We start from the raw sequence: 114,494 nt of genomic DNA, 5'->3' as shown, positions 1-114,494 counted from the left end.
CTTGTCTATAAAACAGACGCGCTGATTTCGAAAAAGGTGAAAATCACCGATGAAGCGCCGGCGAAAACGCACGATCCGATCGTGTATCCTGTCGGCATCGTCAAGGATACAAAGCACCGTAAAGAAGCAGAAGCGTTTTATCAGTATCTGCAGTCAGATGAAGCGATGAAAGTGTTTAAGAAATATGGATTTACTGCCAAGTAACATTACGGCTTCGGAGTTTTTCACTCCCGTCGTACTGTCATTTGAGGTGGCTTTGGCGTCGGGCATCGCCGTCATCATTCTCGGAACGCTTGCCGGCGCCTGGATGGCGAAAGCGCGATTTCCCGGAAAAACGGCTGTGGAGACCCTGTTTATGCTCCCGCTCGTTCTTCCGCCTACCGTTGTCGGCTTCATTCTCATTATCATTTTCGGGAAACACAGCTTTATCGGCCGGGCGATTGAGCGGATTTTTCACCAGCCCGTCATTTTCACGTGGTCGGCCGCGGTGATCGCTTCGGCCATTGTCGCCTTCCCGCTTATGTATCAGTCCGCTAAAACCGGCTTCGCCGCGGTTGATGCTGACATCGAGGGAGCGGCGAAAGTAGACGGAGCCGGCAGGTGGCAGGTGTTCACCCGTATTTCCGTCCCGCTTGCCTTTCCCTCCCTCTTGACCGGAAGCATTCTCAGTATTGCAAGGGCGCTAGGTGAATTCGGGGCGACTTTAATGTTTGCGGGAAATATTCCCGGCGTCACCCAAACGCTGCCGACGGCGATTTACGTCGCGATGGACTCCGGCAATGAAACACTCGCCTGGGTGTGGGTGATCTGTATTGTGATCATTTCTTTTCTGATGCTGTTTTTCATCCAATTGAAAAAGCCCGCTTGACCGATCTGCCTTCCGCGCACCTTTCGCCGGGAGGCTTTTTGATTTAAAATCGGATGGTATATAATGAAACAAAAACACACAAAGGGTGCGGCTATGAAGATTAATGTCATTATCGCGGATGATAATTCTTTCATCAGAGAAGGAATGAAAATCATTTTGCATACATATGAGGAATTTACTGTATCAGCAACGTTGGAAAACGGACTCGAGGCGGCAGAGTATTGTAAGCACAACCCCGTCGATATCGCCTTGCTGGACGTCCGCATGCCGGTGATGAACGGCGTCGAAGCCGCAAAACGGATCGCTGAGGAAACGGATACGAAGCCGATGATCCTGACGACATTTGACGACGATGAGTATATTTTAGAAGCAATTAAAAACGGCGCGAAAGGATATTTATTAAAAAACACCGAACCGGAACGGATCCGCGATGCGATCAAAAGCGTTTTCAACGGGCACAGCATTCTTCAGGACACCGTGCTGGACAAAATAAAAGACAGCCTTTTCCGGCCGGCGGAAGCCGCGCATCAGATTGATGAAAGCCAGTTTACTGAAAGAGAGCTCAGCATCATGTCGCTTATTGCGAAAGGATTCTCGAACAGGGAAATTTCAAAACAGCTTTTCATTTCTGAAGGGACGACGGCCAATTATATTTCATCTATTTTAGGGAAAACGGGGCTTGAGCACAGAACGCAGATCGCCATTTTTTATATCACCGGGAAGGTGGATAACGGGCGTTGAACGGTATGGATTTTTGGATGCTGATGAGCAGACTGATCGCTATTTTTTATACGGCTTTTTTGTTCGTATCGGTAGACCGCCCTTACACGCCGTACGCCGTCTTATTTCTGCTGCTTTATCTGTCTTTGGGCATCGCGGTCTGCATGATCAGGCCGCCCGCTTGGAGGCGCGGGATCACCCTCATGACGCTGGCATTGACCGCTTGGCTTTCCGCCTTAGGCCATCCGGCGTTTCTGTTTCTTTTGCCGCCCGCCATTTTTGCGGTTCTTGCCGAATATCCGGTTCACCGCTATGTGTTCTGCCTGCTCGTGTTTTTGCCGTTTTTATTTATCCCGTACGGCGACCTTCCGACTTATATCGTCATAACCTTGTTCTGTCTGGCGATTTTCGTTTTGGCCGCCCGGTCCGGCAATCGGCTGAAGAAATATGAAGAACAGTCGGACAGCATGCGCTCAAGCATTGAAAAACTGACGAAACAGCTGCACAGCAGCACAGAATATATCAAACAATCGGAGTACACCGGCAAACTCGAGGAAAGAAACAGATTGTCCCAAGCCATCCATGACAAAATCGGCCATTCGATGACCGGCGCGCTCATTCAGATGGAAGCGGCGAAGCGGATGCTCGGCTCCCATCCGGACAAAGCGGCTGAACTGCTCCAAAACGCCATTACCATTTCCAAAGAGGGCATAGAGGATATCCGCATAACGCTGAAAAATATGAAACCGCCCGCTGAACAAATGGGCATTCACAGATTAAGAACGTTTATTGATGAATTTTCGGCCAAAAACGGGATGCCGGTTCCGTTTACGCATCAAGGCGATTTGGACAGGCTGACGCAAATGCATTGGAGAGTCATTCAGGAAAACGTAACCGAAGCTTTAACCAATGCGATGAAATACGCCGATGCCACGCAGATTTTCATTGATATCCATGTGCTGAATAAAGCCGTGAAAGCGGAAGTGAAAGATAACGGAAACGGCGCCGTCCGCTTTAAAAAAGGCCTCGGCATGCTCGGTATGGAAGAACGGGCGGCCGTCCTGCACGGAACCGTTATTTTTGACGGCACGGCCGGTTTTTCCGTCACGACATTGCTTCCGGTTGAATAAGTGAATGTTTTCATGTGAAAAATATGAAGATTCTCATGTCAAAGGAATGAACAGCTGCACTAACGGCCGTTCATTCTTTTTTTTATAATAAGAGCATCATAAGACATAGAGGTGGAAACATGAACATTTTGGAGCTCAAACAGCTGAGTAAGAAATTCGGTGATTATGCCGCCGTTGACCAGATGTCGCTTGCCGTAAAAGAAGGTGAGATTTTCGGGTTTCTCGGCGCAAACGGAGCCGGAAAAAGCACGACGATCAATATGATCTCAGGTCTTTTAAAACCTTCAGGCGGTGACATTCTGTTTCTCGGAAAAGATATTTTCAAATATAGCAAAGCAACGAAAATGAATATCGGCATCGTCCCTCAGGACCTCGCGATTTACGAAGAATTAAACGCCTATGAAAATGTGAAGTTCTTCGCAGGTCTGTACGGCCTGAGAGGGGCGGCTCTGAAAGAACGGGTCGAGGAAGCCCTGACATTCGTCGGCTTGAGCGATAAACACAAATATTTGCCGAAGCATTTTTCCGGCGGAATGAAACGCCGGCTTAATATCGCCTGCGCCCTTGCCCACCGGCCGAAACTGATCATCATGGATGAACCGACGGTCGGCATTGATCCGCAATCAAGAAATTATATTCTGCAATCAGTGAAAAAGCTCAATGAAATGGGCTGCACGATCATTTACACGAGCCACTACATGGAGGAAGTGGAAGAAATATGCACACGCATCGCCATCATCGACCACGGAAAAGTCATCGCAGAAGGCACAAAAGAACAGCTGACCTCCATCATTACCGACACGAAGGACGTCGTGATTGAGCTGTCATCCCGAAACGGCATCAGCCTCGGCGATATTCAGGAGCTGCCCGGCGTCAGAGCCGCCGCACTGGAAGAAAACAGCGTGAAAATCAGCTCTGACACAGGGGTCAACAATTTAAACAGCCTGATCCGGTACTTCATGAACAAAGGCATTGAAATCCGCTCCTTGCAGGAACAGGCACCTGACTTAGAAACGGTATTTCTCACGCTGACAGGCAGAAGTCTGCGCGACTGACCCTATTGAAAGGAGGATTGCAAATGAATATTCTGCACATCGCCGGGAAAGAAATCAAAATCAGTTTCCGCGACAGACGGACTTTTATTTTCATGCTTGCTTTTCCGATCGTCTTCATGCTGATTTTTACCGCGGCATTATCAAACGCCTTTGATTCAGAGGTGACGGTCGGGAACATCAAGGTCGTATATACGGACCAATCAAACGGGACACTTTCTCATTACTTTACTGAGTTTATGAAAAACGCCAAAAAAGAGCATGTCTATTTTCAAAAAGCGGACACGGAGGCAAAAGGCAAAAACGAGGTTCGTGAAAATCAGGCGGATGCTTTCGTCACTGTAAAAAACACCGGTTTTCAAGTCTATACAAATGACCGGAGCGGCATCAACGGCACGATCGTCCAAGGCATGCTGACCGCTTTTACCAATCAATACAAAGCAGGCGCCGCCGCTTACAAGGCGCATAAGCCACCTTCCGCCGGACAAATCAAAAGCGATTATATGAAGCAGACGTCTTTACACAAAGCAAAAGAACCGAAGGCGAAAGATTTTTACGCGATATCCATGACGACGATGATCGGGCTGTACGCCTCGATTTTTGCAAGCTCCTTATTCCGCGGGGAAAGAATACGGCACACCGCGGATCGCCTGATCGCCGCCCCGCTCCGGAAAAGCGATATCTTTCTTGGAAAGATGCTCGGCATTTTGGCTGTGAATGTTCTGACGATTCTTGCCGTTGTCGCCTTCAGCAAATTTATCTTGAAAGCGAACTGGGGCAGCCACATGGGACTTGTGCTGTTGATTCTCGTTTCTGAAATTCTTTTGGCCGTCAGCTTCGGGCTCAGCCTGAGCTATTTGACCAGAAAACCCGAAAGCGCCAGATTAATCACCGTCATCATCGTGCAGGTGATGTCCATTATCGGCGGCGCCTATTACAAATATGAAGGAGGGGGGATTTCCGCCCTGTCGCCCTTATCCTGGATCAATAAGGCGATTAACAACATCATTTACGCAAATGATGTATCAGCGGCATGGCCTGCACTCGGTTTAAATACAGCATTGGCGGCACTCTTTTTGCTGATCGCCGCATTTACGTTTCAAAGACGGGAGGGACTGTAATATGAAAAACTTCTGGTGGCTGTTTGCACACACTCTCAAAGGAATTACAAAAAGCAAAAAACAGCTCATTCTTTATATCGGGGCTCCGCTGATCGGCGTCTTCCTCTCCTTCATGACCAATGCCAACGGCGGAGCCGAAACGCTCAATATCGGCATTCTCGATCAGGACGGCGGAGAAGTGGCACAGGATACGGTCACGTTTTTAAAAGGACTGGATCATGTGAAGATTTCGGAGGAAACGGATGCGTCCGCCTCATCAAAGATCGCTTCAGGAAAAATGGAGGCGCTCATTACGTTTGAAAAAGGCTTCTCCCAAAGCGTAAAAGACGGGAAACCGTCTCACATCGGCATGACCTCGCTGAAGGGCGCCCAGGTCACCGGATATGTCAGCTCTTATTTGTACAATTATATGAACAGCGCCGCTTCAATCGGCAAATCTTCCGGCGGAGACGAGAAAGCCTTTCAGGCGATGTACGCCGATTTCAAGCATTCTCCGATTCAAACGGAGTCCGCTGTTTTGAAAGATACTTCGAACCATAAAGAAATGACTTACTCAGTCATCGGGTATCTCATTATCATTATGCTCTATTCCGCCGGCAACCTGACGGAACTGATGATTAAAGAGAGAGAAAACAGGACGTACTACAGGCTTCTGTCAACGCCGATCACGTCAAAGCAGTATGTATTGGCGAATGCGGCAGTGAATATCATTATCATGGCCGTCCAAATTATATTCGCCGTTCTCTTTATGGGCGCCGCTTTTCATATTCATCCGTCATTCCCGCTGTGGCAGCTGTTCGTCCTGATGATGCTGTTTGCATTAAGCGCAATCGGGATCGCCTTTATTGCCGTCGGTTTTTCCAACAGCAGCTCTTCGGCATCGGCGCTTTTGAACTTGATCGTTGTACCGACATGCTTGCTCGCCGGCTGCTTTTTTCCGGGCAATATTATGCCGAAAACAGTGCAGACAATCGCCGAATTTCTGCCTCAGCGCTGGGTGCTTGATACGGTCGATCAATTGCAGCACGGCCGCACGCTCCAAAGCCTGACGCTGAACATCATCATTTTGGGAGCCTTCGCCGCCGCCCTGTTATTAATAGCCGCATACAGGTTCAGCGTAAAACGTCAGACACAGACATTTATGTAAAGAAAAACAGCCCCGTAAAGGGCTGTTTTTTCTTAGAACAGAAGCTCGTCCGGATTCGGGCCGACACGCTCGTCTTTGTTCAATGCGCTGATCTTTTCCATTTCTTCCTGTGACAGTTCGAAATCAAAAATATCGGCATTTTCTATGATGCGGTGCTCTTTAATCGATTTCGGAATGGTAACGACTTCGTTCTGAAGATCCCAGCGCAAAATCACTTGAGCAACCGATTTGTTATGTTTTTCCGCAATTTGTGACAGCACTTCGTTATCGAGGAGCTGTCCCTGCATCAATGGAGACCACGCTTCCACTTGAATGCCCTGCGCTTTGCAGAAATCTCTTACTTCTTTTTGAGTCAGGCGCGGGTGGAATTCAATCTGGTTGACCATCGGCTTGATTTCAGCATCTTTCAGCAGTTCTTCTAAATGATGCACTTGGAAGTTGCTGACGCCGATGGCGCGGATTTTTCCGTCTTTGTACAGCTTTTCAAGAGCGCGCCATGTGTCTTTATATTTATCCTTGCCCGGCCAGTGAATCAGGTAAAGGTCGAGGTAATCGAGGCCGAGGCGCTCAAGGCTTTTCTCAAACGCGTCAAGTGTCGTTTCGTATCCTTGATCTTCATTCCACACTTTTGACGTGATGAACAGCTCTTCTCTGGCAACGCCCGCAGCTCTGATGCCTTCGCCGACACCCTCTTCATTTTTATAAATAGCCGCCGTATCAATGCTGCGGTAGCCGTTTCTGATTGCCGCTTCGACGGAGTCCGCCGCTACGCTTCCGTTTTCCACCTTGAAGACGCCAAGGCCGAACCACGGCATTTCAACGCCATTATGAAGCTTTACAGTATCTTTTAAGCTTTTTGCCACGTTGAACCATCCTTTCTAGTCATTATGTAAACGGTTATTATTATCTCACATTTCCGCCGTAAGAAACCAATTATACGCTCATCGTTATCACAAAAACCATCTTTAGTGCCCAAGCACCACTTACGTTATTATTTTCCTATTTTTCAAAAATTACGGTTAATTGGGTAACTGTCCGGGTAAATCGCTACTGTAGCCACCACACAATTGAAGGAGGAAATCATATGAAACGTATGCGTATCCCGATGTCCGTTGCCCTTGGCGCCGCTTTGTCTCTGACTCCTCTGTCCTTTGTATCCGCAAAAGAAAACCCGGCCCCTCAAAACATGGCTCAGCAAACATCAGATGTCTCAGCAAAAGATGTCGGATTAAACATTGACGTTGACCTGCTCGGCATCGGCAATTCGATTGCTGACGCGATTAAGTCGGCGCAAAACCGTGACGGCTTCGTCAAAAACTTAATGGAATCTTCATTCTACGCTTCCGGACAAAAATATAATGTCATGGTGTTTAATTTAAGCCAGGAATATGAAGATCATTTTAACGGCGTTCAGTTTTACGGTTCCGCCGTTTATGACGGCATCACGTACGGCATTTGGGTGTTTGAAGACGGAAGCTTCACCAACAAAGGAGATGGCGGCTGGATCAACTGGGCCTTCAGAGGCTGGTTTGACCGCGACGGCGATCACGTCGAATTCCATCGTCCGTAATCTAAAAAAGTCCGGCGAACAGATGCCGGACTTTTTTTATTCATCTCCGTCAAGCATGGCCGCTTCCACATCATTGATGTATTGGCGAAGCTCATGCGACATGTCGCGGGAAATTTCCCGCTCTTCGAATAATGTTTGGATTTCGTTGCGGATGGCCTGCACGGCCCGCAGTTTGATTTCGAGTTTTTGATTTTCAAAACGGCGGCTCGGACTCTGTTCATGATACGAGTGCCCCAGCCTGAAAATCAAGTGATTGTAAAAGGAAATGACGGCAAGCGTCACATCTTTATTTTCTTCAGTCATGTGTTTTTTCAGGCTTTCAATGGCCGCTTTTGCCGTTTTAACCCTTGTGGAGCGAATGAGGCCTTCTTCATTTAAAATCGACATTTCCGGCTTTTTATGTTCGCCGAAAAAGATCCAGTACATCAGGCGTTTCAGCTTTTTCTTAGATAAGCCGACTTTAAACGGGTTCGTATAAAGCACTTCCAGTTCATCAAACCGTTCCTGAAGGCTGTCAGCCGTTTCTTCCGGTATGTCGCCCCGCTCAATCAGCCGCAGCAATTCTTCCTGTTCTGCCTGAATCCCTTGGGCGCGGACTTTCCGCTCATCTTTTTTCGTGCGGTTTTTGACGGTGAACTGCTGAAACCTGAGATTTTTCATTTTCTCATTGTATTCGGCAATGACCGCAAAAGAAGCCGTTTTGTTTGACTCATTCATATTTTCTTTAATGGCGGTTAAGGCAGCCTTTATCAGCTTCCGTCTCGCTGTCAGCAATTTGACTTTCTTCTCTTTCACATTGTCTTCCGGCTTATCTGTCAAAATCGGCAGAACGATTGTCGCCAGCACCAATGTGCACAAAATAACGCCCGCGGCTAAAAAGAGAATCAAATTCCGTTCAGGAAACGGTGAGCCGTCAGAGAGCACGTAAGGAATGGAAAAGGAACCCGCAAGCGTGACCGCTCCCCTGACGCCTGAAACCGAAATCAGCAGGGTCGAGCGCAGGCCGGGTTTATAAATGCTCTGATCCTTGTTAAAAAACCACTTGCCGTTCCAAAAAAACAGCACCCACAAAAACCTGAGAATCATTAACGTCAGCGTAATGACGATAATGTACCCGATGACCATCATATTGTTAAACGCGGTATCATTAAAGATGACGGAAACCACATCCGGTATTTGCGCACCTAAAATAACGAAAACAAGACCGTTCAGAATGAACAAAATAATATTCCACGTACTTGAAGAGACGATTTGCAGTTTGACCATCGTTGATTCAAGACGGTCCTGCTCCACCGCATGCGTGATGCCGCCGGCCACAACCGCTAAAATGCCGGAAACGCCGATTTCTTCAGCCGCGAGATAGATGACGAACGGCGTCAGAATTTGAATCAGCATATGCATCGTGACATCCTGCATGCCGAGGCGCCGCATAAACAGCCGGAAACGGATAATCAAAAAAGAAATGACCACACCGCTGAGTAAACCGCCGGCTGAAATCAGAACGAAACTGAACGCGGCTTGCGCCAGCGAAAATGCGCCCGTCACGGCAGCCGCAATCGCAAATTTAAAAGCGACCAGGCCGGATGCGTCATTCATCAGCCCTTCTCCTTCAAGGAGACGCAGAATGCCTTTTGGCATCTTCACACGCCCTGACAGTGCGCTGACCGCGACAACATCAGTCGGTGACAGAATCGCCGCCAGCCCGAACGCGGCGGCCAGCGGAATGCTCGGAATCATCCAATGAATCGTGTAACCGCCGACAATTACCGTGGCAAACACAAGCCCGAGCGCAAGCAGCAGAATCGGCGCTCTTAAATTCCAAAGTTCCGCACGCGGCGTCCGTTTTCCATCATTAAAAAGCAGCGGCGCGATAAACAAAACAAAAAACAATTCAGTATTCAGTTCAAAATGAAGCCCCTGCGGAAATGACGCCGCAATGATACCGAGCGCCACCTGAATCAGAGGCACCGGGATAAAGGGGACAAACCGATTTACGATATTTGAGATCGCGATAATGGTTAAAAGTACGAGTACGACTAAAAATATGTCCAAAGCTGACCTCCTTCATCTGCTGCATCATATCATTATTGCCTGTTCTCTGCCCTTGTCAAAGGCCGGAGCCGATAATCGGGCAGATTCAATATATTTTCCGCACGCAACCATTCTTCTTTTATTTTACCCGTTTTTATTTAAAATTTCTCATAACGCGCTCACGGCGAACTTTTTTTGCCTTCAGCTACATTTTTTCCGGAAAAAGAAAAAGCCTGTTTTCTCTGAAAACAGGCTTTTTCGCAAGCTGCGTCATCTGTTTCATGACGCGGTGCAGCGTTTATGCGCTCAAGATAGAGAACGCACTGTCAGTGTGTCTCTATCCTTGGTTTTAAGTGCTCATCTTATTCGTGAAAATTCGTGCCGTCTGACGTCGCTTTAATGATGCCCGCGCGGATGACGAAATCCCCGAAGTGTTCGCCTTCCTCACGCTCTTTTGCGTAGCGCGGGAGAATGGTGCGAAGCTCATTCAGAATTTCCTCTTCACCGATATTTTCCCGGTACATTTTGCTCAAACGGCTGCCGTCAAACGCCGCTCCTAAATACATATTATATTTTCCGGGCGCCTTTCCGATAAATCCGATTTCGCCAAGCGCATGGCGGGCGCAGCCATTCGGGCACCCGGTCATACGGATGGTGATTTCTTCATCCCGCAGCCCGTTTTCGTCAACAATGTCTTCAATCTTATCAATCAGCTTCGGCAGATACCGCTCGGCTTCGGCCATGGCGAGCCCGCATGTCGGAAGCGCGACGCAAGCCATTGAACTGCGGCGGAGGGCGGAATGCTGCCGGCCGTCTGTCAGACCGTATTGTTCGATTAATGCGCTGATTTGTTTCTTTTTCTGGCTCGAGACATTGCCGATAATCAGGTTTTGATTAGAGGTGAGACGGAAATCTCCCGTATGGACTTTGGCGATTTCACGCAATCCCGTCATCAGCTTATAATTCTCATAGTCCGTGACGCGGCCGCCTTCGATGAACATCGTAAAGTGCCATTTCCCTTTTACGCCCTTCACCCATCCGTAACGGTCGCCGTTATGGTCAAAATGATAAGGTTTCGCTTCATCCAGCTGCCAGCCGAGGCGGTTTTCCAGCTCGGCTTTTACGTTTTCCAGCCCGAGACGGTCAACGGTGTACTTGAATCTGGCATTCTTTCTGACGGAACGGTTTCCGTAATCGCGCTGAATCGTAATGGTTTTTTCCGCTACATCATACAGCTGCTCCGGTTTGCAGAAGCCGATGACTTTTGAAAGCTGCGGATAAGTGGCCGTATCGCCGTGCGTCATTCCCATACCGCCGCCGATTGCCACGTTGAACCCGATAAGACGGCCTTCCTCCACGATGGCAATGAAGCCGAGATCTTGAGAAAAGACATCGATATCATTGGACGGAGGCACGGCGATTCCGATTTTGAATTTCCTCGGCAAATACAGCGGCCCGTACATCGGTTCCGTTTCCGTGTCAGGAGTTCCCGCCACACGTTCCTCATCAAGCCAGATTTCATGATAGGCTCTCGTGCGCGGAAGAAGGTCATCGCTCAATTTCTTCGACCATTCGTATACTTCCGCATGAATTTCAGACTGGTGGGGATTTGAAGCGCACATGACGTTTCGGTTGACATCTCCGCAGGCCGCAATGGTATCAAGCAGCGCCGCATTGATTTTCTGAATCGTTTTTTTCATGTTCCATTTTAAAATTCCGTGCATTTGGAACGTTTCACGCGTTGTCAGCTTCAATGTATTGTTTCCGTATTTTTGCGCCAGCTCATCCATGACAAGCCATTGTTCCGGAGTTGACACGCCGCCTGGCATCCGGACACGCAGCATGAACTGATAAGCCGGTTCAAGCTTTTGTTTTTGACGTTCATTACGGAGATCGCGGTCATCCTGCAAGTAGCTTCCGTGATGCTTCATCAGCCGGTTGTCATCGTCCGGGATGCCGGCTGAAATCCGGTCGAGCATGACTTCTTTCAATGTGCCGCGCAAATAATCGCTTTTTTCTTTAATTTCCTCAACATCACTTGGAGGGCCTTCCGGCGCTTTTAAAATGTTGTTCACCATGCTGAATAAGCTCCTTTCAAACCAAAATCAATATACGTCACGCTGATAGCGTTTTTTCTGCTGCATGTCTGCCAGGAAGCTTTCCGCTTTTTCACGGCTCATGCCGCCTTCTTCCTGAATGATATCGAGAAGCGCCTGGTGCACGTCATGCGCCATATGCTGTTCATCACCGCAGATGTATACGGCGGCTCCCTGCTGCAGCCATTCATACAGCTCTTTGCTTTGTTCTTTCATGCGGTGCTGCACATATACTTTTTCCTCCGAATCCCGGGAAAAAGCGACGTCCATTTTTGTAAGAACACCGTTTTGCAGCCATTTTTGCCATTCCGTCTGGTACAGAAAATCAGTGACAAAGTGCTGATCCCCGAAAAACAGCCATGTTTTCCCTTCAGCTCCGGTTTCTTCACGCTCCTGCATAAAGGAACGGAACGGTGCGATGCCTGTCCCCGGCCCGACCATAATGATCGGTGTATCCGGATTTTCCGGCAGCTTGAAGTTTTGGTTGTGCTGAATGTAAATCGGAAGCGTATCTCCCGGCTGGAGTCTTTCCGCACAAAGAATGCTGCAGACGCCTTTGCGTTCTCTGCCGTGCGCGTCATATCTGACCGCTCCGATTGTCAGATGCACCTCTTCCGGATTCGCTTCTAAACTGCTTGCGATCGAATAGAGCCGGGCCGGCATTTTACGCAGGATCGAAAGAAAGTCTTCCGCGGAAGCTTCCCACGGACCGAAATCCCGGACGAGATCAAGCAGATCACGGCCGTTGGTGTATGCTTTCAGCTGCTCTTCGTTTCCTTCGGCCAGAAGTTCACTCAGCTTTTGATCAGCCATAAACTGTGCGGCCTTTTGCAAAAGCGGCTTTGTTAAGACGGTAATTTCAAAATGAGAAGTAAGCGCGTCTTTCAGCGGACGGCGCTCTCCTTGTTTATTCACCGCCACTTCCTGTTCCGGATTCCATTTCAGCTCATTGATCAGCTCATCAACGAGCGCCGGATCATTTTCCGGATAGATGCCGAGGCTGTCTCCGGGCTGATACGCGAGGCCCGACCCTTCAAGCGAAAGCTCGAGATGACGTGTTTCTTTATTTGAACCGCGTCCGTTCAGATTGATGTTCTCAAGAACCTCCGCCCGAAACGGGTTCGTTCTGGAATAAACGGATTCACCGAGAGCGGGCGTCTCGGCAGGCGCTTCGGCTGTTTGATTTCCCGCTCCTTCGTTCAAACCGCCGATGACCGCTTCAAGCCATTCCGAAAACGGCTCATCATAATCAAGATCGCAATCAACCCGCGGCGCAAGCTGGGTGCCGCCGAGCTCTTGAAGACGCTCGTCAAACTCTTTGCCGGTCTGGCAGAAAAATTCATACGAGCTGTCCCCGAGCGCCAAAACGGAGTAACGGAGCTCTTCAAGCTTCGGCGCGCGTCTGCCGTGAAGAAAGTCATGAAAGGCCAGCGCGTTATCCGGCGGATCGCCTTCTCCGTGTGTGCTCACCACGATCAGTAAATTGTTTACTTTTTTCAGATTATTCGGCTTAAAATCGTTCATCGACGCGACGGTGACCTGGAATCCCCGTTCCTCAAGCGTCTTTACCGTCTGTTTCGCAAGACCTTCCGCATTTCCCGTTTGCGATCCGTATAATACGGTCACTTCTTTCGAGACTGCCGGGCTTTCAGCAGGAGCCTGAGCAGCGGGCGCGGCTGTTTCACCGGATTCGGACCGGGCCGCAGCCAAATAGCCGCTCAGCCAGATTTTCTGTGATTCTGTCAAGGTCGGCAGAAGGCGGTTAAGGAGCTCTGCCTGCTCCTGATTAAACGGACTGTTCATGACCTGAAGTTGCAACGATATCCACCTCACAAGGAATTAAACGTAACGTACGTTATTTCTATAGGAATTGTCAAAATAATATTCTAATTGAAACTTTACCGAAAGTTTGTATGTAAGTAAAATATATAATCATGATGACAACGATTAAGATTACTAATGATAAAAAGCCCTTTGCACTCAGCAAAGGGCTTATACGAATAAGCCGGCGGGCACTTCTTTTATAAAAGGAGAGGGTTCTCCCGGAGACAATACGGTCAAATGATGCATCGCCCGCGTACAGGCCGTATATAACAGCTTACGGTCATGTTCGCTATTGTACTGGGCAGCAGAGGCGTCAGCGGCGATGACGGCGTCAAACTCAATGCCTTTTGCCAAATAAACGGGAATGACGCATACCCCTTTTTGAAAAGGCTGGTTTTCTTTATTGATTAAACGGACACCGCTCTCGGCGCTGACCGCCTGAAACACTTTTTTGGCTTCCGCGGCCGTTTTGCAGATGACGGCGACCGTCTCCCAGCCTTTTTGTCTGAGCTCCCGGATTGTATCCGCCAATTGTTCCCGCCGCGCATTTTCTGTATCCGTCCGCAAAACACGCGGTTTTTCCCCGTTCCGGTTAAAAGGCTCAATGTCATCGCCGTCAGCCAGCAGCGCTTTCGTAAATTCAACAATCTGCCGCGTCGATCTGTAAGTCCGCTTCAGGCTGACATACTTTTCTGCACCATTGCGAAAGCAGCCGGCGAGGGAAGAAGGGCCCGTAATGGTATGGGCATAAATCGACTGGCTGACATCACCGAGCACCGTCATCTTTGCCGCCGGGAAGATGGTTTGAATATACGTGAGCTGAAATGGGGAATAATCCTGCGCTTCATCAATGAAGACGTGCTTCATTTGTGTGTTTTTTCTTTTTCCTTCTAACAGATCCTGCAAATACAGATACGGAGCGGCATCTTCATACGGAAGCGACCGTTCTGCAAATGCGTTTCCGGTCAAAGCGCCGATGCTCTCCCAATGATCGGGCTTTTCATCAGCTCCCCAGTCTGAAAACAGCCGGAGATACATCCGTTTTATATCGAGAAAGCCGAGCCGTCTGACGGCCTGCTTAATCGGTTTAAAGGCTTTGCCGACAATAATGGCGCCAAGCAGGCGCTGTTCGCGCTGATGGTCGTCAAATGCAGGTTCATCATCTGCCGCCTGCTTCTTGAGTGTTTGATAAACCTCAGCATAGTCTTCCTTATCAAGCAGCTCGCTCTCCTGCAAGACCCATTCCTTCTTACGCTCCTTTTTTTCGAGAGCGCTGATTTCCGCGAGAAGCCATTCCGCCGTCAGCTCCGCTCTGTTCGGAATCGGCAGCTGCTGATCAAGCGAATAAAAATAGGCTTCAATCCGCTCTTTTGAAATCAGGATGTCTCCCCGGAAGCTGATCTGTTTACATTTCAGGCCCGAGACCGAAAGCGACCCGGCATAGCGGTCAATCATGGCCTGAAAAGCTGATGACGCTTTGTAAGCAATGGCTGCGAGCCTTACGGAAAGTGCGTCCTTATTTTGTTCAGTCAGGCAATATTCAAGCTGCTCGTACGGGCTTTCACAATCAAACTTTCGTCCGAGCCGGCGGATGATATATTCCTGAAAGGTGGCCTGCTCCATATTCTCTTCTCCCAATTCCGGCAATACGGCGGACACATAACTGTTGAACAAAATGTTCGGGGAAAACAATACAATCTGACGGGCATCAAGCACCCCGCGCCCGCGGTACAGCAAGTAAGCGGCCCGCTGAAGCGCCGCGGATGTTTTCCCGCTTCCGGCGGCTCCCTGAACGATGAGATATTTGCTTTTTTCATCCCGGATGATTTCGTTCTGTTCTTTTTGGATGGTTGACACGATGTTTTTCATATGCTGTCCGGAATGGCCGCTCAGCACCTCTTGCAGCATTTCGTCACCAATCGTCATATCCGTGTTAAACATCGCTTTAAGCGTCCCGTTTTTAATGATAAACTGCCGCTTCAGTGTGATGTCTCCCTCTATCGTTTCTTCCGGAACTTCATAGCGGGCTTTTCCCGGGGAATATTGATAGTAAAGAGATGAGATGGGCGCGCGCCAATCATAAATGAGAAATTGCTCGTTGTTTTCATCCATCAAAGAAGTCAGCCCGATATAAATCCGCTCGGAAGAGGACTCCCCTTTTTCCGTAAAATCGACACGGCCGAAGTAAGGAGAGGTTTTCAGCTTTTGGATTTTTTGAAGCTGCCGGTATTGAAGCCGATGCGTCCGTTCACGTTCTGAAAGCATTTCCGCCTGCTGTTTAATGCTTGAAAATGTCTCAGCCGCTTCATGGGCGTCATCCATATTCACGGTGACATCATCCCAAAACGTTTTTCTCAGGCCGACAATATCCTGCTTCAATCCGCCCGATGATGTTTCCAGAGACCGCTCTTTTTTGCGGAGCTCCTTCAGCACTTCATCTATTCTTGACTGCTCTTCCTTCCATTCCTTATCCTGCTGATTCATGAACGGCACCTCCAAAAAATAGTTGACAAACACATACGAAATACTGTAAAATATAATTGGATACATATATTTAATATATAATAAAATAGGCAAATACAATTCATCTTAGCACATTCACCCAATATCAATCAAGATATGGGTTATTTATATGCAAAAAAACCGATTTCGCTTTGAAATCGGTTTTTTGATGTTAGTTATCTAAACGAAAAGAACGGTTTGGCAGCTGCCACTTAAACATATAGGAACAAACGCGGCAAACAACAAGCACGAAAAACAGAACGTACAAGCCAAACGAATTTCCCAGCCAGCCGAGGCCCACGATTAACCCTCCGAGCGCGGCCCAGACTGCATAAATTTCCGCCTTGAGCACAAGCGGCTTTCTGCCCGCGAGCAGATCCCGTATGATGCCGCCCCCGCTGCCGGTCAGGACCGCTGCCGCAATCACCGCACTGAGCGGGTGGCCCATTTTCACGGCATATAAAGCGCCTTGGATGGCAAACGCCGAAAGCCCGATGGCATCGGATAGGTTGCCCCATTTACTCCAATGCCTTAACAGCAGCTTCGGAAACAAAAAGACAATCGTAACTGATGCGAGAGCGATTTGAAAAAACGCGCCTTGCTCCCACAAGGCGGAGACCGGAACACCGATCAGCAGGTTTCGGATGGCTCCGCCGCCGAACGCCGTTACAATCCCCAAGATATACACGCCTAAAATATCATACTCCTCTTCCATCGCAACAATCGCTCCGCTGACCGCAAACGCAATGATGCCGATTACACTAAGCAGCTCCCAGGCCATTCCATATGCTCCTTTTTATTTGTTAAATTTTCTGACGACCATTAGATTTTATAATCGCTTTCTCTTAAAATCAACCTTATTTTTGAAAGATTCTGATTCCTGATCCGGGACAACCTCACCCGCAACGGCTGAGAGCGAGATTATTTTCCTATTTTATACTTTAATGGAAGGTTTATTAGAAGTTTCATTGAATACTTTCTCTAACAAAAAGGGGGTTATGAGATGAAAATCAGTTCACTTGTTTTTCCTGTTTTATTGGCCGCCGGATTAATTCCCGGCCTGCCGTCAGCTGAAAGCCATACGCATTCGCACACTCATGCGGAGCCGACGAAAACGGTGTATACGGACCCGCTTCCGAAAGCCGATCATTTTAAAGATCTGAAGGGCCCGGTCCAAGTTGAACAGACGGTTGACACAAAAATTCTGGATGAAAACGGCAAGCAGGCCGGCACGAAACGATTTAATGCCAATGTCAGTCAGGATAAAGCCTCAACTAAAGCCAGTACGGGCAGCCAGAAGGTCAGAGTGCTGGCGGTGGCGGACGCTGAATACCGCGCCAAATACAGCGACTGGCAAACACGAATCGTCCAGATCGTGGAGCAGGCGGATGTCGCTTTTAACCGTGATCACAACATTGATTTCGTCGTACAGGCCGTGCAGGCTTGGAATTCCTCCGGCTCAAACAGTTCTCAGATTTTATCGAATCTCCAAGGCAGCTTCAGAAATCAAAATTATCATTTTGTCGTCGGTTTTACCGCAAAATCAAGTTTTGACGCCGGCGGTATCGCGTATGTATATAACGGCAAACCGAGCGGCCCGGCTTTCAGCGTGAACCTTGATCAAGGAACGGCCAACACGGCGAAAGCGGCACAGCACGAGTTTTCCCATAACTTCGGACTTCAGCATGACGCCCAAGGCAGCGGCATCCGCTGCGTCATGAATTATGATTATGCCTATTCCGTGGATATTTGGGACAGCTCCCATAACAGACAGATTGCGACAAATAAAGCTTGGTACAAATAATAGAAAAAGAGCCGCTCCTATGGAGCAGGCTCTTTATTTTGCCGTGCGTTCCGTTTTAACAAAACACATGCAGATAATAATGAGAATAAATGCCGTCAATGCCAGGAAAGGAATGGTAATGAAACCGAACCAGTTAATATATTCAGATGAGCAAGGCACGCCGTACACACACGGCTTGATGCCGCTGAAACCGGGCACCTTCTGCTCAAGGTAATGCATGATCGATATAAACGCGCCGATGACGGCCATCGGCAGCACATATTTTTTCACGCGCGTGTCACCCTGGAAGGTGGCGATTCCTAAAATCAGGACAAGCGGGTACATGAGAATTCTTTGATACCAGCACAGCTCGCACGGTATGAATTTTCTGATCTCGCTGAAATAAAGGCTGCCGAGCATGGCAGCAAGAGCTATCACCCAAGAAGCATATAAAAATACGATTCTATTTTTCATTTTTCAGCTCTTTCTTAATCGTTTTTGAAATCTCCTCATAATCAGAGAATTTTTTAATCACTTTGTTATTTACGTAAATCGTCGGTGTCGCCGTAATATTTAATTTATCATTCAGGTCAGTGTCAGCTTTCAGCTCTTTTGCGAAGGTTTCTTTATCAAGGTTTTCCTTCAGCTTGTCAGGATCAACCTTTTTCGCGGTGCTTTTGACCGTTTTTTCAAGCAATGCAGGCGTGACCCATTCCTGTTCGCTTGACGGCTGCTCTTCAAACAGCTTCTCATGAAAAGCCCAGAATGATGCCGGGTCTTCCTTCCACACCTCTTCTGAAGCAAGAGCCGCCAGACGCGAGCCGCTTCCGTGGTACATGACGTTCACAAATGAAAATTTCACGTCGCCTTTATCGATAAAATCTTTTTTGATTTTCGGAAAGATATCGCTGTTAAATACTTTGCATGACGGACATTTGTAATCTCCGAATTCAACTACCGTAACAGGCGCGCTGTCTTTGCCGAGCACGGGCTGTCCTTTAATGGAAGGCTGTTCGGCGACTGTTTCGCCCGCTTTTTCCGTTTGGTTGTTAATAATTACGATGGCCGCAAATAAAACGACAACGATTAACGTCAGAATCACCGCAAATTTCGCAGACGATTGTTTCTTTTTCACTCAGACACCTCATTGTTTTTAAAATAAAAAAGAAGCGGATGCCGGATGGCCCGCTTCTCTATTTTACCAAGACAACCTTGTTTAAGAAAACCCTGAAAAACGAATTATCTTTGACAATTATTCCGCTTTCACTCTCATGACGCGCATCGCGTTGGCAACGGCGATCAGCGTGACGCCTACATCTGAAAAGACCGCTTCCCACATGGTGGCGAATCCGAATGCGCCAAGCAAGAGAAAAATGATTTTTACGCCTAAAGCAAATCCGATGTTCTGCCAGACGATCCGGCGTGTGCGGCGTGCAATCCGGATGGCTTCGGCTGCTTTTGACGGCTGGTCTGTCATCAGGACAACATCGGCCGCTTCGACGGCGGCATCAGAGCCGAGAGCCCCCATGGCAGCTCCGATGTCAGCTCTGGCAAGCACAGGCGTATCATTAATCCCATCGCCCACAAACATCAGTTTTTCATTCGGTGAAAGCGCCGCTTCAAGTTCTTCGACGCGGTCTACCTTGTCACCCGGCAAAAGCTCTGTGTACACGTCATCAATACCGAGCTCTCGGCCGACAGCTTCTCCGGTCTGCTTTGAATCACCCGTCAGCATCACTGTCCGCTTCACGCCGAGCGCTTTTAAATTGGCAATGGCCTGTTTGGCGTCCTCTTTGATTTCATCGGCGATCACGATCGCCCCCGCATACTGCTGATCAACGGCGACATAGACGACGGTTCCGTTATTTTCAGCTGTGCCGGAAGCGATTTGTTCTTTTGCCAGCAGTTTTTGATTTCCGGCCAAAATCGTTGATCCGCCGGTTTTCACCCGAATGCCGTGTCCGGGTATTTCTTCATATTCTTCAATCTCCTCAGCCGCGAGCGGTTGATTGTAAGCCTCACGTATGGAAGAAGCAATCGGATGATTGGAATGGACTTCTGCAAGCGCGGCTGCATGAAGCAGGCTGTCATTCGTAAACCCTGCCGCCGGCTTGATATCAGTAACGGCGAAATTGCCTTTCGTTAAGGTTCCCGTTTTATCAAACACGGCGTATGCCACCTGATTGAGCGCTTCTAAATAGTTGCTGCCTTTCACGAGCACCCCTGCTTTAGACGCAGCCCCGATACCGCCGAAAAACCCGAGCGGAATGGAGACGACGAGTGCGCACGGACAAGAAATCACAAGGAAAATCAGCGCGCGGTACACCCAGTCGGATAGCGCGGCTGAAGGCACGAGAAGCGGCGGTAAAAAGGCGAGAAGCACCGCAACAATGACAACGGCCGGTGTATAGTACTTGGCAAACTTCGTAATAAAGTTTTCCGTTTTCGCTTTGCGTCCGGCCGCATTTTCGACCAGATCCAATATTTTTGACACGGCAGAGTCTTCATACCCTTTAGAGGTTTCAATATGAAGCACGCCGTTCTGATTCATAAATCCGGCCATCACATCTTGCCCCGGCTCCGCTTTTCTCGGCACGGATTCGCCCGTTAAAGCGGATGTATCAACCATCGAGGAACCGCTCAGCACCTTTCCGTCCAGCGGAATCCGTTCTCCGGGATTCACGATGATGACCTGTCCGACTTTGACGTCCTGCGGGGGAACGGCAGCCATGCCGTTTTCCGTTTTCACATTGGCGTACTCAGGACGGATGTCCAATAACGCGCTGATCGATTTTCTGGATCGGCTGACGGCCGCTCCCTGAAACAATTCACCGATTTGGTAGAACAGCATGACCGCGACGCCTTCCGGATATTGATGAATGATAAATGCGCCGATTGTGGCAAGCGCCATCAGAAAATGCTCATCAAATACCTGGCCGCGGACAATATTTTTTCCCGCTCTGGCTAAGATATCGCCGCCGATGATCAAATATGAAGCAAAAAAGAGCAGAAACTCAAGAACGGCGCCCGTGTGCGCGAAGTAAGCGATGACGGCCAAAACGGCGCCCGCCGCCAATCTCACTAACATCAGCTGCAGCTTTTTGCGGTATTCATCCTCACCGGGTTTGTCTTCGTGCTTCGAACGAACGGTCACATGAGGATCAATGGACTTTACTTTTTTCGCGACTTCATCTTTCATCCATTGCTCGTTTTTCCCGCCGGCTGAGACCGTGATGGTGCTTGCCGCAAAATTGACAGCACAGCCGTCTATGCCGTCAATGGCTTTTACGCCGTTTTCTATTTTTTTTGCACAGTTGCTGCAATCAAGTCCGTCTAATACAAATTCACCTTTGGCTGCTTTCATTTTCGACTCACCCTACTTTCCGTAATAGGATTCCCATAACATCAATACAGGTAAACGAATTTATATATATGAACATATACTCATATAAGTGTTTTCTCTATTATATGCAGGCTTTGAATAAAGTGTCAATAAAAAAGACAAAACCGGCATCAGCCGATTTTGTCTTTTTTCACCTTCTGTAAACGCAAAGCATTAAGCACGACCGATACCGAGCTGAACGCCATGGCGGCGCCTGCCACCCACGGAGCCAGAAAGCCGGCTGCCGCAATCGGAATGCCGATGCTGTTGTAGCCCAATGCCCATCCTAAATTCTGCTTGATGTTTCTCATGGTCAGCCGGCTCATGCCGATGGCGTCGGCAATGCCGTTCAGGTCTCCGCGGATCAGCGTAATGTCCGCCGCTTCCATTGCGATATCGGTGCCGGTGCCGATGGCCATTCCGATATCGGCCACAGCCAGCGCCGGAGCATCATTGATGCCGTCACCGACCATCGCCACGCGCCGGCCTTCTTTTTGCAGCCGGGAAATTTCCGCCGCCTTTTGTTCGGGAAGCACTTCGGCGATCACGCTGCCGATGCCCGCGGCTTTTGCAATGGCTTCCGCGGTCTTTTTGTTGTCACCGGTCATCATGATGACGTCAAGCCCCATATCATTCAGACGTTTCACCGCGGCCGGAGATGTTTCTTTAATGGTATCGGCGACTGCGATAAGCCCCGCCGCTTTGCCGTCTGCCGCAATAAGCATCACCGTTTTTCCTTCCGCCTCCAAGCGGGCCATTTGCGGAAGCAGCGCTTCATGTTCAATATGCTCTGATTCCATCAGCCGTCTTGATCCGGCTAGAATCGTTCTGCCGTCAGCCTCTGCATAGATTCCGGAACCGATCCGGGCTTGAAACCGGGTGAGTTTCGGGATGGAAATCCCCCGTTTTTCGGCTCCTGACACGATGGCTTCTCCGAGCGGGTGCTCTGATCCCGTTTCGGCGGCCGCCGCCAGCCGCAGGAGTTCCTCTTCGTTCATTCCCTCTGCCGGTACGGCATCTGTCAGAACCGGTCTGCCGTTTGTCACCGTTCCTGTTTTATCCAGTACGATTGTCGTCAGACGCTGGGTCTTTTCTAGATGCTCCCCGCCTTTAAAGAGAATGCCGAATTCAGCTGCACGGCCGGAGCCCGCCATAATGCTCGTCGGAGTGGCGAGCCCCAGTGCGCACGGACAGGCAATGACAAGCACGGCGATGAATTTGCCGATCGCTTCAGAAAACTGTCCCGGCGCCGCCCATACATACCAAATGAGAAAAGTCAGCACGGCCAGCCCCAGCACAATCGGGACGAAAATGCCTGAAATGTGATCCGCGAGCCGCTGAATGGGGGCTTTTGATCCTTGGGCTTCTTCCACGATTTTAATAATGTGTGCAAGCGCGGTATCTTTCCCGACATTCACCGCTCTGATTTTGAGAAAGCCGTTTGCATTGATCGTCGCCCCTGTGACGGTGCTTCCGGGAGACTTATCGACAGGCATGCTCTCTCCCGTAATCATCGATTCATCAATCGCGGAATGGCCTTCAATCACTTCGCCATCGACAGGGACGCGTTCTCCCGGTTTCACGTATACGATGTCCCCCGTCCGAACCTCGTCAATCGGAATCACCTGTACCTTCCCTTCCCGCTCAACCGCCGCCGTCTTCGCCTGAAGCTTCATTAGCTTTTTAATCGCTTCTGATGAGCGGCCTTTTGCTTTCATCTCTAAAAGCTTTCCAAGCAATATCAAAGTCAGCAAAATGGCGCTCGTTTCATAATAAAGCCCCTCAGCATGTCCGTCTCGCCCGAGAGACGCAATCGTCATGTACAGGCTGTATGCGTAAGCGGCCGTCGTTCCGAGCGCAACGAGAACATCCATATTGGCGCTTTTGTTTCTCAGCGCCTTGTACGCTCCCGTATAAAAAGGCCAGCCGATGACGAGCTGCACCGGGGTGGCAAGCGCAAATTGCAGCCACGGATTCATCAGGATATCCGGCATCCAGATAAAAGAAGTAAAAGAAAAATGGCTGACCATCGACCATAAAAGCGGAAAGGAGAGAACGGCAGAAAATATGAGCCTGATCAGCTGCTTTCGCTGCTCTTTCTCCTTTTGGGATAATCCGCCGTCTCCATCAACCGCTTTCTTCCCGTCTAATCGGTAGCCGAGTTTTGCCACGGTCTCTTTCAGCTCTTTCGGTGTCACCTCTTTCGGATTGTATTCAACGGTGACTGTTTCCAGGGCGAAATTCACCGGTGCGCTCACAACGCCCTCTGTTTTGTTCAGGCGCTTTTCAATCCGGTTGGCGCAAGCGGCGCACGTCATGCCTTCAATCTGAAAATCGGCTTTTTCCGTCACGACGTGATAGCCGAGTTTTTCAATTTTATCCTTTATGGCGCCAGCTTCGATTTTGTCAGGCTGATAGGAAATATTTGAGGTCTCAAGCGCAAGATTGACGGAAGCGTCATTGACGCCGTCCATCCGTTTCAGCCCTTTTTCAATTCTTGAAGCGCAGGCGGCGCATGTCATGCCCCCCACTTGAATGGTCATTTCTTTCGGTTCACTCAATGTCCTCATCTCTCTTCATAAACCCCACGGGGGTATAATTATGATAAAAGAAAACCGCGCCCGTTCCCGCAGCGCGATAAACCTTATACGACGTCATACCCTTGATCTTCAATTGCGTCTTTTATATCTGATACGGAGACTTTGTTCTCATCAAACGTCACATCCACCTGTCCGGCTTCCAATTTCACCTGAACCGCCGTCACTCCGTTCAGTTCTCCCGCTCCGGTCTCTACTGCTTTTACGCAGTGCTGACAGGACATGCCTTCGACTTGCAGTGTTTTTTGTTCCATGATGATTCCCTCCACGTCTTGTTTTTTCTTCTTCATGTTACCATACCCCTGTAGGGTATTTCAAAACATTTTATTTTACGATTTTGCGATTTTTTTCACAACATCAAGCAGCTCGGCAATCGCCTGCTCCCCGTTTCCGCTCTCAATGGCGCCGGCTACGCAGTGATGGGCGTGATCTTCCAGCAGATGAAACGCGACTTTCTGCATGGCCGCCTGCACGGCTGAAATCTGCACGAGAATATCCACGCAGTATCGTTCGTTCTCCACCATATTCTGAATGCCCCTGACTTGGCCTTCAATCCGTTTCAGCCGGTTCAGAATCTGGTCTTTTTCCTTGGCGCTTTTATGATTTAACGATTGATGCTCGGTATGTTTGTCCATTTTCCACCTCGGTTTTTTTCTTCGTTATCTTCATTATACAGACTTGAAAATCCGGTGTAAAAAATTTTCAACACACAAGTTTTACCAGTACGCCCGCGGGGTATATAATGTTATCACATATCAAGAGGGGGAAATTCATTGAAAACGATACAGGTTGGCATATTGGGATATGGTTTGTCGGGTAAAGTCTTTCATGCGCCGCTTTTGGACGTCCTTGATGATTATCAGATCAAAAAAGTCATGACCTCCAGAACGGATGAGGTCAGACGTGATCTGCCGGGGGCTGAAGCCGTGCGCGCGATTGAAGACATTACCGGTGATCCTGACATTGATCTCGTCATCGTTACGACACCGAGCGGAATGCATTATGAATCAGCGATGAAATGTCTCCTGGCGGGAAAACACACCGTCGTGGAAAAACCGATGACGGCGACTTCAGCAGAAGCGGAGGAACTGAGAAGAACGGCTGAAAATAAAGGCGTCTTACTGAGTGTGTACCACAACCGGCGCTGGGACAATGATTTTTTAACGATACAAAAGCTGATTCGGGACGGGGCGCTTCAAGACATTCATACATATCAAGTCAACTACGATCTGTACAATCCGGTTGTCCAAGAAAGATGGCGCGAAAAAAGCGGACCCGCCACGGGAACGCTGTATGATCTCGGTTCACATATTATTGACCAGACACTCCTGATTTTCGGAATGCCGGAATCCGTCACGGCACATGTGATGAAACAGCGGGACAACAGTGAAACCGTCGATTATTTTCTGGCCGCGCTCCATTACGGCAAACTTCAGGTCATTCTTCAATCCGGCTCTATGAATGCGGCAAACGGCCCGCGCTATCAGATTCACGGACGGAATGCAAGCTTTATCAAATACGGAAAGGACGGACAGGAAGAGGCGCTTTCAGCCGGCCAAAAGCCGATTGACGACAGCTGGGGCGCCGATGACCCTGACAACTTCGGAGAGCTGACAATCGCAGCGGATGAAAAAAGGCATACAGAAACAATCCCCTCTGAGAACGGCTCTTACCTTACGTACTACAAACTGCTGGCGGACAGCATCTTAAACGGAAAACCGCTTCCCGTTACGGCAAAAGAAGGCATCGATGTCATCCGTGTCATTGAAGCGGCGATGAAAAGCAGCGAGCAAAAACGGACGATTGCCCTTTAATATAAAAAACCTCCCTGCCGACGGCGGGGAGGTTTTTTTAAGATCAGAATGATTTTCCGGCTTCTTTCGCGCGGGCAATCGCATCTTCTTTAATTTGCTGTGCTTTATTCGGTTCAGCATTATGGCCTTCAACGATTAAACCGTCAAAAGAAGGAACGCCGAAGAAGTTCATCATGATGCCGATGTAACGGTGGCCCATTTCCATGTCAGCCGCCGGGCCTTCAGAGTAATAGCCTCCGCGCGCCTGAATGTGGAGCGCTTTTTTGTCAGTCAACAGACCGATCGGGCCTTGCTCTGTATATTTGAATGATTTTCCGGCTACAGCCACAGAATCAAAGTACGCTTTCATAACAGGCGGGAATGAGAAGTTCCAAAGCGGTGTGACGAATACGTATTTGTCAGCTGACGCGAATTGATCGCTCAGCTCGTTCAGACGGCCGACTTTCGCTTTTTCGTTTTCAGAAAGCTCTTCAAATCCTGTGCCTGATTGAAGTTTTCCCCAGCCGCTGAATACATCCGCGTCGATATGAGGAATGTTCTCTTTGTAAAGGTCGATATGTACAACCTCATCATTCGGGTTTGATTCTTTATAAGAATCGATAAACGCTTTTCCTGTCGCCATGCTGTAAGATGTCTTTTCATCATGAGGATGAGCAGTGATATAAAGTACTTTTGCCATTGTAAACAGCCCTTTCGTTTTCAAATTACACACACATTTATTATGAAATATGAATGTTTTTTTATACTGATCAGTTCTGTAATAATTATAGTTACAAAAAATTCTTTTCGCAACAATAATATCTCGAAATCAGTATATTTTTTAAAAAAGGCTGCAAGAAGTGCCTCCAGCAAATCGAAAAAAACCCGAGTTAAGCAAATTTCGACAAAGAAAAGACCGATCTTGACCACCTTAAGGCTAAATCGGCTGTTTCATTTCAGATAATGTATTCGTGCAAAATGTTCCTGCTCTTATATTAGAGACAAACGATTTCCGCTTAATACGTTCGTATTTATCACACTCTTTTATTGCAGGTCTGCTTGCCAGTTTAACAAACGCTTCATTTTCTGTTCTGTTTCACCTTCTTGGCGAGGTTGGTAAATGGTTAATTTTAGTTCAGGCGCATCGTACACCTGAAGAGTAATATGGTCCATAATCATTTCTCCAACTAAAGGGTGCAGAAGTGTTTTTTTGCCGCAAGGAGTACCTAGAACTTCATGCTTAGGCCACCAATTACGAAACTCAGGGCTCTTATTGGTAAGTTCTTTAATGATATCTTTAAACCACTCATCACCGACAAAACGTGTATAGGCTAAACGAAATTGAGCAATCAAGCGTTGCGCATGATCTTCCCAATTAAGAAAGAGCTCTCGGTATTCTTTAGACGTAAAGCAACGCCGGACTGCATTACGATCTCGATCATTCATTTTATCAAAATCACCAAAAACCACCGCAGCAGCTTTATTCCAGCTTACTATGTTCAATTTTTCGTCGGTTACATAGGTAGGGCAGTATTCTAATTGACTCAATACATTTTTCAGGACGCTATTTACACTTTCAACGAGCGGTCTTCCCGCCTTAGATAGCAATGGCTGATTCGCTAATAAAAATAGATGCTCTTTTTCCTCTTCATTTAACCTGAATACACGCGAAATAGCCTCCAATACGTCTGAAGATACCTGTATATCACGCCCTTGCTCTAACCATGTATACCAGGTTACTCCTATTCCTGCCAGCTGAGCTGCTTCTTCTCGGCGCAGTCCTTCTGTTTTTCTGCGCGGCCCAATCGGTAAACCAAAGTCTTGAGGAGATAATCGCGCCCGTCGTGTTTTTAAGAAATCCCCTAGTTCTTTCCTTCTTTCTTTGTCACTTAACATGAACTTCTCCCCTTATAAGTAGTAGTTTTAATAATAGGATAAACACACTCCTATTCCCATTATAAACCTTCATCTATTCTAATAAATGAAGGAGGTGAGTTTATGGTTTTCAAAAATAGGGCTGAACCTTTTCCGAAAGGATTAGTTCTTCTCATGGCTGCAGCATGCGGTTTTACAGTAGCTAATGTCTATTTAAATCAAACGCTCTTAGTCAGTATGGCAAATACTTTTCACGTTTCTGAAAACTATATAGGAATTGTAGCAACTTTAACTCAAGTGGGATATGCATTGGGAAATCTTCTATTGGTACCATTAGGTGACATTTTTGAACGAAGAAAATTGATCCTAAGTTTATTATCAATTGTATGTATGATTTTAGCCGCAACAGCTTTATCGATGAATGTAACGTGGCTGATTGCAGCAAACTTAATTCTTGGATTTGTTACCATAGTCCCTCAAATTATTGTTCCTCTTGCTGCTAATTTAGCTTCAGAAGAGAACAGAGGAAAAGTGTTAGGGAATGTTGCCATTGGCTTAGTGTGCGGGATTTTAGGCGCTCGATTTATCAGCGGCTTTGCAGATTCCCATTTTGGATGGAGATCAATGTATTGGGCTTCTTTTGCCGGCACAATGATAATGATCATTTTAATGGCAATGTATCTCCCAAAAAGCAAAGGAAATCATGCAATGCAGTATAAAACATTACTTGCATCTTTAGGCACGTTATTTAAAAAGGAAAAAGTGTTGCAAAAAGCTTGTCTTAGTCAAGGAATGATGTTTGGTTCCTTTAGTGCCTTCTGGACAACTCTTATTTTTTTATTAAATACTTCTCCGTATTCTTATGGGAGCACCGCGGCAGGTTTAATAGGTTTAGTGGGAATAGCTGGAGCCTTTGCAACTCCCATGATTGGCCGGGTGATCGATAAAAAAGGATCAAAATTTGCTAATACCTTATGTATGTTTATTTCTTTAATCGCTTTTCTAATCTTCATATTCTTAGGATTTTGGTTACCAGGATTAATTCTTGGCGCACTATTAGTAACAGTTGGCACGCAAGCAAATCAAGTTGCTTGTCAAGCTGCTATCTTTCAACTATCTCCTGAAAAGAGAAGCAGATTAAATGGTTTATACATGGTATCTACATTCTTAGGCGGATCTTTAGGGTCATATCTAGGTGTACTTGCTTGGAGCAAATGGCATTGGTATGGAGTATGTACAGTTGGGATACTCATGATAGGTATTGCTTTTAGTTCCTTATTTAGCTTGCCTAAAAAAAGAACAGTAAAAAATAGAGAGTTCGAGAAAGGAAGTCATATCTAATGTCTGAAAATAAAGAAAACTTTAAAAAAGGATTGGAAGTATTATCAAAAATAGATCCGGACAACTACCTGAATATCGTGAACAGTTTTAAAGATTCAGCAGCACCTGACTTGGGAACTTTGGCTGTGGAATTTAATTACGGTCAAATTTTTTCCAGACCGGGATTAGATTTAAAATCCCGCCTTCTTGCAGCAGTTGCTGGTCTGACTGCTTTAGGAAATACGGAACAATTAAAGTTTTATATTAACGGAGCTTTAAATGTCGGATGGACCGAAGAAGAAATTATGGAAGCTATGATGCAAATGTTAATTTATGCAGGCTTTCCTGTCGCATTAAATACCATTTTAACAATAGCTAACGAAGTATTTTCTAAAAGACGAAATCAGCTGTCAGCCAATTTATTGGAAGGAGAGTAAAAAATGATTATTGATAGTCATGCCCACGTAGTTCTACCTGTAGAAAAACACATTGAAATGATGGATTCAAGCGGGATAGATAAAACTATTTTATTCTCTACGCTTGTTCATCCAGAAAAAAGTGAAAGCTACGATGAATTTATTCAGGAAATGGATGTACTGAATCAGATTTTAAATAACGAGATAAATCCCCTAGAAGCACGATCAAAAGCTCTAGAAGAATTAAGGGATGCTATCGCAAAATATCCTGACCGTTTTATTGGATTTGGATCAGTTCCCCTTTTAAGTTCCTCCGGGGAACTGCGTGATTGGATGGATAAGATTGTAAAATATTACAAAATGAAGGGACTTGGAGAATTCACCCTGGGTTCAGGCCAAATTAAAATGCTTGAGCCTGTATTCCAGGCAGCTAGTGATTATAATTCCTTTCCGATTTGGGTGCATACATTCCATCCACTCAATTTAAATGATATTCGTGAATTGTTCGCTTTAACTCGAAAATATCCTACTGTCCCTGTAATCTTTGGCCATTTGGGAGGGATACATTGGCTGCAAGTTATTGCATTAACAAAAGAAACAAAAAACGCCTACCTGGATATCTCTGCATTTTATACAACCTATGCATTATCTTTGGCCATAAAAGAACTCCCAGAGAAAACTTTATTTAGTTCTGATTTTCCATATGGTGATCCATTCCTAAATAAGCTGGCAGTTGAACGCCATGCTTCAAGTGAAGAAGTCGTACAACGAGTACTGGGCGGGAACATTGCTAATCTCTTAAATATTTAACTTATTTTTATAACAATTTCAGAGGGAATATAAGTTTGAAGGATTGCATTCAACAGGTTTTCATTCCTTCTTTTAAATAGTAAAGAGCCGATTTACTCTAAACGGGGTAAATTTCGGCTCTTTTCTTATTAATGACGGGAATGGCAAGCAGCAGAAAAAGCAGAAACATTTAGTTTCTGCTCAAAATCGGATTTGATTTGCAGATCGGAATATCCAACCCGAGATTCCCCCGCAATGTATCCGCCGGATAGCTTTTTCGGTACAGCCCCTTTTTCTGAAGGATCGGTATGACTTGATCCACAAAGGCTTCAAGCATGCCCGGGATGTCAGAGTGAATGATAAACCCGTCCGCCGCTTCCCGCTGAAACCATGTTTCAATTAATGATGCCACACGTTCCGGTGTCCCGATAAAGTTCGTTCGCGGAAACGCGGCTTCGCGCGCCACTTGACGCAGCGTAAGATTCCTGGCTTTGGCCTCTCTTTTGATACGGTCTGTCGTGCTTTGAAACGCGTTTTTCCCGACGTCGCCCAAATCAGGAAACGGCTCATCCAGCGGAAAACGGCTCAGATCATAATCGTCAAAAAATCTGGCCACATATTTAACGGCGTTCTCTATCGGTATCAGCTCGGCGAATTCCTGATATTTCGCTTCCGCTTCTTCTTGTGAACCGGCTATAATCGGACTGATTCCAGGAAAGATCCGCAGCTTGGAAGTGTCGCGGCCGTAATCCGCCGCCCGCTTCTTCACATCATCATAAAAAGCCTTCGTTTCCTCAAGTGAATTGGAGTGCGTAAAGACTGCATCGGCATTACGCGCGGCAAACGACCGGCCGGTCTCTGAAGACCCCGCTTGGAAAACGACCGGCTCTCCCTGTTTGGACCGGCCGATATTCAGCGGGCCCTCCACTTGAAAATACTCGCCTTTATGATACAGGCGATGCAGTTTGTCAGGATCAAAAAACTGCCCGGTTTCTTTGTTGCGGACGAAGGCATCTTCTTCCCAGGAATTCCACAGACCGCGCACCACGTCCACATGTTCCTGGGCGATGGCGTAGCGCCGGCTGTGGTCGGGAAGACTTTCTTTGCTGTGATTGCGCGCGGCTCCCGCCTGCGGAGAAGTGACGAGATTCCAGCCCGCCCGGCCGCCGCTGATATGGTCAAGAGACATCAGCTGTCTTGCGATGGTAAACGGCTCAGTGAACGAGGTGGAAAAAGTGCCGATTAAACCAAGATGGGTTGTAGAGGCGGCAAGCGCCGATAAAATAGTGATCGGCTCAAACCGATTTAAGAAATGCGGGATGGACTTTTCAGAAATGAACAAGCCGTCCGCAATAAAAGCAAAGCTGAACAGCCCTCTTTCAGCAGTCTGCGCTTTTTGCCTGTAAAACGCCGCATTCGTGCTTGCTGTCGGATCGGCGTCGGGATGACGCCAGCCGTCCGTTGTGCCGCCGACACCGTGAATCATGACTCCGAATTGAATTAGATCCGTCCGGCTCATTTTCTCACCCCCTTTTTCCCCTCGTAATCGGCAAGCGCCCGTTCTACATGTTCAATGCCGACTTGAGTAACGGCCTGATACACACGGCTGTCACCGCTGCCGATTTCAACGACGGGAACATGACGGATGCCGTACTTCGTCTGCAGCACGTCACGCAATTCGTCCCGCTCTGTCACATCAATTGTATCGTATGCCACGGCTTTTTCCCGCAAATATCCTTTCACTTCATCACAATAGGAGCAGCCCTGTTTGCTCCAGACCACTACGTTTACTTCATGACTCATGTTCATCCCTCCTATAATTGTGGGGCCGGCTGCACCGCTTCGCTTAACAGCCGGTAAGACAATCGTTTTTCCTCAGCGTTTTTGATAGGCGACAAAATCACAAAATCGGTAATGCTGTATTGAACGGATAATCGTCTCAGCTCGGCGGCGGTCTCTTCTTTTGTCCCGGCAATCACACCCGTCTTTTGTGTGATCAGCTTATATGGCTGCGTGACTTGTTCCAGAAACGCTTCCGCTTGTTCCCGGGAACCGACATTCACCTTTTTGCCGTCTTCGAGAATGATTTTGACCGACTCACGCGATACGACGTGTTTTTCCGCTTCTGCTTTTGTATGCGCGGTAAATACCATCGGCGCAAGGTGAAACTCCGCCTTCGATCCTTTCGGCAGATGCTCGTCAAAGGCGTGGCGCGCTTTTTCTAACGCAGCCTCTTCACCGTTTATGAAATAGGCGAAAACGAAGGAAATGCCGAGTTTGGCCGCGGATATCGCGCTTTCCGCGCTGCCGCCGAGCAAAAAGATGTCAGGCGCATACTCAGTATGCGGCGTCGGCCGCAATGACGCGTAGCGGTGCGAGTCCGGAAAATCATTTCGGATGAAATGAGTCAGCTCCTCAAGTTTTTCTTCAAACAAACGGGCGGGCTGGATAAGCTCCCGCTGCAGCGCATCGGTTGACAGCTGAAATCCGCCGGGCGCTTTGCCGACACCGAGCGCCACACGGCCGGGAGCAAGGGCGGACAGAACCCGGAACTGCTCCGCCACTTTATAAGGACTGTAATGCTGCAGCATCACCCCGCCGGATGCGAGACGGATTTTTTTCGTGCTTGCGGCAAGATACCCCAGAACAATTTCCGGCGCTGATCCCGCTATCTCTTCATTGTTATGATGCTCCGCCGCCCAGAAACGGTCATATCCGTATTGTTCGGCCTCCTGAGCCAATTTCACCGTTTGCCGCAAGGCTTCTTCTGCGGTTTGGTTTTCCGCGGTGACACTTTGATCTAAAATGCTTAAACGAATCATACGACAGGCTCCTTTATGCGCTCTTTTATGTCATAACCGTAATCAGGCAGCACGCGGCGGAGGAACTTCTTCGTTCTTTCTTTTTTCGTCTTGTGAAAAACTTCCTCAGGCGTTCCTTGTTCCACGATTGCTCCTTCATCCATAAACACAATTCGGTCGGACACTCTTCTGGCGAATTCCATCTCATGTGTGACAATGATCATGGTGGCGCCGGTCCGCACAATGTTAAGCATCACCTCGAGCACCTCGCCGACAAGCTCCGGATCGAGGGCGGCGGTCGGTTCATCAAACAGCATCACATCAGGATGAATGGCAAGCGCCCTGGCAATTCCGACCCGCTGCTTTTGTCCTCCCGACAGTTGATTCGGATAGGCGTGTAGTTTATCCTGAAGCCCCACCTTGGCCAGTTCCCGCTCGGCAATGGCGTACGCATCTGATTTTTTCATTTTCCTTGCGACCGTCAGGCCTTCCATGACATTTTGAATCGCCGTTTTATGCGAAAACAAATGATATTGCTGAAAAACCATCGCTGTCTGTTTCCTCAATCTGAGAATGTCTTTTTTGGCAGGCTTTTTGCAGTTAATGACTTCACCGTGCAGTGAAATGGCGCCCTCATCCGGCCGCTCAAGCAAATTAAGGCAGCGCAGAAAAGTGGTTTTCCCGGAACCGCTCGGGCCGATGATGGTCACGACTTCTCCTTTCCGGACACTTAAATTGATCCCCTTTAGCACGTGATGACTGCCAAAATATTTCTGAATGTTTCGGATTTCGATCATAATGCGCCTCCTTGATATTTGGCCGCTCTTTTTTCCGCCAGACTGTTTACAGCTTCGAGAATCAGCGTTAATCCCCAATAAATCACAGCCGCCCCGATAAATGCTTCCAGAAACGCATAGTTATCGGATGCCGCAATCGTCGCCGTTCCTGTAATTTCAGGCACTGCAACAATTGCCGCGATGGAAGTGGTATGCAAAAAGCCGATGCCTATATTGGTGAAGTTCGGCAGCGATATCATGAACGCCTGCGGCAGAATTACGCGCCGAATCATCTGGCCCCGCGTCAGACCGATTGAATATGCCGCCTCCGCCTGCCCCGTATCGACGGCCATGATCCCGGATCGGAGAATTTCCGTCATATAAGCGCCTGCCGTTAATGACAGTGCCATGATGACAAACACGGCGACCGGAATCTGATTGGCCGACCAGCCGAGATGAAACGCGCGTCTGAATTGATCGGCAATCAGCGGAACCCCTAAATAAATCAGCATAATATGGAGAATCGCCGGGGTGCTGCGGAAAAAAGACACGTAAAACGCTGAGCAGGCCAGCAGCCATTTGATGCGGAATATACGCACCGTGATATTGCCGAGAGCTATGAAAAATCCGGCAATAATCGGAATGATCGTCATCGCCAATGTAAGCGGAACGGTTTTCAACATTTGTTTTATCGCAGTGCCGATAAACGGAATGTCCAGCTCCACTGTTCTCCCTCCTTTTCAGCCGTGCGCACTCATGTCAAAAACCGTCACAAGGCGCGTCTCATCTTTCTTGATTCGTTTTTCGGCCCATCTGAAGACACATTCAAATAAAAGGGCGGCCGCGTAATACAGAACAGACAGCGAGATATACACTTCAAGAGAATGATTGCTCGATGTAATCAAGGTCTGTCCTCTGCCCGACATATCCATCACCCCGATCGAAAAAGCGAGTGATGTATCTTTTAAGAAACCGATCACCATATTCCCGATGTTGGGAAAGGCCTGCACGAGCGCCTGCGGCAGAATGATGCGCCGGAATGTCTGCCCTCTGTTCAGCCCGATGCTGAACGCCGCCTCCGCCTGCCCGCGGCCGACGCTGTTCACACCTCCCCTGATGATTTCGGCCGCTCTTGCCGCGCTGCTCAGCGCATACGTGGCGATGGCCGCATACAAAGGGTCCATTTTAGAGGTATCAATTCCGGCGAGCGCCGTGAGCGCCGGAATGCCGTAAAATACAATGAACAGCTGCACCATGATAGGCGTTCCTCTGAAAAAAGAGATATACAGCTTCGCAAACTGATTCAAAACGGGAATGCGATAGATGCGGGGCAGCGCCAAAAGCAGCCCCAATAGAAAGCCGAACAGCAAAGACACCGCCAATATATACAGCGTGACGGGCAAATACCCGAGCAATGTCGGCACAAAGGACGCGATCATACTGATATCAAACGCTTTTTCCATTGCCGGTCCCTCTCTTTTTCACTTAATATTGCTCCCTTGAATAATCCGCGCCGAGCCACTTTTCACTCAGCTTTTTAAGCGTGCCGTCATCAATGATTTCCTTGAGCGCTTTATCAATGTCATCGCTCAGCGTTTGTTCATTTTTGTTAAACATAAAGAACACTTTGGCATTTGACAGCACCCCGCCGACCGTTTTTTCTTTGATCGCGCTCGTTTTGTTTTGAAAATCGACAGCAAACGGCGTGGAAATCGTTGCATCGGCGCGGCCGGATTTCAGCTGATTGGCCGCATCGTTTGAACCTTGGCCGGCATAGGCGATTTCAAACGGACTGCCGTGTTTTTCATTCCATTTTTTCAGGACAAGCGCGCCGTTTGACGTCGGACTTGTAATGACCCGCTTTCCTTTCAAGTTATTAATGCCGTGAATGTCCCCATTATCTTGGAGCACCGTGATTTTCAGCGGGAAGTTGTTATACGCGACTTGATTGAACAGAAATTTTTTCTCCCGTTCGGCGCTTTTCTCCATTTGATGAGCCACGATATCGACTTTATGCTGGCCGAGGCTGACAAGCAGGTTGGAGAAATCCATCGTTTTAAAGGTAAATCGATAGTCCGGCAGGCGCCTGTCAAGCTCTTTCACCAGCTCAACGTCGTAGCCCGTCAATTTGCCTTTATCATCAATAAAGCAAATATTCGGAAATTGAGTCCCCGTGCCGACCGTAATGTTCTTCACGTTTTTCTGATTGCCTGATGCCGCCTCCCCCCCCGCGCCGCAGGCTGATAACGCCGCCGTTGCCGCAATTGTTAATGACATGACCGCCAGTCTTATTTTCATGTGATCGCCCCGTTTTCTGCTTCAATTATTCCGTGAAACTTGATTTTGAATAATCCGCGCCGAGCCATTTTTCACTCAGCCTTTTCAATGTGCCGTCCTTCTCAAGCTTTTGAATCGCCCGATCCGTATCGTCCGCCAGGGTTTGGCTGTTTTTATTGAACATAAAATACACCTCGGTATCGAGCAGCACATCACCGACCGTCTTTTGTTTGAACGCGTGCGTCTTATTTTGGAAATCGACGGCAAATGGCGTGGATACGGTGGCGTCAGCGCGTCCTGTCTCAATTTGGTTCGCTGTATCATTGCCGCCCTGCCCGGCGTATTTCAAATGTATCGGGCTGCCGTGGGTTTTGTTGTATGCCGTCATATAATCCGCCGCGTTTGACGTCGCGCCGACGATGACGGTTTTCCCTTTTAAATCCCGGAGCGTGCGTACCGCGTCATTATCCGCCTTCACCGTGATGTACATCGGCGAGTAGTTATACGGGATTTTGTGATACAAAAAGCGTTTCTCCCGTTCCTTGTTTTTCGCCATATTGTGCGCGATCACGTCAATTTTCCGGTTTCCGAGACTTGTAAGCAGATTCGAAAAATCCATCGTCTTAAAGACAAATTTGTATTGCGGCAGCTGTTCATCAATGGCTTTCATCACTTCAATGTCATAGCCGGTCAGCTCGCCTTTTTCATTCATAAAAGCAATGTTCGGAAAATCAGTTCCCGTGCCGACGATGACGGTCTGCACGCCGCTCTCCGCTTTTGTGCTTTCTCCTTGCCCGCACCCGGCCAGCACGCCGAGCAGCAGAAGCAGACAGCCGGCTCTGATCCGTTTTTTGATCATTGCGCCCAGCTCGGTGTGCCTAACAGCGACGCGTCAAACCGCTCCGGTATGAGCACCTTTCTCATCATGACTCCGATGTCTCCGTCTTTCTCCTGCTCAAAATACACTTCATATCCCCTCCGTCTGTACATATCTACAAGCCAGGGATGCTTGCGCGCCGAAGTGCCGAGCGTGATGGCCGGGGCCTTCAGCGTATCCCGCAGCACATGTTCCTCCACATAAGTCAAAAGTTTGCTGCCGATGCCCTGCCCCTTTAGCTCAGGAAGCGTCGCAAACCACCAGACAAACGGATATTTTGACGGAGGCGTATCACTCTCCCACGGAAAACGGATCGTAATGGTTGAAAGAAGCCGTCCATCCCGTTCGAGCACGACGGCTGAATGATTTTCAATATTTTCCGTTACCATATCGATGTCGGCCCGCGCCGACGGCCAGTCAATCTCCAAATTGCGGATCGGCTGAAACGCGCTGTACAGCAGCTCTAAAAACTCCGGCGCATCCTTTTTCTCAGCCAATCGAAATATGTCTTCACTCATTCCGGTCACTCTCCCCGCAAAAAATATATAATTCCAATTTGTTTACTAAGCTTTGATTGTTTATACTATAAAGCAAACTGATTTGTTTGACTAATCAAAAAAAGTAAAGGAAAGGTTCAAGAAAATTAATGAACAGCCGGGAGGGGATTTCGTTGGAACTACGAACCATTAAAACGTTTCATACCATCGTACAGTCAGGCAGCTTTTATAAGGCCGCAGAAATTCTGAACTACTCACAGCCGACGATTTCAATGCGGATTAAACAGCTGGAACAGGATGTAGGCGCGCAGCTGTTTGAACGTGGAAAGAAGCTGAAGCTGACAAGGGCGGGGCGGCTGTTTCATGAGCGGGCCGGGCAGCTTCTCGCGCAATACGAGGTGCTTGACCATACTCTGGCCGATATCAGACAGGGCCAGGCCGGCCTTATTCAGATCGGCATATCCGAACCGACGGCAAGCCTGATCTTCCCTGCCGTGCTGCGGGGTTTCTTAAATGATTATCCGGACATGTCGGTCAATGTCAGCGTGGATGATGCCAATACATGCAGCCGCAAACTGCTGGAGGGCGCCATTGATTTTGCGGTATGCGGCGAGCCGGAGCTGATTCTGGAAAATTATTTCGATCCGTTTTTCCATGACTCGCTCAATGTCATCGTGTCAGACAGACATCCCCTTGCCGCCAAAGCAAGCGTTAATCTCGAAGATTTAGAAAATGAATGCCTGATTTTTACGCCCGCCAATTGCCCGATCCGGATTCAAATTGAACAGCACCTGCAGCGGGCCATCGGGAGCCGCTATCGAAAAATGGAGCTGACCAGCAGCATGGCTCATCAATACTATGTCAGGGAAAATATCGGCGTCTCAATCTTTACGGCGACGGCGCATTCAGAGCCGATCGAGGGCACGAAGGTCATTCCGATCCATAACTTAACAATTTCACCGCCTGTCGGGCTTTTGACAAACCAAAAAGAAGAGCACTTTGACTGTGCAACAAAAGATTTAATCAGCAGGATCATCAGCCGGTTTCAGCGTGATCCGCATTAAAAAAACCCCCGCCACTTTGCGGGGGTTTTTTATGTTCATCTTATATAATGCTCCGCACCAAGCCGCCGTCGATCCGCAATGCAGATCCGTTAATGGCAGACGACAGCGGGCTGCTTAAAAAGGCGACAAAGTGGGCGATCTCTTCCGGACGGATCAACCGCTGAATGATGGACGTCGGACGATTTTCCTTCATAAATCGTCTCTCCGCTTCAGCCGCTGTCAAGTTTTCACCGGGATAAAGCGACTCAAGCATTGTTTCGACGCCCTCTGTTTTCGTGGAGCCGGGCATGACCGTATTCACCGTCACATTCGTCCCTTCCGTGAGCTCGGCCAGGCTGCGTGACAGCGACAGCTGCGTTGTTTTCGTAGCGCTGTAATGAGCCATTTCCTGAGAAGGCATGACGGCCGCTTCACTCGCGATAAAGATCACCCGTCCTTCCTTCCGCTCAATCATCCGCTTTGCATACCGGCGTGTCAGCCGCACGCCGCTCATGATGTTCACCTCGAAAAACCGGAGCCACTCTTCGTCAGGAATATCAAAGTATTCCGCAGGTTCAAAGATTCCTAAATTGTTGACGAGAATATCCACATCCGGATACTGCTGAAAAATCGCGCCGCATCCTTCCGCCGTGCCTAAATCAAATGCGGCCGGATAGAGACGGGCATCCGGCGTCTCTTTCTCTAGTTCCCGGATCGTTTCGTTTACCTTTTCTTCACGGCGGCCGTTAATGATCACGGCCGCACCTTCTGCAATCAGCGAAGCCGCAATCGCTTTCCCGATGCCTGACGTAGATCCCGTCACAAGCGCCGTCTTCCCTTTCAACTGCAAATCCATCATCCATTCCTCCCTATCGCAAGTCTCTTCTTATATATGGACAGAAATCGAAAGCCTAAAACCTTCTGTCCCTATTATCGGATAGAAAAATGGATGAGGGGAAGTACGCACTTTTTAGTGCCTGTCCGTTGTCCCGGCTGACGGCTGATCAATTTGAATGAAAAATTCACCATCTAATTCTGCCTGAGCCTCTTGAAACAGCTCCAAGACATCATCAGCGTCCGAACCCAATTCCTTCTGACTGATCTCAAAATTCTTCCACACCAAAGTCAGCGGATATTCTATCCAGCCTGTCAGACAATCCCATAAGGCGTTCAGATTTTCACCATAAAAGTCCGGGAAATCTAATTGATCTTTTAAGATTCGGTGTAAAGCTTCTGTGCTTGTAACATCTTTTCCGTCTATGATGACGATTTCCATTTACATTCACTCCTTTTTTTCGGCATGAAAAAACCGCAGTGCGTCATGTGATGGCACTGCGGTTCCTCTGTTATGTATGGAGACGGTGGGAGTCGAACCCACGTCCAGAAACATCGATTACTTAAGCGTCTACGAGCGTAGCCTGCATATTTCGTGTTTCACTCGTCTTCATGCCTGCGGGCGGGCCTTCCGAGAGCTAGTCTGTCAGTCTCTTCTTACGTTCTCAGACGGGAACGCAAGCGTAGCCTACTTGGATGTGCTCTTCACGGACACATAGGCAATGTCAGGAAGAGCTCGCTGCGTTTATTAGGCAGCTAGTGCTAAGTTTTGGTTAAAACTTTTAGTTTTGCCAGTTATATTTAGGTGCGTGTTAACGAGATCGCCTCTCGGCTCGCAGCTCAAGCTCGATCCATCCCTGTCGAATCCGTAACGTCCCCTTGTTAAGGGTATACGGGAGATCTATCAAGCTCTAGCTCAACTGGCTGTACTGTTATTATACCATGATCACAGGCAAATTCAATTGGGAATATCTTCAACAAACAGCCTGTAAATCTGATGTGTGAACAGTATAGCACAGGGCATATCATCACATCAAGGCTCAGGCATCAGAAGCCTTTTTGTCTGTCTCTGAACGCTCTTTCGATTTCTCTTTTGGCGTCTTTTCGTTTTAAATCTTCACGTTTATCGTATGTTTTCTTCCCTTTTCCGAGGCCGATTAATACTTTGGCGAAGCCGTTTTTCAAGTACAGCTTCAGCGGCACGAGGGAATAGCCCTTCTCTTTCGTCAGGCCGATCAGCTTATTGATTTCTTTCCGGTGCATCAAAAGCTTTCTCGTCCGGAGCGGGTCGTGGTTATAGCGGTTTCCCTGCTCGTACGGGCTGATGTGCATGTTGTGGAGGAACACTTCGCCGCGCTCGATTTTCGCAAAGGAATCCTTCATGTTTACGCGGCCGGCGCGGATGGACTTAATCTCCGTTCCCTGCAGCACGATGCCTGTTTCATAGGTTTCTTCTATAAAGTAATCATGGTTTGCTTTTTTGTTTTGCGATAATACTTTGCCTGATCCTTTTGGCATGCCTTATCCTCCTCTCTCCGCAAAAACCGTTCATGTGTGCGATACGCTTTATTTTAGCAAATGGAACGTTCCGCGACAATGAAAATGCGGCTTGCGAAAGAAAGCAAACAGAGCATTTTGCCCCATTTGCTTTTCGCATTTACTTCTTCTTTTTGCGTTTTTGTTTCGGCGCGTTTTGGAAACCGCGTTTTTTCTTTTTCTTCTTCGGTTTTGTAAACCATTCCCCTTTTTCCTCCGATTTCGGCGGTGAAGCCGGGGTATTGCTGTTTAACACGCGTTTCCGCGCCGGTCTGCCTCGTTTTCTGCGGTCGCCTGTTGTTTCTCTCGGACGGCGGGTGCCTTTCATGCCGACAATTTCAAAGTCGATGTTTCTCTCATCTTTATTGACGTCGACGACTTTGACCGTGATTTCGTCTCCGATGCGGTAAACGTTGCCCGTGCGTTCACCGATCATGGCGAAATGCTGCTCGTCAAAACGGTAATAATCATCCGTCATAAAGCTGACGTGCACAAGCCCTTCAATCGTATTCGGCAGCTCGACGAACATTCCGAAATTCGTGACGGAACTGATCATGCCGTCAAATTCCTCGCCGATTTTATCAAGCATATATTCCGCTTTTTTCAGATCGTCCGTTTCCCGCTCGGCATCAACGGCGCGCCGTTCCATCGTTGACGTATGGTCAGCGATTTCCGGAAGGCGTTCGGCCCACTTTTCCTGAGTTGCTTCGTCCGATTGTCCATTGATCAAATACGTTCTGATCAGCCTGTGAACGATTAAGTCAGGATATCGGCGGATCGGCGATGTGAAGTGCGTATAAAATTCAGTCGCCAGCCCGAAATGGCCCAGGCTTTGCGGGTCGTATTTCGCCTGCTTCATGGAACGGAGCATGACGGTTGAAATCACCGTTTCTTCCGGACGGTCCCGCACTTCATCAAGAATGCTTTGCAGCGCGCGCGGATGAATGTCTCCGGCTTTCCCTTTGACGATATAACCGAATGTCGTCACGAACTCGAGAAACTTTTGCAGTTTTTCGGCGTTCGGCTCTTCGTGAATCCGGTAAATAAACGGCACGTTCATCCAATGGAAGTGTTCGGCCACCGTTTCGTTTGCCACAAGCATGAATTCTTCAATCAGCTTTTCCGCTACTGAGCGCTCTCTGATGACGACGTCTTTTACGGCGCCTTCCTCATCGACGAGCACCTTCGCCTCTTTGAAATCAAAATCCACGGCGCCGCGGTCCATCCGTTTCGCCCGGAGAATTTCCGCCAGACGTTCCATGTCTTTAAACATCGGGACGAGCGGCTCATATCTTTCTTTCAGCTCGGCGTCGTCTTCTGTGAGGATCCGGTTGACATCTGAATAGGTCATTCTTTCCGTCGTTTTGATGACGCTTTGGAAGATCTCGTGCTCCGTCACCTGTCCCTGCTGGTTGATTGTCATTTCGCAGGAAAGCGTCAGCCGGTCGACCTTCGGATTTAACGAACAGATTCCGTTAGACAGTCTGTGCGGGATCATCGGAATGACCCGGTCAACCAAGTACACGCTTGTCCCTCTTTCCAGCGCTTCTTTGTCGATCGGGGAATTCTCCGTGACGTAATGGCTGACGTCGGCAATATGAACGCCGAGCTTGTAGCTGCCGTTATCAAGCTTTGTCACGGTGACGGCGTCATCCAGATCCTTCGCATCGGCGCCGTCAATGGTGACAATGACCTGATCGCGGAGATCACGGCGGTCTTTGATGTCTTTTTCATCGATGGTATCGGGCGTGCTTGTTGCCTGCTCCATCGCTTCAGCCGGAAAATCTCCCGGCAGGCCGTGCTTATGGATGATGGATAAAATATCGATGCCCGGATCATTTTTATGGCCGAGTATTTCAACGATTTCCCCTTCGGCGTTCATTCTGCCTTCAGGATAGCTTGTCAGTTTGACGACGACTTTATGGCCTTCCGCAGCGCCGTTATTGGCATGTTTCGGAATAAAAATATCACTCGTGATTTTCTTATCATCCGGGATGACAAAGCCGAAGCTTTTCGTTTCTGTGTATGTGCCCACGACGCGGTCGATGCTTCTTTCCAGGATGCGGATGACCGTGCCTTCCTGTCTCGATCCGCTTGACTGGGAATTGAGCCGCACCATGACAATATCGCCGTTCATGGCCGTATTCAGCTCGTTCGGCGGAATAAACACGTCGCTTAAAGAGGTATCCTCCGGCAGCAGAAACGCGAAGCCCTTCGCATGCGCGGAAATTTTTCCTTTTACTAAATTCATTTTTTCCGGAAGCCCGTAGCGGTTGCTTCTGGTGCGGACGATCTGTCCCGTCTCCTCGAGCGCCACCAGCGCTTTTACCAGCTCTTTAAATTCATCGGCTTCCGTGATGTTCAGCATCTCCTCGAGTTCCTGAATGGTAAGGGGCTTGTACGCCTCTTCCTTCATAAACGCGAGAAGACGGTCCATAAACGCTTCTTTTTCCATTATTCGACCTCCTGTTTGTTACCAATCGAGTTTCTCTAAAAATTCGTACACATCCTGATGAACGAGGTCCCGTTCTTTATCGAGTGTAATGACATGGCCTGATTCTTCATACCATTTCAGCTGTTTGTCGTCCGTTTCCACCTCGTTGAAAATGATGTTCGCACTTTCTGTATTAATCATATGGTCATGCCGTGCCTGAACCACAAATGTCGGGGAATAGATCATGTCGACGTTTTTGCGCACATCGGCAATCAGCTCCTGGAGCGATTTGAGCGTATTCATCGGCGTTTTTTCAAACTCCTTCATTTCCTTTTCAATCTGCTCCGGCTGTTTTCCTTCGAATTTTTTATAATTGCGCGCGTAGGAGAGAACTCCTTCGTACATAACCTCTTCACTTTTAATGTGCATCGGCGCACACATAGGAACAATTCCCTTTATGGGTACAGTGTAACCCAATTTCAATGAAAAAACCCCGCCAAGCGACAGTCCGCACGCCGCAATGTTTTCATAGCCTTCAGACCGTAAATACTCATAACCGTCCATGACGTCTTTCCACCAATCTTCAGGTCCCGTATGTACCAGCTCTTCCGGCGGAACGCCGTGCCCTTTATATTGAGGCGCGTGACAAGTGTAGCCGCGCTCATTCAAGTAGCGGCCGAGCATTCTGACGTCTGCCGTATTTCCCGTAAATCCGTGCAGCAGAAGCACCGCTTTGTCTCCGCCTTTAAATGTAAATGGTTTTGGTGTCACAATTTTCATGCTCATAACCCCTTTTTTGCACATTCAATTTAGTTTTCCACAGTTTTGCGAGAAACAAACGCCGTCTCTCAACAAGAAAAAGGCCTGATATTAAATCAGACCTTATACAAACATTGCCTTATACGATATACGCTAGCGAAATCGTCAACACGAAAAACAAGACTGCCAGCACAACGGTTGTGCGGTGAAGAATCAGATCAAGGCCCCTTGCTTTCTGTTTTCCGAAAAGCTGCTCCGCCCCGCCTGAAATTGCACCCGATAAACCGGCGCTTTTGCTGGTTTGAAGCAATACGACAATAATAAGTGCAATACTGACGATAACCAATAAGGTAATCAATAATGTGTGCATCCCATACACCTCCAGACTGACTGGCCTACATTGCTTCTATTTTACATGAAAAACAAAGGCATGTCACGCCGTATCGGTGTACATCATGTCAGAAAAACGGAAATGCGTTTGAATCTTCCATCATCATTGACTTTTGTCAACGAAGTCGTAGTAAAAAAGATCTTCAAATTTCATGTCAAAGTAATAGAGCATTTTTCCGATGACCAGCTGGCCCGGCCTCCGCTCTCCATTCAGTACACGGCTCAGTGTGGCGGGAGATATTCCGATCTCCAGGGCGAGCTGGTTTAACGAGTAGTCATTATTGACCATATACTGCAGCACATAATCTCTTCTGATCTGTATCTTTTCGACCACTTTCTTCACCTTCCGTTCTGTCAAATACTTTCTTTCTTATACATAAGATACGGCTTTTGTTAACTTTTGTCAATACTTTTCCAGCCTGGCTATTCCCTTTAGTCAATAAACATACTAGAATATATATAGACCGCGGGAGGGGGAGAGACTGTGGAAAGCTTCGGGAAACAATTGCGGACATTACGGGAAAAAAGGCATCTGACAGTGAATCAGCTGGCAACGTATTCAGGCGTCAGCGCCGCGGGAATCTCGCGGATTGAAAACGGCAAACGCGGGGTGCCGAAACCTGCAACCATTAAAAAGCTCGCAGATGCGTTAAAAATCCCGTATGAGGAACTGATGCAGACGGCGGGATACATAGAGACCGTCCAGGAAACGAGAGCCCCGTACGACACGGGCTGCACCTTGCTGGAAAAAGCCGAAACGTATGAGCTGCATGATTTATCCCTTTTGGAGCGGGAGAACTGGCGGCACCTGTCGAAAGAAGACTTGGTTCTGCTTGATAAATACTTTGCGTTCTTAGCGGCGGAAGCCAAAAAAAGAACAAATGAAAACTCATGACTTTGCACATGTGAGGCGATCTTATTGAACACATTCGGAAAGCAATTAAGAGAGCTGCGCCGCGCCCGGAAGCTTACCGTCAATCAGCTTGCCGTCTATTCCGGCGTCAGCTCGGCGACCATTTCCAGAATTGAAAACGGGCACCGCGGCATTCCTAAACCCGCGACCATCAGAAAATTGGCGGACACATTAAAAATCCCGTACGAGGAGTTAATGGCGCGGGCCGGACACATCAAGGCATTTCAGGAGGAAATCCGTGAAACCTCCGAAAGCTATCAATCCATCTGCGCCATCTATCAGACCGCCGTTGACAGAGGCGCGGAGCATCTGCCGCTGTTTGACAGCAAAAAGTGGCAGCACTTCACAAAAGAAGATATTGAAAGCGTCAGCAAATACTTTGATTTTATTGCGGCTGAAGCGAAAAAACGCTCCCCGGATTCCTCATCCTCTTTTTGATCCTCTCCTCAACTTAACAAGCGCCAGACGTACGTTCCCTCCGATTTTGCGGTATAATAGCAGAAGACGAGGTGAAAAAGCATGAACCAATCAGAAATGTGCCCCAGATTCGAAAAAGCGGTCGACATCCTAAGTAAACGCTGGGTGGCTCTAATCGTCTTTCAGTTATTGAACGGACAGCAGCGATTTAGCGAAATTGAAGCGGCGCTTCCGAATTTAAGCGGAAGAGTCTTGTCAGAACGTCTGAAAGAACTTGAAACAGAAGGTGTCATCAAACGGGATGTTATCCCCGAAACGCCTGTCCGCATTGAGTATTCTTTAACGGAAAAAGGCTGCGCATTAGCCCCTATTTTAGAGGAAATTTCCAAGTGGTCTTCAACATGGATTGATCCTTCCTGATAAACTCTTTTCCGCATAAGCGGCTGATCTCTCAAACGGACAGCCGTTTTTATTTTTGCTTTTCTTATACAGAAAAACAAGCCCTCAGGCGTGCAGGGCTTGTTTTTGTCTGACGCCTTCCAGCGGAATTCGAATCTCCGCCCGGGCTCCTCCAGACTCCTGATTTTCAAGTATTAATTCGCCGTGATGAAGATGTACGACGTGATGGGCGAATGTAAGCCCCATGCCGTGATGCCCCGCCGAATGTCTGCTTTTATCCTCCGTGTAAAAAAGCTGTGTCGCTCTTTTCAGCGCCTCCGGCGAGAACCCGCTTCCGCTGTCGGATACGGCAAGATGGAGGGCGGAATCGGTGCACAGGACGTCCACACGGATTTCCCCTCCTTCCGGCGTATAGTCGACGGCATTTGCCGCGATATTCATGACCGCCCTGTGGAGCAGCTCATGATCGATCGGCGCTTCTATTCGGTCAATTCCCCGTTCGCTGAGGACGAGATCAATCTGCTTCGGCCCCGCAAGCGCCGCCGCGTCACGATATATGTTTTGAATCCACTCTTTGAGGTCGGTATATTCGACATGAACGGCAACTGCCTCCTCTGCTTTGGAAAGCTGGATCAGCTGTCCGACATAATGCTCGATTTTGTTTCCGGCATCCAGGATATACTGCGCATATTCCGCCTGCTCCTCATCAGGTTCTGTTAACTGGAGCAGCTCGGCATTTCCTTTAATGATCGTTGCCGGAATTTTAATATCATGCGCAAGCGCGCCGATCTGTTCTTTCTTTATCCGCTCCGCCTCCCACTGCGCCGCCAGAGATGCCTGAAGCGCGTCTTTCATTTTCAGCAGAGAGTCAATGACATCGTCAAATTCTTTTATACGCGACCTTTTTGGATTGATATTTAAATTCTGTTTTTGAATGCTTGCCGTAATGGAGCTGAGTGTGCTGAAATGCCGTCTCAGCTGATTGGCGAAACGCGTCGTCACGATAAAAACAGTCAAAAGAAGCAAAGTGATCAGAATCGTAAGACCCGTCCATTCATAATTCGGCAGATAGCGCCTTAACAGCGGCGACTGAAATTCCGACCTGAGTGAATATTGGAGAACGCCGTATTCATCTTTCCGATTTATCACCATGAATCCTTTTTGAGCATAATTAAAATACGGCTGATGCTGAATCTTTTTTCTGGCGTTGGCCGCATCTTGTTCCGTCATCGTTCCTTTTGTCATCCGCTTTGTTTTTTTATCAAAAACGGCGTATGTCATACCTGCGGGGATCATGTCTTCTGTTATCTTTTCCGCTGATTTCAGGCGGGGTTTGATCTGTTCCGCCTCATGCTCGCTGTAGTTTGCGGGCAGGATCGCTCCGGCATTCATGGCAATGGCATTTAAGGCGACGCATAATGCCGCCACCCCCATCGTGCTCAGACACAAAGTGATGGTAAATTTGACAAGCTCTTTGCGGATGCTGGATTTTCCTTTTGCTATTCCCATTTGTATCCGACACCCCACACCGTTTTGATCGGATCAGCCCCGTGTTCTTTACATTTTTTCCGGATGGTTCTGATAAACTCCGTAATGGTTGAATAGAGCGCATCGCCGTCCAAGCCGTACACTTCCTCGTAAATCTGCTCCCGTGAGAATGTTCTGTTTTTATGCTGTGCCAGAAATTCAACGATTTTATATTCGTTTTTCGTAAGAGGCAGTTTCCGGTCATCCATCCATACTTCTTTATTGTCAAAATCAAACATGAAGCCTGATATCAGCCGTTTCGTCTGATGCTTTTCCCGCCGTTCCCTTCTGACATGCGCGTTTACCCTTGCCATCAATTCCTGTACGCCGAACGGCTTTGTGATGTAATCATCAGCGCCTGTCATGAGGCCTTTCACAATGGATTCTTCGTCAGACTTTGCCGTTAAAAACAGGATCGGGCTGTCCACCAGCGGCCGAATCCGCCGGCAGAGTTCAATCCCGTCCGTTCCGGGCATCATGACATCAAGAAGAATCAAATCATAGCCTTGAAAAAAATCCAATGACTGATCTTCCGCTTTTTCGAGAATCGTTACTGTATGCTGATCACGCTGTAAAATGTTTCTGATCAGAACGAGAATATCTTTTTCATCATCAATTGCTAAAATGTTTGCCACCGGCCGAATCGCTCCTTGCCTTTATTCATATGAACGCCGCCCTTCCCATCTTCTGCACCAATAGAGGCCGGCCAGACATAATATCACTATAGAAAAATATAACATTATTTCTCCGAATCTCATATCGTATCTTACATAAGGGAGGAACTCTTTTTTGACTTTGTCAAAATGCAGCAGTCCTGCAAGGCCTGAAAGCCGCACGCTCCATGCCCACGGGAAAAAACGCCAGATGATATCGCCAAGTCCCGTATTCATGAGCGCCGCCATTAATAATCCCGCCCCCCCTAAAAGCCCGGACGGTCCCATGCCGTACTGTATGCCGACAGAAAAAGAAATCATATAAAGCGGAATACTGCCGGCAATCAGCCACGCCCCTCCTTTTAAAAAGAGAAGATACGGGAGATCATTGATGTGAAGAACAAATTTCAACCCCGCCAAATAAAGACAGATGGCGAGACCTGCCGATAACACATTCAATAGGAGCAGCAGAAGCAGCTTGCCCGCAAAACTGACGATTTTCGAATGCGGAACCGCCAGCATCATCTGAAAATAACCCGCCTGTTCCTCGACGGAGGCAGAAATGCCGCAGACAATACTGATGATTAGAGGGTATAAAACGGCAATCGCGCTGAAAAAGACGCTGTACAGCATATAAGACTCCTGAACCCTTCCATACATATATAACAGGAAAAATCCCGCGCATAAAACCGGCGCCGCAGCATGCATCCATATGAGCGGCGTGCGCTTCATTTTTAATACATCGGCCCACATATATCGTAAAAGCACGGTCATGACCGGTTTCCTCCTTTTGAAAATGACACTGCGGAAACAAAACTTATTGCGATAAAAGAAAGAATAGAAAGAATAATAGCCGGAATGATCACGTTTCCGTTTAATAAGCCGCTGTTTGCGGGAAGCGGAATTCCGTTCGGGTGGATCCCAAGAATCGGTGACATCATTCGGACTGACCAGCTCCACGGACTCAGCCACCACAATGAACCGGACGCCGGCACAATACCCAAAACAAAAGCGGCGATCATATTGATGAGAATGACTGCCGTAAATCCGAACTGTCTGGCAATCCATAAGCACAATGGGATTTCCCAAAGCGTCGTCAGCCACAAAAGGGAGCTTGCTTCAATACCTTTCAGCTGAACCGCAGCAATTGCCGGAAATACAAGGCCAAGTAAAAACATGATGATGAAAAAGACGATTTGCGACAGGAGTGAATACAGCGCGATCAAACTTATTTTTGAGAACCATATGCTTTTTAAATCTGCCGGCAATGAGTACACCGCGCGGTCATTCGCTGATTTTTTCTCTTTTTTAACAGATAAACCGCACATTAGAGCAATCATGAGCGGCATGAAAATAACCGCCCACCAATTGAACGTGCCCGTCATAAAATAGGCGGCATTCAGCAGAAAAGAAAAAGCCGTGTTCAGAAGCGGGATCAGAATGATCAGCTTTCTGATAAATGTTCTTTTAGATGTAAGATGTTCCGCCTGCATGTACTGAATCATTTCCCAGTCCCCGCTTTCTCCCGTGTTGATTTGACAACCTCCAGAAACAGCCGCTCCAGATCGTCTTCCCGGCTGATTTCTCCCTGATATCCTAAAACGCCGTCACTGATGATTCCGATATGGTCTGCGATCTGCTCGACTTCTGATAACAGGTGGCTTGATAAAATCACCGTCATTCCCTGTCCGGGCAGGGAGCGGATAAATTCCCGCAAATCCTGAATCCCCATCGGGTCCAATCCGTTTGTCGGCTCGTCAAGAATTAAGAGCGACGGACGGTTTAATAATGCCAACGCGATGCCGAGACGCTGTTTCATTCCCATGGAAAATTGTCCGGCGCGCTTTTTTCCGGTTCCCGTTAATCCCGTAATTTCCAGCACCTCCGCAATTCTTGAATCAGGCAGTCCGAGCATCACGCAGCGGACTTTCAGATTTTCAGCGGCTGTCAGGTTGCTGTAAAGCGGCGGTGCTTCAATCAGGGAACCGATGCTTTTCAAATCTTCGCGCTTCCATGTATGTCCCTCGAACAGAACCTCGCCGGATGTTTGCTGCAGCATGCCGGTCAATATTTTGAGAGTCGTCGATTTTCCCGCGCCGTTCGGACCGAGCAGGCCGTATATACTGTTGCGCTTAACCGATAGAGACACATCAGCCACTGCCTGTTGTCTGCCGAATGATTTTTGCAGCTGTCTCGTTTCTATGATGTTGCTCATATGATTACCCCTCTGCTTTGTTATTTGATATGTAAGACTTTACAGCGCAGTTATCAAAATTTAATCAAGAAATCAAAAAAAGCATCCTTCACGCGGAAGAATGCTTTTTTTCATGAGGCTGAGCGTACGATCAGCTTTCTTTTTTGTTTTTTCACAGGGCTGAGGGCTCGTTCCAGCCACGCCATCAGCAGGTCTGCGGCCACCGCCATCAGCGCGGTCGGAATGGCGCCCGCCAGAATAATGGCGGTTCCGTTTGTCGCGTTCGAGCCTCTGACGATCATATCCCCGAGACCGCCGGCGCCGACGAAAGTGCCGATCGCCGTGATGCCGATGGCAATGACGAGCGCCGTTCGGAGACCCGCCATAATGACGGAAAGCGCAAGCGGCAGCTCCACCATACGAAGGATTTGATATTTCGTCATGCCCATCGCTTTTCCCGACTCGAGATAAGCGTGCTCGATATTGATAATGCCCGTGTGCGTATTTCTGAGAATCGGCAGCAGTGAATACAAAAACAAAGCCGTGATGACCGTATTGGCGCCGAGCCCCATGACAAGCATCAGGACGGCGAGCATCGCAAGCGCCGGAACGGTTTGAATCACGTTCGCCACAGCAAACACCCAGCCGGCGAGACGCCCGTGCCTGGCTGTCACAATTCCGGCCGGAATGGCGAAAACGGCGGCGAAAACGACGCCGTACGCCGACATGAGAAAGTGCCGCCAGCACTCATACAGAACATAGCTGCCGTTTTGAGCGTAATACGTAAACAGCTCTTTCATCGTGTCCATCCGCACATCTCCTTTCCGTTATTCAAAGTAATGATGTTTTTCTAAATATTCCTTGGCCACGACGGACGGCTCTTTTAATCGGCCGTCAACTTCGTAATTCATTTTCTGCATCATCTTCGTATCAATCGCGCCGATCATTTGATTGATCACGACCTCCAGTTCGGGATGCTCTTTTAATACATGATCCGGAACGACAGGTGAACAGTCATACGGAGGAAAGAAACGCTTATCATCCTTCAGCGTTTTCAGTCCGTAAGCGATGATTCTTCCGTCGGTGGAATAAGCGAGCGCGATATCCATCTTTCTGCTTTTCAGCGCGTCGTATACGAGGCCGATCTGCATTGGATACGTGCCTTCAAATGACATTCCGTATGTTTTCATAAAATCCTGATATCCGTTGCCTCTCAGCTTCATCCAATAGTTATCTACGCCGAATTTCAGATGAGACGCTTCTTTTTTGACATCGGATACCGTTTCTAAATGGTACTTGCGGGCAAGCTGTCCGGAAACGGTAAAGACGTATGTATTATCAAAGCCGTAAGAATCAAACCATTTCATGTCATATCTGTTTTGAAATTCACGCTGAACGAGCCGCAGCGCTTTGTCCGGGTCTTTTTCCGGCTCCATGCGAAGCGTCCCGGTCAGCGCGTCTCCTGTATAGCGCGTCGCGGCGATATCAATATCACCGTTGATCAAGGATTGCTGCTGTACGGCATTGGAGCCGAGATTTTTAATAACCGTTGTCTTCAACCCGCTGTGATGTTCGATCATCTGTCCGAGCATGCTTGCGATGATTTCCGATTCGGTCATGCTTTGCGCGCCGATTTTAATGGTGTCCTCCGATGCGGCGCTCAATCCCGGGAGCGAGCATCCGCCAAGGAGCAGCATGCCGATACAGGCGATTGCGAGCAGCCGTTTTTTGCATCTATTCCCCATGAGAGACCTCCTCCTTATGAAGCGTCCTTTATGCTTTTCAGCCCGTCAGGCGTGACTTTCCGTTCTGTCATCCCCAGCATGTAATCGACGGCGGCCGCCAGCATCGTGACCGGAACGGCGCCTGCGATAATATACTCCGGCTGATAAAGGTTCAAGCCGATAAAAATGTAATCTCCCAGCCCGCCTCCGCCGATAAAGGAGGCGAGCGTCGCCCAGCCGATTAAATAAATCGAAGACGTCCTGATGCCCGCCATGATGACCGGGGCGGCAAGCGGGAGCTCTACAAGCCTGATCTGCTCCCATGCCGTCATGCCGATTCCTTTTCCCGATTCCAGAAGGTGCCGATTGACGCCGAGAATCCCCGTATACGTGTTTCTGAGAATCGGCAGCATGGAATAGAAAAACAGCGCCGCAACGGCCGGGACCTTTCCTACGCCTAAAAGCGGAATAAAAAACGCAAGAATGGCAAGGCTCGGCAAGGTTTGAATGATGTTGACGATGCCGATGACGGCGCCGGCTCCTCTTTTCATCCTCGTCAGCAGGACGCCGAGCGGAACGGCGGCGAGAATGCCCGCCATGACGGCGATTAATGAGATGTACAGATGCTCCCATGTTTTATAAAGCATCTCTCCTCCATTTGCCTGTAAAAATTGCACGGTCTGATTCATATCAATTGAAGCCTCCTCATGACATCACCGCGAGCTGATTCTCTTCTCCCCAGATGGAGTCATAGACGATGTCAACGAGGCTTGCCCTTGTCACGATTCCCGTTAGCCGGCCGTCCTCATCAAGGACCGGCACAAATTTCATGCCTCTTTTTAAAATTTTATGGACGGCGTCGCGAAGCAGAGTGCCGCTTCTGACCGTGTACAGATCCCGTTCAAGCACTTCCGCGACGGTTACCGCTTGTCTTCGTTTGCGGTCAATCATCTCCACATCGACATAACCTTGGAGAACGTTCTTTTCATCAATGACGAGCAGCGAATCCACCCGCTCGGCACGCATCAGCTGAATGGCGGCTGACAGTGTTTTCTCAGGTGTTACCGTCACGGGATCGGGATTCATGATCTGCTCCACCCGTTCAATATCAGGGCTGGATGATTGAATCAGCCGTTCCTTGCCGATAAACTCCTCAACAAATTCATTCGCCGGAAATCTGAGAATCTCATCAGGCGTTCCGGCCTGGACGATTTCTCCCGCTTTCAGAATGACGATTCTGTCTGCAAGCTTGATGGCTTCGTCCATATCATGGGTAACAAATACGATGGTTTTATGTAAGGTTTTTTGCAGTTTTTTAAATTCTTCCTGAAGGGAATCTCTCGTAATCGGGTCAAGCGCCCCGAACGGTTCATCCATTAAGATAAGCGGCGGCTCTGCGGCAAGTGCCCGTAATACACCTATTCGCTGCTGCTGTCCTCCGCTCAGTTCATGAGGGTAACGGTCTAAATATTCAGGCCCCATATCAACGAGCTTTAAAAGCTCGCGCGCCCGTTCCTTCCGTTTTTCGGCAGAATGCTTTAAAAGCTTCGGAACGAGCGTAATGTTCTGCTGAATGGTCATATGCGGAAACAGCCCGATCTGCTGGATGACATAGCCGATGCTTCTTCTGAGTTCCACCGGGTCTTGTTCCATAATGTTTCGGCCCTCTATCAGGATTCTGCCTTCTGTCGGTTCAATTAAGCGGTTGATCATTTTCATCGTCGTCGTTTTGCCGCAGCCGCTCGGTCCGATAAAACAAATAAATTCGCCTTTGTCGATATTCAGGTTGATGCTGTTGACGGCTTTTTTCCCGCCTTTATACGTTTTCGAGACATTTTCTAATGTCAGCAAACACTCACACCTCCGATATTAAATTTGTTCAAATCGTTAAATTCAAATTTAACTTTTCAGACAATTGAACGTTTCCCATTATAAATTAAACTTTGTAAATTAAAAAGTTTACAATTTGTCCATATTATATATAAAGTATGTGTAAGCACTGATTTACCCGTATTGACCGGCAAAGTTCTTCTTATTGCTCCGAATTACTGCCAAATTCTCTCGGAAGAGCATTTCCGCCGGTTTAAAAATGTGGTATATTGACATCGGAATTGCTGACTGAAAGGATTGAAACTGTTGGAGAAAGATCCGTTACACGTAATCGAACAAGCTGAAGATCATTTGATAGAACGAATCGCTGAAAATATGCATACATTCGGAATGCCCGCGACGGTGGGGCGCATTTTAGGCATTATTTATATGAACCGCAAGCCGATGACCTTAACTGAATTATCAGAAGCGACCGGCATGAGCAAAACGAGAATGAGCCAGGCGGTCCGTGAAATGCTTGACGTCAATCTGGCGGAAAAAGTGTTTGAAAAAGGCGTCCGCAAAGATTTATACGACGTCGAGCAGGATTACTACCAAACCTTTATTACGCTGTTTACGGCCACATGGAGCAAGGTCGTCAGCAAAAATAAAATGATGCATAAAAAACTGAACCGCGAACTGACGGCCGTCCTTGAAAACGGCGTGCCGGAAGAAGCTGAGGAAAAAATCAACGAACTGCTGAAAGAATTAAAGGATTGGCTTGATTACTACAACTGGATCAGCCGTCTGATCGAGTTTTTTGAAAGCGAAGAAATATTCAAGCATGTTCCGAAGCCATAAGAAAAAAAACGCCCTGACCCGCAAGGCGTTTTTTTCATGCCGCATTCGGCGCTTTGGTTCGTTTTTTCTTTCTCACCGGACTCAGCGCCCGCTCCAGCCATGCCATCACAAGATCTGCGATAACGGCCATCAGCGCTGTCGGAATGGCGCCGGCTAAAATAATCGCTGTTCCGTTCGTGGCGTTTGAGCCCCTGACAATGATGTCACCGAGTCCGCCCGCGCCGACAAACGTTCCGATTGCCGTAATGCCGATCGCGATGACAAGGGCCGTCCGCAGCCCCGCCATGATGACGGAAAGCGCAAGCGGCAGTTCCACCATGCGGAGCACCTGAAATTTGGTCATGCCCATCGCTTTTCCCGATTCAAGATAAGCGTGTTCAATGCTGGCGATTCCTGTGTACGTATTCCGGATGATCGGAAGAAGCGAATATAAAAACAGCGACAAAATCACCGTATTGGCGCCGAGCCCCATGACGAGCATCAGCACCGCAAGCATCGCAAGCGCCGGCACGGTCTGAATCACGTTTGTCACCGCGAATACCCAGCCGCTTAATGTTCTGTACCTGGCAATGAAGATGCCGAGCGGGACACCTACGATCGCCGCAAATAAAACGCCGTATACCGACATGAGAAAATGGCGGTAAAACTCCTGAAGCACATAGGCGCCGTTTTGAGAATAATAAGTGCCGAGCTGCTGCAGCACTTCCATTTGCCCCACCTCATTTCTTATTTAAAATAATGATGTTTCTCCAAAAATTCTTTAGCGACGACGGACGGTTCTTTCAGCTTGCCGTCCACCTCGTAATTCAATTCCTGCATCGTTTCCGTATCGATTTTGCCGATCAGTTTATTCACAATGCCCTTCAGTTCAGGATGCTGCTTCAGCACGCTGTCGGGAATGACCGGCGAACAGTCATACGGCGGGAAAAACTGCTTGTCGTCTTTTAAAATTTTCAGATCGTACGCTTTAATCCTTCCGTCCGTTGAATAAGCGAGGACGGCGTCCATTTTCCCGTTTTTCACGGCATCGTATACAAGTCCGATCTGCATCGGATAGGTTGTGCCGAATTCAAAACCGTACGTGTCGGTGAAGCCCTTATAGCCGTCGCCTTTTCTTTTCAGCCACGCATTGTCTACACCTAGCTTAAATTGATCCGCATGCTTCTTAATATCGGACACTTTGTCTAAATGATCTTTTTCCGCAAGCTCTTTCGTGACGGTAAAAGCGTATGTGTTCTCAAATCCGTAAGAATCAAACCATTTGTAATGGAAGCGTTTCTCAAATTCCTTCTGGACGATAGATAATGCTTTTTTCGGGTCTTTTTCCGCTTCCATGCCGAGGGTGCTCGTTAAATCCGTTCCCGAGTAGCGCGTCGCGGCGATATCGATTTCACCGCCGAGCATCGCCTGCTGCTGGACATAGTTCGATCCGAGGTTTTTAATTAATGCCGTATTCAAGTCTGTATTATGCTCAATCATCTGTGCGAGCATATTGGCGAGAATTTCTGATTCCGTCATGCTTTGCGCCCCGATTTTAATCGTATCATCGGAAGCCCCGCTCAGGCCGGGAAGGGAACAGCCGCCCAGAAGCAGAGCAGCCGACAGCGCCAGTGCGCACATCCATCTCTTTTGGTTTCTTTTCAAAACAGCCAACTCCTTATGATACTTCCTTCAGTCCTTTCAGCCCTTTCGGCGTCACCTTCCGTTCCGTCGCCGCCAGCAGATAATCAATGATAATGGCTAAAATGGTGACGGGCACGGCGCCGCCGATAATATATTCAGGCTGATAGAGATTCAGGCCGATAAAAATATAGTCTCCGAGCCCGCCGCCCCCGATAAAGGAAGCAAGCGTCGCCCAGCCGATCAGATAAATGGTGGATGTGCGGATGCCCGCCATGATCACCGGAACCGCAAGCGGCAGTTCCACAAGCCTGATCTGCTCCCAGACCGTCATCCCGATGCCTTTTCCCGATTCCAGCAGATTTTTGTTTACGCCTTGAATGCCGGTATACGTGTTTCGGAGAATCGGCAGCACCGAATAGAAAAACAGCGCGACGATCGCGGGCACCTTTCCCACGCCTAACAGCGGGATAAAAAACGCCAGTATCGCGAGACTCGGCAAGGTCTGCACAATGTTGACGGCGCCGATGACGGCGCCTGCGCCCTTTTTCATTCTCGTCAGCGCCACTCCGAGCGGAACGGCGACGACAATGCCTAATATGACGGCGATGATCGAAATGTATAAATGCTCCCACGTTTTATATAACAGTTCTCCGCCGTTCGTCTGCAAAAACTTGATCATTTCATTCATTGTAAGCGTTCCTCCCCTTGTCAGCCTGTCACCAGCTGGTCTTCCTCGCCCCAGATTGAATCGTAAACGATGTCGACAAGGCTCGCCCGCGTGACAATTCCGACTAAATGCCTTTGTCCATCAACTACGGGTACATATTTCATTCCGCGCTTTAAAATTTTGCGTACGGTATCACGCAGCAGTGTACCCTGCTCGACCGTATACAGATCAGAGCGGAGCACGTCGCCGACGAGGCTCGCTTTTTTCCGGTTCTGATCAATGATCTCGACATCGACATACCCTTGCAGCACATTCAGGTCATCAACGACAAGCAGGGAATCGACACGGTGCTCCCGCATCACTTGGATCGCCTGCGAAAGTGTTTTGTCCGCCGTAACGGTGACAGGCTTTTTGTTCATCATCTGCTCGACGCGCTCAATGTCCGGTCTTGATTGCAATAACCGTTCTTTGCCGATAAATTCTTCGACAAACTCATTAGCCGGATTCCGGAGAATGTCATCAGGAGTGCCGGCCTGAACGATCTCTCCCGCTTTTAAAATGACGATCCGGTCAGCCAGCTTAATGGCTTCATCCATATCGTGGGTTACAAACACAATCGTTTTATTCAATGTTCTTTGCAGTTTTTTGAATTCTTCCTGAAGGGAATCCCGTGTAATCGGGTCAAGCGCTCCGAACGGTTCATCCATAAGAATAAGAGGCGGTTCCGCTGCAAGGGCGCGCAGCACGCCGATTCTCTGCTGCTGTCCCCCGCTCAGCTCGTGAGGATAGCGGTCTAAATATTCAGGGCCCATATCGACGAGCTTCAAAAGCTCCCGCGCCCGTTCCTTCCGCTTTTGTTCCGGCCATTTCAGCAGTTTCGGCACGAGAGAAATGTTCTGCTGAATGGTCATATGAGGGAAAAGTCCGATCTGCTGAATGACGTAGCCGATTTTCCGTCTCAGCTCCACCGGGTCCTGCTCCATAATGTTTTCGCCATCGATAAAAATCTTTCCGGATGACGGCTCAATCAGTCTGTTAATCATTTTCATCGTCGTCGTTTTTCCGCAGCCGCTCGGCCCGATAAAACAAATAAACTCGCCTTTTTCGATATTTAAATCAATGCTGTTGACAGCTTTTTTTCCGCCTTTATAGACTTTCGATACATTTTCTAATCTCAGCAATCCGTGCACCTCCGAAGGGTTCCGTTATTTTTCTGAAAAGTATAATCTTTATTATAAGATGAAATTTGTAAAATAAAAAGTTTACAATGTGTTGAAATTATATACAATATACGTATTTTTTCATGTTATCCCGCTGACAATGCGGATGTTCTTACAATCGCTCCCGATAGCTCGCATATCCTGCCGCATCATCTTTTTCATCAACTGTAAAAAATATGATATATTGTCAGCATGAAAAGCCAGTGAAGGGATGATCAGCCGTGGAAAAAAACGCTCTTGATATCATCGGGCATGCTGAAGAGCATCTCATTGAGAGAATCGCCGAGAATATGCATACATTCGGAATGCCGGCCACACTTGGTCGTGTGCTCGGTATTATTTATATGAACCGCAAGCCGATGACGTTAAATGAGCTGTCAGAGGCGACCGGGATGAGCAAAACGAGGATGAGCCAGGTGGTCCGTGAAATGACTGATGCCAATCTGGCGGAAAAAGTGTTTGAAAAAGGCGTTCGCAAAGACCTTTACGACGTGGAGCGTGATTATTACCAGACGTTTATCTCCCTGTTTACGGCAAATTGGACAAAGGCGGTCAGCAAAAACAAAATGCTCTATAAAAAGCTGAACCGCGAGCTGACTGAGCTTCTGGAATCGGAAAATCTCAGTCCCGATATTGAAGAAAAAGCCCGTCAGCTTTTGGATGAACTGACGGATTGGCTCCATTATTATGACTGGCTGAGCCGTTTGATAGAATTTTTTGAGAGTGAAGAAGTGTTTCAGCATGTGCCGAAAATAGAAAAAAGCAGCCCCCGAAGATAACCGGGCGCTGCTTTTTTAAGTCAGGAAACCAATATCGGAAACATGCCTTTCAGACCGGCGCCGATCATGCCGATCGCCACCACCGCCAAAATCAGCCCCATCAGTCGGGTAATGACGTTCATTTCGGTTTTCCCGAGCTTATTGCTGATGAAAGAAGAATAGTGAAAGAAGATGAACGTCATCGCGATGACGGCCGCAATGCCGATAAGCACGCTGATGTAATGGATGATGCCGCCATGGCCGGCCGACAGACTCATCACCGTCGCGATCGTACCGGGTCCGGCGATAATCGGAATCGACAAAGGCGTCACGGATATATCGGCTTTCTCCTTGCTCTCCCCTTTCTCTTCATGATGGAGAGACTGTACATGAGATTTCTTCGCGTTCAGAAGATTATAAGCGATGCCGAAAATAAAAATGCCGCCCGCGATACGCAAGGCATGAATGTTAATGTCGAACAGTTTAAAGATCAGATGGCCGAAAATTAAAAAAGCAGCCAAGATGATAAACGACAGCACGGAAGCCTTGCGTGCGATCGCTGTCCGTTCTTTCTCCGGGTATCCTTCCGTCAGTGAAAGAAAAATCGGCACGTTTCCGATGGGATTGGAGACTGCAAACAGTGAAATGAAGACATGAATGATGAATGAAAACATGCGTACCTCCTTATGACTTGCCGTTATTGAGTTATGTTTTGTTCTCCGCTGTTTCTTATGCATGATTTTTACCCCGGGGTCTGCTTTTTATAACCTCAGCCGGACGATCCGGAAAACAGAAAAAAACCGTCCTTGTAAGGACGGTTTTTTTCTGTTTGCTATCTCCATAAGCCTTTTCCGAATTTCAACAGCCGATAAAGCATTTTCAATTTTTTTAGCATGCGTTAATTTCCTTTTTCACTCTGAATCAATGCGCCGAGAGACATGATATCTATCAGCTCCAATAAAATTCTACCATAATGGGTACTTTTTCTCTATTATCAATTCATAGAGAAGGTGATTTATATATCTTTAGAAAACTCCGTTACATCCGTCCTATTTTCTTTTATAATGTAAATATTGAACAAAATCCCTATATTACTTGTAAAAGGAGTTTTAGAATGTATTGTTCTCAATGCGGCCATCATACTGATGGCGGAAAATTTTGTGAAAAATGCGGTGCGCCCCAGCCCGGGCAGGGAGGCGCAGGCCAAACACAGGGTCAGGCCGCTCAGGCCGGCGCCGCGGCTAAGCAGGCTTCAAAGCAATTTGCCTTATTCGTGCTTGATGTGTTAAAGAGACCGTATCAAACATGTAAAACGACAGGCGGCGAACAGCTTGTCAGCAGCATCATCAACATGGTGCTTTTCTGCCTGGTGACGCCGATTATGTTTTATATTCTCTTATCAGACGGCTTTCGTGACGTCAGTTTTACCGCGGTTGTGATCAAACCGGCGCTTACCTTTGCATTATGCGTTTTCTGCCTGTATCTCTTGATTTTTATCGCTTTGAAGGCCGGCGGCGCGCAGGTGTCATTTAAAGATTCGCTGTCCAGATTCGGAGCATTTTTGATTCCGTTTACAGCTATTTTGCTTCTTGCCCTCATTTTTATGCTGCTTCATACAACCGTTTGCTTTACCATTCTGGCTGTCGGTCTTTTAGGAGCGGCGTTTGCCGTGCCTCCGCTCATGCTGGCGAGCTATCAGCATCAGCTCACTGCTAAGGCGGATATCATTTATTCTGTTATCGTCATCTATTTGATCATTTGCGTAACGTTTCAATTCACGATCAAGCATTATATGAAAGAACTCATGAATTATTTCTTCTTTTAAAAACGGAAACCCCCGCCGCCTGATTGGCGCGGGGGTTTTTTTATTGAATGGATGTTAAATAAATTCTTCCGTCTTTGACAACGCCGCCATACGTCCAATTGTATGTTCTGAGCTTCGGACTGCCGCCGGCTTTCGTAATATAAAACTCCTCGTACGTATGAATCGTCAGATGAGAGCCTTTCTGTGAAAAGCTTTTGACATTCACTTTATTAAATACTTCAGTCGTCCCCTCGCTGTACAGTTTTTTGACCAGTTTCTGCTGATCAGCATACAAAGGGCTTCCCTCTTCTAAATTGCCCGCCATGATGGCAAAATTGTTAAGGCTGACGGCGCTTGATTGATTTGTCAGGTAATCAGTCATAAACGATGTGACTTGCTCGTTTGTCACGCTGCCTGAAGCTGTATTTCCTTTGGAAGATGCCCATGCGGATGTATAGGTTTTCGGCTGGTCGTTTTTTATTTTTTTTACATTTGTCCCAGAAGAATCTGAGGCTGGATCAGCTTTTTCAAAAACCCATTTTTTATGTTTTGTATCATATGAGAGTACATAATGAAAGCTCGGCTCAGCCTCTTCCATATCAGGCTTCGTATTCCCGTCGAAATAAGCAGACTCATGAAGCTCTTTACCCGTAACAGTTACTTGCCAGCGGCCGTTCTCTTGAGAAATCGCAAATGAATCCAGATCAAAGCTTGTCTCTTTATACTGATCTTTCAAAAAGGTGCCGGAACTCTTCATGCCGGATACCACTTCTTTCGTCTGCTCTTTCCAGGCGGAACCAGCCTCGGTCATCTGATCGGTATTTCCGTCTGCCATCGCCTTTGTATACTGCTTCGTTGTTTTGACAATCGTGTCCATGATTGTTTGTTGTGTATCTTGATCCGGGATAAGCGTTAATTCCATATCAGTACCGTTGATCGGAACATCGGCAGTTTTCATTTTTCCCCAAGGAAAATCAGCCTCCACGGCGGCTGTCATGGAACCGTCAGTTAAGAGCGGACCGTATGTAACGGATGTAAACGGATCTTTATGGACGGACTTGCCGTTTATCAGCAGATCGCCTTTCGCGCTTTTGAAGCTGTCTGCCGGAGTGAACGTCACATCCTCGGCGTCTAACGGCAGATCAAAATCAACATTCCGGCTGCCGGCCGCCTCTGCCTCTTGCTTTTTGACAACGTCAACCGTGTCATTTTTAAGCTTGGCTTCCGCCGTGTAGACACCGGGTGCATACGGGCCGAAGATTTGGGTTTCATCGGCTTTTTTGACCGTCCCTGTTTTCTCGCTGTTGATATAAAGATCGGCGCCTTTATAATTGCTGGTGACGCGGAAATAAACCGGATCGACTTTCAGTTCGTAATGGTCAAACAAAAGAAGGGTTTTACCCTCTTTTTTGACGTATACCGCATCTTTTTCTGATGAATTGCCGCGAAGCGTTTCCAGCAGTTCATCGTGTTTCTTTGCGTATGCAAGGAGCGGTTTGACATTGGTCTCATTCAGCTTCAGTTTTTTGTCTGAAGGAGTGAGCAGGGCTGCGAGCTTTTTCGTGTCCCCGTCATGAACCGCCTGTTCGAATTGATCCGTGAGCCTTTTTTCAGATGTCAGCCAGGCTCCGGTTTTATATGCGGCAATCAATAAGATCAGCGCTGCGGCTATGCCGCCCCATATGAAGAGCGTTTTTTTAGGGATCGGCTTTCTCATTTGTGAAGCAGGTTCAGCCGCTCTTACAGCCGCCTGCCGTTCAAGCCGGCTTCCTTTCCCGATCGGTTTTCCGCATTCTTTACAGAAATGCGCCTCTTCGTTGTTCTGTCGGCCGCAATACTTACAAAAAAACATGACTTTCCTCCTATTCAATCTACAAAACTTGTATAACTTTTCCTATGTTTCATATTTTATAATAAAGTAGAATGATTTTGGAGTTATTTTGAAAAATAGCTGTCGATCATAACGGAGGAGGAGAAACGGACATGCAAAAACTGAGCATCCGAAAAGCCGCGGATCCGGATGAAGCGCTGTATGAACTATTGCTGCTGGCCGATCCGTCGAAAGAGATTGTCGATGATTATCTTGTAAGAGGAGAATGCTATACGGCTTGGACGTCAGACGAGCTTGCAGGGGTTTACGTTTTATTGCAAACAAGGCCTAAAACGATAGAAATCGTAAACATCGCGGTAAAAGAATCGCTGCAAAACAGGGGATTCGGAAAACAGCTGGTGCAAGATGCCATTGAAAAAGCGAGACAATCGGGAGCTGACACGATTGAAATCGGCACCGGAAATTCCAGTATTCATCAGCTGTCACTCTATCAAAAATGCGGATTCCGCATTCAGGCTGTCGACCATGATTTTTTTATCAGACATTATGATGAAGACATTTTTGAAAACGGCATTCAATGCCGGGATATGATACGGCTTTATTTGGATTTATGATAAAAAGGGCGCCGGCTGATACCGGCGCCCCTTCGTTTACCATTCAGACGGATTGATCCGCTTGTTTCTCTGTATTTCTTTGACTCCCTTGTCTGACTGAAAAAACAGCAAAAACGATCGTAAGGGTCAGTCCGACCGCCGCAAAAATATAATCCGCATTCATCAACAGCAGAAGCCCTGTGTAGACAGCGGCAGACAGCGGTTCACCCATTTTGACAATGGAAAAAATCAGTGCAAAAACCCTTCCGAAATATGCGGCCGGAACCGTCTTTTGGAAATACAGCACCGTTTGCACATCAATATACGAGATGATGATGCCAAGCACCAGGAAAATGATGCACTCAAACCCGTGAAGCGGAAAAAACAGCACCAAAATGAGCAGTCCCGCTGCCGTTAACGTCCGCGGATACAGCCGGTTCAAGCGTTTTGTATTCCATTTGAAAAATACGGCCAGATTGCCCAAAAGCATCCCCGCCTGAAACATTGAATACATGACGGCAAACCATACAGAATAGTTCTGCTGAAAACGTTCCACAGCAAGAATCGGCCCCATTACTGAAATAAGACCGGCAATGACGAGATTTACGACGAAAAAGTATCCGACCGATGTCAGCCATGCCGCATTTCCTTTCAGCATTCTGTAGCCGGCTTTTACATCTTCAGCCCCGTTGCTTTTTTCATTGGGCTGTTCTGAAATACGAATGAACGCGATAAATGCCGCGGAGATAAAAAAAGCAGTTCCGTTTATGGCAAACAGCAGCCCGAACGGAATAGCCGCAATCATGATTCCGCTGATCAGTTTTCCGACGATGAGTCCGATCAAGTCACTCGTATTGATCAGAGATGTCGCCTGATCAAGATGCTGTTTGCGGACGAGCAGCGGAATGATCGCGACTTTCGCCGGCGCAAACAGCATCGATTGCAGAGATAGACAAAAGGCGCACACCCCTGCTATCCACACGGTTAATAAATCGTTCGCGCTGAGCACCGCCAAGAGGATCATGATGACGGCCCGGCCCGTATTGCACAAATACAAGATCGATTTTTTTCGGAATAAATCAATCAGCGGTCCCGCCAGCACGCCAAATGTCAACGGCACGAGTTCGATAAAAGAAATAACGCCGACAAGAATTTTACTGCCGGTCAATTCCAGCACTAACAGCGGCAGTGCAATAAGCCAGATACCGTCCGCCGCTGAAGAAAACACCTGCGCACACCAAAGCTTTGCATAGTTCGGTGTTCGATATGTCATATCAGGCCCTTTTTTGATCCTCGGCATCAGAAACACCGCCGAACCATTCCAGCGTTCTCCATGATTCCCGTCTTTCCGTATAATCCTCTTCCATCACCTCAAATACAATGCCGGTATCTTGATTCCGATAAAGCTCCTGCAAAGTATCGGCAGCCCGTCTCAGCAGCTCCTCAGCGATCGTCCCTTCACTCGGATGGCGGCCCTCAAAACAGCGGACGCCGCCATGCGGGAACGCAAGCTGGCGAAATGAGCTGAAGTGATAATGTTTAATGCTCTCTTTTATCGAGAGAAACTGAAAGAAATCCGGGTATCTCAGCTGGTCATTTCTGAACATAAGCGCGGAAGACAAGTGAGTCTGATAGGTAATCGCCCAATGGCACAGATCCCACGTAATACCGACATGCTTCAGATCCAGCTGAACCAGCTCTGTAAAATCCTCAGGATAAATGAAAATCGGATCAAAATCCTCTCCCAGATTCCCGATGATCGGAAGGTTTTCCACACCGATCCAAATGTCCGTCCCTTTCAGCTGCTCATCAAACTCCGCGAAAAACTCAATGATTTTTTTACGGTTTCCTTCCAGGTCATAGACTTGAAATTCCTCAACCGTCATAAATTGATTCGCATGAACGGTTATGCCTTTGGCGCCGTATTTCACAGCGAGCTCCGCAAAGTGATAAAGCTGTTTTTTGATGTGATCTTCATGCACATAATCGGCATGATCTGTCGGGAAATGCAGCGTCAATAATGAAGGATCAAGCTGTTTTGCATATTCCAGCGTCTGATTGAATGTTTTGAGATAATCCGCTTCACTAAAGGAGCGGCCGTCAAAAATATTGGCTTCCAGACCGTATCCCGCTTCCACCCATTTCTCATCGATTTGCTTCGGATCAAGTCCGAAAAACGGAATTTGAGCAATCATAGGACAGTCACCATGTTCCTCTCACAAGCATAAACGCTTCCGCAGCGGAAAAACCCGATTTTGCTCCCCATACACGGGCATTTTGTTCAATCGCCTGCAAAGAGCGGGGATGAGGGAAGTCTCTGAGCTCGGAACCGTAACACGCCATCGATTTCAATTTCGTTTCAAGCTCGTCTTCAATATTAACGAAGAAATTGGCATGAAACTGATCCTTCTGACAGTAATTCCATTCCGTCGAAGACAATGTTTCATAGGCAAAAACCCGTTTTACCGTATGGCCGGGAAGCGGACGGGTTGCGGTCATGACCCCTCTGAATACGACGGAGTGGTCAATATTAATGTCACCGCCGTACTGGGTATACACAATGTCAGGCTGAAAACGATTGATTTGTTTCTCCGCTTCCTTCACGACATCCAACAAATCCATTGAATCCATTCTGTTATCAGGAAGGTTCAGCCTGACAAAATCATGGATGCCCAAAGTGCTGAGCGCTTGTTCCGTTTCTTGAGCAGAATGCTGCATAACGGACTCTTCAGGCTTCTCATAATCCGTTTTTCTTGATGACTTGCCTTCCGCCATAATGACTGCCGACACGCTGTCACCTTGGCGGACATGTTTGGCGAGCGTGCCGCCGACGCCGATAATTTCATCGTCGGGATGCGCTGCAAATACCATTACTTTCATCATATTGCCCTCCTTTAACTAACATTTCAGCTGTATCCGCTCCGCAGTTCATCAGCATATCAAGCATGGAGAGGTGAGGGATATGCTCCCCGAATAATTGAGGATAGTCAAAATGCCGGATCTGCTGATACTCAATGACAATTCCGTTTCTTTCAAAATCGCTTTCTATTAAATAGTCGGAACCCTGACTGCCTGAATAATAACGATCCGCCCCCAGCTCCCGACAAAGCGCTAAAACAAAATCGCTTTTTTTCTCCTTCCGGCATTCAAGCTCAGAGACATAACAGAGCGGCGTTTCAATTCGGAGCTCTTTTCGGAAAAATTCAATGATGTGCATATTCAAATCATGGAGATATTCCCACTCCCGCTGATAGACATCTTGAAAAAAATGCTGGTACCGCTCAAAATAGGGAGCTTTCGCATAGTTCATCTTAATCGCCATCCAATGTTTTTTCCGCCAATCCTGCGTCTGGTCGATTTTCATATGCCGAAGCTCTATGTCTTTATATTGTTTCATCTGCAAAGGCACCGTCAGCCATCTGGGGCCCTGCGGCGTTTTGATTCTGTTGCGGTTCAGAAACCCTTTTTTCTCAAATTGAGCCGTGTCATGAATGGCAAACAGATCCGACTTATACATTTTTTCAAAAAAACCGTACCACGGCAGATAACTGGATTGATGGCCGCTTATTGTTTTCATTCCGGTTTCGTAAAAAGTCGGCATTGTTTTTCTTCAGCTCCCCAATATCGTTTCGGTCTTGCGATTTCTTTACTGTGTGAATAGCCAAAATCAGCCCATTGAAGCTTGCGGCTGATGGCGAATTGCAAAGCGTCACGCATCAACAAGTAAGAGGCCTGCGCTTTTTTTCCCGCCAGGCTGTTTACATTCTGCCAATAATAGAAATGAGAGCGGTCATAGAGAAAAATACTGCTGCTGATCAGCGTCTCATCCTGATATGCTCCGACCCAAAACATCCGGTCAGCAAACGTGTCAAGCAGTTTTTGGAAAAATCCCTGGCTCAGCACATAAGCCGCGCCGATTGCCGACGTATGCTCTTTGTAGAGGTCATAAAACGCGCCAAGTTCTTGTCGCCCAATCAGCCGGGTGACAATATTCTCTTTTTCAGCGTATCTGACTGCCGTCCGGGCTTTTCCGGAAATGCCCGTCCAAAGTTCGTCAAACGTGTCCGGAAGCGTAAGAATCCGTGTCGCCTTTTCCGTCCACCCTTCCCCGATTTCTTCTGTAAAAGAAGTCTGACCGTACGGCAGCAGCATCCGGGATATGTTCCGGCCGAATATGGCCTCGATTTCACTTTGAAGCCATTCAAATGAGATGGGGCGATCTGAAATAACGCCGCCGTATCCGATCATATTGCCGGATAATACGCCCTTCTGTTCAAAAAGCGGAAGATAGATGACCTGTCCTCCGTCCGTTGTCAGTCTGACAGGGTGAAATGACGTGCCGGGAAGCTCTTCCATGAGAATTCCCCAATCATAGCTTTGAAACAACCCCGCCTGATACATGTCAGCGGCCCGATCCCATACCTGACGGGTCGTGCATACTGCTGTTTTTTGCATAGTTATCACCACTATTCAGTCTTATTCTGTTGCTCACAATATGATAAAACGGATTCGGCTACATATCTGACTTGCTCCTTTTGAAGAGGAGGTTTAAACGGCAGAGAAAGAACTCTTTTCCAAAGCGGATCTTCCCCTTCTTCCGCCGCATATGTTTCATAAATCGGAATACGTTCGAGGGGAAGATAGTTCCAGCATGTTTGGATGCCTCTTTCAGCTAAATAAACGGAACACCCGTACCGCTCTTCATCCCGGGGGAATACAATCGTTAAATAATTCAGATGTTCTCCTTCTTGGGGCTGGATCATCTTTATGCCGTACGTCTCTTCCGCCTTTATAAAGATTTCTCCCGCCGCTTGTAAGTTTCGGAGCGAAGCTGTTACAAGCTGATCCATAAGTGAAAGCTGATCTTCAATAATGGCTTCCCTTGCCGGATGCATGCGAAGCACCGGTACAACAGCCGGTTTATCCGGCAGAGCTTCGAGCTTAGTGGCTTTCATGGAAGGCATGATGCCCGCTTTCCTATAAATATATGAAACGGGATGATGCCGTTTCCGTTTCATAACAGCCTGTATTCTTTGATTTCTGATATAAATTCGATAGTCAGCTGCCACTTGGCTGCGCTGTTCCATCGGGAAATTTGCTTTTTGCCGAAGCCATTCTTTCGGCGCGATTAACGCGCCGCCTCCGATACTCGCAAGCGGTTTTGACGGGCCGAAGCTTAAAACACCGAAATCGCCCAGACCGCCGGCATATGTATCCGCTTGTTTTGTAAACATGGCTTGAGCGGCATCATCAATGACAAAAATACCGTGTTCCTTCGCCCAGTCAATGATGGCGGTATTTTCTCTCCGGCCGTATACGTGCGTGAGGATAACCGCACACGTCTGCCGCGTCGCTCTTTTTTTGACATCCTCAAACGATAAAGAAAGATGCTCATCCAGCTGCGCAAAAACAGGCGTTGCACCGGATTGCAATACGGCATCAATGACATTCGGGCAGCTGAAGGATGAGAAAATCACTTCTTTCCCCGGCCCGGCTCCCGAATAAGTTAAGGCGAGCACCAGTGCCGCACTGCCGCTGGAGGTCAGCACAACCCCTTTTCCGTACCGTTTTTCCAGTTTTTCAGTCAGTCCGCTTTGTCCGCCAGTAAGCAAGTGCTTCACCGCGCGCAGACGGCCCCTGACGGAAAGCTGTCCGGGATAAACGGGATATTTGACTACTTCCGGGTTTTCAGGAAAGTGAAAGTTTGTGCTTTTGTCTTTCATCTTTTATGATCTCCAGGCCTTCATTCAGACTTACTTTTGGAGCGTAACCGAGTAAACGTTTCGCCTTCTCGATTGACGGCGCCCGTTTAAAAATCTCGATGTCTTTTCCCCTCACGCCGTCTTCGCCCAGCTTTTTAAACAGATAGTTATCCTTCTCTCTGCCTGAGAGCACATTGACTTTTTCAGCCAGTTCTTTTATCGTGATCGGCTGGTCGTTCCCGATATTGAAGTCTTCAAAGACGGCCCCTTCATGAATGAGCGCGAGATAAGTTCCGGTGACGATATCACTGATGTAGCTGAAACAGCGTATTTGTCCGCCGTCCCCGTAAAGAGGCAGCTCAGAGCCATTCTCGGCCAGGCTGAAAAACTTGTTGATGACAAAATCCTCGCGCTGTTTCGGCCCGTATACATTAAAGTACCGGACGACCCGAATATGAAGCTCGTCGGATGCCTGTTCTCTCAAATATTCCTCTGATTGCAGTTTGGCTTTTCCGTAAGCCGATTTCGGAAGCTTTCTGCTTGTCTCGGTATAAGGAAAATCAGGTGAATCTCCGAATACTTCTGAGCTCGATGAGAAAAGAAGTGTGCTGATTCCCAATTCACCGCATACCTCGGTGACATTTTTCGTTCCTTCAAAATTAACCCGTATGACGTCTTCTTCATTGCTTCGGCAGCTGTCTACACCGACCATTGCCGCCAAATGGACAACCGCATCCGCTCCCCGCAGTGATTCGCGGAGGGACGTCCGGTCAAGGATATCCGTTTGGCGGTATTCAGTGTCAAAAGCCGGCTCTTTTTGGTCTGCAATAATGGTGTGATAACCTTTAGCCTGTAATAATGCCGCCAATTCGCTTCCGATAAAACCGGCTCCTCCGATAATCGCAATATGTTTCATGATCCTACCTCCTGGCTGATAGTCAAAACTTCTTTTATAGACTTGACAATATAGCTGCAATCCTCATCTGATAACTGGCTGTAAAGAGGCAGTGACACGATCTCCAGGAAAACACGTTCAGTAACCGGAAGCTCGGCCGGAAAATGTTTTTGATAGTAAGGATGCATATGCACGGGAATAAAGTGCACGCTCAGCCCGATCTGTTTTTCTTTCATTTTCTCAATAAACAGATCTCTGTCCATGCCGCCGTTCTCTCGGATCCGCAAAATAAATAAATGCCATGAGTGCGTTATGCCGTTCGGAATGTCAGAAAGCGGAAGCGCTGCTTTGTCAGATTGGCCCGACAGTTCACGTACATAAAATTGAGCGATCTGTGCCCGTTTTTCTTGAATTTCGTTTGCGCGCTTCAATTGAACCAGACCGAGCGCGGCCTGAATATCCGTCATATTATATTTAAAGCCCGGCAGTAACACGTCGTATCTCCAGCTGCCTTTTTCACCGTACCGGTTCCAGGCATTTTTTGTGATGCCGTGCCAGCCGTACAGCCTCGCTCTTTCTGCGGCCTGTTCGTCTTTCATGACGAGGGCTCCGCCTTCCCCCGTTGTAATATTTTTGGTGGCATAAAAGCTGAAGCACACGGCATCACCGTGAGTGCCGATCATGCTTCCGTTATATTTTGTACCGAGCGCATGAGCGGCGTCTTCAATCAGATACAATCCGTTTTCTTTACAAATGGACTGCAAGTTTTCCAGATCAGCCGGATAGCCGGCAAAATGAACCGCAATTACCGCTTTTGTGCGCGGCGTTATTTTCTTCCTGACATCTTCAGGATCGGCACATAGACTTTTCTCGCATATATCCGCAAACACCGGAACGGCTCCGGCGTGCAGGATGACATTGACGCTGGAACAGAACGTGAAGCTCGGCACGATGACTTCATCGCCTTCTCCCACACCGAGCGCCAATAAAGCCATATGTAAGGCAGCGGTTCCTGAATTACAGCTGATGACGTGTTCGGCTCCAATACATTCTCCCAGCTTTTTTTCAAAATCGATTACCTTCGGGCCTTTCGAAATCCAGCCCGACTGAATCGTTTCGGTTACGCTTGCGATTTCTTCGTTTGTCATATCAGGTCTGTGAAAAGAGATAAATCGATTACTAATGACCGTTCCCTCCTATAAAGTGACAACTCTGCAATTGTCGGCTGATTTTTCCCTGCATACATTTCTTGTGTCAAAGATAATCGGTGAGGCATCCTTCAAAATACTGTAGTCGATTACATCGTGATCTGTATGAATGATGATGACGTCGTACTGATTGATTTGTTCTTTTGTGAAAGGGACAGATTGTTTGCGGCTTCCGTCATTCAAGCGGATCTCGCTGATAAACGGATCATGATAATCAATCGCGCATCCCTTGTCCATCAATTCTTCCATTATCGTAAACACTGAGGATTCACGCGGGTCATTTGTATTTTTTTTATAAGCGGCCCCTATTATTAAGATGCTGCATTTGTCTTTGCCCGCCAGTTTCAAAGCATAGTCAGAGACAGAAATCGGCATGTTAGAATTGATTTCGTCCGCCAGATCAATTAATTTTGTCTGCAGCCCTTTTTCATTCGCGATCCATTTGAAGTAAAAAGGATCAATCGGGATACAATGGCCTCCGACTCCGGGGCCAGGGATAAATTTTTGAAAGCCGAACGGCTTCGTGTCCGCCGCGCAGATGACTTCCCATATATCAATATCAAGTTCACGGCAATTAAGCGCCATTTCATTGATAAGAGCTATATTGACATAACGATAAGTATTCTCTAGGAGTTTAGCTGTTTCAGCTACTTCGGGTGAGGTGACCGGGTGAATGCTTGTAACAATGGTGTTGTAAAACGCTGAGGCAAGTTCTGTGCAAGTCTGTGTGGTTCCGCCGACTACTTTAGGAATATCTGAAACTTCATATTGCCTGTTGCCCGGATCGATTCTTTCCGGAGAATAAGCCGTAAAAAAGTCTGTTCCTATTTTCATGCCGCGGCTTGATGCCATTCTGTCGGCAATCTTTTTTTTCGTTGTTCCGGGATAGGTGGTGCTTTCTAAAATTAAAAGCTGATGCTGCCTTCCATAAGCGATCATGCTGTCAACTGCACTGTCGATGTAGGTTAAATCGGGGATCTTGTCTTTTTTGTTCAGGGGTGTCGGCACACATATCACAATGATGTCGCATTTTTGGATGAGCGACATGTCGGCGCTGATTTGAAAGCGTTTTGTTTGTAAAGCCGAGTTCAGTCTGCCGTCCTCTATATCTTGAATATGGCTGCTTCCGGCGGCTAACAAGGAAACCTTTTCACTGTTTTTGTCAAATCCGATAACATTGTATCCTTTATCGACACATTCCAGCGCAAGAGGAAATCCCACATATCCCATGCCTAACACGCCTACTATCGCCTGCTTCGTTTCAATCAGATGTAACAGCCGTTTTTGACCAAGGTTGCTGGCTTCTTTTGTGACAGTATTCATTTTTCGCCCCCTAATAGATAGAAAAGAGTATTGTTTTTTACAATTTAAAACAAATATCGATCGATATCGCAATTATAACAAAAGTTAAAATTTGATAAATGAGTTTTACATCCTTTTGTGAATTAGGTATTATCTATTTATTTTTCTTTTATTTGTAAAATAAAATCCTGTTAAATGGTATATATCTGGTAACGAGTGAGAAAATCTCCCTTAATTGATAGAATATACAGAAAATAATATAAAAAAACAGGCCGAAGCCTGTTTTTTATTCCTTCATTGCCTCAGTTACTGCCGCGGAAACGAGTGCTCCAGCTTTCTCTAGCCGTTCTTTGCTGATGTGTTTCATATTATCATTTTCGGTGTGGTACCAGGGCCCCGGCTCCTGTGTATCGGGGCTGAGCCAAATCCAGTTAGCCGACGGAATCCCCGCTTCATAAAAAGAGACATGGTCTGAGTAACCGAGCTGAATCAGGTTTGGCTTGACCAACCGGGATTTTTCAGCGGCTTTTTCAGCATACCGGACACTCGGGTTTTCCCTGCCGTCAGGAGTCGTGACACACATTTGACTCGCTTCTTCCCAGTCAGTCGCAATCATATCGGCATTAAAATTGGCCCGGCTGTGCTTTCTTTCATTGTTCGTGAGTGTACTGACGTAATAAGATGAACCCGCAGACCATAATTCTTCTGCACCGAACAGGATAAAGCGGATCTCTTTGTCTTTCGGTATATGTTTGAGTTGCTTGCTGATTTCCAGAACGGCAGATGTGCCTGAGGCGTTATCATCCGCTCCGGGCGCGCCTTTTACGCTGTCATAATGCGCTGTGACATAAATAATATCAGCATCAGAAGAGTTGGCCTGTGCCGCTTTGCGCGTTCCTATAATATTTTGTGAGGTGCGGTTTTTATAGTTTTTAAATTGAATGACTGCCTTCTTTTCCTGAAGCAATGCTTCACCGTCTTCTTTTTTCATACCCGCCGCCGGTATCGTGATTCCTTTATCGGTATGCGGACGGACGGCGAGCGGTTTTGTTGTCTGATTATAAATAATGACTGCTTTGGCTCCCGCTTGTTCGGCATGTTTGATCTTTTGAGAAACGGGGATCTTTCCTTCGCGTATCACTGCAATCTTTCCTTTGGCTCCTGTTACGTCATTGCGTGATCCGCAGCCGCCGTCAAAAATCCCGCCTTCTATTTTGAGCTCTTTTTCAACAGCGGATTGATCAGCGGAGCGGAGCGGGAATTCATGATCTCCCGCTGTGACTGAACCTGAAAAGTACTTTTTCAATGGAAATGACTGTACTTTGACACTGGCGCCCTGAGCCCGCAGACGATTCGATATGTATTCAGCCGCTTCCTTTTCTTTCGCAGTTCCGGTTTCCCGCGGACCGATGGTTTCACTCAGATCATGCATAGTGTCCAATGCCTCATCAGCATCAAAAACCGGCGCGGTCACAGTTGAATAAGCATGAGTTTCGGACAGCGGCCCGGCAGACGCGCCCCATATGACGCTTGCTGCCACCGCGGCTGACATAAATGAAAATTTCATCATAATCCCTCCTCTTATTAACACCTCTTCCCTTTCGATTGAAGAACACTGATTCCTTTAAAAAGGGGAAAAATGAATATTATTGACCAAATGAAGATGATGAAAAAGGAGGGAAAAGCCCGGGACCATAAAAAAACGCCGGGAGATATTCTCCCGGCGTCCATTACATTACTTATTTAAGTTATAGAAAGAGTTGATACCGTGGTATTGAGCAGTTTCAGCCAACTGATCTTCGATGCGAAGAAGCTGGTTGTATTTCGCAACACGGTCCGTACGGGACGGAGCACCTGTTTTGATTTGTCCTGCATTAGTTGCCACAGCGATGTCAGCGATTGTGCTGTCTTCAGTTTCACCGGAACGGTGAGAGATAACGGCAGTGTAGCCTGCGCGTTTCGCCATTTCGATCGCATCGAATGTTTCAGTCAATGTACCGATTTGGTTTACTTTGATCAGGATAGAGTTGCCTACGCCGTTTTTGATACCTTCAGCAAGCTTTTTCGTGTTTGTAACGAAAAGGTCGTCACCGACAAGCTGAACTTTTTTGCCAAGACGCTCTGTAAGAAGTTTGTGGCCTTCCCAGTCGTTCTCGTCAAGTCCGTCTTCGATAGAGATGATTGGGTATTTAGAAACCATTTCTTCGTACCAGTCAACCATTTCAGCAGATGTTTTCACAACGCCTTCGCCAGACAGATGGTATTTGCCGTCTTCTTTGTTGTAGAACTCAGAAGATGCAGCATCCATAGCAAGCTTCACTTCTTCGCCAGGTTTGAAGCCGGCTTTTTCGATTGCTTCAACGATTGTTTGAAGCGCTTCTTCGTTAGAACCAAGGTTCGGAGCGAATCCGCCTTCGTCACCTACAGCTGTGTTCATTCCTTTAGCAGAAAGAACTGATTTCAGGCTGTGGAAGATTTGAGCGCCCATGCGAAGCGCTTCACGGAAGTTAGGCGCGCCTACAGGCATAATCATGAATTCTTGAATGTCTACGTTGTTGTCAGCATGCTCTCCGCCGTTTACGATGTTCATCATCGGTACAGGAAGCGTTTTTGAGTTGAATCCTCCAAGGTATTGGTAAAGAGGAATCTGTAAGAAATCAGCAGCTGCGCGCGCACAAGCCATAGATACGCCAAGGATTGCGTTCGCACCGAGTTTGCCTTTGTTTTCAGTACCGTCAAGCTCGATTAAAAGCTGATCGATTGCGTTTTGTTCAGTTACGTCAAAGCCGAGAAGCTCTGGAGCAATGATTTCGTTTACGTTGTTAACAGCAGTTAACACGCCTTTTCCAAGGTAACGGTCTTTGTCGCCGTCACGAAGCTCAACCGCTTCGTATTCACCTGTAGAAGCTCCGCTTGGCACTAATGCGCGGCCGAAAGCTCCTGTTTCTGTATATACTTCAACTTCAACTGTCGGGTTGCCGCGGGAGTCAAGGACTTCGCGTGCATAAACATCAACAATGTATGGCATGAGTTTGTCTCTCCTTTTGATTTACGCTTATTTTTGAATTAAAGATGTTCCGGTCATTTCTTTCGGTTTTTCAACACCGAGAAGGTCTAATAACGTTGGTGCGAGGTCGCCTAGGATTCCGCCTTCGCGCAGCGTCACGCCTTCTTTCGTCACAATGACAGGGACTGGGTTTGTCGTATGGGCAGTGTGCGGTTCGCCTGTTTCTGTAATCAGAATGTCCGCATTACCGTGATCAGCGGTAATGATGGCATGTCCGCCTTTAGCGATAATGGCGTCAACCACTTCGCCTAAGCATTCGTCCACTGCTTCAATTGCTTTAATCGTCGGTTCGACCATTCCGGAGTGGCCGACCATGTCAGGGTTTGCAAAGTTCAGGATGATCGCGTCGTGCTTGTCAGCCGCGATTTCTTTTACAAGAGCATCCTTCACTTCATACGCGCTCATTTCAGGCTTCAGGTCATATGTCGCGACCTTCGGCGAGTTAATGAGGATGCGCTCTTCGCCCGGGAATTCTTCTTCGCGGCCGCCGCTCATAAAGAACGTAACGTGCGGATACTTTTCAGTTTCTGCAATGCGAAGCTGTTTTAACCCGTGCTGTGCTAATACTTCACCGACCGTATTGTCAAGGTTTACCGGTTTAAAAGCCACATATCCGTCAACAGATTCACTGAAGTGAGTCAGGCAGACGAAATACAGGTTTTTCGGATGATTTTCACCGCGGTCGAAATCGCGGAAATCTTTGTTGGTAAACGTGTTTGAAATCTGGATGGCGCGGTCTGGTCTGAAATTATAGAAAATCACAGAATCGCCGTCATGAATTTTCGCAACGGGTTCACCGTTTTCTTTTGTGATGACGGACGGAATGACGAATTCATCATGAATGCCGTTCGCATAAGAATCGTCGACTACATCCATCGCGCTGCGGTAAGACGGGCCTTCGCCGTAAGCCATTGCGCGGTACGCTTTTTCCACACGGTCCCAGCGTTTGTCGCGGTCCATGGAGTAGTAGCGTCCGGAAATGCTGGCGATTTCGCCGACACCGATTTCTTCGATCTGCTCATTCAGCTGCTGAATGTAAGTTTTCGCCGTTTGCGGACCTACATCGCGGCCGTCGAGGAAACCGTGAATATACACCTTCGTCAGTCCTTCACTTTTCGCAAGTTTCAGCAGCGCGAATAAATGATTGATGTGACTGTGTACGCCTCCATCAGAAAGAAGGCCGAACAGGTGCAGCGCTTTGTCGTTGTCTTTCGCGTTTTTGATGGCGTCAAGGAACGTTTGATTGCGTTCGAATTCGCCTTCGCGGATGGCAACGTTCACGCGTGTTAAGCTTTGGTACACAATACGTCCGGCGCCGATATTTAAATGACCGACTTCAGAGTTCCCCATCTGTCCTTCAGGCAGTCCGACTGCTTCGCCTGATGCCGTCAGCGTCTGATGAGGGTATTGGTTCCAATAACGGTCGAAATTCGGTTTTTTCGCTTGTGCGACTGCGTTTCCGACTGTTTCATTGCGTAATCCGAACCCATCAAGAATGATGAGTGCAGCTGGTTTTTTACTCATATTGACCTTCCTCCAATAATTGAACGAATGACTGCGGTTCAAGGCTTGCGCCGCCGACCAAAGCACCGTCAATATCGGACTCTGCCATATATTCTTTAATATTTGCAGGTTTTACGCTGCCGCCGTATTGAATGCGGAGCTTGTCAGCAGTTTCCTGACTGAAGCTTTCAGCAACGACTTTACGGATATGCGCGCAGACGTCGTTTGCATCTTTCGCTGTAGAAGATTTGCCTGTTCCGATTGCCCAGATTGGCTCGTACGCAATAACGGAAGCGGCTACTTGCTCTTCAGAAAGACCCGCAAGCCCTTTTTTCACTTGATCGGCAACAAGATCATTTGTTTTTCCGGCTTCGCGCTCTTCAAGCGTTTCACCTACGCAAATGATCGGCACAATGCCGTGTTTAAAAGCGGCATGCGCTTTTTTGTTAACTGTTTCATCAGTTTCAGCGAACATTTCACGGCGCTCAGAGTGTCCGATGACGCAGTAATCCACGCCAAGGTCTTTCAGAGCGACCGGGCTGATTTCACCTGTGAACGCACCGTTTTCTTCAAAATGCATGTTTTGGGCGCCGACTTTCAGGTCAGTTCCTTTAACAGCAGAAGTCAGCTTTTCTAAGAAAAGAGCTGGTGCGCAAACAACGGCTTCCGCTTTGTCTGCTGCTGGAATGGAAGATTTCACTTCTTCAACGAAGCTGACAGCTTCGCCGAGTGTTTTGTTCATTTTCCAGTTACCGGCTATAATTGGTTTTCTCATCTGTTCCACTTCCTTATAGCAGTTTTTATTTATCGTTCAGCGCAGCTACACCCGGAAGCTCTTTGCCTTCCATGAATTCAAGGGATGCGCCGCCGCCTGTTGAGATATGGCTCATTTTGTCAGCAAGGCCGAATTTTTCAACGGCTGCCGCAGAGTCTCCTCCGCCGATGACAGAGTATGTATCGTTTGCCTCTGCCAATGCTTCAGCCACTGCTTTTGTGCCTTGAGCGAACAAGTCGATTTCGAATACGCCCATAGGTCCGTTCCATACGACAAGTTTGCTGTTTTTGATAACTTCAGCGTACGTTTCGCGGGTTTTCGTTCCGATGTCGATCGCTTCTAAATCACTTGGGATCTCAGAGATCGGCACGATTTGAACGTTTGCATCGTTAGAGAAATCATCAGCAACGAGAACGTCTTCCGGCATATAGAATTTAACGCCTTTTTCTTTCGCGCGGTCCATGAATGATTTTGCAAGTTCGATTTTATCTTCTTCAAGAAGAGATTTACCGACTTCATAGCCAAGCGCTTTTACGAATGTGTAAGCAAGACCTCCGCCGATGATCAGGTTGTCCACTTTATCAAGCAGACTTTCGATTACGCCGATTTTGTCTTTTACTTTCGCGCCGCCGATGATTGCCGTAAACGGGCGCTCAGGATTTGTCACGGCTTTGCCGAGAACGTCAAGCTCTTTTTCCATCAGGAATCCTGCAACCGCCGGCAGATGCTCGGCAATTCCGGCTGTAGATGCGTGAGCACGGTGGGCAGCACCGAATGCGTCATTGACATATACATCCGCAAGCTCAGCAAATGCTTTAGCAAGCTCAGGATCGTTTTTCTCTTCACCAGGGTAGAAACGTACGTTTTCCAATACAAGAACGTCTCCGTCCTTCATATCAGAAATTTGTGCTTTTACAGCATCGCCGTAAGCTTCATCCGCTTTTTTCACTTCTTTTCCGAGCAGTTCGCCTAAGCGTGCAGCGACAGGAGTTAAACGAAGCTCCTCAACCACTTCGCCTTTCGGGCGGCCTAAGTGGCTCGCAAGAAGGACTTTCGCGCCTTGGTCTGCAAGGTGTTTGATTGTTGGAAGCGCAGCTCGGATACGAGTATCGTCTGTTACTTCCCCGTCTTTCATTGGAACGTTAAAGTCAACGCGGCAGAATACGACTTTGCCTTTTACGTCGATGTCTTTTACTGTTTTTTTATTCATGCCTTAGGAGATCCTCCTTCAAAATGGTTTGCATAGCACGAAAAACGTGAAACGTGAAACCGCCTCATGATGCTTCCGCCGCGGGGCAGATTGCAGCTTCCGGGCACGGGGCAGATCGTCTTCTGAGCCAGGGCAGGCGGCTCAGAAAACGAAAGTGCCGCGGAAACTTCAAAACGCGGACGTTCTGCAGCAATCCGGCGCTTTCTGAAAGCCGGTTCTCATGGAAAAAGGGAAAGGGAGTCCGTCCCCTTCCCTTGTCCGCTTTCATTATAGCGTTTCTGTCCGAAAGAACCAAGTCCGGCCCTTTCCGGGAGCTATGAATTAAAGACCTTGTTTTGCGATGTAAGCTGCAAGGTCAACAACGCGGTTAGAGTAGCCGCTTTCGTTATCGTACCAAGAGATTACTTTTACCATGCTGCCTTCCATAACCATTGTAGAAAGAGCATCGATTGTAGAAGAGTTAGCATTGCCGTTGTAGTCTCCGGATACTAATGGCTCTTCGCTGTAGCCGAGGATTCCTTTAAGATCGCCTTCAGCCGCTTCTTTAAGAGCTGCGTTTACGTCTTCAGCCGTTACGTCTTTGTTAAGTTCAGCAACTAGGTCAACAAGAGAAACGTTTGGAGTCGGCACACGCATAGCTCCGCCGTTCAGTTTGCCTTTCAGTTCAGGAAGAACAAGGGAAACTGCTTTAGCAGCACCAGTTGATGTAGGAATGATGTTTTCAGCTGCTGCACGCGCACGACGGTAGTCTTTGTGCGGAAGATCAAGAATTTGCTGATCGTTTGTGTAAGAGTGAACAGTTGTCATCATACCGCGTTTGATGCCGAATTTGTCGTTAAGTACTTTTGCAAACGGCGCAAGGCAGTTTGTTGTGCAAGATGCGTTAGAGATAACATGGTGGTTAGCCGCATCGTATTTGTCTTCGTTAACACCCATAACGATTGTGATATCTTCTTCGTTAGCAGGTGCAGAGATGATAACTTTTTTCGCGCCTGCTTCTAAGTGTTTCGCAGCGTCTGCGCGTTTTGTGAAGAAACCAGTAGATTCAACTACGATTTCAACGCCTTGTTTGCCCCAGCTGAGTTTCGCAGGATCGCGCTCAGCAGAAACTTCGATTGTTTTGCCGTTAACAACAAGGTTGCTGCCGTCAACTTTAACTTCTGCATCTAATTTTCCGTGTACGGAATCATATTGTAAAAGATGAGCAAGCATGTTAGCGTCTGTTAAATCGTTAACTGCTACTACCTCAACTTCAGGATTGTTTAATGCTGCGCGGAATACGTTACGTCCAATACGACCAAAACCGTTAATACCGACTTTTACTGCCATGATTATTTCCTCCTTTAAATAAGTGAGAGATATTTATATTGAGGGACTGTTATCCCTTAATAACTTCTTTGCGGCTCCTTCGTCCGTGACGAGAACCGTGTTTCGCTGCTTTTTAAAATAAGCTTCGATTGCTTCTGCTTTTGATGATCCGCCCGCTACCGCGATAATGTCGGGAATGGCATCGAGGTCATCGAGCTGCATTCCGACTGAATGCACCTTGTGAACGACTTCTCCGTCCGCATTAAAGTAGTAGCCGAATGCCTCTGTCACCGCATGATTGTCATCTATTTTCTTCAAATCTTCCAAAGGCGTGTTTCTTCGCTCCGCCATTGTTCTAGCTTCGCCGATTCCGTGAACGAGCATACTCGCTGATTTAATCGTGTGAAGCACCTCTTTTACGGAAGGCTCTTCAATAATAGATGAGTAGGCGCCTTGTGACAGCTGGCCGGGAACGAACAAAAGCCGGTAAGTGCCTGAAGCCTTTTCCGCCATATGCGCGCATATGGTGTTCGCCTGGTTTTTCACATCTTCGCCTAAACCGCCTCTTGCGGGCACAAACAGGAGCTCGCGGTTTTTTGAATCCGGCGTCATCATATCGGCGACGGCTTCAATTGTCGTACCGCCGGTTACAGCGACGATATTTTTGCCTGAAAATCTCTTTTTCATACATGCAACGGCCGCTCTCCCTAATTCTTTTTTGACCCAAGGAGATTGGTCGCTGTCTCCGGAAACGATAATGGCGTCTTTCAGATTGAGCCGCTCTTTTAATGTCTTTTCCAAAAGCGTCAATCCTAAAACATCCTTCATCGTATCTTCCAGAATCGAAAGCAGTGAATAGCCCTCTTCCGTCATTGTCATGCCGTTTGTTTTAATATCGATGAGATTTTGTTCTTTTAAGAACTGAACCTCGCTTCTGAGAACGCGCTCGGTCAATCCGAGACTGGCTGCAAGACTTCTGCGGCCGATCGGTTCTGTAAGCCTGATATACTGCAAGATTTCAAATCTTTTCTGCATCACAAGCAAAAGATCAGGCAATAATTTTTTTTGAGCTTGTATTAACTGGTTCATGACTCAAACGTTCCTTCCTATTCATACTGGACAGAAAATGTCCCGCTATGACAAAAAACGTCCCATCATAGCCAAAAAAAATTATGTCTGCTTTCTTTAATTATTTTAACAGGATGACATTGTTAATTCAACTGTTAAAGGTCAATTCCTCGACATTCTTCGCAGGATTTACCAGTATCTCCTTTATACAGTCATTATATACAGAAACGGAATGAAGGTGACAGACAAAAGCCCGCCGGAGCGGACTTTTGTCGTAAAACGCTTTCATTTTATCCAGAGTTTTTCTATTTCTTCTAATGATTTATTTTTCGTCTCAGGGCAGATCGTCACGACAAACAAGAAACAGAGAATATTAATGACGGCGAATATCCAGAAGGTGTACGCGAGCCCCAACCCGCTGATCATCATCGGCACGAACTGGCCGATCGCCCAGTTGGCCCCCCATAAGAATATCGTCGCAATACCGGCGGCGCGTGCGCGGAGGTGGTTCGGAAAGATTTCCGAAATCATGATCCACGTAATCGGCCCGACTGATACACAGAAAGCGGCGACGAATCCCAATATGATGACGACTAAAGCCGGACCGCTCGCCAGCTGAAAATAAAAGGATGCCCCGATTAAGATCATGAACAGCGCCATAAAGGCAGATCCGACCCCCATCAGCTTTTTCCGGCCTACCTTATCGACTAAAAGAACCGCGATAATGGTGAAAATCACTTCAACGACACCGACGATGCATGTCGTGATAAACCCCGCATTCTGTCCGAAGCCCATCATTTTGAAAATTTCCGGCCCGTAATACGTAATTGCGTTCATGCCGATGACCTGATTGAATAAAGCCAGCAGAATCCCGATCACAAGCGCTTTTCTCAGCCCCGGTTTAAACAGCTGAGACAATGAACCCATTTTTTCTAATTGTAAAGACGTTTCGATTTGTTTGATTTCTTCTTTCGCGGTCTGCTCGCCATTAATGCGCGTCAGCACGGCGAGGGCTTCATTCCGGCGCCCCGCTTTCGCAAGCCAGCGCGGACTTTCCGGCACGATAAGCAGCACGATAAAAAAGATGACGGACGGAATCATGCCGTAAGCGAGCATCCACCGCCAGCCGGTGTGCACCCCCCATTCATACGAGCCGGACTGCTGGACGGCAAGGTTAATAAAATAAGTGCCGGAGATCCCTAATATCGTAAACAGCTGATACAGTGAGGAAAGACTGCCGCGTATGGCCGGCGGAGCGGCTTCGGTAATATACGTGACAGAAAGCGAGGAGCCCATGCCGATTCCCAGACCGCCGATGACTCTGGCGATCACTAAGGAAGACACACTTTGAGAAAGCGCAGAGACAACCGCTGACACCGCAAACAACAGCGCCGCTGCCATCAATATCTTTCTCCGTCCGAACCGGTCACTTAAAAATCCGGAAATTCCGACGCCGAAAACACCGCCGATCATAATACTTGAAATCACGAGCCCTTCCATAAAAGGACTTAAGCGGTACAAATCTTTCAGGAAACCGATGGCGCCGGAAATCACCGCCGTATCATAACCGTACAAAAGCCCTCCCAGTCCGGCCGCGCATGAGATGAGAATGACAAACCACTTCGAATGCTGCCGAGTGACAGGTACATTTGAGCCAATTGGTGCCGGGTGATTCTTCATGAATTTTACCCTCCCGCGAATAATAGAATAAAAACGCTTACAAAACAGAGTGCGGCGCTTGAGTTGCTTTGTTTTCTTCAGAACCGCCACATTTGTACGTACTTATAAAGAATTTTATCTAAAAATAAGGAAAATTAGTACGTACAAATAAAGAATAAGCAGTTTTTCACAATCTGTCAATTATTTTTACAGCTTGATGAAAGGGCTTACTATGTTATACTGGAATTTGTCCGTATACATTTTGGAGGAATTGATATGCTACCGAAATATGCTCAAGTAAAAGAAGAAATTTGTTCATGGCTGAATCAGGGAAAAATACAGCCGGACGAAAAGCTGCCTACGGAAAATGAGCTGATGCAGCAGTTCGGGGTCAGCCGCCATACCATCAGAAAGGCGATCGGAGATTTGGTCTCGCAGGGGTTGCTGTACAGCGTTCAGGGCGGAGGCACCTTTGTCGCTTCACGCACGGCGAAATCAGCCATGCATTCAAACAAAACGATCGGTGTCATTACAACGTACATATCAGACTATATTTTCCCGAGCATCATCAGGGGAATTGAATCTTATTTAAGCGAACAGGGCTATTCCATGCTGCTGACGAGCACCAACAACAATACAGAAAGTGAGCGGCGGGGCCTTGAAAACCTGCTGTCCAAAAATATAGACGGGCTGATTGTCGAGCCTACGAAAAGCGCGCTGCAGACGCCCAACATCGGCTACTATCTCAACCTGGAGAAAAACGGCATTCCGTTTGCCATGATTAACGCCTCTTATGCGGAGCTGGCCGCACCGAGCTTTTCCGTCAATGATGTCAAAGGCGGCATGATGGCTTGCGAATACGTCATGTCCCTCGGCCACACGCACATTATGGGAATCTTTAAAGCGGATGACACGCAGGGCGTCAAACGGATGAACGGCTATCTTCAGGCGCACCGGGAGCGCGGGATTTTTCCGTCTCCGGACATGATCGTGACTTACACGACTGAAGAAAAAGAAACCGTGCTTCTTCAAAAAATTAAGCATACCCTTGAGCAAAACAGCGGATCATACCCGACGGCCATTCTTTGTTATAATGATGAAATTGCGCTGAAGACGATTAATCTTCTCAGAGAATTCGGCTTAAAGGTGCCTGATGACGTGTCAATCATGGGCTATGATGATTCACATTTCGCCCAGATTTCCGAGGTGAAGCTCACCTCTGTCAAGCATCCGAAATCCATTATGGGGAAAGCGGCGGCAAAATACGTCATCGACTGCTTAGAGCATAAAAAACCGAAGAAGGATGACGTCGTGTATGAACCGGAACTCGTCATCCGGAATTCCGTCAGGCGGATCGGCGAATAAAAAAAGCAATGTGCGCGGCACATTGCTTTTTTGCTCAGCTGCTTTTTAATTCGGCGATGATCTCAAATGATCTCATTCTGTCGGCATGCTCAAAGCTTTCTGAATTCACCATGATTTCATCCGCCTGTGTTGTCCGGATGAAGCTTTCCAGCTTTTCCTTCACACGCTCCGGTCCGCCGACGATCGTTGAACTGAGCTGTTCATTGACCATCGCTTTTTCATACGGCGACCAGATTTGATCCATGTCTTCAACAGGAGGCTTCAGCTGGTTCGGCGTGCCGCGGACGAGGTCTAAAAATCTTTGATAATGCGATGTCGCCAGATGCTCCGCCTTTTCATCCGTATCGGCGGCAATGACGGTGACGCCGACCATCGCGTACGGTTTATCCAGTACGTCTGACGGACGGAAGGAGCTTCGGTACAGCTCAAGGGCGGGCACGGTGTTTTTCGGTGAGAAGTGAGCCGCAAAGGCGAACGGAAGCCCGAGCTCTCCCGCAAGACGCGCGCTGAAGCCGCTCGATCCCAAAAGCCAGATCGGCACGTCCAGCCCTTCGCCCGGAATGGCGCGGACTTGATTGCGCACATTGCCTGACGGTTTGAAGTAATTTCTCAATTCTTCAAGCTGCTCCGGGAAATCCTCCCCGCTGTTTATGTTTCTTCTTAAGGCCCTCGCCGTTAATTGGTCGGTACCCGGCGCACGCCCGAGTCCGAGGTCAATCCGCCCCGGATATAACGTTTCAAGGGTTCCGAATTGCTCCGCGATTATAAGTGACGAATGATTCGGCAGCATAATGCCCCCTGAACCGACGCGGATTTTTTTCGTGCCGCCGGCGATGTGGCCGATCAGCACCGCCGTTGCCGAGCTGGCGACTCCTTCTATATTATGATGCTCCGCAAGCCAATAGCGGTTATAGCCCCACTCCTCGGCGCGGCGCGCTAAATCCATGCTGTTGCGGAACGATTCAGCAACCGTTCCCCCCTGTACGACCGGCGATAAATTCAATACGGAAAACGCAGTATCTTTCAATGTATGTTCAGCCATCGTTTTCTCCTTTATGGTTTAGTGTAAGCAGATCTTAAACAAGGTCTCTACCACACACCTTACCACAGCTTTTCCCGTGAGTTAAACAATTTGATTCGATGATCTTCGAACAATCAGTCAGCGGTCGTCACTAGTGAACTCTGTATGAATGAATCTATTACATTCAGATATGAAGAGCCTAGAATGATATAAAAATGAAAAGATATCATTGAAAGAACAGAACCAATAATGTTAACATATGTCATATATTGAATAGGAAGGAAGTCATAGTCTATATGCGTAAAAAAATCTTAATGGCACTCACAACAGCTTTACTGGCAGCAATCTTCTTTACCGGAAACACCGATAAGGCATATGCCGCAGACTTTTATTCCGGCACTCAGCAGCATTTAAATGTAAGCGGATTTACCGATGCCTCCTACTACACGAAAAAAGCGAAAAGTGTCGATTTTACTCTCAGTACAGCGTATCCGTCAGATCGAACTTTTAAAGGAAACCTATACTTACAGCGAAAGTCAGGAAAGAAATGGACGACTTGCAAAAAAACAACCTTTTCTTTCTCAGTAAGGGTGACTAAGTCATTCTCTTTAAAAGGATGCAAGACAGGTTATTATCGTGTCAAAGCTACGTTCAGCGGTTCAAAACTTGTCAATACGACAAACTCTTTTAAAATTAACCGATAAGATTCAGGGCCCTAAGATCATTAGGGTCTTTTTATTCATTCTTTGTGAGCTCCTGCGCGATTTGAATAAAAAGTTTTGCCGCCAATGAAGCCTCTTTTACAGAAGGAACGGCAAGCAGAACATCACGGTACACCGCCTGATTGAGTTCCCTTGTCACGACATTTTCCGGCAGCGATATTCCGGACATAGACATTTGTGATAATATCGCTATTCCCAGCCCCTCTTTGATCATGCTGATGGACGTATTGACGTTGTAAACAGTGAATGCGGCAGTCAGCACAGACCCTGCCTCCTTAAACATATCAATAAACGGTGATTCGTATCCTCCGTCACAGATGATCATCGGCTGGCGGTCAAGATCTTTCAGAGTGATAGACTCACAGCTGCAAAGCGGATGATCATTTCTAAGCACGACGGCCATTTTATCTTTTTTCAGCGGCAGATATTCCATGTCTTCCGTAGGAAAAAGAGTGATCCCCACATCTATTACCCGGGAGCGGAGCCATTCCTTTACTTCGTTAACCGTTCCTTCATGAAGTACCAACTCAAGCTTCGGATACCGTTTTTTAAACACGCTGATCAGTTTTGGAATGAAATAAGCGGAAGCGGCCGGAAATGTGCCGATGTGAATCGTTCCCTGTTCAAGCCCTCTTTCCGCGGCCGCCAGCTGCTCGGCTTTTTCTATGCCTTTGAGCACCTCTCTGATATGAACGAGAATTTTTCCGCCCGTGTCCGTGAGCCTTACGCCGTTGCGGCGCTCGCGGATGATCAGCTTGATGCCGAGCTCTGACTCAAGCGCCGAGATGGCATGGCTGACGGCGGGCTGCGTCATATTCAGCGCCTGCCCCGCTTTTGTAAAGCTTCCCGTTTCAGCGATTTGAACAAAAACCCGCAGTTGTGTAATCGTCATAACGTTTTACTTATGCTCCTCATAAAAAAGATTCATTTTATTTATCTTACTGATTACCGTATCATATGATGGAATTGTTCTACAAGGAGTGAACGACGTGAAACAGCTTTCGAAAATACAGACGGCTCTTATGCTGGCGTTTCTAGTCACGGTATGGGGAATTAACTGGCCGCTGACAAAAGCCGCGCTCGCCTATTCGCCGCCTCTTCTGTTTGCCGGAATCCGCACGCTGATCGGCGGACTTCTATTATTAATGGTGGCGCTGCCCCGTTTTAAAAAGCTGCGTTTTAAAGAAACGTGGCCGATCTATCTTATTTCTGCCATTTTAAATATTACTTTATTTTACGGCCTGCAAACGGTCGGCTTGAATTACCTGCCTGCCGGCTTATTTTCAGCCATCGTGTTTTTCCAGCCGGTGTTAATGGGCGTTTTTTCTTGGCTGTGGCTCGGGGAATCGATGTATCCTTTAAAAATAGCCGGTCTTATTCTGGGCTTTGCCGGTGTCGCCGTCATCAGCGCAGCCGGTTTCGGAGGCCATATTTCCATCGCCGGCATTCTTTTGGCTCTAGGCTCCGCGGTCAGCTGGGCGCTCGGCACGGTATATGTGAAAAGAACGGGCGGACGCGCGGACTCTATCTGGATGGTCGCTCTTCAGCTTCTGATCGGCGGCGTGCTGCTTGTCAGCTCCGGCCATTTTTCAGAAAGCTTTTCAGCGATTCAATGGAAAGCTCCGTTCATTCTCAGCCTTCTGTTCATTTCGGTATTTGTCATCGCACTCGGCTGGCTCGCCTTTTTTACGCTTGTCGGTTCAGGGGAAGCAAGCAAGGTTGCCTCTTACACCTTCCTGATCCCGCTCATATCCATTGTCGTCAGCTCGATATTTCTGCATGAGCCGCTGACCGTCAGCCTTTTAGCCGGACTGCTTCTGATCGTCACAAGCATTTGTTTTGTGAATATAACACCGAAGAAACTGAAAACACCTGCTCTGGCCGCAGAAAAAAAGGCCGTTCATTAAAAAAACTCTTGCCGCGGGGCAAGAGTTTTTTTATTTATTGACGTCTCCCTTTTACGAGATACGCAGCCGTAATGAGGAGATAGATGGCCGCAGTGATGCATGTGATGACGATGGATGTCGTCGCAATTACGCCGATCAGGATGGCCAAAAGCGCAAGCACCGCGAACCATGTCGTGTACGGGAACCATTTGACGTAATAAGCCGGCTGTTCTGTTGAATGTTTTCTTGATTTTAAATGGGCGAATCCGATAATCAGCCAGATGAACAGCACGGTATAGCCGAGGGAACCCATCAAATAATTAAACGTCCGGCTTCCTGCGAATAAAGAAATCAGGACGCCTACATATAAAAATGACGTACAAGTCAGAATCGCATAGACGGGAACCTTTTTCTTCGATAGTTTTGAAAAGATTTTCGGCACCCGGCCGTCAGAAGCCTGCGTAAATAAGACGCGGGATGATCCGTACAGTCCCGAGTTCATAGACGAGATAATCGCAAGAAGAATGACGGCATTCATAATATGGTCGGCACCCGGAATTCCGATCATCTTAAATACTATGACAAACGGGCTTTCGGGAACGCTGTTGACTTGATTCCAAGGAATCAGGCTGACGATGATGAAAAACGGCAGCAAGTAAAAAGCGACAATCCGCGTTAACGTGCTTCGGACAGCTTTCGGAATCACCTTTTCGGGGTTTTTTGTCTCCGCCAGCGTGACGCCGATGATTTCCGTTCCGCCGTATGAGTAGATCACGACGAGCATCGCCGTAATGACGCCCCCCGCTCCATGCGGGAAAAACCCTCCGTGATCCGTTAAATGAGACAGCCCCGGCGCCGTGTGATTGCCGAATGAGAAAAATAATAGCAGAATCCCGCATAATATAAAGATGACAATCACCGTAATTTTAATGAGCGCGAGCCAGTACTCCGTCTCGGCAAACAGTTTCACAGAAAGCATGTTTACGACCGTCACCACGATGGAAATGATCAAAGCCAGTATCCATATCGGACATTCCGGCAGCCAATATTGAATGAAAATGGCGGCTACGACCGCCTCCGCGGCAATATTGAGCACCCACATTTTCCAATAGATCCAGTCTAAAAAGTATGCAGCGTACGATCCTAGAGACTGCTGAACCAAATCACGGAACGTCCTTGCATGTTTGTTTCTGACGGCCATTTCGGCCAGCCCCTGCATAATAAACAGCAGAATAATTCCGCCGAGGAGGTAGGCCAACAGCACGGACGGCCCCGCTTCATCAATCGCCGTGCTGCTGCCTTTAAAGAGCCCGGCCCCGATTGCGCCTCCAAGCGCCATCATCATAATGTGTCTGGACGACATCGTCCGTTTTAACGTTTGCTTGTCCTTTTCCATCTATCACACGCCCTCTCGCAAAAAGTGTTCATCACATAAAAAAGCACGCCGCCTCTTTAGGAAAAGAGACGGCGTGCCTCAGGCAGCCGCGGTACCACTCTTGTTGATCCCGAATATCCGGAATCCAGCTTAAAAACCTTTTAACGAAGGTCAGCCGTTAGGACATAGGGAATATTCCGACGATTCCGTTCCGCCCTGCCACTTCCGGGCGAGTTCAAAGAACAATCAGTCCGCGTTTCACCAACCCGCGGCTCTCTTTTTCTGACTGGATTCTTTTACTGCTCCCGTTCACAGTGTTTTATGTTAAATGAATCTCTTGAGTTTTTATTTTCTGAATATAGTAACATAATATACAGTCTTCTATTTTCAAAGTCAATACTAATTTTTTCCGTCTATTGTCCTTCCCGGTGATTCGGAAATTTCAGCTGAAATCCGGACACAAGGCTTTGCTTTCCGGCGCCGCGCTTTCCGCTTTCACCTTTGTGTTTGCGTATAAAAACAGCGCAAGCGCAATGCCGAATGATATGACGAGAATCCATGCTTTTTTCATTCAGATGCCTCCTCACTTTCTATCATCGGCGGCTTTTTCTCTTTTTTTATACACAAAATTGAAAAAACAATTTTAAAATTCTGTTTTCCTTATATTGAAACTTGCTTTATCATAAAAGTATGCGTTTACATTCGAGTAGGGAGGTTATAGTATGACCCCTGTGAATTCAAGCAGCATCGGGAAGATTCAGGCGGCCAGCAAAGGTTTGTCGCCAAAATTGAGAGCGATTGCAGACCATATCGTGAAGGAACCGAAAGACGTGGTTCACCTTTCCATCATTCAGCTGGCCGAAAAAACGAAAAGCTCTGAAGCGACGATTTTCAGGCTGTGCAAGCGGCTCGGTTTTTCCGGCTATCAGGATTTAAAAATCGCGCTGGCTCAGGAGATCGTTCAGGAGCCGGTGCAGCACATTCATGAAGAAATGAGCCCCGACGACGATATCGAAGTCATCATCCGGAAAGTTTTCCGCACAAACATTTCCGGTCTGACCGATACCTTTCAATTATTAGATCCGGCCGACGTTGAAAAAGCGGTAGAAATGATCCACCGCGCAGACAGAATCGAATTTTACGGAAACGGCGGTTCCGGGCTGATCGCCACTGACGCGTATCATAAATTTATGCGTACGGGTATAAATTGCATCGCGCATACGGATTCTCACTTTCAGGCGATGTCAGCGGGTCTTCTCGGTCCTGAAAGCGCAGTCATCGGCATTTCTCATTCGGGGAGCAACAAGGACGTGCTCGACGCGGTGAAAACGGCCAAATCGCTCGGCGCCGGCACGATTGGCATTACAAGCTACCAAAAGTCGCCGCTCACCCAGATTTCCGACGTTGTGCTGTATACATCAACAAGGGAGACGGCTTTCAGAACGGAGGCGATGTCCGCAAGGCTTGCCCAGCTGTCGGTCATTGATACACTGTATTTCGCCACGGCCCGGCTGCGGCAGGAGAAAACGCTCGCCAACTTGCAGCAAATCAGAAAAATGATCGCGCACAAACGTTTGTAATCGTTTTCTAAATATTTTTTTCAAAAGAGAGAAAGCCGATACAGCGGGAATTGAGGCAATTTTATGAAAAAATTTTTCTTCTTCATCGTTGATTTATAAAAAAATTATTCCTATAATTGACTTTGTAAGGGCATACATTATAAATCTATCTTATTATTCAATCAGATTAGGCGGGATATATTATGAAGGAAACCCAAGCTGTTATCGGTCTGGATATCGGCACGACCAGTACGAAAGCCGTTCTGTTCGGACCAAGAGGCAAAGTGTTAGCCAAGCATTCGGTTCACTATGATTTAATACAGCCAAAGCCGGCATGGGCCGAGCAGGATCCTGAGCACATTTTGGAAGCGGTGATCGGAAGCATCAGGGGCGCCGTCACAAAGGCCGGACTGAGTACTGACAATCTGCTTGCAATCGGCATCAGCACCGCCATGCACTCATTGATAGCTGTCGATCAAAACGGCGGCCTGCTGACCAAAAGCATCATTTGGGCGGACAACCGCAGCGCCGAGCAATCAAAACGGATTTTAAAAGAGATGAACGGTTTTGATATTTATAAAAGAACGGGTACGCCGATTCATCCGATGTCTCCGCTTTCCAAAATTGTGTGGATGAAAGAACAGGACAAGGAGACATTCGCGAAAACCGCCAAATTCATCAGTATTAAAGAATATATTCTGCACGAGTTTTTCGGAACTTATGTCGTTGATTATTCGATCGCTTCGGCAACGGGACTGTTCCGATTAGATACGCTTTCCTGGGATGAAGAAGCGCTCAGGATTGCCGGAATCCGGGAAGATCAGCTGTCGGACATTGTGCCGACCACTCATCAGCTGCGCGGCCTTGCGCCGGAAATCGCTGCACGGATGGGCATCCATGCGGATACACCGTTTATTATCGGCGCAAATGACGGCGTGCTCGCCAACCTGGGAGTCGGCGCGATCGGCAAAGGCGAAGTGGCCGTTACGATCGGAACAAGCGGAGCCGTGCGTTCGGTGACGGATGCGCCGATTACGGATGAAAAAGCGCGGACATTCTGTTACGCGCTGACTGACAAGCATTGGGTCATCGGAGGCCCGACGAATAACGGAGGCATTATGCTGCGCTGGCTTCGAGACGAATTCGCTTCTCCGGAAGTTGAAACGGCGAAGCGGCTCGGCATTGATCCGTACGATTTAATGATTGATATTGCTGATAAAGTGCCCGCAGGCTCTGAGGGATTGCTGTTTCTGCCGTTTTTATCAGGGGAGCGCGCGCCGTTTTGGAACCCGAATGCCCGCGGAACGTTTTTCGGCATCAGCCTCCGCCATAAACGGGAGCATTTTATCAGAGCGGTGCTGGAAGGCGTCATCATGAGCGTCTTTTCAATCGGTGTCGCATTGAGAGATTTGGCGGGCCCCGCAAAAGACGTGCGGGCTTCGGGAGGATTTGCGAGATCGCCGCTGTGGAGGCAGATTTTGTCCGATACGATGGGACGGGAAGTCCTCGTTCCGGAAAGTTACGAAGCCTCTGCGCTCGGAGCGGCCGTTCTCGCTTTGCACAGCCTTGGCGAAATGGAACGGATCGAGGATGTTCAGGACTGGATCAGAATTTCGCACCGCCATGAACCGAACGTCAAAAACAGCGAAACATATATTGAGCTGTTTTACTTATACGAGCGGCTGTATGACAAGCTCAAAGATGAATTTGACGTCATCAGTGGATTTCAGCTCAAACAAAGCCGTTAATTCTTCTTTGAAAGGGTGAAAAGGTCATGTTACTGTTTATTGTCATTGCCGCTATTATCGTTTTACTCTTATTGATTACGGTCGCTAAATTAAATCCGTTTATCAGTCTTTTGATTACATCCATCCTTGTCGGTTTCGCAACGGGCATGAATCTGCCGGACATTATCACTTCGATGAAAACCGGGCTCGGCAATACGCTGTCTCTGCTTGCGATCGTGCTGGCCCTCGGTACGATGCTCGGAAAAATGATGGCTGAATCAGGCGGTGCGGAGCGGATCGCCCACACCCTGATCGGCCGCTTCGGCAAAAAGAAAGTGCATTGGGCGATGATGGCCGTCGCTTTTATTGTCGGCATCCCGGTCTTTTTCCAGGTCGGCTTCGTCCTGCTCGTGCCGCTTTTGTTTACGATTGCGATTGAAACCGGGGTTTCATTAGTGACGATCGGGATTCCGCTCCTTGCGGGACTTTCCGTCGTGCACGGATTGGTTCCGCCCCACCCGGCGGCGATGGCGGCTGTCGGCATTTATCACGCCAATGTCGGAAAAACGATTTTGTATTCTTTAATCGTCGGTATTCCGACTGCCATCATCGCGGGGCCGCTTTACGGAAAATGGATTGGTAAGCGCATTCATAAACCCGTTCCCGAACTGTTGAAAAAACAATTTATTGAACGGAATGAAAAACGCAAGCTTCCGGGATTCGCAAATACATTGTTTACGATATTGGTACCGGTGATCCTGATGCTTATGGCAACGCTTGCCGAAATTGCGCTTCCGGAAAAAAGCACGCTCTATGAAACTTTTAAATTTATCGGCGACCCTGTCACGGCGCTTTTGATCGCCACGGTTTACTCCTTTTTCAGCCTTGGTTTTTATCAGGGCTTTGACAGGGAAAGCATTTTAAAATTCAGCAATGACTGTCTGGGACCGATCGCTTCCATTCTGCTTGTGATCGGAGCCGGCGGCGCTTTTAACAACGTCCTGATTGATTCAGGCGTCGGCACGTATATCGCTGACATGGCGAAGCACTCAAGCTTCTCTCCCGTTCTTTTAAGCTGGACGATCGCGGCGGTCATCCGTGTCGCCACAGGTTCAGCGACTGTCGCCATGATGACGGCGGCCGGCATTGTTGCTCCGATTGCATCTGTCATGCCGGGCGTCAGCAGCGAGCTTCTCGTTTTGGCAACGGGAGCGGGCTCTTTGATTCTGTCACATGTCAATGACTCCGGTTTCTGGCTCATTAAAGAGTATTTCGGAATGACGGTAAAAGAAACGTTCCTGACATGGACGGCGATGGAAACGATTATTTCTGTCAGTGCGATCTGTTTTATCATGATCATTAACGCGTTTATATAAAAACAAACCCCGGCCGCAAACCGGGGTTTGTTTTTTTATCGGTCATTCACGAGGATATAAGCGGCTTTAACGGGTCCGTGGACGCCGACAACCAAATCCATTTCGATATCGGCCGAGTTGCTCGGTCCGGTAATATAGTTGATGCAGGAAGGAACGGTGACGCCGTCTCTGATCTGCTGTTTCAGTATATCGCTGGCCTGTGTCATTCTCGGCACAATGGAAGATTTCGGGATGATTGCGATATAGGTGGTAGGAAGCAGGCTGACGGAACGGCCGGCATGCTCTGACGCATACAAAACGACGGTGGCTGATTCCGCAAGCGTGATCTCGCTGAATGTGATGCCCACATTCGCTTGTTCCGCTTTTTCAATATTTTTCGCTCCTTGTTCCGCGTCCCATTCCCAAACGGGAATCCCTTCGTCCGGCCACTCTTCTGTCATAAGGGTCTGCAAGCCGTACATTTCAAACCGGCTGTCCTTCGGAATGATGACAGGCCCTCCTTCAAAGCGGTTCACCTGCGTGCGCAAAGCGTCGTAAAGCCCGACTGCATCCGTTTCGATCAGTTCGGTATGAATGTTGACGCAGTGGTCTTTCAGCATCGTGACAAGATCGTCTTCCGTACAGTCCGCATGCGTTTGATATTGAGGCTGATACTTCCATTCAGGCAGGGACACGCCTGATTTCCTGCGCTCTCTGCCCAGACTTCCGGCGATCCGGTTTAGAAAGGATTCCTGATGTGTAACCGTCCCTTTCATCATCATTCTTCCCCCTTTTGTTTTTCCCGGTCTTTAAACCAATCTCTGAATCTCGATTTATGCGGCGCCGGGAAGTCCCGTATTGCCGTCCATTCTTTTAATGGCCCCGGCCCTTTTGATATTTTGTCATCCTCCGTAAACGGCGTCATGGCGGCAGGCGCCCATTTCGATCCCAGTTTATAAAGGGACGGGGATGACGAGCCGAGCCCGAAGGCTTTCATCGCCAGTTTTTCGCTGATCGGCGCTTTTCCCTCTTTTTCCACAATGTTCTGCCGATGCTTGAGCAGCAGCTCGTGCAGCGGAATTTTAACCGGACACGCTTCCGTACAGGCCGCGCATAAGGAAGATGCGTACGGGAGCTCCTTGTATTCGTCATATCCGCCGAGAAGAGGCGATAAGACGGCGCCGATCGGACCCGAATAGATGGACCCGTACGAGTGTCCGCCGACATGCCGGTACACGGGACAGACGTTGATGCAGGCGGCGCAGCGGATACATTGCAGCACCGATTGGAATTCCGTGCCGAGTATGCGGGAACGCCCGTTATCCACAACCACGAGATGAAATTCCTCAGGCCCGTCAGCTTCTCCTTGCTGCCGTGGGCCCGTCAGCGCCGTAATGTAACTTGTAAGCCGCTGGCCGACCGCGCTTCTCGTCAGCATGCTGACAAGCACTTCAAACTCAGAAAATGAAGGAACGATCCGCTCCATTCCCATCACGGTGATCTGCGTCTTCGGCAGCGCGGACACAAGGCGGCCGTTTCCTTCGTTTGTCACGAGACTGACCGATCCGGTATCCGCGATTGCAAAGTTGCAGCCCGTGATGCCAACATCCGCTTCGAGAAATTTTTTCCGGAGAACGCTGCGCGCGTGCATGACGAGCTCTTCCGGTTTTTCCGTCTGTTTGTATTCGAGTCTCTCTTTAAACACGTCACGGATCTGCTCTTTGTTTTTGTGAAGAGCGGGAGCAACGATATGTGACGGCGGATCGTGATCGTCAATCTGGAGAATGTATTCGCCGAGATCCGTTTCTGTGACTTCACAGCCCTCTTCCTCAAGCACTTCGTTCATATTGATTTCTTCTGTCACCATGGATTTGGATTTTACGATTTTTTTGGCGTTTTTCTGCCGGATGACATCGCGGATATAGGAGGACGCTTCTTCCGCCGTTTCGGCGAAAAAGACATGCCCGCCTCTGTTGGCGACGTTTTCGGCGAGCTGTTCCAAATAGAAATCAAGATTGTCCAGCACATGCTGTCTGATTTCTTCCGCATGTGAACGCCAATCCTCCCAGTTTCCCAATTCCTCGGCCGCCTGAAGCCTCCTTGTCCTGAGCCGTTCCTGCGCTCCGGAGACGGCTCCTCTCATAAACTCATTATCTATTCCTTCTGATACCCGCTCTTTAAAAGCGGCGGTACCGATTTTCATCGCCATGATTTTACCCCCTTGTTGTTTCTCGTCTTATCTGCTGTTCAGCACTTCTGCGATGTGCATGACTCTGACGTTTTTATCCTTACGGTCAAGACGCCCGCCGATATTCATCAGACATCCGCAATCCGCCCCGATCAGCACCTCGGCCTCCGTGTCTTCCACGCAGGCGACCTTTTCATCCACCATTTGTTCAGAGATTTGCGCCATTTTCACAGAAAATGTTCCTCCGAATCCGCAGCATTGGTGTTTTCCGGGAAGCGCGGTCAGCTCGAGCCCCTTGACATGGCGCAAAAGCTTCATCGGCTCCTCCGACACGCCGAGCAGCCTCGTCATGTGGCACGATGTATGGACTGTCGCTTTTTTATGCAGCACCGCCCCGACATCCTCCACCCCGAGAACGTTGACGATAAAATCCGTTAACTCATATGTTTTGTCCGCAAGCTGCTGCGCTTTTGCGGCCCACTTCGGATCGTCCTGAAACAGATGCGGATATTCACGGAACATCGTCGTACAGGAACCTGACGGACTGACGACGTACTCCGCTTCTTCAAACGCGGCAATCATCCGCTTCATTGCTTTTTTCGCATCCGTCACATACCCGCTGTTGTATGCGGGCTGCCCGCAGCAAATCTGCCCCTCGGGAAAATCCACCTCACACCCGAGCCGTTCCAGCACCTCAACCGTCGCCTTTCCGACATTGGTCTGAAACATATCCACAAGGCACGTGACAAATAATGAGACTTTCATGATGAACCCCTCTTTCATCCTCAGTATGTGATCCGGTCATCTGATGACCTGTTTTTGGAAAGCTCTATAAATATCCTACACTATTCTGAATATGGATTGGAAGGTTTTTCTGAAAAATCCTTTCGCCTGATGCGCTGAAGGGTGCAAAAAAAGAGAAGCCTGAAAGCTTCCCATGCTCCTCTAGATCCCGTTTTTCAGCGGGTGTCCCAGTTTTTGCACACCCTCTTTTATCGCGGCTTTACCGGGAAAACTGAACGACAGGCGGAGATATTCGGCACCGTCTTCCTGATGCGGAAAAAAATATTTTCCGGGTACATAGGAAACGCCGTGAGACAGAGCCCTCGCCAGCAGTGCGGACGTATCAGCCCCCGGCGCTTTCACCCATACAAAGTAACCGCCTTCAGGCACGTGCCAGGATGCGGATTCCGGAAGATATCGCGCTGATGCGGCGAGCAAAACATCACGTTTGCTTCGATATGCTTCCCGCAAGGCGGCGAGCCGTTCTTCAATATTCGTTTGTTCCAGATAGACGGCGGTCACCGCTTGGGAAAACGGATGGCCTAAGTCTTTTTTTAACCATGACAATGCCGTGATGAATGCGGCGTCCCCTGCAATCCAGCCGATCCTCATACCCGGCGCGATGACTTTTGATAATGAACCGGCGTACAGCACCCGGCCGTTTTGATCCATGGCTTTCAAGGGCGGCGGAATATCGGTGAATCCGAGCTCGCCGTATGCATCATCCTCCAAGATGAGAAAATCATACGTTTCGGCAAGCTGAAGCAGGCGGGTTCTCCGCTTCGATGACATTACGGTTCCCGCCGGATTCTGAAAAGCGGGTATCGTGTAGAGAAGACGGGGAAGCAGAAGCCCTTTTCGTTTTCTTTCCTCAAGCATAAACGCTAATGTTTCTGTTTGCAGACCCTCTTGATCTGTCGGAATGCTCATGATATGCGGTGTATAATTTTTAAAAATCTCGAGCGCTTCCATATAGACCGGTGCTTCAACGGCAGCGGCGGTTTGTTCATCGAGGAAAACCCGCGCAGCCAGATCTATCGCCTGACAGGCGCCTGACGTCACGATCAGCTCATCGTCCCGGCAGTGAATGCCGCGGATGGCTAACCGTTCTTGAATCTGCTTTTTGAAAACGGCCGTCCTCGGGCTTCCTATATAATGCAGCGGCAGATCGCGCTCCTCATCCAGAAGGCGGGAGACGGCTTCTTTCAGCTCCTTATCAGGAACGAGCGCGGGATCGGGATAGCCGGAATGCAGAGGGATGCACGCTTTCGGAACTGCCGGCATCCATTCCCCGGGAGGATCATTTGTCAGAGCTTTCTTTACATGGTCAGAAAAAAAAGATTCGGCCTGCATGTGATGTTATCCCCTTTCACAAGTCAGCTTCTATACATTTTCTTCAAAATAAGCCCCCAGCACTTCTTCCACATTCGTCAGGTGCGCCGTCATCGCGGCTTCCGCTTCATCCGCGTCTCCGGCGGCGACGGCGCTGTAAATGCGTTCATGCTCTTCATACAATCGCTGCACGCTCGTTCGTTTAGAAAACAGCCAAATTTTTCTCGTTTCTCTCATTGTTTCCAAAAGGAGCGCGGAGACATGATTCATGAGATGCTTAAGCAGCCCGTTTTGTGATGCTTCCGCCAGCGCCATGTGAAAGGAGAAATCTGCTTTTTCGCCCAATTCTTCGTCTCCGTCAATGTCTTTCATCTCCATGAGAGCTTGGCGGATTTTTTGTAAATCGTCTTCGGTGCGTTTTTCAGCGGCCATGGCGGCGACGCCGAGTTCAAGCAGCTTTCTGACTTCGAGCAGCTGTTTGACGTCCTCTTTTTTCATCAAGAGGGCGGAAGAAAGCGGCTGGGAAACATGAGACGGCTCAAATTCTCTTATGTATGTGCCTTCTCCCTGCTTCATGTCGACGAGCCCCATCGCTTTCAAAGCCGACAGCGCTTCTCTGACCGCCGAGCGGCTGACCTGAAAACTCTCGGAAAGCGCCTGAACGGAATCAAGCTTTTCCCCCGGCTTAAGCTCGCCCGCTTTTATCTTCTCCAGCAATGCGTCAGCGACTTCCTCGTAGATTTTTTTCGTTTTAATTTGTTTATATTTCAACGCGATCACCCCGTCACTTGTGAATCTTGATGTTTATCGTCTATTATACTTCTTTTTTTGTGTTGCCGACAGGTTCAGACAATTTGTTCAAGAAAAGTATTGTACTTTCAAAACTTTCAAAATATAATGCTAATTAACCCGGTCATCAGATGACCTTATCATAAAAAGTAATCGTTTACATGACATAAGGAGGGGTTTTTTAGGGATGCAATGGACACAGGGGTACGCTCCTTTAGGGGGAAATTTGCTTTTATCGGCAGCTTGCGCGCTCGTGCCGATTATCTTCTTTTTTTGGGCGCTTGCGGTGAAACGGATGAAGGGGTACATAGCGGGGCTTTTAACGTTAGCCGTTTCACTTTTAATCGCGGTATTTGTTTACGGCATGCCGGCGGAAAAAGCGGTGATGTCCGCTTCTCAGGGAGCGGTGTACGGGCTGCTTCCGATCGGCTGGATTATCGTCACATCGGTCTTTCTGTATAAAATCACCGTGAAAACGGGACAGTTTGAGATTATCCGGAGTTCGGTGCTCTCAATTACAGATGACCGGCGTTTGCAGGCGCTGCTCATCGCCTTTTCATTCGGGGCATTTTTAGAAGGCGCCGCCGGTTTCGGCGCTCCCGTCGCGATCTCGGCCGCTTTGCTCGTCGGACTTGGTTTTCAACCGCTGTATGCGGCGGGAATTTGCCTGATTGCCAATACGGCGCCCGTTGCCTTCGGTGCGATCGGCATTCCGATTACCGCCGTCGAAGGTCCGACCGGGATACCGGCAATGGAAATTTCCCAAATGGTCGGCCGGCAGCTTCCTTTTTTATCCGTCTTTATTCCGCTTTACTTAATCATTTTGATGAGCGGGTTTAAAAAGGCTTTTGAAGTATGGCCGGCCATTCTTGTTTCCGGCGTCTCCTTTGCGGCCGTGCAGTACGCAAGCTCGAATTTTTTAGGGCCTGAGCTTCCGGATGTGCTGTCGGCGCTTGTTTCCATGGCCGCGCTCGCTGTATTTTTGAAATTTTGGAAACCGAAAACGGCCTTTCGTTTCGCGGCAGAACGGGAATCAGCAGCGGCCGCTGACCGGGCGCCGATCAAGTACGGGGGCGCCGCGGTGTTTAAAGCGTGGTCTCCTTTCCTTCTTCTGACGGCCATGATATCCGTTTGGGGGATTCCCGGCGTGAAGGCTGCTTTAACCGGTCATTATGAAGGAACGTCAATGTGGCTTTCCTGGCTGAATGCAGCCGGGAAAGCATTGACCTTCACGCCTCCCGTCCCATTTGTAAATCAGCAGATTCTTCAGGCGGACGGCACGCCGATTGAAGCCGTGTACAAACTTGAGCTTTTCGGTTCAGCGGGAACGGCGATTCTGATTGCCGCCGTCATCTCCAAGTTCGCCCTCGGCATGTCGTGGAAGACGTGGGGCGAAGCGTTTATAGAAACGGTGAAAGAGTTAACGCTTCCGGTCGTGACCATTGTTTCTGTTGTCGGCTTTGCATATGTGACGAATGCTTCCGGCATGAGCACGACACTCGGTCTTGCGCTTGCCATGACGGGCGCGATGTTTACCTTTTTTTCGCCGGTGCTCGGCTGGCTCGGCGTATTTATTACCGGCTCTGATACATCGGCCAACCTATTGTTCGGCGGATTGCAAAAGGTGACGGCGCTATCTGTCGGGATGGACCCGGTTCTCTCCGTTGCCGCCAATTCATCAGGCGGTGTCACCGGAAAAATGATTTCTCCGCAATCCATTGCGGTTGCCTGTGCCGCTGTCGGTCTGGCGGGCAAGGAAGCCGACCTTTTCCGCTTTACGATTAAGCACAGTCTGTTTTTGCTTCTGCTCGTCTGTCTCATTACATTTTTACAGCATCATCTGTTTTCATGGATGATCCCGTAACACGGAGAACCTCCCCGGGGTTTGGCTCGGGGAGGTTTCAGCTGTACCGTTTTCTCGCCGATGACGGCGGAATATTTAATTGGTCACGGTATTTGGCGACGGTGCGCCTTGAGATTCGGATGTCATATTGTTCATGCAGCAGATCGGCAAGCTTTTGGTCTGAAAAAGGTTTCTTTTTATCTTCTTTACGGACCAATGCTTCCAGATGCGCTTTTACGGCATAATTGGAGGCGCCGCCGTCCCCCGATGATTCAGCTTTCGCCGAGAAAAATGTTTTCATTTCATACAGTCCGTACGGCGTCTGAACGTACTTCCCTTTGATGGCCCGGCTGATCGTTGATTCGTGGAGCTCCAGCGTTTCCGCCACCTCTCTTAGGGTCAGCGGCTGCATTCCGCTTTTTCCTGTGAGAAAAAAGGATTCCTGCCGTTCAGTCAGGACGCCGATAATTCTCGTGATCGTTTGTTTTCTTTGCGACAAAGCCCGGTTCAGCCAGCGCCATTCCTGATATTTTGCCGACAGATAATTTTTCGTGTCACGGCACCCGGCGGCTGACAGGAGCGGCTGATAATGGGCATGAAGCTGGATGTCAGGAAACGAACGGCTGTTGAGCCGCGCTTGAATGATGCCGTTTTTCACCGTGATGAAAATATCCGGTTCTACGTAAAAACCCGGCTCCTCATGCGCATAACGGAGCCCCGGCCTCGGATCAAGCGCGCTGATCATGTCAGCGATGTCCTGAATGTCTTTAAGCGGAATACCCGTTTTCAGTGTAAGCGCTTTCCAATTCTTTCTTGCAAATAGCTCAAAATAGGCTTCGGCAATCCATTCCGCCTGTTCGTTCCGCTCGGGCAGACGGCGGAGCTGAAGAAGGATGCATTCCTGCAAAGACCGGGCGCCGATTCCCGCGGGCTCAAGGGATTGAAGCTTTTTCAGAACCGCTTCCGTCTCCTCTTGTGAAGCGGATACATGGTCGGCGGCGGCTGGTATGTCCTCTTTTAAATAACCGTTTGAATCCAATGAATGTATCAGATAATTGAAAATTTTTTTCTCGTCATCGGACAGCTTCATGTCTAAGGCTTGCTGTTTGAGCGAATCCTGCAGCGTTTTGCGGGTAAGTCTGATCTGCTGGCTTCCGTCCCGTTCTTTCATCCTGTTTTTATTTGTTTTATGGTAAGATAGTGGCGGCGTGTCTGTTTCCTTTCGTTCAATCAGAGGGTTTTCCAGTGAGAGCTCATCAATATATCCGGCCAGCTCCGCGGAATTGTATCCGAGTAATGTGATGGCCTGTTTAAGCTCTTGCGTTAATTGAGGCTTTAACATTTGTGTTTGCTGAAGTTTGATATCCATCATGCTCACTCCCCTTTTTTCATTGTACATGATTGGTTTCATACCGTATATACTTATTAAAAGGAGTTGCTTTATAGATGTCAGAACTTTTTTCTGTTCCCTATTTTATTGAAAACTTTACACAGCACATTGAAATGAATCCGAATGAAGACCGAATTCATGCGATGAACAGCTATTACCGCTCCGTCGTCTCAACCCTTGTACAGGATCAGCTGACGAAAAACTCGGTTGTGCTCAAAAGAATTCAGCATTTGGATGAGGCGTACAACAAAGTAAAACGCGGAGAAACAAAATAAACCTTCCGCTCATTCAAAGCGGAAGGTTTTCCTTCGTGCCGGCGGTTTCACCGATCAGCCGGACGTCCGGCGCTTCGTGCGTCCAGGTGTAATAATAGTTCGCGTTTTTCCCGTATGAATTATCAATGACGGTATTCGGTTTCCCGAGAAGCGAGGACAGGATGTGGCCGTGGAGCCTTGACGTTTCCACCGATTCGTACCTGCTGAAAAACAGGACCGCTTTTTTCGTTAAGTAATCGGAATAGCGTTTCCAAAACCGCGCAATCGGCAGCGGGTTTCCTGCTTTTTTATTCAAAACATTCAGCGTTTGGAAAAAAGCGATTCCCCTGCGGTCGCTTGCTGACAGAACATCCTGCCAGTCACAGTTTTTAACGGAAGAATTGTTTTGCAGCTTCGGGTTGATTTCCCCATCCGTGCGGATAAAATAAAGCCTGCCGCGTGACGGAACCGCTGACGCCGCGATCGGATACAGCTGATGGGCCATATCAGGCATAAGCCCGATATGATTCGCCGAAAAAAAGCGTTTCGCAGTCTCGTATGACACATGATCTCTCGTAAACAGGTGGAGATCCTTGTGCTCCGCAAAAAGCGCCGATGTCTTTTGCAGCCGTGTCTCATCCTGATAATAAATCGATTGCGGCAGGATGACGATCCTGTTTTCCGGAAAGGATTTGACGATTTTTTCCCTGAACGTCTGATAGTACGGATAGAGATCCCCGAAATTTCCGCCACCCTGACAGACGATGATCGTCTTTTTGTCCGCCCGGCGCCCGAATGGAAAATTGTCGGGATTCCAGCGCTGTTTCACGCGGATGCCGTGCGCTTTAAAAAACGCCTCCGTCCCTTTCATAATCAATAAATCCCCTACATTTCCGTAGAGGGGATAGTCGGCATATATGATGTCGGATTGCGGCGGTATAACGCTGAGCAGACCCGTCAGCGTCTCTTTTAATCGGCTCATAACATGGCGGCTGTCCATGTTTTCTCCCCTTTCGTTTTAAACAGTTGCGCAAGTGCGTCAATGACACGCTGCTGCTCCTCAGAAGACAGGTCAGACCCGGACGGCAGACAAATCCCCCGGCTGAAAAGGTTCTCAGAGACACGCTCATGGTCGCTGTGAGGATAAAAGACGGAAGATGAGAAAAGCGGCTGCGTATGCAGCGGTTTCCACAGCGGCCGGGCCTCAATATTCTGTTCCGCAAGACAGGCGACGGCTTCTTCCGGCGTCACGCCGTTATCAAGCGTCAGAGCCGTCAGCCAGCGGTTTGAAACCGTTCCTTCAAGCTCCGGCATCATGCGGATGCCCGGATATGTTTCGAGCGCTTCCCGATACCGGTGAAAGATTTCTCTCCTCGCCCGGACGCGATCTTCAAGCACTTCCAGCTGCGATATCCCCACGCCCGCGAGAATGTTGCTGAGCCTGTAGTTGTAACCGAGCTCGCTGTGCTGGTAATGAACGGCGGCATCTCTCGCCTGTGACGCAAGAAACCTCGCTTTTTCAATCGCGGCTTCATCGTCAGACACGAGCATGCCGCCTCCCGATGTTGTAATGATTTTGTTGCCGTTAAAGGAATAAATGCCGAAACGGCCGAACGTGCCGCTCTGCCTGCCTTTATATGTTGATCCTAAGGACTCGGCAGCGTCTTCAATCAGACAGACGCCGTATGCGTCACAAAGGCTCATTAATTCATCCATTTTCGCGCTTTGGCCGTAAAGATTGACGGCGATCACCGCTTTCGGGAGTCTGCCGCGCCGCTTTGCATCCCGGAGCGCCCGCTCAAGCGCAGCGGGCGACATATTCCACGTCTCCCATTCCGAATCAATAAAAACGGGCTCAGCCTGCTCATACACAATCGGATTCGCCGTGGCGACAAACGTAAAGGAAGGACAAAATACAACGTCTCCTTTTTTCACACCCGCAAGCCGCAGGGCAAGATGGATGGCGGCCGTTCCCGAGCTTACGGCCGCCGCGCTTTTCACTCCCGCATATTCCGCGAGCCGCGCTTCAAACGAATTGACGAGCGGACCGAGCGGGGCAATCCAATTGGTTCGGAAGGCTTCTGCGATGTATTCCAGTTCTTTTCCGCTCATATGAGGCGGAGACAAATAAATCCGTTTGTTTGTTTGCATGAAATCATCCTTTTTCATTATGGATAGGGGAGATGACGCGGGCCGGAACGCCGACCGCCGTCACATGGCCGGGAATTCTGCTGATGACCGCAGCCCCCGCGCCGATAACGGACCAAGGGCCGATGTCCATCTGCGGTATGACGGACGCGCCGATTCCGATGTGCGTTCCTTCCCCGACTTTCACTCCGCCGGCAAGCGCCGCGCGCGGTGAAAGATGGACGTAATCTCCGATTGCATTGTCGTGATCGGCAACCGCCCCCGTATTGATGATGCAATGGGCGCCGATGTCAGCGCCCGCCTGAATGACGGCGCCCGCCATCACAACCGTTCCGTGTCCGACGGAAGCCGTTTCACTGACGATCGCCCCGGGGTGAATGAGTGAAGCATAATCGGCAGCTTCAATCCCAAGCGTTTCAGCGAACTGCTTTCTGACGCCGTTGCGGCCGATGCATATCGTGAACACGGCCTCGGGGACGAGTTTCCGAAGCATGTGCACGTCTTCCGTCCGGCCCGTATATAAACCGTTCCGAGCGGTAAAACCGCTGAATCCGTCGTCCAATATGCCCGCAAGCTCCATATCGGAACGGGCCTGCACGATTTCCTTCACGACTTTTCCGTGTCCGCCGTTTCCGATCAGCACGACCTTTTTCACGATGACATATCTCCGCTGCCTGTGAAGCGCTTTGCCGTCACATGGCCGGCTTGGTGTATGCCTTCTGACACGAGAACTTTTTTCACTGTTAAAAGCAGAATCTTTAAGTCGAGCAGAAAGGTGCGGTTGTCGACGTACCACACGTCGAGCTTGAATTTCTCCTCCCATGAAATCGCGTTTCTCCCATTGATCTGCGCCCAGCCCGTAATCCCCGGCTTCACCTCGTGCCGCCGCGCCTGCTCCGCCGTGTAAAGCGGCAGATAATCCATCAGCAAAGGGCGGGGGCCGACCAGACTGATATCGCCTTTGAGCACATTAAAAAGCTGGGGAAGCTCATCGATGCTCAGTTTTCTGATCAGCCTTCCCGTTTTGGTCAGGCGCAGATGATCCGGAAGCAGCACACCGTTTTCATCACGCGCATCCGTCATCGTTCTGAGTTTATACAACGTAAACGGACGCCCATTATGCCCCGGTCTCGTCTGTTTGAACAATACCGGAGACCCGATGGCGCATCTGACGGCTGCCATGGCGAAGAGAAGAATGACACTCGCGCCGCACAATAACAGCGTCGCGGCCGCTATATCAAATACACGTTTCACCTTCAAATCTGAACAGCTCCTTTCACTTTTCGGCATTTCTGTAAAGCAAGCCGCCTTTCTTCTTTCGTACAAATGAAGAAAAAAGCGAATGCGGCATAGCTTATGCATACGGCAAGCCCCGCGGCGATCAGACCGGCCCAGCTGTCAAGCGGTGAAAACAGCCGGATACCCCGGCAGACGGCCCAGGCAAATACGGCCGCCGCCAACGGGCCGAACATGCCTTTGTAAAACGCGGTTTTCTGAAAGCCGGTAATATGCGAAACATACAGCGGCGTGAAGACGGCATTTTTCAAAATGAGGGAGACAGCCCCGGCAATGGTGATGCCGTACAGCCCGAGATGTGCCGGTCCGCTGAGAACCACGGCCAATATGACATTCAGTCCGCCTAAACATAAAGTAACGACGGCGGGCGTTTTTTGTTTATTAAAAGCCGTCCATACGTAAAAAAGCGGCATGACAGAGAGACTGACCGCCAAATACGCGGCGTGAATATATAAAAGCGGCGCCGTCTGCACAAACGACGGGCCCAGCCAAATCGCCAGAAACGGTTCGGCAAGCCCTCCTAATAACGCAGCGGGAAGCGCGAGGAGAAGCCCGTTCATCCGCACGGCCTTATTGGCGTAAGACAGGAGACCTTCCATATCGCCTTTTGAATAATAGGAAGTCAAAACCGGCGCAAACAGTGAAGCAAGCGTCCCGGCAAGACTTCTGAGCAGAAGCGGGAATTGAATAATCGCCGCATAGACACCCGCTTCAGATGGCCCCAGCACAAGGTTGGCCGTCATGAGGTCAATCTGCAGAAACAGCAGCACGCCGATCTGGTTGACAGAACTCCAGGCACCGGCCGAAAACAGCACTTTGCTCGTCTGTAATGACAAAGTTTTACGGCTGAAAGAAAACCACGGAATCAATTTCTTAAAGAAGAAAAAAGTCAGCACAGCTGCACAGACGGCTCCCGCTAATGCCGAAAGCTGGATCTGCCAGATCTTCGGCGGCAGGCACGTAAACAGAGCGAGCACACACAGCACCCTGACCAGCATTTGCACGGCCTGAATGGAACTTGTGATATAAAGCTTGTTGGCAAAAAACGGCCCCGTCGCGAACCCCGCCATAAAAAACGTCAGCATAAACAGCACGCTGCCGATTACGATAGACAGCCTCACATCCGTTAAGAGCCCGGCCGGTACATTCATAATCCTGTCAATAAAAAAAGCAGTCCCGGCGAGCGGCACAGCGAGTAATAGAGATATCACGACAGACGCGGCTAAATAATTGCTTACATACGCATTGGCCTCGTCCCTGTTCCCCCTGTGGGCGGCGACGGAGAAAAACCTCACAACGACTGAGCTCAGCGCAACGGTAATAATAGAGAAATAGTTAATGATATTCTGTGTCAGATGGACAAACCCAAAAGCCTCAACACCTAATGTTTTCACAATAAAGGGCGTCATCCACACTGATAAAAACACCGATAGTAAAAACGCCGTCACATTGGCGCCGAAATTAATGGCAAATTTCATGCTCCTTCCGCACTGCCTTTCTCTTTCGATTTCCGTTCGAAAAACGCATGAAGAAGAAGAGGAAGGCGCATTTTGCACAGACCGAGCACCACGCGCTCCCCGGCCAGCAGCTGTTTATGGCGGCACGGCGTCCTGCGCACGGCCGTTTTTACCATGTCATACGTTAAGATTCTGCCGATATGCGCCGTAATCTGGTGTGACGGCTGCGGGGCGGCGCATGCGTTGGCGATCAGCATCGGAATCTGATGCTTGCACAAATATGTATCAATATCGCTCCGGCAGGCGTCCGTCAGCCCGTTTGCCTCATAAAAAGCCATTTTCGCTGCATATTGCTTTTGCAGTTCGTGATCTAAGCGGGGCTTAAACGGTGTTTCTGTAAGACTTTGCGGATTTTCCCGGTAGATATACAGCCCTTCGTCTATCACTTTGACACGCGCGGCTTGGCGGAACGCTGCCAAGTTAAACGGAGAGTCCTCGGCAAACCGGATATCTTCATGGAACAACAGCCCTTGCAATGCTTCTCGCCGGTATATATAGCGCCACACATACCAAATAAACCGATGTTCGTGCGCGCGGGTCAGCAATGCGGTCATTTCATCCGCTGTGAAGACACGGCCCGGCGGAAGGGACGGCGGCATATACGTTCTTTCTTTAGACGGCGTTTCTTTGTAATAACCGCAGCCGGCGATATCCAGCCGGTTCTTCTCCGCTTCTTCATAAAGCCGCTCGAACATCATTTCCGTCACATAGTCATCGCCGTCCGCAAAACCGATATAACGGCCGCGGGCTGCTTTTATTCCGGCATTGCGGGCCGAGCTGAGGCCGCCGTTTTCTTTATGAATCACCCGGATTCTCGCATCTTCTGCGGCGAATTGTTCAGCCATCCGGCCTGACTGATCCGGTGAACCGTCATTGACGAAAATGATTTCGATGTCTCTCAGCGTCTGTTTTGTTAAAGAAACCGCGCATTCTTTAATAAAAGGCTCTGTCTTATACATCGGCACGATCACGCTCACAAGCGGCGCGGTCATTGGGCATCACCGCTGATTTTCAAGCGCAGCCCGGCAAAATAAACACTTCGCAAAGAACCGCCTTCCTCATGCTTGCCGCTGAGCAGCCGATTTACGGCGGATGTTACGGCTTCAGGGTCGGGATGTTCAAGCAATGTCATGTTCGGTATGTTTTTCAGCCATTGATAGCCTTCCATCACCTTATGATCAAACGAACGAATGACGACACAAGGCGTTTTCGTCAGCGCACAAAAAATCATCCCGTGAAGCCTGTCAGTGACGACGGCTTCCGCGCCTTTCAGCGTATTCCAAAGCGCTTCCAGCTCCTTTTCGCGTGTATGGCGGCTGACCCTCCGGCCGACCGTCGTGGTAAAGGAATACAGCTCTCCGTACTCTTTGGCCAAAGCTTCTTTTACCATCGTTCTGTCCTCAGCCGTCAGCGCGCTCTCCTTATCCTCCCGTAAACAGAGGTAGATCCCTTCCCGCGCTATGCCCCGCTCGCTTTTATCCAAATATAAGACCATGTCAGGCTGTTTGAGCACTGTTTTTCCGGGAAAATGACGCTTCATCCATTGATACGTCGTCTCATCTCTCGCCATCAACAAAAGGTCGGGATGCGCATTGTACACTTTTCGGGCGCGCTTAAGTTCCTTCCGTCCCTTTTTTGATTCAGAAAAGTGAGCCGTCGCCGGAAGCTGAACGATCCGATATTGCCGGAATGTTTTTATGATAAAGCGGCGCGTCCATTCCTCATACCGGTACAAATCCCCCATGTTCCCGCCGCCGATGATGAATACCATATCTTCGGGGTGGCGCTTTTTGATCAGCGCTTTTGCCGATCTGTATATATCCTTCATATCCACCTCGACAATGTCAAAATCGGGATACTCCCGTTCAAGAAACGTTTTGCTTGCGTAGGCGATGGCGTGATCGCCGAGATTATCGTGGGACGGGAGCAGCGTCAGAATGATCTTTTTTCTTGCCGCTGTAAGCCCCGCCCCATCCGCTCCCGTTCCGAAATGAAATTGGGACGGGTATTTGACCTTAAGCAAAAGCCATTCCGCGAGATTGATTTTTAAAGATTGTATCGACATGTCTTCACCCTCTGATTTTCATTTTGTACTCGATTGCCCGCTGATACGCGGCTGATGCCAGCGACACGAACGGAATCAGCTTCAGCTTCGCCAAAAGCAGAAGGCATGAGCGTTTGGCGTCAAACGGCGCCGTTCCCGTTTTGGAAAGGCTCATGCGGAATACGGGATCAGCGCATATCCGGCTGATATTCTTCCACTTCTCAGAAAACCGGCCGCCGTTATTCCGCTTCCATTCATTCAGCAGGCAGACTGTTCCGTGCTGAACGATGAAAAAATCCAGCTCCTGCCGGTATTCGTGTAAGCAGCCGTTTTCACGCAAAAAAGCCTCGTTCAGCCGATAGAGAACGAGACCTGAGTCAAACAGCTTTTTCTGATAGCTTTGCACAATGGAAGTCAAGTGAATCCGATAATGATAGAGCGGCTGATCCACGTACGAGACCGCACCTGCGAAAACATGCGCCCGGAGGCTGAAATACTGATCCTCCACGTGCTCCAGCTCATCACGAAGCGGAAAGCGCAGCTGATGATGCTCGATCATAGATCTTTTGTACAGCTTGTTCCATGAAAAACCGCTGACTCTTCCTTCAAATAAATCTTTCAGGTACCGTTGTTTCGGGCGGCCCTCGTACGCTGAAGCGATCGTTGAAACGGCGGTCTTCCCCGTATCCGCAAATTCAGCCGCATATTCGCAAATCACGAGATCAGCCTGGTCAGCCTTCGCTTTTTCATACATGCGCAGGCAATAATCAGGTTCAACCCAGTCGTCCGCATCAATAAAAGCGATAAATTCGCCGTGCGCCGCCTCGATGCCCTTGTTGCGGACCGCGCCGAGCCCCCGGTTTTGCTGATGAACGACCCTGATTCTCTCATCCCGCTTCTGATAGGTTTCAAGAATCGCCGGGCTTTGATCCGTTGACCCGTCATTAACGGCCACGATTTCGATATTGGCGAGCGACTGATTGAGCAATGAATCTAAGCATCTTTCTAAATAAGTTTCCGTATTATACACAGCAATTAATAAACTGACCGCGGGTGTTTCCATATAAACCTCCAGTGTCCATTACCGGGAAAAAATCGTTCTGTACGGAAGCACAGACGAATCGACCGGCATAAGCAAGTAACTGTAAAGAAAATAACAGACAATAATGGCGATATAAATCAGCGCATTTGATTTTTCATCAAAAATTCTCACAAAATAAGGGATCAGGATCATTTGGTACAGGCCGAAATATATATTAAACCGGGCGAAAATAACATCCTTTGTCGCCAAAAGACCGAAGAGCAGGCCGAGCAGACAGAAATTCACGATGACATCAATGTCAGGCCAGAGCTTCCGCAGCCGCTCCCGGTAGCAGAAAGCCAAAAACAGCGGCAGCAGCAGCACCGCGATTTTTACGACGTTCATCCCGTTCGTATTCGTCATCAGCCATTTCTCATAATGGCCGTACGAGCTGTTTTCCAGCACGACGACAAACAGCGAAATGAACTTCTGATACAGAAACGTCATAAGAAGAAACAATGCCGACAGTCCGAAAATCGCGGGCGACCAGGCTCTTTTTCTGACGAGAAAATAAACCGGAATCATAATCAGCGCTGAGGAATGAAAAAGCGAACACAGCAGCACGATTGACATATAACGCTTCCAGCTTCCGCTGATTACGTAGCGGACGGCCCAAAACAAAACGGCCGCCACCATATACTGCCTGATCCCGTTAAAGGAAGCGTAATAGTGATACGTGCCCAAAAACAAAAATACACTCAGCTCAAACGGACGGCCGAACTCAACGAGCCCCTTTAAAATAAAGCTGCATGTCACGACCGCCACGGTGAAATACATGATTTGCGGATCTTTCGTGATAAAATTCATGAGCCAGATGAGAGCCGTAAACCCCGGATCAACGGCTGCTTTTTTCGCTCCGAACCCGAAGATCTCCCAAATGCTGCCGTAATTTCCCGCCAGCTTGTACATTAGCGCGTACGTCTGAAAATCCGTCCCGACTCTGTAGCGCAAACCGGAGACCAATACCAGCGATAGCAGCGGAACGAGCATGACGAGCTGATTCGGCCGGTATCCGGTCGAAAGCGATTGATCACGCCCGCCGCACATTTTCGCGAACCATGACCAAATATAAACAATTCCCATATTGACTACATATACAATCATTCGTTACTGTTCCTTTTTCCAATTCATATTGTAAAGCTTCATAACAGCCCCCGTATTTTCTCTCGCGTCATATCCCAGCCGCCTGAGGGTTTCTTTAATGCGCGCCCCGTCAGGCTTTGCCGCCTCTGCTGCCCGTAAAACCGCGGATGCCCATTGTCCCGGCGGTTCTTTGAGGCTGAGCCTTTTGACCAGCCCGAGCCCGGCATCGGCTTCTTCCGTTATGCCGTCTGATATCACGCACGGCACCCCGGAGGCCTGCGCTTCAACGAGCGTGACGGGCAGCCCTTCATAAAGAGACGGCATGACAAATACATCCAGCGTTTTCAGCAGATCATGAACGCGGTCTTCTATACCGATAAAACGCACATCATCATCAAGCCCCAGCTTCGCCGCCAGATTTTCCATATCGGTGCGAAGCGGACCGTCTCCGGCGAGAATCAGCTGTAAGCCGATGCCCCGCTCTTTCATATCAGCGGCCAGCCGGAGCAGAAATTCGTGGTTTTTTTCTTCTGTAAAGCGGCCGATATGGCCGATCACCAAACGGCCGTCTGCAATGCCCCGCTTCCTTTTTTCAGCTTCTGTGTCCGCGCACCCGCCGGCAAATAAGTCGAGATCAATGCCGTTCGGCAAAAGATGCACGTCTTTTTCTTTCCCGAATAAGAAACGGCCCGCCTCTTTTCCGCAGGCGCACAGTGCCGTGGCGTTTGCCGTGATCAGCCGTCTGAAAACAAACAGCTGCATCCCGGCAAGCCGCGATGCCCGCCCCCGCCACGACGTACTGTGCGAATGGCAGATCCGCACCGGGACGCCGGCTAAACGAGCGGCAAGCGCGATAAATCCAGACTGAAAATCGGTATGGGCGTGCACGGCGGCAAACGGGCCTTTTTCCTGAATCATCCGCTTGACCTGTTTTACAAATGTAATCGGGTTTGTGCTGCCGATGCTCGGCACATAAAAAAGCCGTCCGCCGAGAGCGAGAATTTCCTCGTCATAAGCGCACGGATCGTTCCTATGGGTTAAAAAATCAAACTGCACCTTCGTTCTGTCCATCTTCCGGTACAAATTCATCATCATCGTTTCTGCGCCGCCCCTGTTCATCCCGCTGAAGATGTGCAGCACCCGCATCGGTTTGTCAGTCATGTTCGGCAAGCCCTTCTTTTTGGCGGATGTCCTTGTTTTTATGATAACGGTTCATGACCGCGGGCGGCGTAATGGCGCGGATGAGCGGTTTTGCGATATACGCGTAATGGGAAATCGGCAGCTTCAGCCGTCTGCATGCCTGAAAAACGAGCACCGCATTATCAATGGAATACGTAAACGATCTCCTTTTGAACGCATCACTGTCCTCTCTTACTTTATACAGCGTTTCCTGGAGATTGTACCCTCGGAAACCCGCTTCAAAAAAGCGCAGCCACAAATCGATATCCTCCATCCGCCGCGTCCGCCTGACTGACCGGTAGCCTCCAAGCGCTTTGTACGCTTCAGCCCGCATCATAATGGTGCCGTGGCAGAACGGTGTGCCTTTCGCCATAATTCCCGGTTTCGGCACGGGCGGCAAAAGCCGGGCGCCCCTGACGCCGAATTCATCAAATACGAGCATCCCCGTGCCCACGACTTGATAGTGGGCGTGCTTGTTTAAGAAAGCGGCCTGTTTTTCCAGTCTCCTCGGGTTGGAGATGTCATCACCGTCCTGCCTGGCGATATAATCCCCCGTTGCGTATGTCAGACAGCGGTTCAGCGAAGCGGCAAGCCGTTGATTCGTCTTATTTTGAATCAGCGTGATCCGGTCGCTGTAATGATCCGCGTAACGGCGCGCAATCTGATACGTTCCGTCAGTTGACGCGTCATCACACATAATCAGTTCCCAATTCTTATACGATTGGCTCAGGATGGATTCAATACTCTCCGCTAAAGTCTCTTCGCAATTATAAATTCCCATGATGACGGAAATTTTCGGTTGTGCTCCTGCATTCATAAGCTTTTCTCCTTTTTATCCATATAACCGGCGTAAATGTGCGCCATTTCCTTTACCGTACGTGTTTCTGAAAAACATTCCGCCGTCCTGCGCCCTTCTTGTCCCATTGCTTTTCGCAGACCCGGGGATCGGTACAGCTTTTCAATCCGATCGGCAAATGCCGCGCTGTCCCCTGCCGGCACGAGAAAACCGTTCACACCGTCTTCGATGATCTCACGGTGCCCCCTGTTGTCTGCGGCAACGGCGGGCTTTTCGGCAGCCATCCCCTCAAGCAGATTCATACCGAGCCCTTCGCGGATGCTTGAGGCGACGGACAGATCAGCAAGCTGAATCAGCTCATGAATGTCACGGCAAAAACCGTAAAACCGCACAATGTCGGATACCCCGAGTGATTCAGCCTTTTTTCTGTACGGCTCTTCCATCGCGCCTTCTCCGGCAAATACGAGTTTCAGCTCCGGAATGCGGTTCTTCAGCAGTGCCGCAGCCTCAATGAGAAGTCCCTGGTTTTTATTGCCGTTTAATTCAGCGGGGTATATGAGGATAAATTCCCCGGCGCCGAAGCCGTGTTTTTCTCTCAGACGTTCACTCTCTGCCCGGCTCACAGGGCGAAACCTGTCTGTATTCACGCCGATGCCGTGTATTTTCTTCGCGCCGCAAGCTGTTTTTTTCATTTGCTTGGCCCGTTCGTAATCCTCTTCATTAATCGTAATCAAACAATCCGTGTAAGAAGAGAGAAATTTTTCGATCGGGTAATAAAGAAGCCAATTTTTCAGGGGCGCTCCGTCGCAGAAGTGAAAGCCGTGCGCGGTG

113 protein-coding genes, 1 other RNA gene and 1 other annotated feature (2 of these 115 cut by a window edge) are annotated in these 114,494 nt (G+C 48.5%); of the genes, 29 read left to right on the top strand and 85 right to left on the bottom strand.

All coding sequences use genetic code 11. From position 1 onward, the window contains the following. From modA to C5I45_RS03805, 7 genes are all read left to right on the top strand, one after another. Nucleotides 1–204, top strand: the end of a protein-coding gene (gene modA, locus C5I45_RS03835) for a molybdate ABC transporter substrate-binding protein (protein ID WP_014305803.1). Its footprint begins 594 nt before the window's first position; only the last 204 of its 798 coding nucleotides appear in the window; its start codon lies beyond the left edge, outside the window; its stop codon occupies nt 202–204. Then, complete coding sequence (gene modB, locus C5I45_RS03830; RefSeq protein WP_014305804.1) at nt 185–868, top strand: molybdate ABC transporter permease subunit; 684 nt, start codon at nt 185–187, stop codon at nt 866–868. Before modA ends, modB begins: the two co-directional genes overlap by 20 nt. Before the next feature lie 93 nt (nt 869–961). Next, nucleotides 962–1,609, top strand: a complete 648-nt coding sequence (locus C5I45_RS03825; RefSeq protein ID WP_014305805.1) for a response regulator transcription factor — start codon at nt 962–964, stop codon at nt 1,607–1,609. A 5-nt stretch (nt 1,610–1,614) separates the two neighbouring features. Next, nucleotides 1,615–2,718, top strand: a complete 1,104-nt coding sequence (locus tag C5I45_RS03820; protein ID WP_046341496.1) for a sensor histidine kinase — start codon at nt 1,615–1,617, stop codon at nt 2,716–2,718. Nucleotides 2,719–2,837: 119 nt separating this feature from the next. Continuing rightward, a complete protein-coding gene (locus C5I45_RS03815; protein ID WP_069448978.1) occupies nt 2,838–3,773 on the top strand; it encodes an ABC transporter ATP-binding protein in 936 nt (311 codons plus the stop codon). A gap of 23 nt (nt 3,774–3,796) precedes the next feature. Next, nucleotides 3,797–4,891 carry an ABC transporter permease gene (locus C5I45_RS03810; protein WP_014305808.1) on the top strand — a complete coding sequence of 365 codons (1,095 nt, stop codon included), beginning with the start codon at nt 3,797–3,799 and terminating at the stop codon, nt 4,889–4,891. A 1-nt stretch (nt 4,892) separates the two neighbouring features. Next, the gene (locus C5I45_RS03805) at nt 4,893–6,038 is read left to right on the top strand and encodes an ABC transporter permease (RefSeq protein WP_003151747.1); all 1,146 of its coding nucleotides are present in this window, start codon (nt 4,893–4,895) and stop codon (nt 6,036–6,038) included. Nucleotides 6,039–6,070: 32 nt separating this feature from the next. On the opposite strand, the gene C5I45_RS03800 is transcribed toward C5I45_RS03805, so the two are convergent. After that, nucleotides 6,071–6,901, bottom strand: coding sequence for an aldo/keto reductase (locus C5I45_RS03800; protein ID WP_007410023.1), 831 nt, complete (start codon nt 6,899–6,901; stop codon nt 6,071–6,073). A gap of 221 nt (nt 6,902–7,122) precedes the next feature. On the opposite strand from C5I45_RS03800, the gene C5I45_RS03795 reads away from it, so the two are divergent. Further along, nucleotides 7,123–7,608, top strand: coding sequence for a hypothetical protein (locus C5I45_RS03795; protein ID WP_003151740.1), 486 nt, complete (start codon nt 7,123–7,125; stop codon nt 7,606–7,608). A 36-nt stretch (nt 7,609–7,644) separates the two neighbouring features. Here the strand turns inward: C5I45_RS03795 and C5I45_RS03790 are convergent, their stop codons facing one another. The 5 genes from C5I45_RS03790 to C5I45_RS03765 all read right to left on the bottom strand — a co-directional run bounded on the left by C5I45_RS03790 (nt 7,645) and on the right by C5I45_RS03765 (nt 16,842). Next, nucleotides 7,645–9,660: a Na+/H+ antiporter gene (locus C5I45_RS03790; protein ID WP_003151737.1), complete on the bottom strand. Its 2,016-nt coding sequence runs from the start codon at nt 9,658–9,660 to the stop codon at nt 7,645–7,647. 341 nt (nt 9,661–10,001) lie between these two features. Next, the gene (cysI, locus tag C5I45_RS03780; protein WP_107994245.1) at nt 10,002–11,717 is read right to left on the bottom strand and encodes an assimilatory sulfite reductase (NADPH) hemoprotein subunit; all 1,716 of its coding nucleotides are present in this window, start codon (nt 11,715–11,717) and stop codon (nt 10,002–10,004) included. A 27-nt stretch (nt 11,718–11,744) separates the two neighbouring features. Next, nucleotides 11,745–13,553 carry an assimilatory sulfite reductase (NADPH) flavoprotein subunit gene (locus C5I45_RS03775; RefSeq protein ID WP_079004893.1) on the bottom strand — a complete coding sequence of 603 codons (1,809 nt, stop codon included), beginning with the start codon at nt 13,551–13,553 and terminating at the stop codon, nt 11,745–11,747. Nucleotides 13,554–13,727: 174 nt separating this feature from the next. Further along, nucleotides 13,728–16,043 carry an RNA polymerase recycling motor HelD gene (gene helD / locus C5I45_RS03770; RefSeq protein ID WP_107994244.1) on the bottom strand — a complete coding sequence of 772 codons (2,316 nt, stop codon included), beginning with the start codon at nt 16,041–16,043 and terminating at the stop codon, nt 13,728–13,730. 190 nt (nt 16,044–16,233) lie between these two features. Then, nucleotides 16,234–16,842, bottom strand: a complete 609-nt coding sequence (locus tag C5I45_RS03765; RefSeq protein WP_032876509.1) for a trimeric intracellular cation channel family protein — start codon at nt 16,840–16,842, stop codon at nt 16,234–16,236. A 222-nt stretch (nt 16,843–17,064) separates the two neighbouring features. On the opposite strand from C5I45_RS03765, the gene C5I45_RS03760 reads away from it, so the two are divergent. Further along, on the top strand, nt 17,065–17,865 hold the full coding sequence (locus tag C5I45_RS03760; RefSeq protein WP_107994243.1) for a zinc-dependent metalloprotease: 801 nt from the start codon (nt 17,065–17,067) through the stop codon (nt 17,863–17,865). A gap of 33 nt (nt 17,866–17,898) precedes the next feature. Here the strand turns inward: C5I45_RS03760 and C5I45_RS03755 are convergent, their stop codons facing one another. The 6 genes from C5I45_RS03755 to csoR form a co-directional block, all read right to left on the bottom strand. Beyond that, on the bottom strand, nt 17,899–18,318 hold the full coding sequence (locus tag C5I45_RS03755; RefSeq protein WP_007410015.1) for a disulfide oxidoreductase: 420 nt from the start codon (nt 18,316–18,318) through the stop codon (nt 17,899–17,901). Continuing rightward, complete coding sequence (locus C5I45_RS03750; protein ID WP_044052901.1) at nt 18,308–18,979, bottom strand: disulfide bond formation protein BdbD; 672 nt, start codon at nt 18,977–18,979, stop codon at nt 18,308–18,310. Before C5I45_RS03750 ends, C5I45_RS03755 begins: the two co-directional genes overlap by 11 nt. Nucleotides 18,980–19,096: 117 nt before the next feature. Beyond that, nucleotides 19,097–21,208 (bottom strand): heavy metal translocating P-type ATPase, encoded by a 2,112-nt coding sequence (locus tag C5I45_RS03745; RefSeq protein WP_107994242.1) that lies wholly within the window; start codon nt 21,206–21,208, stop codon nt 19,097–19,099. A 149-nt stretch (nt 21,209–21,357) separates the two neighbouring features. Beyond that, entirely contained in the window at nt 21,358–23,787 is a 2,430-nt protein-coding gene (locus tag C5I45_RS03740; RefSeq protein WP_107994241.1) for a heavy metal translocating P-type ATPase, read from the bottom strand. A gap of 83 nt (nt 23,788–23,870) precedes the next feature. Then, a complete protein-coding gene (copZ, locus tag C5I45_RS03735) occupies nt 23,871–24,077 on the bottom strand; it encodes a copper chaperone CopZ (RefSeq protein ID WP_107994583.1) in 207 nt (68 codons plus the stop codon). Between the two features lie 75 nt (nt 24,078–24,152). Then, on the bottom strand, nt 24,153–24,458 hold the full coding sequence (gene csoR, locus C5I45_RS03730; RefSeq protein WP_013353610.1) for a copper-sensing transcriptional repressor CsoR: 306 nt from the start codon (nt 24,456–24,458) through the stop codon (nt 24,153–24,155). Nucleotides 24,459–24,596: 138 nt separating this feature from the next. On the opposite strand from csoR, the gene C5I45_RS03725 reads away from it, so the two are divergent. Beyond that, entirely contained in the window at nt 24,597–25,637 is a 1,041-nt protein-coding gene (locus tag C5I45_RS03725; RefSeq protein WP_107994240.1) for an oxidoreductase, read from the top strand. 43 nt (nt 25,638–25,680) lie between these two features. On the opposite strand, the gene C5I45_RS03720 is transcribed toward C5I45_RS03725, so the two are convergent. Both C5I45_RS03720 and C5I45_RS03710 read right to left on the bottom strand, forming a co-directional pair. After that, on the bottom strand, nt 25,681–26,316 hold the full coding sequence (locus C5I45_RS03720) for an FMN-dependent NADH-azoreductase (protein ID WP_107994582.1): 636 nt from the start codon (nt 26,314–26,316) through the stop codon (nt 25,681–25,683). A 344-nt stretch (nt 26,317–26,660) separates the two neighbouring features. Next, the gene (locus C5I45_RS03710) at nt 26,661–27,512 is read right to left on the bottom strand and encodes a helix-turn-helix transcriptional regulator (RefSeq protein WP_043867424.1); all 852 of its coding nucleotides are present in this window, start codon (nt 27,510–27,512) and stop codon (nt 26,661–26,663) included. A gap of 102 nt (nt 27,513–27,614) precedes the next feature. Here C5I45_RS03710 and C5I45_RS03705 point away from each other — a divergent pair, with 102 nt between their 5' ends. From C5I45_RS03705 to C5I45_RS03695, 3 genes are read left to right on the top strand one after another with little or no spacing between them, the layout of a single operon-like run. Continuing rightward, complete coding sequence (locus tag C5I45_RS03705; protein ID WP_014305819.1) at nt 27,615–28,832, top strand: MFS transporter; 1,218 nt, start codon at nt 27,615–27,617, stop codon at nt 28,830–28,832. Next, nucleotides 28,832–29,248: a carboxymuconolactone decarboxylase family protein gene (locus tag C5I45_RS03700; protein WP_014305820.1), complete on the top strand. Its 417-nt coding sequence runs from the start codon at nt 28,832–28,834 to the stop codon at nt 29,246–29,248. Before C5I45_RS03705 ends, C5I45_RS03700 begins: the two co-directional genes overlap by 1 nt. 3 nt (nt 29,249–29,251) lie before the next feature. After that, the gene (locus C5I45_RS03695) at nt 29,252–30,037 is read left to right on the top strand and encodes an amidohydrolase family protein (RefSeq protein WP_107994239.1); all 786 of its coding nucleotides are present in this window, start codon (nt 29,252–29,254) and stop codon (nt 30,035–30,037) included. Between the two features lie 169 nt (nt 30,038–30,206). Here the strand turns inward: C5I45_RS03695 and C5I45_RS03690 are convergent, their stop codons facing one another. Genes C5I45_RS03690 through C5I45_RS03650 form a run of 9 tightly spaced genes read right to left on the bottom strand, consistent with a single transcriptional unit; the run spans nt 30,207 to nt 37,265 of the window. Beyond that, nucleotides 30,207–31,535 (bottom strand): LLM class flavin-dependent oxidoreductase, encoded by a 1,329-nt coding sequence (locus C5I45_RS03690; protein ID WP_107994238.1) that lies wholly within the window; start codon nt 31,533–31,535, stop codon nt 30,207–30,209. Continuing rightward, nucleotides 31,532–31,819, bottom strand: coding sequence for a glutaredoxin family protein (locus C5I45_RS03685; RefSeq protein WP_057080217.1), 288 nt, complete (start codon nt 31,817–31,819; stop codon nt 31,532–31,534). Before C5I45_RS03685 ends, C5I45_RS03690 begins: the two co-directional genes overlap by 4 nt. Before the next feature lie 11 nt (nt 31,820–31,830). Then, entirely contained in the window at nt 31,831–32,838 is a 1,008-nt protein-coding gene (locus tag C5I45_RS03680) for an LLM class flavin-dependent oxidoreductase (protein ID WP_003151713.1), read from the bottom strand. Then, nucleotides 32,835–33,614, bottom strand: a complete 780-nt coding sequence (locus C5I45_RS03675) for an amino acid ABC transporter ATP-binding protein (protein ID WP_003151711.1) — start codon at nt 33,612–33,614, stop codon at nt 32,835–32,837. Before C5I45_RS03675 ends, C5I45_RS03680 begins: the two co-directional genes overlap by 4 nt. After that, the gene (locus tag C5I45_RS03670; RefSeq protein ID WP_107994237.1) at nt 33,611–34,318 is read right to left on the bottom strand and encodes an amino acid ABC transporter permease; all 708 of its coding nucleotides are present in this window, start codon (nt 34,316–34,318) and stop codon (nt 33,611–33,613) included. Before C5I45_RS03670 ends, C5I45_RS03675 begins: the two co-directional genes overlap by 4 nt. A 15-nt stretch (nt 34,319–34,333) precedes the next feature. Next, nucleotides 34,334–35,056, bottom strand: coding sequence for an amino acid ABC transporter permease (locus C5I45_RS03665; protein WP_014305826.1), 723 nt, complete (start codon nt 35,054–35,056; stop codon nt 34,334–34,336). A 22-nt stretch (nt 35,057–35,078) separates the two neighbouring features. Then, a complete protein-coding gene (locus C5I45_RS03660) occupies nt 35,079–35,891 on the bottom strand; it encodes an amino acid ABC transporter substrate-binding protein (protein WP_057080219.1) in 813 nt (270 codons plus the stop codon). Nucleotides 35,892–35,916: 25 nt separating this feature from the next. Further along, on the bottom strand, nt 35,917–36,729 hold the full coding sequence (locus C5I45_RS03655) for an amino acid ABC transporter substrate-binding protein (protein ID WP_057080220.1): 813 nt from the start codon (nt 36,727–36,729) through the stop codon (nt 35,917–35,919). Beyond that, nucleotides 36,726–37,265, bottom strand: a complete 540-nt coding sequence (locus C5I45_RS03650; RefSeq protein WP_003151702.1) for a GNAT family N-acetyltransferase — start codon at nt 37,263–37,265, stop codon at nt 36,726–36,728. The genes C5I45_RS03655 and C5I45_RS03650 overlap by 4 nt, the downstream gene beginning before the upstream one ends. 152 nt (nt 37,266–37,417) lie before the next feature. On the opposite strand from C5I45_RS03650, the gene C5I45_RS03645 reads away from it, so the two are divergent. Then, nucleotides 37,418–38,308: a LysR family transcriptional regulator gene (locus C5I45_RS03645; RefSeq protein ID WP_041481918.1), complete on the top strand. Its 891-nt coding sequence runs from the start codon at nt 37,418–37,420 to the stop codon at nt 38,306–38,308. Nucleotides 38,309–38,348: 40 nt separating this feature from the next. Here C5I45_RS03645 and C5I45_RS03640 read toward each other — a convergent pair whose 3' ends face one another. The 8 genes from C5I45_RS03640 to C5I45_RS03605 all read right to left on the bottom strand — a co-directional run bounded on the left by C5I45_RS03640 (nt 38,349) and on the right by C5I45_RS03605 (nt 44,529). After that, nucleotides 38,349–39,143, bottom strand: a complete 795-nt coding sequence (locus C5I45_RS03640) for an SDR family NAD(P)-dependent oxidoreductase (RefSeq protein WP_107994236.1) — start codon at nt 39,141–39,143, stop codon at nt 38,349–38,351. A gap of 114 nt (nt 39,144–39,257) precedes the next feature. Beyond that, nucleotides 39,258–39,563: a barstar family protein gene (locus C5I45_RS03635; RefSeq protein ID WP_044052891.1), complete on the bottom strand. Its 306-nt coding sequence runs from the start codon at nt 39,561–39,563 to the stop codon at nt 39,258–39,260. A gap of 74 nt (nt 39,564–39,637) precedes the next feature. Further along, nucleotides 39,638–40,000, bottom strand: a transfer-messenger RNA (tmRNA) gene (gene ssrA, locus C5I45_RS03630). Nucleotides 40,001–40,168: 168 nt separating this feature from the next. Then, nucleotides 40,169–40,639: an SsrA-binding protein gene (gene smpB, locus C5I45_RS03625; RefSeq protein WP_003151688.1), complete on the bottom strand. Its 471-nt coding sequence runs from the start codon at nt 40,637–40,639 to the stop codon at nt 40,169–40,171. A 139-nt stretch (nt 40,640–40,778) separates the two neighbouring features. Continuing rightward, entirely contained in the window at nt 40,779–43,112 is a 2,334-nt protein-coding gene (gene rnr / locus C5I45_RS03620) for a ribonuclease R (protein ID WP_043867430.1), read from the bottom strand. 18 nt (nt 43,113–43,130) lie between these two features. Then, nucleotides 43,131–43,871, bottom strand: a complete 741-nt coding sequence (locus tag C5I45_RS03615) for an alpha/beta hydrolase (RefSeq protein ID WP_014305833.1) — start codon at nt 43,869–43,871, stop codon at nt 43,131–43,133. Nucleotides 43,872–43,989: 118 nt separating this feature from the next. Further along, complete coding sequence (secG, locus tag C5I45_RS03610; protein ID WP_003151681.1) at nt 43,990–44,220, bottom strand: preprotein translocase subunit SecG; 231 nt, start codon at nt 44,218–44,220, stop codon at nt 43,990–43,992. Between the two features lie 123 nt (nt 44,221–44,343). Beyond that, nucleotides 44,344–44,529 carry a helix-turn-helix domain-containing protein gene (locus C5I45_RS03605; RefSeq protein WP_087920807.1) on the bottom strand — a complete coding sequence of 62 codons (186 nt, stop codon included), beginning with the start codon at nt 44,527–44,529 and terminating at the stop codon, nt 44,344–44,346. A gap of 195 nt (nt 44,530–44,724) precedes the next feature. Here C5I45_RS03605 and C5I45_RS03600 point away from each other — a divergent pair, with 195 nt between their 5' ends. From C5I45_RS03600 to C5I45_RS03590, 3 genes are all read left to right on the top strand, one after another. Continuing rightward, on the top strand, nt 44,725–45,135 hold the full coding sequence (locus C5I45_RS03600; RefSeq protein ID WP_107994235.1) for a transcriptional repressor RghR: 411 nt from the start codon (nt 44,725–44,727) through the stop codon (nt 45,133–45,135). Between the two features lie 24 nt (nt 45,136–45,159). Further along, nucleotides 45,160–45,591, top strand: coding sequence for a helix-turn-helix domain-containing protein (locus tag C5I45_RS03595; RefSeq protein WP_003151674.1), 432 nt, complete (start codon nt 45,160–45,162; stop codon nt 45,589–45,591). An 81-nt stretch (nt 45,592–45,672) separates the two neighbouring features. Next, nucleotides 45,673–45,990: a catDE operon transcriptional regulator CatR gene (locus C5I45_RS03590; RefSeq protein WP_003151672.1), complete on the top strand. Its 318-nt coding sequence runs from the start codon at nt 45,673–45,675 to the stop codon at nt 45,988–45,990. 84 nt (nt 45,991–46,074) lie between these two features. Here C5I45_RS03590 and C5I45_RS03585 read toward each other — a convergent pair whose 3' ends face one another. The 9 genes from C5I45_RS03585 to C5I45_RS03545 form a co-directional block, all read right to left on the bottom strand. Next, the gene (locus tag C5I45_RS03585) at nt 46,075–47,478 is read right to left on the bottom strand and encodes a sensor histidine kinase (RefSeq protein WP_015387701.1); all 1,404 of its coding nucleotides are present in this window, start codon (nt 47,476–47,478) and stop codon (nt 46,075–46,077) included. Then, nucleotides 47,469–48,131, bottom strand: coding sequence for a response regulator transcription factor (locus tag C5I45_RS03580; protein WP_003151668.1), 663 nt, complete (start codon nt 48,129–48,131; stop codon nt 47,469–47,471). Before C5I45_RS03580 ends, C5I45_RS03585 begins: the two co-directional genes overlap by 10 nt. Before the next feature lie 21 nt (nt 48,132–48,152). Beyond that, a complete protein-coding gene (locus C5I45_RS03575) occupies nt 48,153–48,923 on the bottom strand; it encodes a lantibiotic immunity ABC transporter MutG family permease subunit (protein WP_107994234.1) in 771 nt (256 codons plus the stop codon). After that, nucleotides 48,920–49,654 (bottom strand): lantibiotic immunity ABC transporter MutE/EpiE family permease subunit, encoded by a 735-nt coding sequence (locus C5I45_RS03570; protein ID WP_107994233.1) that lies wholly within the window; start codon nt 49,652–49,654, stop codon nt 48,920–48,922. Before C5I45_RS03570 ends, C5I45_RS03575 begins: the two co-directional genes overlap by 4 nt. After that, nucleotides 49,651–50,364 carry a lantibiotic protection ABC transporter ATP-binding protein gene (locus C5I45_RS03565; protein ID WP_060387167.1) on the bottom strand — a complete coding sequence of 238 codons (714 nt, stop codon included), beginning with the start codon at nt 50,362–50,364 and terminating at the stop codon, nt 49,651–49,653. The genes C5I45_RS03570 and C5I45_RS03565 overlap by 4 nt, the downstream gene beginning before the upstream one ends. A gap of 110 nt (nt 50,365–50,474) precedes the next feature. Next, nucleotides 50,475–51,152 carry an ABC transporter permease gene (locus C5I45_RS03560; protein ID WP_007613829.1) on the bottom strand — a complete coding sequence of 226 codons (678 nt, stop codon included), beginning with the start codon at nt 51,150–51,152 and terminating at the stop codon, nt 50,475–50,477. An 18-nt stretch (nt 51,153–51,170) separates the two neighbouring features. Then, a complete protein-coding gene (locus C5I45_RS03555; RefSeq protein WP_043867434.1) occupies nt 51,171–52,088 on the bottom strand; it encodes an osmoprotectant ABC transporter substrate-binding protein in 918 nt (305 codons plus the stop codon). A 14-nt stretch (nt 52,089–52,102) separates the two neighbouring features. After that, nucleotides 52,103–52,756: an ABC transporter permease gene (locus tag C5I45_RS03550; protein ID WP_014305838.1), complete on the bottom strand. Its 654-nt coding sequence runs from the start codon at nt 52,754–52,756 to the stop codon at nt 52,103–52,105. 16 nt (nt 52,757–52,772) lie between these two features. Continuing rightward, complete coding sequence (locus C5I45_RS03545; RefSeq protein WP_015387698.1) at nt 52,773–53,918, bottom strand: betaine/proline/choline family ABC transporter ATP-binding protein; 1,146 nt, start codon at nt 53,916–53,918, stop codon at nt 52,773–52,775. Nucleotides 53,919–54,203: 285 nt separating this feature from the next. On the opposite strand from C5I45_RS03545, the gene C5I45_RS03540 reads away from it, so the two are divergent. After that, nucleotides 54,204–54,737 (top strand): GbsR/MarR family transcriptional regulator, encoded by a 534-nt coding sequence (locus C5I45_RS03540; protein WP_003151660.1) that lies wholly within the window; start codon nt 54,204–54,206, stop codon nt 54,735–54,737. Nucleotides 54,738–54,771: 34 nt separating this feature from the next. Here the strand turns inward: C5I45_RS03540 and opuCD are convergent, their stop codons facing one another. Genes opuCD through opuCA form a run of 4 tightly spaced genes read right to left on the bottom strand, consistent with a single transcriptional unit; the run spans nt 54,772 to nt 58,208 of the window. Further along, a complete protein-coding gene (opuCD, locus tag C5I45_RS03535) occupies nt 54,772–55,446 on the bottom strand; it encodes a glycine betaine/carnitine/choline/choline sulfate ABC transporter permease OpuCD (RefSeq protein ID WP_003151658.1) in 675 nt (224 codons plus the stop codon). Between the two features lie 17 nt (nt 55,447–55,463). Continuing rightward, nucleotides 55,464–56,357, bottom strand: a complete 894-nt coding sequence (gene opuCC, locus C5I45_RS03530) for an osmoprotectant ABC transporter substrate-binding lipoprotein OpuCC (RefSeq protein WP_107994581.1) — start codon at nt 56,355–56,357, stop codon at nt 55,464–55,466. A gap of 37 nt (nt 56,358–56,394) precedes the next feature. Continuing rightward, nucleotides 56,395–57,048, bottom strand: a complete 654-nt coding sequence (locus tag C5I45_RS03525; protein ID WP_003151654.1) for an ABC transporter permease — start codon at nt 57,046–57,048, stop codon at nt 56,395–56,397. Between the two features lie 20 nt (nt 57,049–57,068). Further along, nucleotides 57,069–58,208 carry an osmoprotectant ABC transporter ATP-binding protein OpuCA gene (gene opuCA / locus C5I45_RS03520; protein ID WP_024085810.1) on the bottom strand — a complete coding sequence of 380 codons (1,140 nt, stop codon included), beginning with the start codon at nt 58,206–58,208 and terminating at the stop codon, nt 57,069–57,071. A gap of 260 nt (nt 58,209–58,468) precedes the next feature. Between opuCA and C5I45_RS03515 the strand changes: the two genes are divergently transcribed. After that, nucleotides 58,469–59,026 carry a GbsR/MarR family transcriptional regulator gene (locus tag C5I45_RS03515; protein WP_003151649.1) on the top strand — a complete coding sequence of 186 codons (558 nt, stop codon included), beginning with the start codon at nt 58,469–58,471 and terminating at the stop codon, nt 59,024–59,026. A gap of 20 nt (nt 59,027–59,046) precedes the next feature. Here the strand turns inward: C5I45_RS03515 and C5I45_RS03510 are convergent, their stop codons facing one another. Further along, entirely contained in the window at nt 59,047–59,679 is a 633-nt protein-coding gene (locus C5I45_RS03510; protein ID WP_003151647.1) for an NAAT family transporter, read from the bottom strand. 440 nt (nt 59,680–60,119) lie between these two features. Between C5I45_RS03510 and C5I45_RS03500 the strand changes: the two genes are divergently transcribed. Beyond that, entirely contained in the window at nt 60,120–60,830 is a 711-nt protein-coding gene (locus tag C5I45_RS03500) for a hypothetical protein (protein ID WP_015387695.1), read from the top strand. A 40-nt stretch (nt 60,831–60,870) separates the two neighbouring features. Here the strand turns inward: C5I45_RS03500 and C5I45_RS03495 are convergent, their stop codons facing one another. Next, nucleotides 60,871–62,661 carry a zinc ribbon domain-containing protein gene (locus C5I45_RS03495; RefSeq protein ID WP_003151641.1) on the bottom strand — a complete coding sequence of 597 codons (1,791 nt, stop codon included), beginning with the start codon at nt 62,659–62,661 and terminating at the stop codon, nt 60,871–60,873. 131 nt (nt 62,662–62,792) lie between these two features. Between C5I45_RS03495 and C5I45_RS03490 the strand changes: the two genes are divergently transcribed. Continuing rightward, complete coding sequence (locus C5I45_RS03490; protein ID WP_024085812.1) at nt 62,793–63,254, top strand: GNAT family N-acetyltransferase; 462 nt, start codon at nt 62,793–62,795, stop codon at nt 63,252–63,254. A 43-nt stretch (nt 63,255–63,297) separates the two neighbouring features. On the opposite strand, the gene C5I45_RS03485 is transcribed toward C5I45_RS03490, so the two are convergent. The 17 genes from C5I45_RS03485 to C5I45_RS03400 form a co-directional block, all read right to left on the bottom strand. Beyond that, on the bottom strand, nt 63,298–64,533 hold the full coding sequence (locus C5I45_RS03485) for an MFS transporter (RefSeq protein WP_003151636.1): 1,236 nt from the start codon (nt 64,531–64,533) through the stop codon (nt 63,298–63,300). After that, nucleotides 64,508–65,428: a TIM barrel protein gene (locus tag C5I45_RS03480; RefSeq protein WP_015387694.1), complete on the bottom strand. Its 921-nt coding sequence runs from the start codon at nt 65,426–65,428 to the stop codon at nt 64,508–64,510. The genes C5I45_RS03485 and C5I45_RS03480 overlap by 26 nt, the downstream gene beginning before the upstream one ends. A gap of 7 nt (nt 65,429–65,435) precedes the next feature. Then, nucleotides 65,436–66,113: a PIG-L deacetylase family protein gene (locus C5I45_RS03475; RefSeq protein WP_102422560.1), complete on the bottom strand. Its 678-nt coding sequence runs from the start codon at nt 66,111–66,113 to the stop codon at nt 65,436–65,438. Further along, nucleotides 66,076–66,834 carry a WbqC family protein gene (locus C5I45_RS03470; protein WP_102422561.1) on the bottom strand — a complete coding sequence of 253 codons (759 nt, stop codon included), beginning with the start codon at nt 66,832–66,834 and terminating at the stop codon, nt 66,076–66,078. Before C5I45_RS03470 ends, C5I45_RS03475 begins: the two co-directional genes overlap by 38 nt. After that, nucleotides 66,807–67,688, bottom strand: a complete 882-nt coding sequence (locus C5I45_RS03465; protein WP_077722861.1) for a GNAT family N-acetyltransferase — start codon at nt 67,686–67,688, stop codon at nt 66,807–66,809. The genes C5I45_RS03470 and C5I45_RS03465 overlap by 28 nt, the downstream gene beginning before the upstream one ends. 11 nt (nt 67,689–67,699) lie before the next feature. Continuing rightward, complete coding sequence (locus tag C5I45_RS03460) at nt 67,700–68,956, bottom strand: aminotransferase class V-fold PLP-dependent enzyme (protein ID WP_107994232.1); 1,257 nt, start codon at nt 68,954–68,956, stop codon at nt 67,700–67,702. Continuing rightward, on the bottom strand, nt 68,922–69,851 hold the full coding sequence (locus C5I45_RS03455; RefSeq protein WP_107994231.1) for an NAD-dependent epimerase/dehydratase family protein: 930 nt from the start codon (nt 69,849–69,851) through the stop codon (nt 68,922–68,924). Before C5I45_RS03455 ends, C5I45_RS03460 begins: the two co-directional genes overlap by 35 nt. Further along, nucleotides 69,848–70,978, bottom strand: a complete 1,131-nt coding sequence (locus tag C5I45_RS03450) for a DegT/DnrJ/EryC1/StrS family aminotransferase (RefSeq protein WP_107994230.1) — start codon at nt 70,976–70,978, stop codon at nt 69,848–69,850. Before C5I45_RS03450 ends, C5I45_RS03455 begins: the two co-directional genes overlap by 4 nt. A gap of 48 nt (nt 70,979–71,026) precedes the next feature. Further along, nucleotides 71,027–72,361 carry a nucleotide sugar dehydrogenase gene (locus C5I45_RS03445; RefSeq protein WP_003151628.1) on the bottom strand — a complete coding sequence of 445 codons (1,335 nt, stop codon included), beginning with the start codon at nt 72,359–72,361 and terminating at the stop codon, nt 71,027–71,029. A 265-nt stretch (nt 72,362–72,626) separates the two neighbouring features. After that, on the bottom strand, nt 72,627–73,907 hold the full coding sequence (locus tag C5I45_RS03440; protein ID WP_043867438.1) for a M28 family peptidase: 1,281 nt from the start codon (nt 73,905–73,907) through the stop codon (nt 72,627–72,629). Between the two features lie 168 nt (nt 73,908–74,075). Next, on the bottom strand, nt 74,076–75,368 hold the full coding sequence (eno, locus tag C5I45_RS03435; RefSeq protein ID WP_003151625.1) for a phosphopyruvate hydratase: 1,293 nt from the start codon (nt 75,366–75,368) through the stop codon (nt 74,076–74,078). Nucleotides 75,369–75,395: 27 nt separating this feature from the next. Then, nucleotides 75,396–76,931: a 2,3-bisphosphoglycerate-independent phosphoglycerate mutase gene (gpmI, locus tag C5I45_RS03430; RefSeq protein ID WP_003151620.1), complete on the bottom strand. Its 1,536-nt coding sequence runs from the start codon at nt 76,929–76,931 to the stop codon at nt 75,396–75,398. Then, a complete protein-coding gene (gene tpiA / locus C5I45_RS03425; RefSeq protein ID WP_003151618.1) occupies nt 76,924–77,685 on the bottom strand; it encodes a triose-phosphate isomerase in 762 nt (253 codons plus the stop codon). Before tpiA ends, gpmI begins: the two co-directional genes overlap by 8 nt. Nucleotides 77,686–77,710: 25 nt before the next feature. Beyond that, nucleotides 77,711–78,895 carry a phosphoglycerate kinase gene (locus tag C5I45_RS03420; protein ID WP_003151616.1) on the bottom strand — a complete coding sequence of 395 codons (1,185 nt, stop codon included), beginning with the start codon at nt 78,893–78,895 and terminating at the stop codon, nt 77,711–77,713. 321 nt (nt 78,896–79,216) lie between these two features. Then, nucleotides 79,217–80,224: a type I glyceraldehyde-3-phosphate dehydrogenase gene (gene gap, locus C5I45_RS03410; RefSeq protein WP_003151611.1), complete on the bottom strand. Its 1,008-nt coding sequence runs from the start codon at nt 80,222–80,224 to the stop codon at nt 79,217–79,219. 33 nt (nt 80,225–80,257) lie between these two features. After that, a complete protein-coding gene (gene cggR, locus C5I45_RS03405) occupies nt 80,258–81,292 on the bottom strand; it encodes a gapA transcriptional regulator CggR (RefSeq protein WP_003151607.1) in 1,035 nt (344 codons plus the stop codon). A 264-nt stretch (nt 81,293–81,556) separates the two neighbouring features. Next, a complete protein-coding gene (locus tag C5I45_RS03400; RefSeq protein ID WP_003151605.1) occupies nt 81,557–82,951 on the bottom strand; it encodes an arabinose-proton symporter AraE in 1,395 nt (464 codons plus the stop codon). Between the two features lie 255 nt (nt 82,952–83,206). On the opposite strand from C5I45_RS03400, the gene C5I45_RS03395 reads away from it, so the two are divergent. Then, nucleotides 83,207–84,295 (top strand): arabinose utilization transcriptional regulator AraR, encoded by a 1,089-nt coding sequence (locus C5I45_RS03395; RefSeq protein WP_003151603.1) that lies wholly within the window; start codon nt 83,207–83,209, stop codon nt 84,293–84,295. Between the two features lie 34 nt (nt 84,296–84,329). Here the strand turns inward: C5I45_RS03395 and C5I45_RS03390 are convergent, their stop codons facing one another. Further along, on the bottom strand, nt 84,330–85,337 hold the full coding sequence (locus C5I45_RS03390) for an LLM class flavin-dependent oxidoreductase (protein ID WP_103695162.1): 1,008 nt from the start codon (nt 85,335–85,337) through the stop codon (nt 84,330–84,332). Nucleotides 85,338–85,612: 275 nt separating this feature from the next. Between C5I45_RS03390 and C5I45_RS03385 the strand changes: the two genes are divergently transcribed. After that, the gene (locus C5I45_RS03385; RefSeq protein WP_003151600.1) at nt 85,613–86,020 is read left to right on the top strand and encodes a hypothetical protein; all 408 of its coding nucleotides are present in this window, start codon (nt 85,613–85,615) and stop codon (nt 86,018–86,020) included. Nucleotides 86,021–86,051: 31 nt separating this feature from the next. On the opposite strand, the gene C5I45_RS03380 is transcribed toward C5I45_RS03385, so the two are convergent. Then, entirely contained in the window at nt 86,052–86,930 is an 879-nt protein-coding gene (locus tag C5I45_RS03380; protein WP_003151597.1) for a LysR family transcriptional regulator, read from the bottom strand. Nucleotides 86,931–87,027: 97 nt separating this feature from the next. On the opposite strand from C5I45_RS03380, the gene C5I45_RS03375 reads away from it, so the two are divergent. After that, nucleotides 87,028–87,945 carry a DMT family transporter gene (locus tag C5I45_RS03375; RefSeq protein WP_003151595.1) on the top strand — a complete coding sequence of 306 codons (918 nt, stop codon included), beginning with the start codon at nt 87,028–87,030 and terminating at the stop codon, nt 87,943–87,945. Nucleotides 87,946–87,979: 34 nt separating this feature from the next. Here C5I45_RS03375 and C5I45_RS03370 read toward each other — a convergent pair whose 3' ends face one another. Beyond that, entirely contained in the window at nt 87,980–89,320 is a 1,341-nt protein-coding gene (locus C5I45_RS03370; RefSeq protein WP_003151592.1) for an amino acid permease, read from the bottom strand. A 61-nt stretch (nt 89,321–89,381) separates the two neighbouring features. Further along, nucleotides 89,382–89,621, bottom strand: a binding site (T-box leader). Between the two features lie 120 nt (nt 89,622–89,741). Beyond that, nucleotides 89,742–89,870, bottom strand: coding sequence for a hypothetical protein (locus C5I45_RS20065; RefSeq protein ID WP_003151590.1), 129 nt, complete (start codon nt 89,868–89,870; stop codon nt 89,742–89,744). A 151-nt stretch (nt 89,871–90,021) separates the two neighbouring features. On the opposite strand from C5I45_RS20065, the gene C5I45_RS03365 reads away from it, so the two are divergent. The 3 genes from C5I45_RS03365 to C5I45_RS03355 all read left to right on the top strand — a co-directional run bounded on the left by C5I45_RS03365 (nt 90,022) and on the right by C5I45_RS03355 (nt 93,961). Continuing rightward, nucleotides 90,022–90,879 carry a MurR/RpiR family transcriptional regulator gene (locus C5I45_RS03365; protein ID WP_003151588.1) on the top strand — a complete coding sequence of 286 codons (858 nt, stop codon included), beginning with the start codon at nt 90,022–90,024 and terminating at the stop codon, nt 90,877–90,879. Nucleotides 90,880–91,061: 182 nt separating this feature from the next. After that, nucleotides 91,062–92,606 (top strand): gluconokinase, encoded by a 1,545-nt coding sequence (gene gntK / locus C5I45_RS03360; protein ID WP_107994229.1) that lies wholly within the window; start codon nt 91,062–91,064, stop codon nt 92,604–92,606. Nucleotides 92,607–92,632: 26 nt separating this feature from the next. After that, nucleotides 92,633–93,961 (top strand): GntP family permease, encoded by a 1,329-nt coding sequence (locus C5I45_RS03355; RefSeq protein WP_003151583.1) that lies wholly within the window; start codon nt 92,633–92,635, stop codon nt 93,959–93,961. Between the two features lie 35 nt (nt 93,962–93,996). Here the strand turns inward: C5I45_RS03355 and C5I45_RS03350 are convergent, their stop codons facing one another. The 5 genes from C5I45_RS03350 to C5I45_RS03330 form a co-directional block, all read right to left on the bottom strand. Then, nucleotides 93,997–94,719, bottom strand: a complete 723-nt coding sequence (locus C5I45_RS03350) for a LutC/YkgG family protein (protein WP_107994228.1) — start codon at nt 94,717–94,719, stop codon at nt 93,997–93,999. Next, entirely contained in the window at nt 94,719–96,149 is a 1,431-nt protein-coding gene (locus C5I45_RS03345) for a LutB/LldF family L-lactate oxidation iron-sulfur protein (RefSeq protein WP_015387682.1), read from the bottom strand. The genes C5I45_RS03350 and C5I45_RS03345 overlap by 1 nt, the downstream gene beginning before the upstream one ends. Before the next feature lie 27 nt (nt 96,150–96,176). After that, complete coding sequence (locus tag C5I45_RS03340; protein WP_007613889.1) at nt 96,177–96,893, bottom strand: (Fe-S)-binding protein; 717 nt, start codon at nt 96,891–96,893, stop codon at nt 96,177–96,179. Nucleotides 96,894–97,073: 180 nt separating this feature from the next. Beyond that, nucleotides 97,074–98,264, bottom strand: coding sequence for an aminotransferase-like domain-containing protein (locus tag C5I45_RS03335; RefSeq protein ID WP_107994227.1), 1,191 nt, complete (start codon nt 98,262–98,264; stop codon nt 97,074–97,076). 30 nt (nt 98,265–98,294) lie between these two features. Next, on the bottom strand, nt 98,295–99,014 hold the full coding sequence (locus C5I45_RS03330; RefSeq protein ID WP_024085825.1) for an L-lactate utilization/bacilysin biosynthesis transcriptional regulator LutR: 720 nt from the start codon (nt 99,012–99,014) through the stop codon (nt 98,295–98,297). Nucleotides 99,015–99,219: 205 nt separating this feature from the next. Between C5I45_RS03330 and lutP the strand changes: the two genes are divergently transcribed. Beyond that, on the top strand, nt 99,220–100,896 hold the full coding sequence (gene lutP, locus C5I45_RS03325) for an L-lactate permease LutP (RefSeq protein ID WP_014305865.1): 1,677 nt from the start codon (nt 99,220–99,222) through the stop codon (nt 100,894–100,896). A 37-nt stretch (nt 100,897–100,933) separates the two neighbouring features. Here lutP and rpoN read toward each other — a convergent pair whose 3' ends face one another. Further along, nucleotides 100,934–102,244, bottom strand: coding sequence for an RNA polymerase factor sigma-54 (gene rpoN, locus C5I45_RS03320; protein ID WP_003151571.1), 1,311 nt, complete (start codon nt 102,242–102,244; stop codon nt 100,934–100,936). 77 nt (nt 102,245–102,321) lie between these two features. Here rpoN and yvfG point away from each other — a divergent pair, with 77 nt between their 5' ends. Next, nucleotides 102,322–102,540 (top strand): protein YvfG, encoded by a 219-nt coding sequence (yvfG, locus tag C5I45_RS03315; RefSeq protein WP_003151570.1) that lies wholly within the window; start codon nt 102,322–102,324, stop codon nt 102,538–102,540. Nucleotides 102,541–102,553: 13 nt separating this feature from the next. Here yvfG and C5I45_RS03310 read toward each other — a convergent pair whose 3' ends face one another. The 12 genes in view from C5I45_RS03310 to C5I45_RS03255 are tightly spaced (at most 18 nt apart) and all read right to left on the bottom strand, a layout consistent with a single transcriptional unit that may run on beyond the window. After that, nucleotides 102,554–103,519, bottom strand: a complete 966-nt coding sequence (locus C5I45_RS03310) for a polysaccharide pyruvyl transferase family protein (protein WP_044052881.1) — start codon at nt 103,517–103,519, stop codon at nt 102,554–102,556. Next, nucleotides 103,498–104,670, bottom strand: coding sequence for a DegT/DnrJ/EryC1/StrS family aminotransferase (locus C5I45_RS03305; RefSeq protein WP_044052880.1), 1,173 nt, complete (start codon nt 104,668–104,670; stop codon nt 103,498–103,500). Before C5I45_RS03305 ends, C5I45_RS03310 begins: the two co-directional genes overlap by 22 nt. A 4-nt stretch (nt 104,671–104,674) precedes the next feature. After that, a complete protein-coding gene (locus C5I45_RS03300) occupies nt 104,675–105,322 on the bottom strand; it encodes an acetyltransferase (RefSeq protein ID WP_015387679.1) in 648 nt (215 codons plus the stop codon). Beyond that, nucleotides 105,319–105,927: a sugar transferase gene (locus C5I45_RS03295; RefSeq protein WP_032858368.1), complete on the bottom strand. Its 609-nt coding sequence runs from the start codon at nt 105,925–105,927 to the stop codon at nt 105,319–105,321. Before C5I45_RS03295 ends, C5I45_RS03300 begins: the two co-directional genes overlap by 4 nt. After that, nucleotides 105,924–107,441 (bottom strand): MATE family efflux transporter, encoded by a 1,518-nt coding sequence (locus tag C5I45_RS03290; RefSeq protein ID WP_041481923.1) that lies wholly within the window; start codon nt 107,439–107,441, stop codon nt 105,924–105,926. Before C5I45_RS03290 ends, C5I45_RS03295 begins: the two co-directional genes overlap by 4 nt. Next, nucleotides 107,438–108,472 carry a glycosyltransferase gene (locus tag C5I45_RS03285; protein WP_060657529.1) on the bottom strand — a complete coding sequence of 345 codons (1,035 nt, stop codon included), beginning with the start codon at nt 108,470–108,472 and terminating at the stop codon, nt 107,438–107,440. The genes C5I45_RS03290 and C5I45_RS03285 overlap by 4 nt, the downstream gene beginning before the upstream one ends. Further along, entirely contained in the window at nt 108,469–109,545 is a 1,077-nt protein-coding gene (locus tag C5I45_RS03280) for a polysaccharide pyruvyl transferase family protein (RefSeq protein ID WP_060657527.1), read from the bottom strand. The genes C5I45_RS03285 and C5I45_RS03280 overlap by 4 nt, the downstream gene beginning before the upstream one ends. A gap of 4 nt (nt 109,546–109,549) precedes the next feature. Continuing rightward, entirely contained in the window at nt 109,550–110,587 is a 1,038-nt protein-coding gene (locus C5I45_RS03275; RefSeq protein WP_043867449.1) for a glycosyltransferase family 2 protein, read from the bottom strand. An 18-nt stretch (nt 110,588–110,605) separates the two neighbouring features. After that, nucleotides 110,606–111,709, bottom strand: a complete 1,104-nt coding sequence (locus C5I45_RS03270; protein ID WP_014305874.1) for a biofilm exopolysaccharide biosynthesis protein EpsG — start codon at nt 111,707–111,709, stop codon at nt 110,606–110,608. A gap of 3 nt (nt 111,710–111,712) precedes the next feature. Continuing rightward, nucleotides 111,713–112,849, bottom strand: a complete 1,137-nt coding sequence (locus C5I45_RS03265; protein ID WP_107994226.1) for a glycosyltransferase family 1 protein — start codon at nt 112,847–112,849, stop codon at nt 111,713–111,715. Continuing rightward, nucleotides 112,842–113,684 carry a glycosyltransferase EpsE gene (locus C5I45_RS03260; protein ID WP_024085831.1) on the bottom strand — a complete coding sequence of 281 codons (843 nt, stop codon included), beginning with the start codon at nt 113,682–113,684 and terminating at the stop codon, nt 112,842–112,844. The genes C5I45_RS03265 and C5I45_RS03260 overlap by 8 nt, the downstream gene beginning before the upstream one ends. Further along, a protein-coding gene (locus tag C5I45_RS03255) for a glycosyltransferase family 4 protein (protein WP_015387672.1) crosses the window boundary here: on the bottom strand, nt 113,681–114,494 show its 3' portion. 326 nt of this gene lie beyond the right edge of the window; the window shows 814 of its 1,140 coding nt (coding positions 327–1,140); the start codon falls outside the window, past its right edge — the gene reads right to left on this strand; the stop codon is at nt 113,681–113,683. The genes C5I45_RS03260 and C5I45_RS03255 overlap by 4 nt, the downstream gene beginning before the upstream one ends.

Source organism: Bacillus sp. ZY-1-1, from assembly GCF_003047165.1.
GTDB lineage: Bacteria > Bacillota > Bacilli > Bacillales > Bacillaceae > Bacillus > Bacillus velezensis.
This window is presented reverse-complemented; position numbering and strand designations above follow the sequence as displayed.

What these genes read in the sequence shown, in the direction of transcription:
- modB (WP_014305804.1), top strand. Translation starts at nt 185, where the DNA reads ATGGATTTACTGCCAAGTAACATTACGGCTTCGGAGTTTTTCACTCCC.
- C5I45_RS03825 (WP_014305805.1), top strand. Translation starts at nt 962, where the DNA reads ATGAAGATTAATGTCATTATCGCGGATGATAATTCTTTCATCAGAGAA.
- C5I45_RS03820 (WP_046341496.1), top strand. Translation starts at nt 1,615, where the DNA reads ATGGATTTTTGGATGCTGATGAGCAGACTGATCGCTATTTTTTATACG.
- C5I45_RS03815 (WP_069448978.1), top strand. Translation starts at nt 2,838, where the DNA reads ATGAACATTTTGGAGCTCAAACAGCTGAGTAAGAAATTCGGTGATTAT.
- C5I45_RS03810 (WP_014305808.1), top strand. Translation starts at nt 3,797, where the DNA reads ATGAATATTCTGCACATCGCCGGGAAAGAAATCAAAATCAGTTTCCGC.
- C5I45_RS03805 (WP_003151747.1), top strand. Translation starts at nt 4,893, where the DNA reads ATGAAAAACTTCTGGTGGCTGTTTGCACACACTCTCAAAGGAATTACA.
- C5I45_RS03795 (WP_003151740.1), top strand. Translation starts at nt 7,123, where the DNA reads ATGAAACGTATGCGTATCCCGATGTCCGTTGCCCTTGGCGCCGCTTTG.
- cysI (WP_107994245.1), bottom strand. Translation starts at nt 11,717, where the DNA reads ATGGTGAACAACATTTTAAAAGCGCCGGAAGGCCCTCCAAGTGATGTT.
- helD (WP_107994244.1), bottom strand. Translation starts at nt 16,043, where the DNA reads ATGAATCAGCAGGATAAGGAATGGAAGGAAGAGCAGTCAAGAATAGAT.
- C5I45_RS03765 (WP_032876509.1), bottom strand. Translation starts at nt 16,842, where the DNA reads ATGGCCTGGGAGCTGCTTAGTGTAATCGGCATCATTGCGTTTGCGGTC.
- C5I45_RS03760 (WP_107994243.1), top strand. Translation starts at nt 17,065, where the DNA reads ATGAAAATCAGTTCACTTGTTTTTCCTGTTTTATTGGCCGCCGGATTA.
- C5I45_RS03755 (WP_007410015.1), bottom strand. Translation starts at nt 18,318, where the DNA reads ATGAAAAATAGAATCGTATTTTTATATGCTTCTTGGGTGATAGCTCTT.
- C5I45_RS03745 (WP_107994242.1), bottom strand. Translation starts at nt 21,208, where the DNA reads ATGAAAGCAGCCAAAGGTGAATTTGTATTAGACGGACTTGATTGCAGC.
- copZ (WP_107994583.1), bottom strand. Translation starts at nt 24,077, where the DNA reads ATGGAACAAAAAACACTGCAAGTCGAAGGCATGTCCTGTCAGCACTGC.
- csoR (WP_013353610.1), bottom strand. Translation starts at nt 24,458, where the DNA reads ATGGACAAACATACCGAGCATCAATCGTTAAATCATAAAAGCGCCAAG.
- C5I45_RS03720 (WP_107994582.1), bottom strand. Translation starts at nt 26,316, where the DNA reads ATGGCAAAAGTACTTTATATCACTGCTCATCCTCATGATGAAAAGACA.
- C5I45_RS03710 (WP_043867424.1), bottom strand. Translation starts at nt 27,512, where the DNA reads ATGTTAAGTGACAAAGAAAGAAGGAAAGAACTAGGGGATTTCTTAAAA.
- C5I45_RS03705 (WP_014305819.1), top strand. Translation starts at nt 27,615, where the DNA reads ATGGTTTTCAAAAATAGGGCTGAACCTTTTCCGAAAGGATTAGTTCTT.
- C5I45_RS03700 (WP_014305820.1), top strand. Translation starts at nt 28,832, where the DNA reads ATGTCTGAAAATAAAGAAAACTTTAAAAAAGGATTGGAAGTATTATCA.
- C5I45_RS03695 (WP_107994239.1), top strand. Translation starts at nt 29,252, where the DNA reads ATGATTATTGATAGTCATGCCCACGTAGTTCTACCTGTAGAAAAACAC.
- C5I45_RS03690 (WP_107994238.1), bottom strand. Translation starts at nt 31,535, where the DNA reads ATGAGCCGGACGGATCTAATTCAATTCGGAGTCATGATTCACGGTGTC.
- C5I45_RS03685 (WP_057080217.1), bottom strand. Translation starts at nt 31,819, where the DNA reads ATGAGTCATGAAGTAAACGTAGTGGTCTGGAGCAAACAGGGCTGCTCC.
- C5I45_RS03680 (WP_003151713.1), bottom strand. Translation starts at nt 32,838, where the DNA reads ATGATTCGTTTAAGCATTTTAGATCAAAGTGTCACCGCGGAAAACCAA.
- C5I45_RS03675 (WP_003151711.1), bottom strand. Translation starts at nt 33,614, where the DNA reads ATGATCGAAATCCGAAACATTCAGAAATATTTTGGCAGTCATCACGTG.
- C5I45_RS03665 (WP_014305826.1), bottom strand. Translation starts at nt 35,056, where the DNA reads ATGGAAAAAGCGTTTGATATCAGTATGATCGCGTCCTTTGTGCCGACA.
- C5I45_RS03660 (WP_057080219.1), bottom strand. Translation starts at nt 35,891, where the DNA reads ATGAAAATAAGACTGGCGGTCATGTCATTAACAATTGCGGCAACGGCG.
- C5I45_RS03655 (WP_057080220.1), bottom strand. Translation starts at nt 36,729, where the DNA reads ATGATCAAAAAACGGATCAGAGCCGGCTGTCTGCTTCTGCTGCTCGGC.
- C5I45_RS03650 (WP_003151702.1), bottom strand. Translation starts at nt 37,265, where the DNA reads ATGAGTGAAGACATATTTCGATTGGCTGAGAAAAAGGATGCGCCGGAG.
- C5I45_RS03640 (WP_107994236.1), bottom strand. Translation starts at nt 39,143, where the DNA reads ATGGATTTGCAGTTGAAAGGGAAGACGGCGCTTGTGACGGGATCTACG.
- C5I45_RS03635 (WP_044052891.1), bottom strand. Translation starts at nt 39,563, where the DNA reads ATGGAAATCGTCATCATAGACGGAAAAGATGTTACAAGCACAGAAGCT.
- smpB (WP_003151688.1), bottom strand. Translation starts at nt 40,639, where the DNA reads ATGCCAAAAGGATCAGGCAAAGTATTATCGCAAAACAAAAAAGCAAAC.
- rnr (WP_043867430.1), bottom strand. Translation starts at nt 43,112, where the DNA reads ATGGAAAAAGAAGCGTTTATGGACCGTCTTCTCGCGTTTATGAAGGAA.
- C5I45_RS03615 (WP_014305833.1), bottom strand. Translation starts at nt 43,871, where the DNA reads ATGAAAATTGTGACACCAAAACCATTTACATTTAAAGGCGGAGACAAA.
- secG (WP_003151681.1), bottom strand. Translation starts at nt 44,220, where the DNA reads ATGCACACATTATTGATTACCTTATTGGTTATCGTCAGTATTGCACTT.
- C5I45_RS03605 (WP_087920807.1), bottom strand. Translation starts at nt 44,529, where the DNA reads ATGGTCAATAATGACTACTCGTTAAACCAGCTCGCCCTGGAGATCGGA.
- C5I45_RS03590 (WP_003151672.1), top strand. Translation starts at nt 45,673, where the DNA reads ATGAACCAATCAGAAATGTGCCCCAGATTCGAAAAAGCGGTCGACATC.
- C5I45_RS03585 (WP_015387701.1), bottom strand. Translation starts at nt 47,478, where the DNA reads ATGGGAATAGCAAAAGGAAAATCCAGCATCCGCAAAGAGCTTGTCAAA.
- C5I45_RS03575 (WP_107994234.1), bottom strand. Translation starts at nt 48,923, where the DNA reads ATGACCGTGCTTTTACGATATATGTGGGCCGATGTATTAAAAATGAAG.
- C5I45_RS03570 (WP_107994233.1), bottom strand. Translation starts at nt 49,654, where the DNA reads ATGATTCAGTACATGCAGGCGGAACATCTTACATCTAAAAGAACATTT.
- C5I45_RS03565 (WP_060387167.1), bottom strand. Translation starts at nt 50,364, where the DNA reads ATGAGCAACATCATAGAAACGAGACAGCTGCAAAAATCATTCGGCAGA.
- C5I45_RS03560 (WP_007613829.1), bottom strand. Translation starts at nt 51,152, where the DNA reads ATGGACACGATGAAAGAGCTGTTTACGTATTACGCTCAAAACGGCAGC.
- C5I45_RS03555 (WP_043867434.1), bottom strand. Translation starts at nt 52,088, where the DNA reads ATGGGGAATAGATGCAAAAAACGGCTGCTCGCAATCGCCTGTATCGGC.
- C5I45_RS03550 (WP_014305838.1), bottom strand. Translation starts at nt 52,756, where the DNA reads ATGAATCAGACCGTGCAATTTTTACAGGCAAATGGAGGAGAGATGCTT.
- opuCD (WP_003151658.1), bottom strand. Translation starts at nt 55,446, where the DNA reads ATGGAAGTGCTGCAGCAGCTCGGCACTTATTATTCTCAAAACGGCGCC.
- opuCC (WP_107994581.1), bottom strand. Translation starts at nt 56,357, where the DNA reads ATGTGCGCACTGGCGCTGTCGGCTGCTCTGCTTCTGGGCGGCTGTTCC.
- C5I45_RS03525 (WP_003151654.1), bottom strand. Translation starts at nt 57,048, where the DNA reads ATGAATGAAATGATCAAGTTTTTGCAGACGAACGGCGGAGAACTGTTA.
- C5I45_RS03510 (WP_003151647.1), bottom strand. Translation starts at nt 59,679, where the DNA reads ATGTTTTCATTCATCATTCATGTCTTCATTTCACTGTTTGCAGTCTCC.
- C5I45_RS03500 (WP_015387695.1), top strand. Translation starts at nt 60,120, where the DNA reads ATGTATTGTTCTCAATGCGGCCATCATACTGATGGCGGAAAATTTTGT.
- C5I45_RS03495 (WP_003151641.1), bottom strand. Translation starts at nt 62,661, where the DNA reads ATGTTTTTTTGTAAGTATTGCGGCCGACAGAACAACGAAGAGGCGCAT.
- C5I45_RS03490 (WP_024085812.1), top strand. Translation starts at nt 62,793, where the DNA reads ATGCAAAAACTGAGCATCCGAAAAGCCGCGGATCCGGATGAAGCGCTG.
- C5I45_RS03485 (WP_003151636.1), bottom strand. Translation starts at nt 64,533, where the DNA reads ATGCCGAGGATCAAAAAAGGGCCTGATATGACATATCGAACACCGAAC.
- C5I45_RS03480 (WP_015387694.1), bottom strand. Translation starts at nt 65,428, where the DNA reads ATGATTGCTCAAATTCCGTTTTTCGGACTTGATCCGAAGCAAATCGAT.
- C5I45_RS03475 (WP_102422560.1), bottom strand. Translation starts at nt 66,113, where the DNA reads ATGAAAGTAATGGTATTTGCAGCGCATCCCGACGATGAAATTATCGGC.
- C5I45_RS03470 (WP_102422561.1), bottom strand. Translation starts at nt 66,834, where the DNA reads ATGCCGACTTTTTACGAAACCGGAATGAAAACAATAAGCGGCCATCAA.
- C5I45_RS03465 (WP_077722861.1), bottom strand. Translation starts at nt 67,688, where the DNA reads ATGCAAAAAACAGCAGTATGCACGACCCGTCAGGTATGGGATCGGGCC.
- C5I45_RS03460 (WP_107994232.1), bottom strand. Translation starts at nt 68,956, where the DNA reads ATGAAAGACAAAAGCACAAACTTTCACTTTCCTGAAAACCCGGAAGTA.
- C5I45_RS03455 (WP_107994231.1), bottom strand. Translation starts at nt 69,851, where the DNA reads ATGAAACATATTGCGATTATCGGAGGAGCCGGTTTTATCGGAAGCGAA.
- C5I45_RS03450 (WP_107994230.1), bottom strand. Translation starts at nt 70,978, where the DNA reads ATGACAAACGAAGAAATCGCAAGCGTAACCGAAACGATTCAGTCGGGC.
- C5I45_RS03445 (WP_003151628.1), bottom strand. Translation starts at nt 72,361, where the DNA reads ATGAATACTGTCACAAAAGAAGCCAGCAACCTTGGTCAAAAACGGCTG.
- C5I45_RS03440 (WP_043867438.1), bottom strand. Translation starts at nt 73,907, where the DNA reads ATGAAATTTTCATTTATGTCAGCCGCGGTGGCAGCAAGCGTCATATGG.
- eno (WP_003151625.1), bottom strand. Translation starts at nt 75,368, where the DNA reads ATGCCATACATTGTTGATGTTTATGCACGCGAAGTCCTTGACTCCCGC.
- gpmI (WP_003151620.1), bottom strand. Translation starts at nt 76,931, where the DNA reads ATGAGTAAAAAACCAGCTGCACTCATCATTCTTGATGGGTTCGGATTA.
- tpiA (WP_003151618.1), bottom strand. Translation starts at nt 77,685, where the DNA reads ATGAGAAAACCAATTATAGCCGGTAACTGGAAAATGAACAAAACACTC.
- C5I45_RS03420 (WP_003151616.1), bottom strand. Translation starts at nt 78,895, where the DNA reads ATGAATAAAAAAACAGTAAAAGACATCGACGTAAAAGGCAAAGTCGTA.
- gap (WP_003151611.1), bottom strand. Translation starts at nt 80,224, where the DNA reads ATGGCAGTAAAAGTCGGTATTAACGGTTTTGGTCGTATTGGACGTAAC.
- cggR (WP_003151607.1), bottom strand. Translation starts at nt 81,292, where the DNA reads ATGAACCAGTTAATACAAGCTCAAAAAAAATTATTGCCTGATCTTTTG.
- C5I45_RS03400 (WP_003151605.1), bottom strand. Translation starts at nt 82,951, where the DNA reads ATGAAGAATCACCCGGCACCAATTGGCTCAAATGTACCTGTCACTCGG.
- C5I45_RS03395 (WP_003151603.1), top strand. Translation starts at nt 83,207, where the DNA reads ATGCTACCGAAATATGCTCAAGTAAAAGAAGAAATTTGTTCATGGCTG.
- C5I45_RS03390 (WP_103695162.1), bottom strand. Translation starts at nt 85,337, where the DNA reads ATGGCTGAACATACATTGAAAGATACTGCGTTTTCCGTATTGAATTTA.
- C5I45_RS03385 (WP_003151600.1), top strand. Translation starts at nt 85,613, where the DNA reads ATGCGTAAAAAAATCTTAATGGCACTCACAACAGCTTTACTGGCAGCA.
- C5I45_RS03380 (WP_003151597.1), bottom strand. Translation starts at nt 86,930, where the DNA reads ATGACGATTACACAACTGCGGGTTTTTGTTCAAATCGCTGAAACGGGA.
- C5I45_RS03370 (WP_003151592.1), bottom strand. Translation starts at nt 89,320, where the DNA reads ATGGAAAAGGACAAGCAAACGTTAAAACGGACGATGTCGTCCAGACAC.
- C5I45_RS20065 (WP_003151590.1), bottom strand. Translation starts at nt 89,870, where the DNA reads ATGAAAAAAGCATGGATTCTCGTCATATCATTCGGCATTGCGCTTGCG.
- C5I45_RS03365 (WP_003151588.1), top strand. Translation starts at nt 90,022, where the DNA reads ATGACCCCTGTGAATTCAAGCAGCATCGGGAAGATTCAGGCGGCCAGC.
- gntK (WP_107994229.1), top strand. Translation starts at nt 91,062, where the DNA reads ATGAAGGAAACCCAAGCTGTTATCGGTCTGGATATCGGCACGACCAGT.
- C5I45_RS03355 (WP_003151583.1), top strand. Translation starts at nt 92,633, where the DNA reads ATGTTACTGTTTATTGTCATTGCCGCTATTATCGTTTTACTCTTATTG.
- C5I45_RS03350 (WP_107994228.1), bottom strand. Translation starts at nt 94,719, where the DNA reads ATGATGAAAGGGACGGTTACACATCAGGAATCCTTTCTAAACCGGATC.
- C5I45_RS03345 (WP_015387682.1), bottom strand. Translation starts at nt 96,149, where the DNA reads ATGGCGATGAAAATCGGTACCGCCGCTTTTAAAGAGCGGGTATCAGAA.
- C5I45_RS03340 (WP_007613889.1), bottom strand. Translation starts at nt 96,893, where the DNA reads ATGAAAGTCTCATTATTTGTCACGTGCCTTGTGGATATGTTTCAGACC.
- C5I45_RS03335 (WP_107994227.1), bottom strand. Translation starts at nt 98,264, where the DNA reads ATGCAGGCCGAATCTTTTTTTTCTGACCATGTAAAGAAAGCTCTGACA.
- lutP (WP_014305865.1), top strand. Translation starts at nt 99,220, where the DNA reads ATGCAATGGACACAGGGGTACGCTCCTTTAGGGGGAAATTTGCTTTTA.
- rpoN (WP_003151571.1), bottom strand. Translation starts at nt 102,244, where the DNA reads ATGGATATCAAACTTCAGCAAACACAAATGTTAAAGCCTCAATTAACG.
- yvfG (WP_003151570.1), top strand. Translation starts at nt 102,322, where the DNA reads ATGTCAGAACTTTTTTCTGTTCCCTATTTTATTGAAAACTTTACACAG.
- C5I45_RS03310 (WP_044052881.1), bottom strand. Translation starts at nt 103,519, where the DNA reads ATGGACAGCCGCCATGTTATGAGCCGATTAAAAGAGACGCTGACGGGT.
- C5I45_RS03305 (WP_044052880.1), bottom strand. Translation starts at nt 104,670, where the DNA reads ATGCAAACAAACAAACGGATTTATTTGTCTCCGCCTCATATGAGCGGA.
- C5I45_RS03290 (WP_041481923.1), bottom strand. Translation starts at nt 107,441, where the DNA reads ATGAAATTTGCCATTAATTTCGGCGCCAATGTGACGGCGTTTTTACTA.
- C5I45_RS03285 (WP_060657529.1), bottom strand. Translation starts at nt 108,472, where the DNA reads ATGACCGCGCCGCTTGTGAGCGTGATCGTGCCGATGTATAAGACAGAG.
- C5I45_RS03280 (WP_060657527.1), bottom strand. Translation starts at nt 109,545, where the DNA reads ATGTCGATACAATCTTTAAAAATCAATCTCGCGGAATGGCTTTTGCTT.
- C5I45_RS03275 (WP_043867449.1), bottom strand. Translation starts at nt 110,587, where the DNA reads ATGGAAACACCCGCGGTCAGTTTATTAATTGCTGTGTATAATACGGAA.
- C5I45_RS03270 (WP_014305874.1), bottom strand. Translation starts at nt 111,709, where the DNA reads ATGATTGTATATGTAGTCAATATGGGAATTGTTTATATTTGGTCATGG.
- C5I45_RS03265 (WP_107994226.1), bottom strand. Translation starts at nt 112,849, where the DNA reads ATGACTGACAAACCGATGCGGGTGCTGCACATCTTCAGCGGGATGAAC.
- C5I45_RS03260 (WP_024085831.1), bottom strand. Translation starts at nt 113,684, where the DNA reads ATGAATGCAGGAGCACAACCGAAAATTTCCGTCATCATGGGAATTTAT.